At 69.5% G+C, this 107,512-nt stretch carries 128 protein-coding genes, 1 pseudogene and 1 riboswitch (2 of these 130 only partly in view); of the genes and pseudogenes, 64 read left to right on the top strand and 65 right to left on the bottom strand.

Going from position 1 to position 107,512, the window contains the following annotated elements; genetic code table 11:
* The 3 genes in view from AB0I12_RS30830 to AB0I12_RS30820 are tightly spaced (at most 14 nt apart) and all read left to right on the top strand, a layout consistent with a single transcriptional unit that may run on beyond the window.
* Positions 1-1,832, top strand: the 3' portion of a protein-coding gene (locus tag AB0I12_RS30830; protein ID WP_359936076.1) for a TraM recognition domain-containing protein. 4 nt of this gene lie to the left of the window's left edge; the window shows 1,832 of its 1,836 coding nt (coding positions 5-1,836); its start codon lies beyond the left edge, outside the window; its stop codon occupies positions 1,830-1,832.
* Complete coding sequence (locus tag AB0I12_RS30825) at positions 1,822-2,199, top strand: DUF4913 domain-containing protein (RefSeq protein ID WP_355475804.1); 378 nt, start codon at positions 1,822-1,824, stop codon at positions 2,197-2,199. Before AB0I12_RS30830 ends, AB0I12_RS30825 begins: the two co-directional genes overlap by 11 nt.
* A 14-nt stretch (positions 2,200-2,213) precedes the next feature.
* Positions 2,214-2,567: a YrdB family protein gene (locus tag AB0I12_RS30820; RefSeq protein WP_359936073.1), complete on the top strand. Its 354-nt coding sequence runs from the start codon at positions 2,214-2,216 to the stop codon at positions 2,565-2,567.
* Here the strand turns inward: AB0I12_RS30820 and AB0I12_RS30815 are convergent.
* Together AB0I12_RS30815 and AB0I12_RS30810 are read right to left on the bottom strand one after the other, a co-directional pair.
* Positions 2,564-3,307: a hypothetical protein gene (locus tag AB0I12_RS30815; protein ID WP_359936071.1), complete on the bottom strand. Its 744-nt coding sequence runs from the start codon at positions 3,305-3,307 to the stop codon at positions 2,564-2,566. The genes AB0I12_RS30820 and AB0I12_RS30815 overlap by 4 nt on opposite strands.
* Positions 3,308-3,348: 41 nt before the next feature.
* A complete protein-coding gene (locus AB0I12_RS30810) occupies positions 3,349-4,671 on the bottom strand; it encodes an MATE family efflux transporter (protein WP_359936069.1) in 1,323 nt (440 codons plus the stop codon).
* A gap of 417 nt (positions 4,672-5,088) precedes the next feature.
* Here AB0I12_RS30810 and dnaB point away from each other — a divergent pair, with 417 nt between their 5' ends.
* Positions 5,089-6,882 carry a replicative DNA helicase gene (dnaB, locus tag AB0I12_RS30805; RefSeq protein ID WP_359936188.1) on the top strand — a complete coding sequence of 598 codons (1,794 nt, stop codon included), beginning with the start codon at positions 5,089-5,091 and terminating at the stop codon, positions 6,880-6,882.
* Between the two features lie 5 nt (positions 6,883-6,887).
* Here the strand turns inward: dnaB and AB0I12_RS30800 are convergent, their stop codons facing one another.
* A complete protein-coding gene (locus AB0I12_RS30800) occupies positions 6,888-7,250 on the bottom strand; it encodes a DoxX family protein (protein WP_359936067.1) in 363 nt (120 codons plus the stop codon).
* Positions 7,247-7,828 carry an NAD(P)H-dependent oxidoreductase gene (locus AB0I12_RS30795; protein ID WP_359936065.1) on the bottom strand — a complete coding sequence of 194 codons (582 nt, stop codon included), beginning with the start codon at positions 7,826-7,828 and terminating at the stop codon, positions 7,247-7,249. Before AB0I12_RS30795 ends, AB0I12_RS30800 begins: the two co-directional genes overlap by 4 nt.
* A 100-nt stretch (positions 7,829-7,928) precedes the next feature.
* Between AB0I12_RS30795 and AB0I12_RS30790 the strand changes: the two genes are divergently transcribed.
* Complete coding sequence (locus AB0I12_RS30790) at positions 7,929-8,402, top strand: MarR family transcriptional regulator (RefSeq protein WP_359936063.1); 474 nt, start codon at positions 7,929-7,931, stop codon at positions 8,400-8,402.
* Here AB0I12_RS30790 and AB0I12_RS30785 read toward each other — a convergent pair.
* Complete coding sequence (locus AB0I12_RS30785; protein WP_359936061.1) at positions 8,399-9,031, bottom strand: MerR family transcriptional regulator; 633 nt, start codon at positions 9,029-9,031, stop codon at positions 8,399-8,401. The two genes, AB0I12_RS30790 and AB0I12_RS30785, sit on opposite strands and share 4 nt — an antisense overlap.
* A gap of 82 nt (positions 9,032-9,113) precedes the next feature.
* Here AB0I12_RS30785 and AB0I12_RS30780 point away from each other — a divergent pair, with 82 nt between their 5' ends.
* Entirely contained in the window at positions 9,114-9,611 is a 498-nt protein-coding gene (locus tag AB0I12_RS30780) for a hypothetical protein (RefSeq protein ID WP_359936059.1), read from the top strand.
* The gene (locus AB0I12_RS30775; RefSeq protein WP_355693894.1) at positions 9,608-10,009 is read left to right on the top strand and encodes a hypothetical protein; all 402 of its coding nucleotides are present in this window, start codon (positions 9,608-9,610) and stop codon (positions 10,007-10,009) included. The genes AB0I12_RS30780 and AB0I12_RS30775 overlap by 4 nt, the downstream gene beginning before the upstream one ends.
* On the opposite strand, the gene AB0I12_RS30770 is transcribed toward AB0I12_RS30775, so the two are convergent.
* Positions 9,959-10,975, bottom strand: a complete 1,017-nt coding sequence (locus AB0I12_RS30770) for a WYL domain-containing protein (protein WP_359936057.1) — start codon at positions 10,973-10,975, stop codon at positions 9,959-9,961. The two genes, AB0I12_RS30775 and AB0I12_RS30770, sit on opposite strands and share 51 nt — an antisense overlap.
* A 57-nt stretch (positions 10,976-11,032) precedes the next feature.
* On the opposite strand from AB0I12_RS30770, the gene AB0I12_RS30765 reads away from it, so the two are divergent.
* On the top strand, positions 11,033-12,298 hold the full coding sequence (locus AB0I12_RS30765; protein WP_359936055.1) for an FAD-binding oxidoreductase: 1,266 nt from the start codon (positions 11,033-11,035) through the stop codon (positions 12,296-12,298).
* On the opposite strand, the gene AB0I12_RS30760 is transcribed toward AB0I12_RS30765, so the two are convergent.
* The 5 genes from AB0I12_RS30760 to AB0I12_RS30740 form a co-directional block, all read right to left on the bottom strand.
* Positions 12,246-12,782, bottom strand: coding sequence for a GrpB family protein (locus AB0I12_RS30760; RefSeq protein ID WP_359936053.1), 537 nt, complete (start codon positions 12,780-12,782; stop codon positions 12,246-12,248). The genes AB0I12_RS30765 and AB0I12_RS30760 overlap by 53 nt on opposite strands.
* Positions 12,779-13,174, bottom strand: a complete 396-nt coding sequence (locus AB0I12_RS30755; protein WP_355693901.1) for a RidA family protein — start codon at positions 13,172-13,174, stop codon at positions 12,779-12,781. Before AB0I12_RS30755 ends, AB0I12_RS30760 begins: the two co-directional genes overlap by 4 nt.
* A gap of 21 nt (positions 13,175-13,195) precedes the next feature.
* The gene (locus AB0I12_RS30750) at positions 13,196-13,630 is read right to left on the bottom strand and encodes a protein-tyrosine phosphatase family protein (protein WP_359936050.1); all 435 of its coding nucleotides are present in this window, start codon (positions 13,628-13,630) and stop codon (positions 13,196-13,198) included.
* Between the two features lie 4 nt (positions 13,631-13,634).
* On the bottom strand, positions 13,635-14,708 hold the full coding sequence (ugpC, locus tag AB0I12_RS30745; RefSeq protein WP_359936048.1) for a sn-glycerol-3-phosphate ABC transporter ATP-binding protein UgpC: 1,074 nt from the start codon (positions 14,706-14,708) through the stop codon (positions 13,635-13,637).
* 151 nt (positions 14,709-14,859) lie between these two features.
* Positions 14,860-15,762 carry a LysR family transcriptional regulator gene (locus AB0I12_RS30740; RefSeq protein WP_359936046.1) on the bottom strand — a complete coding sequence of 301 codons (903 nt, stop codon included), beginning with the start codon at positions 15,760-15,762 and terminating at the stop codon, positions 14,860-14,862.
* Positions 15,763-15,854: 92 nt separating this feature from the next.
* Here AB0I12_RS30740 and AB0I12_RS30735 point away from each other — a divergent pair, with 92 nt between their 5' ends.
* Both AB0I12_RS30735 and AB0I12_RS30730 read left to right on the top strand, forming a co-directional pair.
* A complete protein-coding gene (locus tag AB0I12_RS30735; RefSeq protein ID WP_359936044.1) occupies positions 15,855-17,069 on the top strand; it encodes an MFS transporter in 1,215 nt (404 codons plus the stop codon).
* Positions 17,070-17,081: 12 nt separating this feature from the next.
* Positions 17,082-17,906: a phosphotransferase gene (locus AB0I12_RS30730; RefSeq protein ID WP_359936042.1), complete on the top strand. Its 825-nt coding sequence runs from the start codon at positions 17,082-17,084 to the stop codon at positions 17,904-17,906.
* Positions 17,907-18,041: 135 nt separating this feature from the next.
* Here AB0I12_RS30730 and AB0I12_RS30725 read toward each other — a convergent pair whose 3' ends face one another.
* On the bottom strand, positions 18,042-18,494 hold the full coding sequence (locus AB0I12_RS30725; protein ID WP_359936040.1) for a helix-turn-helix domain-containing protein: 453 nt from the start codon (positions 18,492-18,494) through the stop codon (positions 18,042-18,044).
* An 85-nt stretch (positions 18,495-18,579) separates the two neighbouring features.
* Between AB0I12_RS30725 and AB0I12_RS30720 the strand changes: the two genes are divergently transcribed.
* The 3 genes from AB0I12_RS30720 to AB0I12_RS30710 all read left to right on the top strand — a co-directional run bounded on the left by AB0I12_RS30720 (position 18,580) and on the right by AB0I12_RS30710 (position 20,436).
* Complete coding sequence (locus tag AB0I12_RS30720) at positions 18,580-19,170, top strand: dihydrofolate reductase family protein (protein ID WP_359936038.1); 591 nt, start codon at positions 18,580-18,582, stop codon at positions 19,168-19,170.
* Between the two features lie 12 nt (positions 19,171-19,182).
* Positions 19,183-19,566 (top strand): TIGR03618 family F420-dependent PPOX class oxidoreductase, encoded by a 384-nt coding sequence (locus AB0I12_RS30715; RefSeq protein WP_359936036.1) that lies wholly within the window; start codon positions 19,183-19,185, stop codon positions 19,564-19,566.
* A 180-nt stretch (positions 19,567-19,746) separates the two neighbouring features.
* Positions 19,747-20,436 (top strand): alpha/beta fold hydrolase, encoded by a 690-nt coding sequence (locus tag AB0I12_RS30710; RefSeq protein WP_359936034.1) that lies wholly within the window; start codon positions 19,747-19,749, stop codon positions 20,434-20,436.
* 2 nt (positions 20,437-20,438) lie between these two features.
* On the opposite strand, the gene AB0I12_RS30705 is transcribed toward AB0I12_RS30710, so the two are convergent.
* Together AB0I12_RS30705 and AB0I12_RS30700 are read right to left on the bottom strand one after the other, a co-directional pair.
* Positions 20,439-21,176, bottom strand: coding sequence for an SDR family oxidoreductase (locus AB0I12_RS30705; RefSeq protein ID WP_359936032.1), 738 nt, complete (start codon positions 21,174-21,176; stop codon positions 20,439-20,441).
* A gap of 102 nt (positions 21,177-21,278) precedes the next feature.
* Entirely contained in the window at positions 21,279-22,094 is an 816-nt protein-coding gene (locus AB0I12_RS30700) for a hypothetical protein (protein ID WP_359936030.1), read from the bottom strand.
* An 82-nt stretch (positions 22,095-22,176) separates the two neighbouring features.
* Between AB0I12_RS30700 and AB0I12_RS30695 the strand changes: the two genes are divergently transcribed.
* Positions 22,177-23,079, top strand: coding sequence for an AraC family transcriptional regulator (locus AB0I12_RS30695; RefSeq protein WP_359936028.1), 903 nt, complete (start codon positions 22,177-22,179; stop codon positions 23,077-23,079).
* Positions 23,080-23,097: 18 nt separating this feature from the next.
* On the opposite strand, the gene AB0I12_RS30690 is transcribed toward AB0I12_RS30695, so the two are convergent.
* Both AB0I12_RS30690 and AB0I12_RS30685 read right to left on the bottom strand, forming a co-directional pair.
* Positions 23,098-23,622: a putative immunity protein gene (locus AB0I12_RS30690; protein WP_359936026.1), complete on the bottom strand. Its 525-nt coding sequence runs from the start codon at positions 23,620-23,622 to the stop codon at positions 23,098-23,100.
* 39 nt (positions 23,623-23,661) lie between these two features.
* Positions 23,662-24,594: an AraC family transcriptional regulator gene (locus AB0I12_RS30685; RefSeq protein WP_359936025.1), complete on the bottom strand. Its 933-nt coding sequence runs from the start codon at positions 24,592-24,594 to the stop codon at positions 23,662-23,664.
* Between the two features lie 91 nt (positions 24,595-24,685).
* On the opposite strand from AB0I12_RS30685, the gene AB0I12_RS30680 reads away from it, so the two are divergent.
* Positions 24,686-25,519 carry an NAD(P)H-binding protein gene (locus AB0I12_RS30680; RefSeq protein ID WP_359936023.1) on the top strand — a complete coding sequence of 278 codons (834 nt, stop codon included), beginning with the start codon at positions 24,686-24,688 and terminating at the stop codon, positions 25,517-25,519.
* Between the two features lie 131 nt (positions 25,520-25,650).
* On the opposite strand, the gene AB0I12_RS30675 is transcribed toward AB0I12_RS30680, so the two are convergent.
* From AB0I12_RS30675 to AB0I12_RS30665, 3 genes are all read right to left on the bottom strand, one after another.
* Positions 25,651-26,808 carry a hypothetical protein gene (locus tag AB0I12_RS30675; protein ID WP_359936021.1) on the bottom strand — a complete coding sequence of 386 codons (1,158 nt, stop codon included), beginning with the start codon at positions 26,806-26,808 and terminating at the stop codon, positions 25,651-25,653.
* A gap of 94 nt (positions 26,809-26,902) precedes the next feature.
* Positions 26,903-27,712, bottom strand: coding sequence for an ABC transporter permease (locus AB0I12_RS30670; RefSeq protein WP_359936019.1), 810 nt, complete (start codon positions 27,710-27,712; stop codon positions 26,903-26,905).
* On the bottom strand, positions 27,712-28,680 hold the full coding sequence (locus AB0I12_RS30665; RefSeq protein WP_359936017.1) for an ATP-binding cassette domain-containing protein: 969 nt from the start codon (positions 28,678-28,680) through the stop codon (positions 27,712-27,714). The genes AB0I12_RS30670 and AB0I12_RS30665 overlap by 1 nt, the downstream gene beginning before the upstream one ends.
* A gap of 87 nt (positions 28,681-28,767) precedes the next feature.
* Here AB0I12_RS30665 and AB0I12_RS30660 point away from each other — a divergent pair, with 87 nt between their 5' ends.
* Both AB0I12_RS30660 and AB0I12_RS30655 read left to right on the top strand, forming a co-directional pair.
* Positions 28,768-29,733 (top strand): YafY family protein, encoded by a 966-nt coding sequence (locus AB0I12_RS30660; RefSeq protein ID WP_359936015.1) that lies wholly within the window; start codon positions 28,768-28,770, stop codon positions 29,731-29,733.
* Positions 29,730-30,314, top strand: a complete 585-nt coding sequence (locus AB0I12_RS30655; protein WP_359936013.1) for a YdeI/OmpD-associated family protein — start codon at positions 29,730-29,732, stop codon at positions 30,312-30,314. Before AB0I12_RS30660 ends, AB0I12_RS30655 begins: the two co-directional genes overlap by 4 nt.
* A gap of 105 nt (positions 30,315-30,419) precedes the next feature.
* Here AB0I12_RS30655 and AB0I12_RS30650 read toward each other — a convergent pair whose 3' ends face one another.
* The 5 genes from AB0I12_RS30650 to AB0I12_RS30630 form a co-directional block, all read right to left on the bottom strand.
* Positions 30,420-30,761, bottom strand: coding sequence for a hypothetical protein (locus AB0I12_RS30650; RefSeq protein WP_359936011.1), 342 nt, complete (start codon positions 30,759-30,761; stop codon positions 30,420-30,422).
* Positions 30,762-30,829: 68 nt separating this feature from the next.
* Positions 30,830-31,639, bottom strand: coding sequence for a phytanoyl-CoA dioxygenase family protein (locus tag AB0I12_RS30645; RefSeq protein WP_359936009.1), 810 nt, complete (start codon positions 31,637-31,639; stop codon positions 30,830-30,832).
* A 355-nt stretch (positions 31,640-31,994) separates the two neighbouring features.
* The gene (locus AB0I12_RS30640) at positions 31,995-32,897 is read right to left on the bottom strand and encodes a UbiA prenyltransferase family protein (protein ID WP_359936007.1); all 903 of its coding nucleotides are present in this window, start codon (positions 32,895-32,897) and stop codon (positions 31,995-31,997) included.
* 57 nt (positions 32,898-32,954) lie between these two features.
* Positions 32,955-33,791, bottom strand: coding sequence for a virginiamycin B lyase (locus AB0I12_RS30635; protein ID WP_359936005.1), 837 nt, complete (start codon positions 33,789-33,791; stop codon positions 32,955-32,957).
* A complete protein-coding gene (locus tag AB0I12_RS30630) occupies positions 33,778-35,355 on the bottom strand; it encodes an ABC-F family ATP-binding cassette domain-containing protein (protein WP_359936003.1) in 1,578 nt (525 codons plus the stop codon). The genes AB0I12_RS30635 and AB0I12_RS30630 overlap by 14 nt, the downstream gene beginning before the upstream one ends.
* 101 nt (positions 35,356-35,456) lie before the next feature.
* On the opposite strand from AB0I12_RS30630, the gene AB0I12_RS30625 reads away from it, so the two are divergent.
* From AB0I12_RS30625 to AB0I12_RS30615, 3 genes are all read left to right on the top strand, one after another.
* Positions 35,457-36,035 (top strand): TetR/AcrR family transcriptional regulator, encoded by a 579-nt coding sequence (locus AB0I12_RS30625; RefSeq protein WP_359936001.1) that lies wholly within the window; start codon positions 35,457-35,459, stop codon positions 36,033-36,035.
* 63 nt (positions 36,036-36,098) lie between these two features.
* Positions 36,099-36,812, top strand: coding sequence for a VOC family protein (locus AB0I12_RS30620; RefSeq protein ID WP_359935999.1), 714 nt, complete (start codon positions 36,099-36,101; stop codon positions 36,810-36,812).
* A gap of 25 nt (positions 36,813-36,837) precedes the next feature.
* Positions 36,838-37,077 (top strand): SDR family oxidoreductase, encoded by a 240-nt coding sequence (locus AB0I12_RS30615; RefSeq protein ID WP_359936186.1) that lies wholly within the window; start codon positions 36,838-36,840, stop codon positions 37,075-37,077.
* Here the strand turns inward: AB0I12_RS30615 and AB0I12_RS30610 are convergent, their stop codons facing one another.
* Positions 37,078-38,595 carry an LCP family protein gene (locus tag AB0I12_RS30610; protein WP_359935997.1) on the bottom strand — a complete coding sequence of 506 codons (1,518 nt, stop codon included), beginning with the start codon at positions 38,593-38,595 and terminating at the stop codon, positions 37,078-37,080.
* Positions 38,596-38,631: 36 nt separating this feature from the next.
* Between AB0I12_RS30610 and AB0I12_RS30605 the strand changes: the two genes are divergently transcribed.
* Complete coding sequence (locus AB0I12_RS30605) at positions 38,632-39,144, top strand: GNAT family N-acetyltransferase (protein ID WP_359935995.1); 513 nt, start codon at positions 38,632-38,634, stop codon at positions 39,142-39,144.
* Here the strand turns inward: AB0I12_RS30605 and AB0I12_RS30600 are convergent.
* The 3 genes and pseudogenes from AB0I12_RS30600 to AB0I12_RS30590 all read right to left on the bottom strand — a co-directional run bounded on the left by AB0I12_RS30600 (position 39,095) and on the right by AB0I12_RS30590 (position 40,179).
* The gene (locus AB0I12_RS30600; protein ID WP_359936184.1) at positions 39,095-39,295 is read right to left on the bottom strand and encodes a protein-arginine deiminase family protein; all 201 of its coding nucleotides are present in this window, start codon (positions 39,293-39,295) and stop codon (positions 39,095-39,097) included. The two genes, AB0I12_RS30605 and AB0I12_RS30600, sit on opposite strands and share 50 nt — an antisense overlap.
* Before the next feature lie 55 nt (positions 39,296-39,350).
* A pseudogene (locus AB0I12_RS30595) lies at positions 39,351-39,638 on the bottom strand (protein-arginine deiminase family protein); the annotation flags it as partial.
* Positions 39,639-39,723: 85 nt separating this feature from the next.
* Complete coding sequence (locus AB0I12_RS30590) at positions 39,724-40,179, bottom strand: hypothetical protein (RefSeq protein WP_359935993.1); 456 nt, start codon at positions 40,177-40,179, stop codon at positions 39,724-39,726.
* A 111-nt stretch (positions 40,180-40,290) separates the two neighbouring features.
* Between AB0I12_RS30590 and AB0I12_RS30585 the strand changes: the two genes are divergently transcribed.
* On the top strand, positions 40,291-41,097 hold the full coding sequence (locus tag AB0I12_RS30585) for a DUF3152 domain-containing protein (RefSeq protein WP_359935991.1): 807 nt from the start codon (positions 40,291-40,293) through the stop codon (positions 41,095-41,097).
* Here AB0I12_RS30585 and AB0I12_RS30580 read toward each other — a convergent pair.
* Together AB0I12_RS30580 and AB0I12_RS30575 are read right to left on the bottom strand one after the other, a co-directional pair.
* Positions 41,088-41,453: a VOC family protein gene (locus AB0I12_RS30580; protein ID WP_359935989.1), complete on the bottom strand. Its 366-nt coding sequence runs from the start codon at positions 41,451-41,453 to the stop codon at positions 41,088-41,090. The genes AB0I12_RS30585 and AB0I12_RS30580 overlap by 10 nt on opposite strands.
* 255 nt (positions 41,454-41,708) lie before the next feature.
* Entirely contained in the window at positions 41,709-42,326 is a 618-nt protein-coding gene (locus tag AB0I12_RS30575) for a MarR family transcriptional regulator (protein ID WP_359935987.1), read from the bottom strand.
* A gap of 59 nt (positions 42,327-42,385) precedes the next feature.
* Between AB0I12_RS30575 and AB0I12_RS30570 the strand changes: the two genes are divergently transcribed.
* Together AB0I12_RS30570 and AB0I12_RS30565 are read left to right on the top strand one after the other, a co-directional pair.
* A complete protein-coding gene (locus tag AB0I12_RS30570) occupies positions 42,386-43,186 on the top strand; it encodes an SDR family oxidoreductase (RefSeq protein ID WP_359935985.1) in 801 nt (266 codons plus the stop codon).
* Positions 43,187-43,390: 204 nt separating this feature from the next.
* Complete coding sequence (locus AB0I12_RS30565; protein WP_359935983.1) at positions 43,391-43,621, top strand: hypothetical protein; 231 nt, start codon at positions 43,391-43,393, stop codon at positions 43,619-43,621.
* Positions 43,622-43,845: 224 nt separating this feature from the next.
* Here AB0I12_RS30565 and AB0I12_RS30560 read toward each other — a convergent pair whose 3' ends face one another.
* Positions 43,846-44,202 carry a VOC family protein gene (locus AB0I12_RS30560; protein WP_359935982.1) on the bottom strand — a complete coding sequence of 119 codons (357 nt, stop codon included), beginning with the start codon at positions 44,200-44,202 and terminating at the stop codon, positions 43,846-43,848.
* 89 nt (positions 44,203-44,291) lie between these two features.
* On the opposite strand from AB0I12_RS30560, the gene AB0I12_RS30555 reads away from it, so the two are divergent.
* Complete coding sequence (locus AB0I12_RS30555; RefSeq protein WP_359935980.1) at positions 44,292-44,741, top strand: YdeI/OmpD-associated family protein; 450 nt, start codon at positions 44,292-44,294, stop codon at positions 44,739-44,741.
* 2 nt (positions 44,742-44,743) lie between these two features.
* Here AB0I12_RS30555 and AB0I12_RS30550 read toward each other — a convergent pair whose 3' ends face one another.
* The 4 genes from AB0I12_RS30550 to AB0I12_RS30535 form a co-directional block, all read right to left on the bottom strand.
* Entirely contained in the window at positions 44,744-45,523 is a 780-nt protein-coding gene (locus AB0I12_RS30550) for a M23 family metallopeptidase (protein ID WP_359935978.1), read from the bottom strand.
* The gene (locus AB0I12_RS30545) at positions 45,520-46,056 is read right to left on the bottom strand and encodes a hypothetical protein (protein ID WP_359935976.1); all 537 of its coding nucleotides are present in this window, start codon (positions 46,054-46,056) and stop codon (positions 45,520-45,522) included. Before AB0I12_RS30545 ends, AB0I12_RS30550 begins: the two co-directional genes overlap by 4 nt.
* A gap of 208 nt (positions 46,057-46,264) precedes the next feature.
* Positions 46,265-46,408, bottom strand: coding sequence for a hypothetical protein (locus AB0I12_RS30540; protein ID WP_359935974.1), 144 nt, complete (start codon positions 46,406-46,408; stop codon positions 46,265-46,267).
* A 41-nt stretch (positions 46,409-46,449) separates the two neighbouring features.
* A complete protein-coding gene (locus tag AB0I12_RS30535; RefSeq protein ID WP_359935972.1) occupies positions 46,450-48,696 on the bottom strand; it encodes an AAA family ATPase in 2,247 nt (748 codons plus the stop codon).
* 183 nt (positions 48,697-48,879) lie between these two features.
* On the opposite strand from AB0I12_RS30535, the gene AB0I12_RS30530 reads away from it, so the two are divergent.
* Positions 48,880-49,407, top strand: a complete 528-nt coding sequence (locus AB0I12_RS30530) for an NAD(P)H-dependent oxidoreductase (RefSeq protein ID WP_359935970.1) — start codon at positions 48,880-48,882, stop codon at positions 49,405-49,407.
* Positions 49,408-49,437: 30 nt separating this feature from the next.
* Positions 49,438-50,457 carry an LLM class flavin-dependent oxidoreductase gene (locus AB0I12_RS30525; protein WP_359935968.1) on the top strand — a complete coding sequence of 340 codons (1,020 nt, stop codon included), beginning with the start codon at positions 49,438-49,440 and terminating at the stop codon, positions 50,455-50,457.
* A 62-nt stretch (positions 50,458-50,519) separates the two neighbouring features.
* Here the strand turns inward: AB0I12_RS30525 and AB0I12_RS30520 are convergent, their stop codons facing one another.
* A complete protein-coding gene (locus tag AB0I12_RS30520) occupies positions 50,520-51,053 on the bottom strand; it encodes an Lrp/AsnC family transcriptional regulator (RefSeq protein WP_359935966.1) in 534 nt (177 codons plus the stop codon).
* 131 nt (positions 51,054-51,184) lie between these two features.
* Between AB0I12_RS30520 and AB0I12_RS30515 the strand changes: the two genes are divergently transcribed.
* The 4 genes from AB0I12_RS30515 to AB0I12_RS30500 all read left to right on the top strand — a co-directional run bounded on the left by AB0I12_RS30515 (position 51,185) and on the right by AB0I12_RS30500 (position 54,045).
* Positions 51,185-52,333, top strand: coding sequence for a PLP-dependent aspartate aminotransferase family protein (locus AB0I12_RS30515; protein ID WP_359935964.1), 1,149 nt, complete (start codon positions 51,185-51,187; stop codon positions 52,331-52,333).
* Positions 52,334-52,502: 169 nt separating this feature from the next.
* Positions 52,503-52,859, top strand: a complete 357-nt coding sequence (locus AB0I12_RS30510) for a helix-turn-helix transcriptional regulator (RefSeq protein ID WP_359935962.1) — start codon at positions 52,503-52,505, stop codon at positions 52,857-52,859.
* A gap of 44 nt (positions 52,860-52,903) precedes the next feature.
* A complete protein-coding gene (locus tag AB0I12_RS30505; RefSeq protein ID WP_359935960.1) occupies positions 52,904-53,656 on the top strand; it encodes a phosphotransferase in 753 nt (250 codons plus the stop codon).
* On the top strand, positions 53,653-54,045 hold the full coding sequence (locus AB0I12_RS30500) for a GNAT family N-acetyltransferase (protein ID WP_359935958.1): 393 nt from the start codon (positions 53,653-53,655) through the stop codon (positions 54,043-54,045). The genes AB0I12_RS30505 and AB0I12_RS30500 overlap by 4 nt, the downstream gene beginning before the upstream one ends.
* Here the strand turns inward: AB0I12_RS30500 and AB0I12_RS30495 are convergent.
* On the bottom strand, positions 54,032-54,907 hold the full coding sequence (locus AB0I12_RS30495; RefSeq protein WP_359935956.1) for a hypothetical protein: 876 nt from the start codon (positions 54,905-54,907) through the stop codon (positions 54,032-54,034). The two genes, AB0I12_RS30500 and AB0I12_RS30495, sit on opposite strands and share 14 nt — an antisense overlap.
* A 107-nt stretch (positions 54,908-55,014) precedes the next feature.
* Between AB0I12_RS30495 and AB0I12_RS30490 the strand changes: the two genes are divergently transcribed.
* Positions 55,015-56,217: an MFS transporter gene (locus tag AB0I12_RS30490; RefSeq protein WP_359935954.1), complete on the top strand. Its 1,203-nt coding sequence runs from the start codon at positions 55,015-55,017 to the stop codon at positions 56,215-56,217.
* Between the two features lie 35 nt (positions 56,218-56,252).
* Positions 56,253-57,167 carry a DMT family transporter gene (locus AB0I12_RS30485; protein WP_359935952.1) on the top strand — a complete coding sequence of 305 codons (915 nt, stop codon included), beginning with the start codon at positions 56,253-56,255 and terminating at the stop codon, positions 57,165-57,167.
* Here AB0I12_RS30485 and AB0I12_RS30480 read toward each other — a convergent pair.
* Entirely contained in the window at positions 57,104-57,781 is a 678-nt protein-coding gene (locus AB0I12_RS30480) for a TetR/AcrR family transcriptional regulator C-terminal domain-containing protein (protein ID WP_359935950.1), read from the bottom strand. The two genes, AB0I12_RS30485 and AB0I12_RS30480, sit on opposite strands and share 64 nt — an antisense overlap.
* Before the next feature lie 47 nt (positions 57,782-57,828).
* Between AB0I12_RS30480 and AB0I12_RS30475 the strand changes: the two genes are divergently transcribed.
* Positions 57,829-58,740: an SDR family oxidoreductase gene (locus tag AB0I12_RS30475; RefSeq protein WP_359935948.1), complete on the top strand. Its 912-nt coding sequence runs from the start codon at positions 57,829-57,831 to the stop codon at positions 58,738-58,740.
* A 107-nt stretch (positions 58,741-58,847) separates the two neighbouring features.
* Here AB0I12_RS30475 and AB0I12_RS30470 read toward each other — a convergent pair whose 3' ends face one another.
* Both AB0I12_RS30470 and AB0I12_RS30465 read right to left on the bottom strand, forming a co-directional pair.
* Positions 58,848-59,651 carry an MBL fold metallo-hydrolase gene (locus AB0I12_RS30470; RefSeq protein ID WP_359935946.1) on the bottom strand — a complete coding sequence of 268 codons (804 nt, stop codon included), beginning with the start codon at positions 59,649-59,651 and terminating at the stop codon, positions 58,848-58,850.
* A gap of 15 nt (positions 59,652-59,666) precedes the next feature.
* Positions 59,667-60,263, bottom strand: coding sequence for a LysE/ArgO family amino acid transporter (locus AB0I12_RS30465; protein ID WP_359935944.1), 597 nt, complete (start codon positions 60,261-60,263; stop codon positions 59,667-59,669).
* A 73-nt stretch (positions 60,264-60,336) separates the two neighbouring features.
* Between AB0I12_RS30465 and AB0I12_RS30460 the strand changes: the two genes are divergently transcribed.
* Complete coding sequence (locus tag AB0I12_RS30460; protein ID WP_359935942.1) at positions 60,337-61,224, top strand: LysR family transcriptional regulator ArgP; 888 nt, start codon at positions 60,337-60,339, stop codon at positions 61,222-61,224.
* A 3-nt stretch (positions 61,225-61,227) separates the two neighbouring features.
* Here the strand turns inward: AB0I12_RS30460 and AB0I12_RS30455 are convergent, their stop codons facing one another.
* Both AB0I12_RS30455 and AB0I12_RS30450 read right to left on the bottom strand, forming a co-directional pair.
* Positions 61,228-62,064, bottom strand: coding sequence for a hypothetical protein (locus tag AB0I12_RS30455; protein WP_359935940.1), 837 nt, complete (start codon positions 62,062-62,064; stop codon positions 61,228-61,230).
* Positions 62,064-62,570 carry a GNAT family N-acetyltransferase gene (locus tag AB0I12_RS30450; RefSeq protein WP_359935938.1) on the bottom strand — a complete coding sequence of 169 codons (507 nt, stop codon included), beginning with the start codon at positions 62,568-62,570 and terminating at the stop codon, positions 62,064-62,066. Before AB0I12_RS30450 ends, AB0I12_RS30455 begins: the two co-directional genes overlap by 1 nt.
* A gap of 64 nt (positions 62,571-62,634) precedes the next feature.
* On the opposite strand from AB0I12_RS30450, the gene AB0I12_RS30445 reads away from it, so the two are divergent.
* Positions 62,635-63,738 carry an ionic transporter y4hA gene (locus tag AB0I12_RS30445; protein ID WP_359935936.1) on the top strand — a complete coding sequence of 368 codons (1,104 nt, stop codon included), beginning with the start codon at positions 62,635-62,637 and terminating at the stop codon, positions 63,736-63,738.
* On the opposite strand, the gene AB0I12_RS30440 is transcribed toward AB0I12_RS30445, so the two are convergent.
* The 3 genes from AB0I12_RS30440 to AB0I12_RS30430 form a co-directional block, all read right to left on the bottom strand.
* Positions 63,704-65,140, bottom strand: coding sequence for an ankyrin repeat domain-containing protein (locus tag AB0I12_RS30440; protein WP_359935934.1), 1,437 nt, complete (start codon positions 65,138-65,140; stop codon positions 63,704-63,706). The genes AB0I12_RS30445 and AB0I12_RS30440 overlap by 35 nt on opposite strands.
* A gap of 142 nt (positions 65,141-65,282) precedes the next feature.
* Positions 65,283-65,642 carry a nuclear transport factor 2 family protein gene (locus AB0I12_RS30435; RefSeq protein WP_359935932.1) on the bottom strand — a complete coding sequence of 120 codons (360 nt, stop codon included), beginning with the start codon at positions 65,640-65,642 and terminating at the stop codon, positions 65,283-65,285.
* A complete protein-coding gene (locus AB0I12_RS30430) occupies positions 65,639-66,676 on the bottom strand; it encodes an amidohydrolase family protein (protein WP_359935930.1) in 1,038 nt (345 codons plus the stop codon). Before AB0I12_RS30430 ends, AB0I12_RS30435 begins: the two co-directional genes overlap by 4 nt.
* A gap of 122 nt (positions 66,677-66,798) precedes the next feature.
* Here AB0I12_RS30430 and AB0I12_RS30425 point away from each other — a divergent pair, with 122 nt between their 5' ends.
* From AB0I12_RS30425 to AB0I12_RS30415, 3 genes are read left to right on the top strand one after another with little or no spacing between them, the layout of a single operon-like run.
* The gene (locus tag AB0I12_RS30425) at positions 66,799-67,230 is read left to right on the top strand and encodes a hypothetical protein (protein ID WP_359935928.1); all 432 of its coding nucleotides are present in this window, start codon (positions 66,799-66,801) and stop codon (positions 67,228-67,230) included.
* 10 nt (positions 67,231-67,240) lie between these two features.
* Entirely contained in the window at positions 67,241-67,663 is a 423-nt protein-coding gene (locus tag AB0I12_RS30420) for a DCC1-like thiol-disulfide oxidoreductase family protein (RefSeq protein ID WP_359935926.1), read from the top strand.
* Positions 67,623-68,291 carry a TetR family transcriptional regulator gene (locus AB0I12_RS30415; RefSeq protein WP_359935924.1) on the top strand — a complete coding sequence of 223 codons (669 nt, stop codon included), beginning with the start codon at positions 67,623-67,625 and terminating at the stop codon, positions 68,289-68,291. Before AB0I12_RS30420 ends, AB0I12_RS30415 begins: the two co-directional genes overlap by 41 nt.
* Here AB0I12_RS30415 and AB0I12_RS30410 read toward each other — a convergent pair whose 3' ends face one another.
* A complete protein-coding gene (locus AB0I12_RS30410; RefSeq protein WP_359935922.1) occupies positions 68,292-68,801 on the bottom strand; it encodes a DinB family protein in 510 nt (169 codons plus the stop codon).
* A 379-nt stretch (positions 68,802-69,180) separates the two neighbouring features.
* Between AB0I12_RS30410 and AB0I12_RS30405 the strand changes: the two genes are divergently transcribed.
* From AB0I12_RS30405 to AB0I12_RS30390, 4 genes are read left to right on the top strand one after another with little or no spacing between them, the layout of a single operon-like run.
* Positions 69,181-70,572 (top strand): DEAD/DEAH box helicase, encoded by a 1,392-nt coding sequence (locus AB0I12_RS30405; protein WP_359935920.1) that lies wholly within the window; start codon positions 69,181-69,183, stop codon positions 70,570-70,572.
* Between the two features lie 60 nt (positions 70,573-70,632).
* Positions 70,633-71,544, top strand: coding sequence for a hypothetical protein (locus AB0I12_RS30400; RefSeq protein ID WP_359935918.1), 912 nt, complete (start codon positions 70,633-70,635; stop codon positions 71,542-71,544).
* A 16-nt stretch (positions 71,545-71,560) separates the two neighbouring features.
* The gene (locus tag AB0I12_RS30395) at positions 71,561-71,926 is read left to right on the top strand and encodes a DUF1304 domain-containing protein (protein ID WP_359935916.1); all 366 of its coding nucleotides are present in this window, start codon (positions 71,561-71,563) and stop codon (positions 71,924-71,926) included.
* Positions 71,927-71,964: 38 nt separating this feature from the next.
* Positions 71,965-73,338 carry an MFS transporter gene (locus AB0I12_RS30390; protein ID WP_359935914.1) on the top strand — a complete coding sequence of 458 codons (1,374 nt, stop codon included), beginning with the start codon at positions 71,965-71,967 and terminating at the stop codon, positions 73,336-73,338.
* Here the strand turns inward: AB0I12_RS30390 and AB0I12_RS30385 are convergent.
* Positions 73,319-73,960 (bottom strand): LysE family translocator, encoded by a 642-nt coding sequence (locus tag AB0I12_RS30385; RefSeq protein WP_359935912.1) that lies wholly within the window; start codon positions 73,958-73,960, stop codon positions 73,319-73,321. The two genes, AB0I12_RS30390 and AB0I12_RS30385, sit on opposite strands and share 20 nt — an antisense overlap.
* 414 nt (positions 73,961-74,374) lie before the next feature.
* Positions 74,375-74,441, top strand: a riboswitch (cobalamin riboswitch).
* Positions 74,442-74,497: 56 nt separating this feature from the next.
* Between AB0I12_RS30385 and AB0I12_RS30380 the strand changes: the two genes are divergently transcribed.
* The 8 genes from AB0I12_RS30380 to AB0I12_RS30345 all read left to right on the top strand — a co-directional run bounded on the left by AB0I12_RS30380 (position 74,498) and on the right by AB0I12_RS30345 (position 79,829).
* Positions 74,498-74,695, top strand: a complete 198-nt coding sequence (locus AB0I12_RS30380; RefSeq protein WP_359935910.1) for a CbtB-domain containing protein — start codon at positions 74,498-74,500, stop codon at positions 74,693-74,695.
* 5 nt (positions 74,696-74,700) lie between these two features.
* Entirely contained in the window at positions 74,701-75,453 is a 753-nt protein-coding gene (locus AB0I12_RS30375) for a CbtA family protein (RefSeq protein ID WP_359935908.1), read from the top strand.
* Positions 75,450-76,004, top strand: a complete 555-nt coding sequence (locus AB0I12_RS30370; protein WP_359935906.1) for a histidine phosphatase family protein — start codon at positions 75,450-75,452, stop codon at positions 76,002-76,004. Before AB0I12_RS30375 ends, AB0I12_RS30370 begins: the two co-directional genes overlap by 4 nt.
* A gap of 57 nt (positions 76,005-76,061) precedes the next feature.
* Positions 76,062-77,165 carry an alpha/beta hydrolase gene (locus AB0I12_RS30365; protein ID WP_359935904.1) on the top strand — a complete coding sequence of 368 codons (1,104 nt, stop codon included), beginning with the start codon at positions 76,062-76,064 and terminating at the stop codon, positions 77,163-77,165.
* Positions 77,162-77,533, top strand: coding sequence for a hypothetical protein (locus AB0I12_RS30360; RefSeq protein WP_359935902.1), 372 nt, complete (start codon positions 77,162-77,164; stop codon positions 77,531-77,533). Before AB0I12_RS30365 ends, AB0I12_RS30360 begins: the two co-directional genes overlap by 4 nt.
* Before the next feature lie 56 nt (positions 77,534-77,589).
* Entirely contained in the window at positions 77,590-77,979 is a 390-nt protein-coding gene (locus tag AB0I12_RS30355) for a hypothetical protein (protein WP_359935900.1), read from the top strand.
* 231 nt (positions 77,980-78,210) lie between these two features.
* The gene (locus AB0I12_RS30350) at positions 78,211-79,452 is read left to right on the top strand and encodes an alpha/beta hydrolase (protein WP_359935898.1); all 1,242 of its coding nucleotides are present in this window, start codon (positions 78,211-78,213) and stop codon (positions 79,450-79,452) included.
* A complete protein-coding gene (locus AB0I12_RS30345; protein WP_359935896.1) occupies positions 79,449-79,829 on the top strand; it encodes a hypothetical protein in 381 nt (126 codons plus the stop codon). Before AB0I12_RS30350 ends, AB0I12_RS30345 begins: the two co-directional genes overlap by 4 nt.
* A gap of 6 nt (positions 79,830-79,835) precedes the next feature.
* Here AB0I12_RS30345 and AB0I12_RS30340 read toward each other — a convergent pair whose 3' ends face one another.
* The 4 genes from AB0I12_RS30340 to AB0I12_RS30325 are packed head-to-tail and all read right to left on the bottom strand — an operon-like array spanning position 79,836 to position 82,426.
* Complete coding sequence (locus AB0I12_RS30340) at positions 79,836-80,213, bottom strand: VOC family protein (RefSeq protein ID WP_355694031.1); 378 nt, start codon at positions 80,211-80,213, stop codon at positions 79,836-79,838.
* Positions 80,210-80,821, bottom strand: coding sequence for a class I SAM-dependent methyltransferase (locus tag AB0I12_RS30335; RefSeq protein ID WP_359935894.1), 612 nt, complete (start codon positions 80,819-80,821; stop codon positions 80,210-80,212). Before AB0I12_RS30335 ends, AB0I12_RS30340 begins: the two co-directional genes overlap by 4 nt.
* A 33-nt stretch (positions 80,822-80,854) precedes the next feature.
* Positions 80,855-81,703 (bottom strand): fumarylacetoacetate hydrolase family protein, encoded by an 849-nt coding sequence (locus AB0I12_RS30330; protein ID WP_359935892.1) that lies wholly within the window; start codon positions 81,701-81,703, stop codon positions 80,855-80,857.
* 15 nt (positions 81,704-81,718) lie between these two features.
* Positions 81,719-82,426 carry a GntR family transcriptional regulator gene (locus AB0I12_RS30325; protein WP_355694036.1) on the bottom strand — a complete coding sequence of 236 codons (708 nt, stop codon included), beginning with the start codon at positions 82,424-82,426 and terminating at the stop codon, positions 81,719-81,721.
* Positions 82,427-82,595: 169 nt separating this feature from the next.
* Between AB0I12_RS30325 and AB0I12_RS30320 the strand changes: the two genes are divergently transcribed.
* The 5 genes from AB0I12_RS30320 (at position 82,596) to AB0I12_RS30300 (ending at position 87,409) form a co-directional block, all read left to right on the top strand.
* Positions 82,596-83,687 carry a mandelate racemase/muconate lactonizing enzyme family protein gene (locus tag AB0I12_RS30320; protein ID WP_359935890.1) on the top strand — a complete coding sequence of 364 codons (1,092 nt, stop codon included), beginning with the start codon at positions 82,596-82,598 and terminating at the stop codon, positions 83,685-83,687.
* 13 nt (positions 83,688-83,700) lie between these two features.
* Positions 83,701-84,540 (top strand): amidohydrolase family protein, encoded by an 840-nt coding sequence (locus AB0I12_RS30315; protein WP_359935888.1) that lies wholly within the window; start codon positions 83,701-83,703, stop codon positions 84,538-84,540.
* Between the two features lie 229 nt (positions 84,541-84,769).
* On the top strand, positions 84,770-85,885 hold the full coding sequence (locus AB0I12_RS30310; RefSeq protein ID WP_359935886.1) for an XRE family transcriptional regulator: 1,116 nt from the start codon (positions 84,770-84,772) through the stop codon (positions 85,883-85,885).
* A 10-nt stretch (positions 85,886-85,895) separates the two neighbouring features.
* Entirely contained in the window at positions 85,896-86,402 is a 507-nt protein-coding gene (locus AB0I12_RS30305) for a hypothetical protein (RefSeq protein ID WP_359935884.1), read from the top strand.
* A 119-nt stretch (positions 86,403-86,521) separates the two neighbouring features.
* Complete coding sequence (locus tag AB0I12_RS30300) at positions 86,522-87,409, top strand: aminoglycoside phosphotransferase family protein (RefSeq protein ID WP_359935882.1); 888 nt, start codon at positions 86,522-86,524, stop codon at positions 87,407-87,409.
* Between the two features lie 24 nt (positions 87,410-87,433).
* On the opposite strand, the gene AB0I12_RS30295 is transcribed toward AB0I12_RS30300, so the two are convergent.
* From AB0I12_RS30295 to AB0I12_RS30270, 6 genes are all read right to left on the bottom strand, one after another.
* The gene (locus AB0I12_RS30295) at positions 87,434-88,309 is read right to left on the bottom strand and encodes an Abi family protein (protein ID WP_359936182.1); all 876 of its coding nucleotides are present in this window, start codon (positions 88,307-88,309) and stop codon (positions 87,434-87,436) included.
* Positions 88,310-88,556: 247 nt separating this feature from the next.
* Positions 88,557-89,636: a DNA polymerase IV gene (locus AB0I12_RS30290; RefSeq protein ID WP_359935880.1), complete on the bottom strand. Its 1,080-nt coding sequence runs from the start codon at positions 89,634-89,636 to the stop codon at positions 88,557-88,559.
* Positions 89,637-89,654: 18 nt separating this feature from the next.
* On the bottom strand, positions 89,655-90,476 hold the full coding sequence (locus AB0I12_RS30285) for an ABC-2 family transporter protein (protein WP_359935878.1): 822 nt from the start codon (positions 90,474-90,476) through the stop codon (positions 89,655-89,657).
* On the bottom strand, positions 90,473-91,285 hold the full coding sequence (locus AB0I12_RS30280) for an ABC-2 family transporter protein (protein ID WP_359935876.1): 813 nt from the start codon (positions 91,283-91,285) through the stop codon (positions 90,473-90,475). Before AB0I12_RS30280 ends, AB0I12_RS30285 begins: the two co-directional genes overlap by 4 nt.
* Complete coding sequence (locus AB0I12_RS30275; RefSeq protein ID WP_359935874.1) at positions 91,282-92,286, bottom strand: ATP-binding cassette domain-containing protein; 1,005 nt, start codon at positions 92,284-92,286, stop codon at positions 91,282-91,284. The genes AB0I12_RS30280 and AB0I12_RS30275 overlap by 4 nt, the downstream gene beginning before the upstream one ends.
* Positions 92,287-92,563: 277 nt before the next feature.
* A complete protein-coding gene (locus AB0I12_RS30270) occupies positions 92,564-93,028 on the bottom strand; it encodes a GNAT family N-acetyltransferase (protein WP_359935872.1) in 465 nt (154 codons plus the stop codon).
* 31 nt (positions 93,029-93,059) lie between these two features.
* On the opposite strand from AB0I12_RS30270, the gene AB0I12_RS30265 reads away from it, so the two are divergent.
* Positions 93,060-93,470, top strand: coding sequence for a PaaI family thioesterase (locus tag AB0I12_RS30265; RefSeq protein WP_359935870.1), 411 nt, complete (start codon positions 93,060-93,062; stop codon positions 93,468-93,470).
* Positions 93,471-93,476: 6 nt separating this feature from the next.
* Here the strand turns inward: AB0I12_RS30265 and AB0I12_RS30260 are convergent, their stop codons facing one another.
* Entirely contained in the window at positions 93,477-93,833 is a 357-nt protein-coding gene (locus AB0I12_RS30260) for a zf-TFIIB domain-containing protein (RefSeq protein ID WP_359935868.1), read from the bottom strand.
* Positions 93,834-93,917: 84 nt separating this feature from the next.
* On the bottom strand, positions 93,918-95,819 hold the full coding sequence (locus tag AB0I12_RS30255) for a penicillin-binding transpeptidase domain-containing protein (protein WP_359935866.1): 1,902 nt from the start codon (positions 95,817-95,819) through the stop codon (positions 93,918-93,920).
* Between the two features lie 229 nt (positions 95,820-96,048).
* On the opposite strand from AB0I12_RS30255, the gene AB0I12_RS30250 reads away from it, so the two are divergent.
* The 3 genes from AB0I12_RS30250 to AB0I12_RS30240 all read left to right on the top strand — a co-directional run bounded on the left by AB0I12_RS30250 (position 96,049) and on the right by AB0I12_RS30240 (position 98,528).
* Entirely contained in the window at positions 96,049-96,378 is a 330-nt protein-coding gene (locus tag AB0I12_RS30250; RefSeq protein ID WP_355694057.1) for an L-rhamnose mutarotase, read from the top strand.
* A gap of 69 nt (positions 96,379-96,447) precedes the next feature.
* Entirely contained in the window at positions 96,448-97,002 is a 555-nt protein-coding gene (locus AB0I12_RS30245) for a hypothetical protein (RefSeq protein WP_359935864.1), read from the top strand.
* Positions 96,999-98,528, top strand: coding sequence for an FAD-dependent monooxygenase (locus AB0I12_RS30240; RefSeq protein WP_359935862.1), 1,530 nt, complete (start codon positions 96,999-97,001; stop codon positions 98,526-98,528). The genes AB0I12_RS30245 and AB0I12_RS30240 overlap by 4 nt, the downstream gene beginning before the upstream one ends.
* Here the strand turns inward: AB0I12_RS30240 and AB0I12_RS30235 are convergent.
* Positions 98,470-99,177, bottom strand: coding sequence for a pirin family protein (locus AB0I12_RS30235; protein WP_359935860.1), 708 nt, complete (start codon positions 99,175-99,177; stop codon positions 98,470-98,472). The two genes, AB0I12_RS30240 and AB0I12_RS30235, sit on opposite strands and share 59 nt — an antisense overlap.
* A 66-nt stretch (positions 99,178-99,243) precedes the next feature.
* Positions 99,244-100,647, bottom strand: coding sequence for a trypsin-like peptidase domain-containing protein (locus AB0I12_RS30230; protein WP_359935858.1), 1,404 nt, complete (start codon positions 100,645-100,647; stop codon positions 99,244-99,246).
* 618 nt (positions 100,648-101,265) lie between these two features.
* On the opposite strand from AB0I12_RS30230, the gene AB0I12_RS30225 reads away from it, so the two are divergent.
* Complete coding sequence (locus AB0I12_RS30225; protein ID WP_359935856.1) at positions 101,266-101,592, top strand: MerR family transcriptional regulator; 327 nt, start codon at positions 101,266-101,268, stop codon at positions 101,590-101,592.
* Positions 101,593-101,623: 31 nt separating this feature from the next.
* Here the strand turns inward: AB0I12_RS30225 and AB0I12_RS30220 are convergent, their stop codons facing one another.
* Both AB0I12_RS30220 and AB0I12_RS30215 read right to left on the bottom strand, forming a co-directional pair.
* Positions 101,624-103,111 (bottom strand): HAMP domain-containing sensor histidine kinase, encoded by a 1,488-nt coding sequence (locus AB0I12_RS30220; RefSeq protein WP_359935854.1) that lies wholly within the window; start codon positions 103,109-103,111, stop codon positions 101,624-101,626.
* Positions 103,112-103,200: 89 nt separating this feature from the next.
* A complete protein-coding gene (locus AB0I12_RS30215; protein WP_355485247.1) occupies positions 103,201-103,893 on the bottom strand; it encodes a response regulator transcription factor in 693 nt (230 codons plus the stop codon).
* A gap of 99 nt (positions 103,894-103,992) precedes the next feature.
* Here AB0I12_RS30215 and AB0I12_RS30210 point away from each other — a divergent pair, with 99 nt between their 5' ends.
* Positions 103,993-105,006: an acetamidase/formamidase family protein gene (locus AB0I12_RS30210; RefSeq protein ID WP_359935851.1), complete on the top strand. Its 1,014-nt coding sequence runs from the start codon at positions 103,993-103,995 to the stop codon at positions 105,004-105,006.
* Here AB0I12_RS30210 and AB0I12_RS30205 read toward each other — a convergent pair.
* A complete protein-coding gene (locus tag AB0I12_RS30205) occupies positions 104,965-105,939 on the bottom strand; it encodes a TIGR03560 family F420-dependent LLM class oxidoreductase (protein WP_359935849.1) in 975 nt (324 codons plus the stop codon). The two genes, AB0I12_RS30210 and AB0I12_RS30205, sit on opposite strands and share 42 nt — an antisense overlap.
* Positions 105,936-106,829, bottom strand: a complete 894-nt coding sequence (locus AB0I12_RS30200) for an EamA family transporter (protein WP_359935847.1) — start codon at positions 106,827-106,829, stop codon at positions 105,936-105,938. The genes AB0I12_RS30205 and AB0I12_RS30200 overlap by 4 nt, the downstream gene beginning before the upstream one ends.
* Positions 106,830-106,916: 87 nt before the next feature.
* Here AB0I12_RS30200 and AB0I12_RS30195 point away from each other — a divergent pair, with 87 nt between their 5' ends.
* On the top strand, positions 106,917-107,360 hold the full coding sequence (locus AB0I12_RS30195; protein WP_355694075.1) for an Lrp/AsnC family transcriptional regulator: 444 nt from the start codon (positions 106,917-106,919) through the stop codon (positions 107,358-107,360).
* A 78-nt stretch (positions 107,361-107,438) separates the two neighbouring features.
* Positions 107,439-107,512, top strand: the 5' portion of a protein-coding gene (locus AB0I12_RS30190; RefSeq protein ID WP_359935845.1) for a pyrophosphate--fructose-6-phosphate 1-phosphotransferase. The gene runs 1,126 nt beyond the window's last position; only the first 74 of its 1,200 coding nucleotides appear in the window; it begins with the start codon at positions 107,439-107,441; its stop codon lies off the right edge, out of view.

Here is a 107,512-nt window from a genome sequence, read left to right as displayed (position 1 = left end):
CGCAGGGCAGGAAGAGCACCGGCCCGGGTGGCATCTCACCCGAGGCCGTCTTCATCTTCGTGATCATCGGCGTGGTCGCGCTGGTGGTCTTCTCGATGTGGATCGCGCTCAAGGTCGCGTCCGCGATCAACGGCTCGCGGACGCCGGGGAACCCGTTCGACGCGATCGTCGACCTGTCGAAGGGCAACCTGGAGTGGTCGGGCGCGGCCACCGGCATCCTGGTCGTCGAGGTCGTGGTGCTGCTCGGCCTGGCCGCCGGCGGCTGGATGGTCTTCCGCAACCGGGAGCGTTCGATCGGCCGGGTCGACCGCCAGGCGCAGCTGATGTCGAAGCGCTCGGAGATCTACAAGCTCACCCGCGAAGGCGCCCAGGAGAAGGCGAACCAGCTCGGCGCCGGGCACGCGGGCCCCGGGATCCTGATCGGCCGGACGGTCCGGGACAACCTGGAGGTGTTCGGCAACTGGGAAGACATGCACGTCGACATCTGGGGTCCCCGAACCGGTAAGACCACGTCGCGCGCGGTGCCGGCGATCCTGGACGCGCCCGGCTGCGTCGTCGCCACCTCCAACAAGCGCGACATCGTCGACGCCACCCGCGGGCCGCGCTCGGAGAAGGGCCCGCTGTGGGTGTTCGACCCGCAGGAGGTCTGCGAGGAGCCGCCGAACTGGTGGTGGAACCCGCTGACCTACATCACCGACGAGACCAAGGCGCGTGAGCTCGCCGAGCACTTCGTCGCCTCGCAGCGCCAGCAGGGCGCGCAGACCGACGCGTTCTTCGACGCCGCCGGCACCGACCTGCTGGCCGGTCTGCTGCTCGCGGCCGCGGTCGCCAAGCGGCCGATCACCCAGGTGTACACCTGGCTGGCCGACCAGCGGAACGACGAGCCCGAGCGGATCCTGCGCAACACCCCGGGTCTGCAGCTGTCGGCGGACGCTCTGTCCGGTGTCATCAACGCGCCGGACAAGCAGCGCGCGGGTGTCTACGGCACGGCCCAGCAGAGCGCCCAGTTCCTGGTGAACCGCAAGGTCACCCGCTGGGTCATCCCGAACGGCCCGAACGACAACCGCCCGCAGTTCAACCCGCACGAGTTCGTCCGCAACGGCGGCACGCTGTACAGCCTGTCCAAGGAAGGCGCCGGTACGGCGGGCCCGCTGGTCACCGCGCTGACCGTCGCCGTCGTGGAGGCCGCCGAGCAGTATGCCCGCGGCTGCCCGATGGGCCGGATGCCCAGCCCGCTGGTCGGCGTCCTCGACGAGGCCGCGAACGTGTGCCGGTGGAAGAACCTCCCCGACCTGTACTCGCACTTCGGCTCCCGCGGCATCGTGCTGATGACGATCCTGCAGTCCTGGGCGCAGGGCCAGGAGTGCTGGGGCGATCACGGCATGCAGAAGCTGTGGGGCTCGGCCAACATCCGGGTGTACGGCGGTGGCGCCGCGGACGCGACCTTCCTCGAGAACCTGAGCAAGATGATCGGCGACTACGACATCAGCTCGAGCTCGGTGTCGTACAACGAGGGCAAGCGCGGCACCAGCCAGCAGGTCCAGCGGCACAACATCATGGAGGTCTCCGACCTCGCCTCGATGCCGCCCGGCCGCGCGGTCGTGTTCCCGTCCGGGATCCCGGCCACGCTGGTGAAGACCGTCCCGTGGTTCACCCGGCCGGACGCCGGTGCGGTGAAGGCGTCGCTGGCGAAGTACGATCCGGGAGCGGCAGCGAACGTCCCGGTGAGCAACAACCCCTGGGTGGCGTCTCAGCAGGCACCTCTGCCGCAGCGCGGTCCTGAGCGGCCGGTCTGGGAGCAGAACGAAGGGGACAACCGCGGTGGATGGTGAACAGGAGCTCTTCTACCCGCACGTCGCGGCGTTCGTCGAGGACCGGCTGATCTACCTCTACACCCGCCGGCTCGGGCAGCAGTTCATCTGGTGCCCCGAGTGGTACCGGCACGCGGAGGCGCTCAGCCGGCTCGACTCGATCTGGCGGGCTTGGGAACACCTGCGCCTGGACCCGGCGACCGGGATGTCGGTCTGGTGGCGTGACCACGCGGACCCGCACATGATGGCGCTGCTGGACCCGGACGGCCCGTTCGCCGCCTGCCGGAACAATCAGCACACCGACTACCCGATCCCTCCGCTCCCGGTGCAGGAGCCGCCGGCCGGTCTGTTCTTCGACCAGCGGCAGCCCAACATCCGCGGGATCTAGCCCATGTGCCTGTGGTGAAACTTTGGGCGTGGGGCAACCTGCTACTGGCGTTCCTCGCCGAGCTGGTTGCCCTCGGAATCTTCGCCTGGTGGGGCTGGGAGACCGGCGGTACGACGCTCGTCCGCTGGCTGCTCGCGCTCGGGTTGCCGCTCGTGACGGCGATCGTGTGGGGCCGCTTCGCGGCGCCGACCGCGACCCGGACGACGCCGGCAGCCCGCTGGACCGTGAAGGTGCTCGTGTTCGGCCTCGCGGGTGCCGCGCTCTGGAGCCTGGGGCACCCGCTGCTCGCCGTCGGGTTCGTCGTGGTGGTCGCGGTCAACCTGCTGATCATCCACGTCCAGAAGCTGGAACCCCCGAAACCGGCCTAGATCTCCAGGTCGGGCTCGCTCGCGCGGTTCGGCTTCACGACCTTGCCCTGCTGGTTGCGGACCTTGCCACGGCCGCGCACGTGGCGGCGGGCCTGGGGGAGCTGCGCCTCGGGCGCGTCCTCCGGCGGCTTGCGGACGGCCTCGCTCGCGCTGGGCTGCGCCTCGCGGCGACGCTCGCGCGCGGAGGCGTCGTACGCGTCGGCGATGCCGTCGTCGCGGACGGCCTTGCGTTCCTCGATGGTCGCCGCATTCTGGTACCGGCGTCCCTGCGCGCTGAGCTCCGCGGATCCGATCTCGCCGCGCTGGACGGCGGCCTCGTCCAGCAGGTGCCGGCCGTGTGCCCGATCGCTGAGCCCACGCTGTACGTCGTTCGCGGCGTACTGCCGGTACCGGTCGCGGGCGTCCTCGTCGGCGTATGCGAGCTGGAAGGCCCGGGCGGCCTCCTCGTCGAGCAGCTCGTCGCGGTCGCGCCGCTCCTCCAGCGTCCGCTCGTCGGCGGTCGCACGCTCCTCGAGCCGCTCGGCGCGCGCTTCCGCGTCCTCCTGGTCGCGACGTTCCCGGAGGTCCTCCTCGTCCTCGCGCGCGGCTTCCTCCTCGGCGAGGTCGTGGGTCGGACGGCTGCCGGCCTCGGCGCGGGCCTGGGCCGCACGCCGCTCACGCGCGGCCTCGGTGTCGTCGTCGCCCTGCGCCCGCTGATCGGGTTCGAGCTCGACGGACTGATCGTCGTCGGTGTCTGGCATGCCGGTCCTTTCCTCCGGCTCCACGATGCCGCACCGCAGGGTCAGCGGGTAGCTCCGGTAACCAGCCAGGCGTCGCTCCGCTCGCGCAGGGTCAGCGTGAGGAAACGCAGCAGCATGTACCCGCCGAACGCCCACCACAGCGCGACGATCCCGCCGTCCAGCCAGAGCACCGCGAGCGCGAGCGGGACGTACAGCGCGAGCGCGACGATCCCGGCCAGCGCGAGGTACCGCCCGTCGCCGGCGCCGATGAGGACGCCGTCCAGCACGAACACGACGCCGTTGATCGGCTGCCACACTGCGGAGACGATCAGGATCGCGGCGAGCGTACGGCGTACGTCGGGGTCGCTGGTGAACCACGGGACGTAGACGTCGCGCAGCCCCCACAGCACGAGGCCGCCGACCAGCCCGGAGAACAGGCCCCACCACATCATCCGGCGCGTGATCGCGCGGGTCCCCGCCACGTCACCGGCGCCGAGCGCGCGGCCGGTGAGTGCCTGCGCGGCGATCGCGATCGCGTCCAGGGCGAGCGCGAGGAACGACCACAGCGTGAACGCGACCTGGTGGGCCGCGACGGACGTCGTCCCGAGGGCCGTGGCGACGAACGTGAGCAGGATGATCGCCGCCCGGAGCGTCAGCGTGCGGACGATGAGCGGTACGCCCATCTGCGCGGAGGCCAGGATGCCGGGACGGTCCGGGCGGAGCTTGGCGCCGTCGCGGCGGGCGCCGCGGACCACGACCACGACCAGTGCGACGCCGGCACCTGTCTGTGCGAGCGCCGTACCGAGCGCGGAGCCGGCGATGTCCAGCTGCAGGCCGTAGACGAGCAGGACATTCAGCCCGATGTTGGCGAGGTTGGCGGTGATCGCGACGATCATCGGGGTCTTGGTGTCCTGCAGCCCGCGCAGGACGCCGGTGGCGGCGAGCAGGAGCAGCATCGAGGGGATGCCGAAGCAGGAGATCCGCAGGTACGTGACGGCGTGGTCGGCCACTTCCGGCGACGGGTCGAAAGCCCCGATCGCCTGCGGCGCCAGCGCCAGTCCGAGGAGGGCGAGGACGACGCCGAGCAGCAAGGCCAGCCAGAGCCCGTCGATGCCTTGGGCAAGTGCGCCCTTGTGGTCGCCGGCGCCGATCCGCCGGGCGACGGCGGACGTGGTGCCGTAGGCAAGGAACACGCAGATTCCGACGAGCGTCTGCAGGATCGTGCCCGCGACCCCCAGTGCGGCCAGCTGCGGCGTGCCGAGGTGGCCGACGATCGCGGAGTCCGCGAGCAGCATCAGCGGCTCCGAGACGAGCGCGAAGAACGCCGGGACGGCCAGCCGGAGGATCTCCCGGTCCTGTTCCCACACCCATCGTCGACGTCTCACCGGAGCGAGGGTACCCAGGCATGCCGGGGGTTGTGGAAATTCGTCTCAGACTTTTTCTCCTCCACAGTTGTGCACTGGTGAAACCGCAGGTCAGGCGCTGTTTGTGAGCTCTTGTCCGCAGATATCCACAGGGTTGTGCCCAACCTGTGCACAGCCCGTAGCCGGGTTATCCACGATTGGTCCACAGGGGGTGTGGACGACCGAGTGGCCATCGGCGACACGACCGGCGTACGGTCGCGAGGCCGCTGTCGTGAGCAGCTCCGGAAACTGTCGGTGGGCCGTGGCTAAGGTTCGAGCAGGTGTTCGAACCCGGCTCGGTGGTGGCTGGGGCAGCGGCGGACGAGGAGGTCGGACGAAGTGAGCGTGGCGGAGTTCCGCGGGGGCCAGGACGGCGGCCACGAAGAGCGCCGGCCGGAGATGGGCTTCGACCGCACCCCTCCCCAGGATCTCGCCGCCGAGCAGTGCGTGCTCGGCGCGATGATGCTGAGCAAGGATGCGATCGCCGACGTGATCGAGAACCTGCGCGGCACGGACTTCTACCGGCCGGCGCACGAGGTCGTCTTCGACGCGGTCACCGATCTGTATGCCCGGGGCGAGCCGGCCGACGCGATCACGGTCGCCGCCGAGCTCACCAAGCGCGGCGAGATGACCCGGATCGGCGGCGCGCCGTATGTGCACACCCTGGTCGCGTCCGTCCCGCTGGCGGCCAACGCCAGCTACTACGCGCACATCGTCCGGGAGAAGGCGATCCTGCGCCGCCTCGTCGAGGCCGGCACCAAGATCGTCCAGCTCGGGTATGCGGGTGAGGGCGAGGTCGACGACGTCGTCGACGAGGCGCAGGCGGAGATCTACTCGGTCACCGAGAAGCGGACCGCCGAGGACTACGCGCCGCTGAAGGACATCATGGAGGGCGCTCTCGACGAGATCGAGGCGATCGACTCGCGCGGTGACGCGATGGTCGGCGTGCCGACCGGGTTCACCGACCTGGACGAGCTGACCAACGGCCTGCACCCCGGCCAGATGATCATCGTCGCCGCGCGTCCCGCGATGGGGAAGGCGCTCGCGCTCGACACCCCGCTGCCGACCCCGACCGGCTGGACCACGATGGCCGAGGTCGCGGTCGGCGATCAGTTGCTCGACGCCAGCGGCCTGCCGACCACGGTGGTGGCGGCGACCGAGGTGATGGTGGACCGCCCCTGTTTCCGGCTGTCGTTCTCCGACGGCAGCACGATCGTCGCCGACGCCGAGCACCAGTGGCGCGTCGAGGACGGCGGCCGTCCGGTGGTCTGCACGACCGCCGACCTGCACACGGCGATGTCGGCGAGTCCCGGGCTGACACCGCCGATCCCCGGGTCGGCGCCGCGGCAGATCACCGGGCACGGCTTCCCGGCCGCGCCGCACGGCGAGGGGGAGCGGCGGCTCGAGTGGGTCGACCCGGTCGACAGCGTGCCGGTGCGGTGCGTCGAGGTCGACAACGCCGACCATCTGTACCTGGCCGGCAAGACGATGATTCCGACCCACAACTCCACCCTCGGCCTGGACTTCGCCCGGTCCTGCTCGATCAAGCACGGCCTGACCTCGTGCATCTTCTCGCTGGAGATGAGTCGCAACGAGATCACCATGCGACTGCTGTCGGCGGAGGCGAAGGTCCCGCTGCACCACATGCGCAACGGCAAGATGACCGACGAGGACTGGGCCCGGCTGGCCCGCAAGATGGGCGAGGTCTCCGAGGCCCCGCTGTTCATCGACGACTCGCCGAACCTGACGATGATGGAGATCCGCGCCAAGGCCCGCCGCCTCAAGCAGCGCCACGACCTCAAACTGATCGTCATCGACTACCTCCAGCTGATGACGTCGGGCAAGAAGGTCGAGTCCCGCCAGCTCGAGGTCTCCGAGTTCTCCCGCTCGATCAAACTCCTCGCCAAGGAGCTCGAGCTCCCGGTCGTCGCCATCTGCCAGCTCAACCGAGGCTCCGAGCAACGCTCCGACAAACGCCCCATGGCCTCCGACCTCCGCGAAAGCGGCAGCCTGGAACAGGATGCCGACGTTGTCATCCTGCTGCACCGTGAGGATGCGTACGAGCGCGAGTCGACCCGGCCCGGTGAGGCGGACTTCATCGTCGCCAAGCACCGGAACGGGCCGACCGCGGACGTGGTGGTGGCGTTCCAGGGGCACTACTCACGCTTCGTGGACATGGCCCACGACGGTTGAGTGGTTCAGAAGCGTTCGATCGCGACGAAGAGCGCGAGGGCGAGGAGTACGGCGTTCACGGCGACGCTGGACCATTCGGTACGGCGGGCGTGGGTGATGATGGCCCCGGCCATGACGACGACCAGGCCGATGGCCGCCGCGGGCACGAGCCAAGTGGCGGTGTCGAACGCGCGCGGGAGGATGAGACCGGCGGCGCCGGCGATCTCCGCGACGCCGATGACCTTGATCAGTTCGATCGGGAACGGGGCCGCCCAGCCCATCCGGGGATTGCCGGCCAGCGACTCCTTGGTGGCCGGCACCTTCATCACGCCGGACAGCAGGAACATCGCGGCCAGCAGCCCGGAGACGATCCAGACGGTGAGGTTCATGCGGCGACCGGCTCGGCGGCGCGGAGCTGCTTGAGGGCACCGGCCCACGACTCGACCTGGTCGAACAGGGCGGTGGCCTGGTCGGCGTACTGCGGGCCCGGGCGGAAGACCGAGAAGTTCTCGAAGTCGGTGAACAGCGAGAACGACAGCTGCTGCCGGACGTCGGCGAGCTGAAGCTCCGCGCTGATGGCGCGCAGGTGCTCGATCGCCCGCGCCCCGCCGAGCGAGCCGTACGACACGAAGCCGGCGGCCTTGTTGTTCCACTCGGCGTACAGGTAGTCGATCGCGTTCTTCAGCACGCCGGACGTGGAGTGGTTGTACTCCGGCGTGACGAACACGAACCCGTCGTACGCCGCGATCTTCTCGGCCCAGGCCTTCGTGTGGGCGCCGGCGTACTGCCCGGCCGACGGCGGCATCGCCTCGTCGAGGTGCGGCAGCGGGTAGTCGAGCAGATCAACCAGCTCGTACGACGCGCCGCGGCGGCGCTCGGCCTGGGTCATCACCCAGTCGGCCACCGCCTTGCCGTTGCGTCCGGGCCGGGTGCTGCCGAGGATGACCGCGATCTTCAGGTCGCTCATGATTCCTTCACAGGGTTGACTTGAATGTTCATGTCATCTCCTACGATAGGGCGATTGACATGAACGTTCAAGTCATTGCGCCGGTGGCTATGCTGCACCCATGGGGAGCGAAGCGACCGAGCCTCGCTGGCTGACGGCCGACGAGCTCGAGACCTGGAAGACGCTGCAGCTGATGATGGCGCTGCTCACGGGTGCGCTCGGTGAGCAGCTGCAGCGCGACTCGAACCTGAGCTTCCTGGAGTACTACGTCCTGGCCGGACTGTCCGACCAGCCCGACCACACGATGCGCCTGAGTCAGCTCGCGATCCTCGCCAACTCCGAGCTCTCCCGGCTGTCGCACCTCATGCGCCGGCTGGAGAACCGCGGCCTGGTGCGACGCGAGCCCGACCCGGAGGACGGCCGCTTTACCAACGCGATCCTCACGCCCGAGGGGTACGCGGAGCTCGTGAAGGCCGCGCCGGGACACGTCGAAGTGGTTCGCCAGCTGGTCTTCGACCCGCTGACCGAGACCGACCGCCGTGCGCTCCAGAAGGCGCTGACCAAGCTGCTCCCGGGGCTGCTCGGCGACTGTTAGCGGTTCTTCCAGAGGTCCGCCGAGATGGACTCCTGCGCGAGGAGGCGGAGGGATGCGATCAAGGTCTCGCCGAGGATGGTGCCGATCACTACCGACTCGGCGAGTTGGTCGCGGGTCGGGTTCTTGGTGACGCCCTCGATCTCGATCCGGGCGAAGCGTTCGACCGCGTCCGCGTAGTCGTCGAGGTGCGCGACCAGGCCCTCCTGGCCGAGTGTGCGGAGGGCTGCGACCGTGTCGACGAGGGTGGCCAGTGCGGGGGCGTCCGCCTCGACGGACCATCCGCGGGCGGCGATCAGATCGCTGACCTGGGTCGTCGCGGCGGCCCGGGCCTCGTCGGTGGCGGACAGGCGGCGGGTGGGGGTCAGGGCGCGATGCGCGCGCCCGATCTGCTCGTGCAACGGCTCGGTGTCCGCGTCGAGTGACTCGAGGATCTCCTTCACGGTGGCGACCGGGACCTGTGCGAGCTCGATCAGCGCGCGGATCAGCCGAAGCCGGCGCACGTGCGCGTCGCCGTACGACGCCTGGTTCGGGCTGCTGAGTTCGCCGGCGGGCAGCAGGCCTTCGCGCAGGTAGTACTTGATCGTCGGCACCGGGACGTCGGTGGCCTTGCTCAGTTCCCCGATTCGCATCGCTTGCCTTCCTGTTGTCTGTGATGGATAGTACCAGTATCCATAAGCGGATACTTTCACTATCCATAAGGAGGCGAGTCGGTTGATCCCGCTCGTACTGATCCTGGGCACTCTTGGGTTCCGGATCCTGGGCGCGCTCGGCGTCCGGCGGTTCCGCACCTGGCCGGTCGCCGCGGCGCACGCGATGGCGGTGATGCTGGTGCTGACCGCGAGCGCGCACTTCGTACCGGCGAGCGTGACGGTGATGCCCAACCACGCCGACATGGTGCGGATGGTCCCGCCGTTCCTGCCGTACGCCGGTGCGCTCGTCTACCTCACCGGCGTCCTCGAGCTGCTCGGCGCCGTAGGCCTGGTGATCGCATCCACCCGCAAGGCCGCCGGCTACGCGCTGGCCGCGCTGTTCGTCGGCCTGCTGCCCGCCAACATTCACGCCGCCGTCGCCGACGTGCCGTTCGCCGGCGGGGAGGCGACGCCACTGTGGCAGCGCATCCCCGAACAGATCCCGTATCTCGCCGTCGCCCTGTGGGTGGCGCGCAGCTCCCGCGCGACCGCGCCTGTCCGAGAAGAGGTCTACGCATGACCGACGCATCCCGCGTCATCGCCGGTGTCATCCTGCTCACGATCGTGACGATCCAGTTCGGCGGCTACTTCATGACCAAGATCGTCCGCGGCCAGGTGCCGATGACGGGATTCCAGAAGTCGTTCGCCCGGGCCGGTCACGCCCACGCCGGCGTGCTCGTCATCCTCAGCCTGGTCGGCCTGCTGTACGTCGACCAGACCGGGCTGAGCGGCTTCTGGCTGTGGGTCGCGCGGCTGGCGATCCCGATCGCGGCGATCCTGATGTCCGGCGGGTTCTTCGCCTCGTCGGCCGGCAAGGACCGCACCGAACCGAACCAGTTCCTCTGGGTCCTGTGGCTCGGCGCGGCATCACTCGCCGTCGGGGTCCTCACCCTCGGCATCGGCCTGATTGTTGCCTAGAGCAAAGGCTGTGGCGAGCCGTTCGCCGGCCGCGGTGATGAGCGCGGCCGTCTCCGGCGTCGCCCGGTCGACGGTGAACGGGCCGAGTACGGCGATCGCGGCGACCTGGGTCAGCAGGAGCGCCGGGGTGTCGGCGCTGAAGCGGACAGTGCAGGACGAGGGGCCGAGCGGCTCGACGATGCCGCGGACGACTCCTTCGAAGGTCGAGGTGACCGCGTCGGCCGGCGCCTCGACCGTCAGTTCGACCGTGTGCTCGTACTGCGCCGACACGAAGGACTCCAGCAGGTAGGACGGTCCGTCCAGCACCCGTGGTGTGAAGCGGTGCAACGCCGGAGTGACTGAACTGATCCGGTCGACGCGGAAGATCCGCCAGTCGTCACGGGCAGGGTCGAACGCGAGCAGGTACCAGCGCCACGACAGCGTCAGCAGCTGATGCGGCTCCACCCGACGCCGCGTCGTACCGCGTTGCCGGCCGTGGTAGTCGAAGGCGACGATCTCGTGGTTGCGGCAGCAGCGAGCCAGGACGGCGAGCACGCCCGGATCGACCTGCGGTACGCCGGGGCGCGGGATCGCCTCCGCGGCCGAGCTCACCGCCGCGAGCTGTGGCCGGAGGCGCGCGGGCAGGACCTGTTCGAGCTTGGCCAGCGCGCTCATCGAGCTCTCCGCCATCCCGCTGACACCGCCGCCGGCCGCGCCGACCAGCCCGAGCGCGACCGCGATCGCCTCGTCGTCGTCGAGCTGCAGCGGCGGCAGGTGTGTCCCGGAGCCGAGCCGGTACCCACCCGCGGTCCCGGTCGTGCCGGTCACCGGGTAGTCGAGGGCACGCAGCCGCTCGACGTCGCGCCGTACTGTTCGCTCGGTGACGCCGAGGCGGTCGGCGAGCTCGTGACCGGACCACTCGCGACGGCTCTGCAGCAACGACAGCAGCCGCAGCATCCGGCCGGGCATCTCCCTGCGAGCGCTCATCGACAAATCATGCCTTGCGGACAAGATGTGTCCGCAAGGCCTTCTAGCGTGATCTGCATGGTGGTGACGACGACAAGCAAGGGGTACGACGAGGCGCGGCTCGGGTTCCAGCGGCGGGACCCGCATCGACCGGCCGTGGTGTTCACGGTGACAAGCGCGGCCGAGGTCGAGGAAGCGGTGCGGTACGCGATCGACCACGACCTGCGGATCGCCGTGCAGGCCTCCGGGCATGGTCTGACCCGGGGGATCGACGGCGGCGTCCTGATCGCGACCCGTGGGTTCAACGGCATCACGGTCGACGCGCAGGCCAGGACCGCGTGGATCGAGGCGGGCGCGACCTGGCGGGATGTGCTCGACGCGACCGCGCCGTACGGTCTCGCGCCGCTCTCGGGCAGCGCGCCGGGCGTCGGCGCGATCTCGTACACGCTCGGCGGCGGGCTCGGGCTGATGGCCCGCCGCTTCGGGTACGCCGCGGATCATGTCCGGCGGATCGAGGTGGTGACCGCGGACGGCGTACGCCGCAACGCCGAGGAGGATCCCGACCTGTTCTGGGCGTTGCGCGGCGGTGGCGGGAACTTCGGGATCGTGACCGGGATCGAGATCGACCTCTTCGATGTGCCGACCCTGTACGGCGGCAGCCTGTACTTCGACCTCGCCGAGCACCCGACCGTGCCGCAGGTGTGGCGGGCGTGGACCCGCACCGTCCCGGAGGAGGTGACGTCGGCGATCGCGATCCTGCCAATGCCGGACATCCCGCAGGTGCCGGCACCGTTGCGCGGCAAGTACGTCGGGCAGGTGCAGCTCGCGATCCTCGGCGATCACGGCGAAAAACTGATCGAACCGTTGCGCGCCGTCGGCGAACCGCTGCTGGACACCGTGGGGGAGCTGCCGTACGTCGACTCCGGGCGGATCTTCGCCGAGCCGGAGCGCCCCGACAGCTACAGCTCCAGCAACGTGCTGCTCAAGGACCTCGATGCGCTCGACACTTTGCCCGGGCTCGCCGGGCCGGGCGCGTCACGGATGTACGTGATCGGCATCCGGCACCTCGGCGGCGCCCTGGCTCGCCAACCGGAAATCCCGAACGCGGTCGGTCATCGCGACGCGGCGTACTCGCTGACCGTGCTCACGCCAGGCACAGGTGACGCCGGCCGGGAGGTCCTCGAACCCTGGCGTGCCTCGACGATCGGCCGAGCCCTCAACTTCACGTTCGAGAACCTGACAGTCGAGGAGGTCGCCGAGGCGTACGACGACTACAGCCGGCTCGCCAAGATCAGGCGCCGCTACGACCCGAGCCGGCGCCTGCACCCGAACCACCCGCTCTAGCAATCAGCTCCTCGACCAGCGCGCCCTTGCCGGAGACGTACGCGGTGCGGTCGGTCGTGAGCAGGTGCGCCAGCTCGCGCTTGCGTGCGGCGTACCGCTCCCGATCCGCCGCGTTCGCCCGCAGGTGGTCGCGGAGCAGCACGTGGTCCTGGTATGCCTCGTTGCCTTCAACAACGACGTACAAGTGGTGGTAGTGCACAGCGTCCGGCGGCAGCGCGAAGGCCTCTCGGCCGGAGATGCCCAGATCGCCCTCGTGCCGGTAGCCGGCGGCCTCCAGCCGGGCGATCGCCGTCGGCACCAGCTCGGCGGACGGGACGACGACGTCGACGTCGATGATCGGCTTCGCGGCCAGCCCGGGTACGGCGGTGCTGCCGACGTGCTCGACCACGAAGCCGTCGACATACGGCGCGAGCTGCGCGCGGATCTCGTCGAACCAGAGCGGCCAGCGGGGATCGTAGTCGACGACCTCGGCGGGAACGATCACAGCGCCGCGGTCACGTCGATCTCGACGAGCTGTCCTGGGAAGCCGAGCTGGGCGACGCCCAGCAGGGTGCTTGCCGTCGTGAAGGCCGGCGCCAGCGGTGACGCGTTGAGTTGGGTCCAGACCGCGCTCAGCTGTTCGCGCTCCGGGCTGGCGACGTAGATCACCGTGCGGACGACGTCCTCGGGCGTGGCGCCCGCGGACTTCAGGGCGGTGAGGATGTTCGTGATCACCTGCGCGGTCTGCCCCTCGAGCCCGCCCGCGGCCAGTTCGCCGGACGGCTGCAAGGGACACTGCCCGGCCAGGTAGACCAGAGTGTCCGCCTGGACGCGCGTCACGTGGTGGTATCCCGGCGTGGCGTGGAGTCCGTCCGGGTTGCTCCGCTCGATCGTCACGCCTCGACCCAACGCGATGGGTCAGCTCCGGGTCAACAGATTTAGCACGTACCGGCGCTGCCACGGCGTTTCCACCGCGTGCTTGTCGAAACGCTCCCGTACGTAGCCGACGGCCTGGTCCGCGGGCACACCGTCGAGGACGGCGAGACACGCCAGCGCCGTTCCGGTCCGGCCGCGCCCGCCGCCGCACGCGAACTCGACCCGGCCGGTCCCGGACCGCTCCAGCGCCTCGCGGAAGATCGTCAGCGCCTCGGCGCGGTCAACGGGCAGCCGGAAGTCCGGCCACTTGATCCACCGCGTCTCCCACGGCACGTCCGGCGGTTCCTTGCCGAGCAGGTACACGCCGTACGTCGGAAATGGCTCTGCCGCCGGGCCGTGCCGCAGACCGCGTCCGCGGACGAGCCGACCCGACGGCAGCTCCATCACACCTGGTGTGTCCTTCTCCCAATGACCCACAGGGTCAAACTACAAGGCGGTCCTCCGTGGAGGTCGAGAACAGGTGCAGCTTCTCGGGGTCCGGCGCCAGGTGGACGACGGTGCCCTTGTCGTTGTGCAGGCGGGTGCCGATCCGGGCGATGATCTGGTCGCTGGTGTGCTCGGCGGTCCCGTACAGGTACGCGTCCGAGCCGAGCTCCTCGATCACCGAGACCTTCACCGGCAGGCCGTCGTCGGCGAGGTGGAACGCCTCCGGCCGGATGCCGAGGGTCAGCGTCTTGTCGTCGCCGGCCTTGGCCAGTACGTCACGGGCGATCGGTACGACGTAGTCGCCGATCTTGGCGCCGCCGTCGGTGATCTCGGCGGTGATCAGGTTCATCGCCGGCGAGCCGATGAAGCCTGCCACGAACTTGTTCCGCGGCCGGTCGTAGAGGTTCAGGGGCGTGTCCACCTGCTGCAGTACGCCGTCCTTCAGGACCGCGACACGGTCGCCCATGGTCATGGCCTCGATCTGGTCGTGCGTGACGTAGACGGTGGTGACACCGAGCCGGTGCTGCAGCTCGGCGATCTGCGTGCGGGTCTGGACACGCAGCTTGGCGTCCAGGTTCGACAGCGGCTCGTCCATCAGGAAGACCTGCGGGTCACGGACGATCGCGCGACCCATGGCGACACGCTGCCGCTGACCACCGGACAGGGCCTTCGGCTTGCGGTCGAGGTACTCCTCCAGACCGAGCAGCTTGGCGGCCTCCTGCACGCGCCGGGCCCGCTCGTCCTTGTGGATGCCCTGCATCTTCAGGGCGAAGCCCATGTTGTCGGCCACCGACATGTGCGGGTACAGCGCATAGTTCTGGAACACCATCGCGATGTCGCGTTCCTTCGGCGGGGCGTTGGTGACGTCCCGGTCGCCGATGAAGATCGCTCCCTCGTTCACCTCTTCGAGCCCGGCCAGCATCCGCAGCGCCGTCGACTTCCCGGACCCGGACGGCCCGACGAGCACCATGAATTCGCCGTCGGAGATGTCCAGGTCGAGCTTGTCGACCGCTGCGATGTCGGTGCCCGGGTAGACCCGGGTAGCTCCCTTGAACGAGACAGTTGCCATGTCGCGCTTCCTCTCCTTCGCCGGCAGGAACGTGCCGGACGATCCGTAGCAAAGGCCCCCAGGTCTTGGGTGTCTGCTTGGTGATACATCACCAAGTACTGGTCACAACGGACGACGACGTTCTTACATTCCCGAGTGATGTAAATCGCGCCTAGAAGTACGGGCCCTCAGGCCGGGTCGAGTCGCCGATCAGCTCGAGCAGGGCAGTCACCGCTCGGCTCGGCCGCCGTCCGGCCGGCGTGACCACGGACAGCGTCCAGGTCAGCGCGGTGCCCTCGATCGGGAGTTTGGCGACGCCGTGCGCGGCGGGCAGCTCCAGGTCGGGCACGACGCCGACGCCGAGCCCGACCCGGACGTAGTCGGGGATCGTGGTCAGCTCCGGCACCTCGACCTGGATCCGGCGCGGCATCCCGATCGCGTCGAAGGCCCGGTCCACCATCTTCCGGTTCCCGAACCCGGCCGGCATGTCGACGAACCGCTCCTGGGCCAGCTCCGGCAGCCGTACGCCGGTGCGTCCGGCGAGCGGATGCGCCGACGGCACCAGCGCCACGAACGGCACCGTCGCGATGTCCCGGACGTCGAGGCCGCTGAGCTCGGGCTTCGGGAGGCCGAGCAGGGCGACGTCCAGCCGGCCGTGCCGTACGTCGTCCGCGAGGCCGGTCGACCCGCTCGGCGACGTCGCCACCTGCACCTCGACGAGCGGGTACTTGCGGTGGAACGCGCCGAGCAGTTCGGCCATGTTCACCAGGCTCAAGCGGGCCAGCGTCCCGATCCGGATACTGCCGCGGAGCCCCGACGACGCCTCCTCGACAGCGGCCCGCGCCCGGTCCAGCGCCTCCAGCGCGGCCTTCGCCTCGGGCAGCAACGCCTGACCCGCGGTCGACAGCACCACCCGCCGGGTCGAGCGGTCGAACAAGGTCGTCTTCAGGTCCGTCTCGAGCGCCCGGACCGCGGCCGAGACCGTGGACTGCACGGTGAACAACCGCTGCGCGGCGCGGGTGAAGCTCAGCTCCTCGGCGACGGCGACGAAGTACTCCAGTTGGCGACTGTCCACAGCATCGAATTATCGGATCTGACGATAAGAGCATGCAAGAACATTCGTTGGACTCGATAGATGCCGCGGAGCAGGCTGGAACCATGTCCACCATGACGTCTTCGCGGACCGGCGTACGGATCCGGTTCGCCCACGCACCAGGGTTCTGGGTGATCGCGGCGGCCTTCCTCACCACGATGGCCTTCTCGACGATCCCGACGCCGCTCTACGCGATCTACCAGCAGCGCGACGGCTTCCCGACGTACGTGATCACGGTGATCTTCGCCAGCTACGCGGTCGGCGTGATGGCGTCGCTGTATCTGGCCGGGCATGTGAGCGACTGGCTCGGGCGGCGGCGGGTGGCCCTGCTCGCCGTTCTCGCGGAGGCGTTGGCGGCGGCGATCTTCCTGATCTGGCCGGAGGTCCCCGGTCTGCTGGTGGCGCGGTTCGTCTGCGGCGTCGGGGTCGGCGTACTGACGGCGACCGCGACCGCGCACCTGTCCGAGCTGCGGCAGGTCGCGCGTCCCGGTGAGGACCCGAGCCGGTCCGCGCTGATCTCGAGCATGGTGAACCTCGGCGGGCTGGCGTTCGGACCGCTCATCGGTGGTCTGCTGGCGCAGTACGTGTCGTCGCCGTTGCAGCGTCCGTACGAGATCTTCCTGGTGCTGCTGCTGATCAGCGCCGTGGGGATCGCGCTGGTGCCGGAGACGGTCGAGCGCCTGGAGGAGCGTCCGGCGTACCGGCCGCAACGGGTGGCGCTGCCCTCGTCGGCGCGTCCGCTCTTCTTCGCGTCCGCGATCGGAGCCTTCGCGGCGTTCGCGATCTTCGGCCTCTTCACGTCGCTCGCGCCGACCTTCCTGGCCGGCGTCCTGCACCACACGTCGCGGCTGCTGGCCGGCGTGGTGACCTTCGCCGTGTTCATCGCGGGAGCCGCGAGCCAGGTCGTCTTCGTCCGCCTCGCTCGCCCGGCCCAGCTCCGCCTCGGGCTGGTCGCGATGTCGGCCGGTCTGGTCGGCGTGGCGGTCGGCGGGCTCATCCCGAACCTCTACCTGTTCGTCATCGGCGGTGTCGTCGCCGGTGCCGGTGTCGGGCTGGTCTTCCGCGGCGCGGTCGCGACCGCAGCCTCACTCGCCGACCCGTCGTCCCGCGGCGAGGTGCTGGCCGCGCTCTTCCTGATCGCGTACGCCGGACTGGCGATCCCCGTCCTCGCGATCGGCCTGGGCATCGCCCTGCTCCCGGCCGAGGTCGCCCTGCTGCTCTTCTCGGCGCTGATCCTGATCCTGGTGAACGCCGCCGTATTACGGATGCTGGCCGCCCAGCAAAGGTGATCTGATGCGTGGGTGGATCTCGAACGCGACTACGGGCTGACCGTCACCGAGCTGGTGCCTCATGCCGGCGGATTCGCCACCGACGGGTGGGTGGCGGACCGCCGGTGGTTCGTGAAGGCGTGGAAGCCGGGTGAGCCCGCCGTCGGGTTGGAGAGGCTCGAGCAGTTGCGGGCTCTCGGGCTTCCTGTGGTCGAGCCGTTGCGGACGTCGCAGGGGGAGTTGTTCGCGATGAGTGGTGACCGGGCGTACGCGGTCTTTCCGTATGTCGAAGGGCGTACGGCGGACTGGGGCGACTGGCGCGTGGCAGCGCGTGCGTTGCGGCAGGTGCACGAAGCGCCGGCGCGGGTGACGCTGCCGGCCGCGGACGTCACCGAGCCGCACATCCGCGACCTGATGGGGTACCTGCAGCACCCGTGGATCGCGGATCGCGCGGACGAGGTCGCGGCGGCGATCGCGCGGCTGGACGACGTACGGGCGCGGCTGGAGCCGGTGCGCAACGTCGTCTGCCACACGGACTTCCACGGGTTGAACGTCCTGATCGACGACCAGGGCGAGGTCGCCGCGATCCTCGACTGGGAGAACGCCGTCATCGGGCCGCGGGAGTACGACGTGTGGGTCGCGGCCGACGGGGATCACCTCGTCGAGTTCCTCGACGAGTACGGCGCGGACGATCTCGACCCCGACCACCTGGAGTTCGCGTTGCTCGCCCGCGGCCTCCGGGACCTGTCCGCCAGGGTGGTGCACGAGGTCGACCGCCCCGGCGTCGACACCTGGGGCTTCGACCGGATCGCACGCGTCGACAGCATGCTCGAGGTCTTCCGCGGATACTGCGCCTAGGCGCCGGCTCACCAGACAAGACCCAGCCGCGAGAGCAACCTCGACAGGACGTATATCTCCACTGCTTGCCGCCCTACGCTCAGCGCGGCAGCAGGTCGGGCTGGGAAAGCGGACATGTCCTGTCGAGATTGCACATCAGACCGCGGCGCCTGGCCCCGGGAGTACGTCGATGTCGTCGGCGTGCATCGGCTTGCCGCAGTGCGCGCAGACGAGGTCCACGTGGCTGATCTCGCCGCACGCGTGGTGGCGGTAGAGGACCGGCGGCCCGGCCGTGCCGGCGAGCCATTTGTCGCCCCAGGCAACCATCACCATCAGGACGTCGACCAGCTCCCGGCCCTTGCCGGTCAGCACGTACTCGTACCGCGGGCGCTGGTCGTACGGTCGGCGTTCGATCACTCCGCGGTCGACCAGGTGGTTCAGCCGCTCGGTCAGCACCTTGCGCGAGATCCCGAGATCCGCCTGGAGCTGCTCGAACCGGGAGAACCCGACCCAGATGTCGCGCAGGATCAACGGCGACCACGGTTCGCCGATCACGTCCAGCGTGCGCGCGATCGAGCACGCCATCTCACTGAAGTCTGTCCGCTGCATGACAGCAGTCTAGCGTTTGGGGTTCCCTCAAGGAACTCCAGCATGTTAGCGTTCCTTCAAGGAACCCAGAGGGAAGGTGACAACGATGAGCAAGGTGATCTGCGCTCTCGCGGTCTCGGTCGACGGCTACATCACCGGACGTGGCTCCGCCCCGGACCACGGGCTCGGCGACGCACCCATGCTGTTCGATTGGTACTTCGACGGCGACACCCCGAGCCGAGTGTTCGACGGCTTCAAACTGAGCGCGCCGAGCGCCCGAGTCTTCGACGCGCTCGCCGGCCGGGTCGGCGCGGTGGTGGCCGGCCACAAGACGTACGACGACTCGGGTCACTTCGGCGGCGGCAGCCCGCATCCGAAGGCCTCGCTGGTCGTGCTGAGCCACGGTCCGGTGGCGGAGATCAGCGAACGGCAGACCCTCGCCAACAGCATCGACGACGCGATCGCCGCGGCCCGTGAGCTGGCCGGCGGGAAGGATGTCGGCCTGATGGGCGGCGGAGCCGCGACCGCGGCGCTGCGGGCCGGGCTCGTCGACGAAATCGTCCTGCACCAGGTGCCGGTCCTGCTCGGTGGCGGCCGGCCGTTCTTCCAGGAGCTGCCCGAGCATGTGCGGCTGAAGCTGATCGAGGCAGTCCCGGCGCCCGGCGTCACCCACCTCCACTACGAGATCGCCCGCTGAAGGAGCAGAACCATGTTGAAGCCCGCCGTACGCAACGCCGTCGAGAGCACGTCCATCGCCCACCTGGCCACGGTCCTGCCGGACGGGTCGCCGCATTCCATCCCGCTGTGGGTGAGCACGCTCGGCGAGAAGATCATCTTCCTGACCGGTCCGGACTCGCAGAAGGCGCGCAACGTCCGCAACGATCCGCGCGTTGCGCTGTCGCTCGCGCCGGTCGACAACCCGTACGAGCCGGTCATCGTCCGCGGCCGCGTCGTCGAGTGGATCGACGGCGACGCCGGCTGGCAGCTCGTCGACCAGATCGCCCAGAAGTACATCGGCCAGCCGTACGGCCGCGACGTCGAGCGCGTGGTCGGCGTCATCGAGGTGGACCACCAGACGGTCGGCGTCAGCTGACCCGAGAGGGCGTCTGGGAGTCCTGCGCCTACTGCGCGGCACTCGGCGGGCACCTCGCCGCGCCGGAGCGAAGGGCACGATGCAACCACATCGAACCCTCCGCTCCGGCGCGCCGAGGCACTCCGCCGAGCACCTGCTCGCGACGGCGCAGAACTCCCAGACGCCCTCTAAGATGCGCGCATGGGTGTGACTGTGACGGTTGGTGAGCAGGACGCTTATCTCGCGCGGGTCGGCCGGGTCGGCATGGTGTTGCTGCCGATGATCACCGGGATCGGTGAGCAGGTCCGGGCGTGGGCCGACGAGCTGGCCGGGGAAGGGATCACGGCGCTGGTGTGGGATCCCTTCAAGGGGCGCAGCACCGACAACGCCACCCGGGAAGAGCTCTCCGGGATGCTGCGGGAGATGGACGACGACACCGCCCTCGGTGAGCAGAGCGCATTGCTGGACTACCTGTTCGACGAGCTCGGGTGCAGCAAGGTCGGCGTGATCGGGTGGTGCCTGGGCGGCCGTTTCGCCTTCCTGCTCGCGGCGCGCGACCAGCGGGTGGCGAATGTCGTCGCCTTCCACCCGACGGTGCCGTCCGACCGGCCGCCGCACCACACGTACGACGCGATCGCCGAGTCGGCCGGGATCACGGCGCCGGTGCTCGTGAGCTACCCGAGCGCGGACGCCGCCGTACCCAACGCGGACTTCGAGACGCTGCAGACCGTGCTGCAGGCACGGACCGCCGGCGCGACGTTCACGCAGTACTTCCCCGGCGCCGACCACGGGTTCTCAGACAAGTCCCGGCACGACAAGGACGTGAACGCCGACGCGTTCCGGCTGGCGTGGCCGCAGGCGCTCGCCTTCATGAAGTCGACAATCGCCTGAGCTCAGCCTTGGGCAGTCGGACGCACGATCAGCTCGTTGACGTCCACCGCGGCCGGCTGCTGCACGGCGAAGGCGATGGCATCCGCGATCGCGGATGCCGGGATGGCCAGTTGTGCGGCCGCCTCCCGAGCCGCACCTTGAGCCTCGGCCGAACCACCTCGGTGGGTCAACTCGCTCTGCGTGAAGCCAGGGCTGACAACGGTCACGCGGATGTCCTGGCTCTCCTGCCTCAGACCCTCGGACAAAGCTGCGACGGCGAACTTGGTCGCGCTGTACACGGCCGCCGTGGGATCCACGCGATGGCCGGACACCGACGACACGTTGACGATGTGCCCACCGCCCTGCTGCCGCATCTGCGGCAGGACCGCGGCGATTCCGTACAGGACGCCGCGGAGGTTGACGTCGATCATCTGCTCCCATTCGGCGACACGCAGGTCCGCGATGGGAGACAACGGCATCACGCCCGCGTTGTTGACCAGTACGTCGATCCGGCCGAACTCGCGCACCGCTGCAGCGGCGAACGCCTGGACGGACTGCAGGCTGGTGACGTCCAGCTCTCGATGGGCCACGGACATCCCGTCGGCGCGCAGCTCCTCGGCGAGGGCTGTCAGCCGGTCGGTGCGTCGGGCGCCGACGAGGACCGAATGCCCCAGGCTCGCCAACCGCCTGGCGGTGGCTTCGCCGATCCCGCTGCTGGCGCCGGTGACCAGAACGGTCTTCGAACTTGTCGATGTGCTCACTGCTAAGTGCTCCTTCGGAGTATGTCCCGGCGACGGCGGCCGCAGGTCGAGTTCACCGCCCTCGGGCGGTGGGGAGAAGGCCCAGGTGTTGGACACCGAGGCTCAGGTGGACAACGCGGGAGCTGCTTCTCGTTGGGCCCAGGTGGTGAAGGTGGTTGCGGGGCGGCGCAGTACGTCGGTCACGCCGGTCGAGACGTAGGAGTCGGCGCCTGAGCGGATTCCGTTGAGCATTGCCATCCGCCACTGGATGTACATCTCCGGTGTGCCCGCGGCGCGCAGGCGATCGGCATGGTCAGCGTCGCTCTCGTCCTCGAAACGGACGCTCATGCCAGTCGTCTCCGTGAGCTGCGCTGCCGCCGCCTCGAAGGTCAGTGGTTCCGGGCCGGAGAGTGCCAGGATGCGTCCGTCGTACTCGCGCTTGGTCATCACGGCGGCTGCCACGGCGGCGACGTCCGCCACGTCGACGAACGGCTCGGCTCCGGTGCCGGCCGGAGCGACGATCCGGCCGTCGGCCGGGACGAACATCGCTTCGGTGAAGTTCTGCGCGAAATGCGACGGGCGCAGGACGGTCCACGGGATCGGTCCTCGCTGGAGCGCCTGCTCCGCACGCCCGACCGCGCCGTCCGGCAGGAACTCCACGGCCCGCGCCGACAGCAGGACGACGTGCTCGGTGCCCAAGTGATGTGCAAGGTCGAGCAGTCGGGTCAGCTGGGGGCTCCAGTCGCTGGACGAACCGGGGCCAACGACGAACATGCTGGTGACACCGTCGAGAGCAGGGGGCCAGGTGGATTCGTCGTGCCAGTCGAAGACGGTGGCCGTCGAGCGGCTCACGGGGCGCGTGGGGTGGCCGGCGAGGTCGAGAAGCTGGGTCAGCCGGCGGCCGACCTTGCCGCTGCCACCAAGGATCAGATGAGTCATACCGGCACCGTAGGTCCGGTTCCGTGGACGAAAAATGTGTGATCTGCTCACATCCATTCGTTATCGTCCAAGGATGGACATCTTGAGCGACCAGCTCGCTCGAGCTCGCGCCCAGGGTGCGGTCTTCTCCATCTTGCGTCGAGTCGAGCCATGGGGTGTGCGGTTCGCGGGGCGCCGGCCACTCACTGCGCATCTGCTGCTCGAGGGGGAAGGGTGGCTCGAGCGGGAGGGGCAGCCGCCGGTGCACCTTGCTGCCCGGGATGTCGCGCTCGTCACGGCCGGTCGTTCGTACGTCGTTGGCAGCGCACCGGGGACCGCGGCGATTCCGATCGATGAAGCACGCCGGCAAGGCTCCGATCGCGGGCCCGGTGCCGCGTCGGTGCTGTTGTGTGGGGCCTACGTCCTCGACGGCAGTGTCGCGGCCTCCTTGCTGAACGGTCTCCCGGACTTGGTGCTGGTCCGGGCCACCGATCAGGATCCGTCGCACGCGGCCGCCATCGACCTGCTGGCCGCGGAGGTGCAGCGCGATGCACCGGGTCATCAGGCGCTCCTGGACCGGCTGCTGGATCTCAACCTGATCTACACGCTGAGCGCGTGGTGGGAGCAGTCCAGTGCGCAAGCACCCGGCTGGTTCCGGGCCTTGTCGCATCCGGAGGTGCGCCAGGTGCTCGAGAGCCTGCACGCGAATCCCGCGACGGATTGGACCCTCGAGACGATGGCGCAGCTCGCCGGCAGGTCCCGTGCGTCGTTCGCCGCCACCTTCCGCGAACTGGTGGGCGTCTCTCCCGGTCGCTACCTGACCGAGTTGCGGATGAGTCGCGCCGAAGACGCCCTGGCCAGAACCGGTGCGCCGCTGGCGACGATCGCGCGAAATGTTGGCTATAGCAACGAATTCGCCTTCGCCACAGCATTCCGGCGTCACAGCGGCAGCTCACCAGGGCAGTGGCGCCGTCGATTCGAGAGCCCTCAAGCGGACTCGTCGTAACGGCAACGCAGTGCTTAGCTATCGGCGAAGGCCGTCCTCCAGACGGCGGTGCAAGTCGCCGAGCCTGCCGCGGCCGGGAGTGCCGAGCGGGTAGCGCGCGAGAACGTCGCGGACCGCGGGTGGAACTCGTTCGATGGCCCATCGGAGGACGGCATCGGCCGCCGACGGATCTCCGGTCGCCAGTTCCCGCGCGTAGGCGGCGTACTGCGCGGACGCGACGATGTGCTTCACCTGCGTGGCCGCCGCGAACGGATGCAGGTACGCCGAACCGGCCGCGCCGACCGCGGCCCGGGCGGCTGCCTCCGCGGCCGGATCGTCCGTCTCGCCGGCCGCCTTCAGTGCTGCGAACGCGGCGGTCCGGATCGCCTTCGTGCGCTTCCCTCCAGCGCCGAACAGGCGAACGACCTCGATCGCGTCATGTGGTCGCCGATCGTCGGGCGCGGCGGCCTCGTAGAGCGGCAATGACTGCTCGGCGCACTCGGCGGTCCACAGGCTCAGCTGCCGCAGTTCGTCCAGGCTCAGCGGGATGTCTTCATGGCCCATGAGCCTCAATCGTATCTTTGAACCGGTCAGTTGAAGCTTTCACGCGGCCCGGCGGTGTGCGGTCGGCGTGATTCCCCGGACCCGCTTGAACGCAACGCTCAACGCGAACGCATTGGCGTACCCGACCCGGCGGGCGATCGTCTCGACGGTGTCCCGGGTCGACCGGAGCTGATCCGCGGCGAGCGTGATCCGCCAGCCGGTCAGGTAGCTCATCGGCGCCTCGCCGACGACCGCGGTGAAGCGCCGGGCCAGCGACGCCCGCGAGATCCCGACCCGGTCTGCGAGTTCGGTGACGTTCCACGGGTACGCCGGGTCCTCGTGCAGCAACCGCAACGCCGTACCCGCGACCGGATCGGTCTGCGCCTGGTACCACCCGGGCGCGTGCGAGTCCGGCCGTGCGAACCAGGCGCGCAACGTGGTGATCAGCGCGAGGTCGAGCCACCGGTCCAGGACGGTCTGCTGCCCCGGCGCGTCCCGCTGGATCTCGCTGGCGATCATCTCCATCACCGACCCCGCGACGTCGGCCGCCGGCACGACGAGGGCCGGCGGGAGTGCGGTGACGAGCCGGCGGCTGACGTCGCCCGCGACCTGATAGGTGCCGCTGGCAACCATGACCTCGCCGGACTTGCGGCCGCCGTACGTCCGCACGCCGAGCCGGGCCGAGTAGTCGATCGGTGCCCCGGGCAACGGTTCGCAGTTGCCGCCGGGGTGGATCCGCAGCTGCGGCGCGGTGGTCAGGCTGTCGCTGACGACGTACGGCTCCGGGCCGGTGACGATCGCGACGTCGCCCTGCTCCATCCGCAGCGGTTCGAGGCCGTCGCGCGCCAGCCAGCCGGAACCGCGGACCAGGGTCGCGAGCGCCAGCGGGGCCTCGTCCCGGATCTCCAGGGACCAGGGCAGATCGAGGATCGTCAGGTTGAACACCCCGTCCTGCGCGCGGGTCCCGGCCAGCAGTTCGTCGAGCACGTCCATACGAGGAGCCTACGACAGGCTGAGCGTTCCGAACATCGAATTGCGGCATGCGGCCATGGTTTGTCTCACCGGGCTCCGGTGAACTGGAGCCATGAACCCGATTCTGATCCTCAGTGGCAAAGGCAAGACCGGCCGTCGCGTCGCGGCGCAGCTCGACGCGCGGGGCATCCCGTACCGGCTGGCGTCCCGCTCGAGCGCGCAGCCGTTCGACTGGTACGACGAGAGCACCTGGGCGGGCACACTCGCCGGCGCGGACACGGCGTACCTGGCACCGCCGGTCGGGCCGACCGGACTGGCGCAGGCCGGCAAGTTCGTCCAGCAGGCCCGCGGGCTTCGGCGACTCGTCCTGCTGTCGGGCCGTGGCGTCGGCAGCCCGGGCCGCGACTTCGCCGTGTACGACGGTTCGCTCGAGCTGGAGAGTGTGGTGCGGGCGAGTGGTCTCGATTGGACCATCGTGCAACCGGCCTGGTTCGCGCAGGGCTTCAGCGAGGACTTCCTGCGCTACCACGTCCTGGCGGGCGAGATCCGGCTGTCGGCCGGTGCCGGCGGCGAGGCGTGGATCGACACCGACGACGTCGGCGACGTGATGACCACGGCGCTGCTCGACACGTCGTACGCCGGCCGCACCCTCGCGATCTCCGGCCCGCGCGTCCTCACGATGACCGAGATCGCCGCCGAACTCACGGCGGCAACCGGCCGCCCGATCTCGTACGTCGACCTCGACCCGGCAGCGCACGTCGCCGAACTGATCGAGCAAGGCCTCACCTCGGAGGATGCCGACGCGGTCCGCGACCTGTTCGCGGTCATCCGCCACCACCGCTCCGAGTACGTCTCCGATGGAGTCGAGCAGGTTCTCGGTCGCAAGCCCCGCGACTTCACCGACTGGGCCCGCGAGACCGCGAGGACCGGGGTCTGGGGCGGATGATGTGCGGACGCCCAGCACTCAACAACTGAGGCTTCGGCCGTGGTCGCACGCTCAGCCGAGCGGGCTGAGGGCAGTTGATGAGTGCTGCAGGTCCGCCTCCCCGCCCACCTGAAGGCGGGGAGGCGGACCGGTCACCGGTGCTGCATCTCGGTCCACTCGTCGTGGGTGAGCTCCTGCAGCTCCGACGCGGGGGTCTTCGCGAGCGGCGCGGATCCGCCGCCGACCGCGCCGCCGCCGAAGACGATGTTCGCCCAGTTGTTCTGCGCGATCAGGATCGACGTGGTCTTGTCGCCGTTGATGTCGGCGGCCGTCGTGGTGTCGGTGGTGTCGCCGTCGCAGTTCCAGTCGATCGGCCGGTTCGCCGCGCCGGCCGTGGTCCGGGTCGAGCCGTTCGGGCACTTCCAGCTGGTCCGGTAGGCGGCGCCCAGGCTGCCGAGGCCGACGGTCTCGTCCGGCCGGGCCTCGTTGATCGACGTCGGCTGGACGCTGGAGTAGCCCCAGTACTTGGTGCCGTCGGCCTTGAGCACACCGCCGAGCTGGAACGAGTAGTTCATCACGCTCAGGTAGTTCGGCTTGTAGTTCAGGTTGTCGGTGCCGCCGTGCTTGAGGCCGATGTTGTGGCCGAGCTCGTGGATGAACGTGCCGACGTTGATGTCGTCGGTCGCGTTCCAGTTGCACTTCGGGCCGACCGTGACGATGAACGTGTCGTTCGGGATGTTGAAGGCCTGGCCGCTGCTGCAGCCGCCGTCGTAGCTGTCACCCCAGAGCATGTAGTGGAAGACCGCCTTGCGCGCGGACGCGAAGTTGGCCGCCTTGATCGCGTTGGTCTGGGTGGCCGAGGGGTTCAGGTCGGCGTCGTACGTGACCTCGTTGCCACCGCCGAGGTTGTACGTCGCGCCGCGGGCCGAGCCGGCGTCGAGGTGGATCTTGACGCCGGTGCTGCCGTCCGGGTTGCTGACCGGGGCGGAGGCGAACACCTGGACGATCCGGTCGAGCGCGGCGGTGGTCGCGAGCCGGCCGGACATGTAGTCCATCTCGACGAACAGGTCCTTCTTCTTCGGGTTCGCGCCCATCGCGGGCAGGTTCACGTCGACGGTGCCGTCACCGTTCGCGTCGTACCCGTTCGTCTCCCAGGTGTCCGGGAGCGAGTCGCCGTCGGTGTCGGTCGCGGCCACCACCGAGCTGGCGGTGTCGGCGGCAGGGACCGGCGCAGCCGCCGCGCTCGACGTGGCGAGCGCGGCGGCGGCCAGAGATGTCAGTACGGCGAACAAGGCGGGGCGGGGCCTCATCAGATCTCCTTAGGGGGCGGTGGGTGATCTGAGCGCTACCGTAGGTGATTTCCCCCGGTGAGGACGGCTCAGCCGGGTCACTGACCCATTTGGGTCAATCCGCCGAGCGGAGCATCGTGCGGATGCCGACGGTCAGTCCGAGGCCCGCGGTGACGATCGCCGCGACCCAGCCCCAGAGCACCGCGCCGGACACTACGTCGCCCGAGAACAGCGTCCGCTCGGCGTCGACGAGGTACGACAGCGGGTTGAACTTCGACGCGACCCGCATCCAGCCGGGACCGGTCTCGAGCGGCAGCAGCATCCCGGACAGGATCATCAGCGGGAACAGGAACGTCTGCTGCACCACCCAGAACATCCAGTCCTGCTTGCGGACCGCGATCGCCAGCGCGTAGCTGAACGAACCGAGCCCGACGCCGAACACCGCGAGCAGCGCCAGCCCGACCAGCGCACCGCCGACGTGCAGGTCGAACGCGAACGGCGTCATCACCGCGATCACGATCACCGCCTGCCCGAACAACGGCACCATCTCCTTCAGCGCCCGGCCGATCAGCAACGAGGAGCGGGACAGCGGCGTGACCAGCATCCGTTCGTGGGCACCGGTCTGGAACTCGAACAGCAGGTTCGCGCCGGTGGTCGAGGTGCCGAACAGCGTGGTCATCACCAGGATCGACGGGACGAACCACTGCCAGACGCCGTCTCCGAACGTGCCGCCCATCGACCCCGACAGCAGCGGGCCGAACAACGCCAGGAACACCAGCGGCTGGATCATCCCGAACAACAGACTGAACGGATCCCGCAGCACCGGCTTGAGCTCGCGGGTCATCACGATGCGGATGTCGCGCAGCAGGTTCCGCGAGGGGTGGACCGCCGGGGCGGTGGTCACCGGGAGGGTGAGGGTGGTCATCAGGCTGCCTTTCCGTTCGAGTCCTCACGCAGGCTGCGGCCGGTGAGGTTGAGGAACACGTCGTCGAGGGTCGGGCGGTGCACCTGCGCCGCCGCGATCGGTACGCCGGCACGCTGCGCGGCCGCCACCAGCTCGGGCAGCGCCGCCGGACCGTCCGCCACCCGGACGCTCAGCTCGTCGCCGGCGGCGACCACTTCCCGGGCCCCGGGCAACTTCTCCGCGACCGGCAAGAGCTTGTTGACGTTGCTAGGGGCAACGGTCAGCGCGATCCGGTCGCCGGCCAGCTTTCCCTTCAGACCGTCGGCGGTGTCGTCGGCGATCACCTCGCCGTGGTCCACGACGACCACGCGCTCGGCCATCGAGTCGGCCTCGTCCAGGTAGTGCGTGGTGAGCACGATCGTCATCGCGTACTGCTCGCGCATCCGCAGGATGTGGTCCCACAGGTTCGCCCGGTTCTGCGGGTCGAGACCCGTCGACGGCTCGTCCAGGAACAGCAGCGACGGCGCGTGCACCAGGCCCATCGCGACATCGAGCCGCCGGCGCTGGCCGCCGGACAGTTCCGACACCTTGCGCTGGGCCAGGTCGGTCAGCTCGAGCGCTTCGAGCAGTTCGCCGGCCCGCCGCCTGGCGGTACGGCGGTCGAGCCCGTAGATCACGCCCTGCCCGACCAGTTCGTCGCCGGCGCGCTGCGCGTGGCCCGCGCCGTTGCCCTGGCCGACGTACCCGATCCGGCGCCGGACCTGGCCGGGATCCGCGGTCACGTCGTACCCGGCGACCGTCGCGGTGCCCGAGGTCGGCGTGATCAAGGTGGTGAGCATCCGCAGGGTGGTGGTCTTGCCGGCGCCGTTCGGGCCGAGGACGGCGACCAGTTCGCCGGGTTCGACGTCCAGGCTGATCCCGCGGACGGCGTGCACGGTCTCGGTCCGGCTCACCGCGAAGTCCCGGGTGAGCGCTCGGGTGCTGATCACGATCTCTCCTTCGGTCTGGGTCTCTGGCACACACATTTCCAGTGGAAGAGGACAGGTTCTGGCCGCTACTCGTGGCAATCTGAGGTCATGTCCGAGACCTCAGCCCGCTTGCTCGCGCTGCTCTCCTTGTTGCAGGCGCGCCGTGATTGGCCCGGCCAACTGCTGGCCGAGCGCCTTGAAGTCAGCCCGCGGACCGTCCGCCGGGACGTGGACCGGCTGCGCGACCTCGGGTATCCGGTCCGCGCGACCAAGGGGCCCGACGGCGGCTACCGCCTCGACGCGGGCGCGGATCTGCCGCCGTTGCTGTTCGACGACGACCAGGCGATCGCGGTCGCGGTGGCGCTGCAGACCGCGACGACCACGGTCACGGGGATCGAGGAGGGTGCGCTGCGCGCGCTGGCCACGGTCCGTCAGGTGATGCCGGCGCGACTGCGGCAGCGCGTCGACGCCCTGCAGGTCACCACGGTCGATCGCTACGCCAACCGCCGTACGACGGTCGACTCCGACCAGTTGATCGCGATCGGTACGGCGGTCCGCGCGCACGAGGTACTGCGGTTCGACTACGCGGCGCCCGGCGCCGCCACCGACGAGTGGGTGCCGCCGCGGAAGGTCGAACCGCATCACCTGGTGACGTGGGGCGGGCGGTGGTACCTCGTCGGCTGGGATCTGGATCGCAACGACTGGCGGACGTTCCGGGTGGACCGGATGACGCCGCGGACGCCGACCGGCCCGCGGTTCACGCCGCGGGAACTGCCGGCGCCGGACGTGGCGACGTACATCTCGGCCAAGTTCCACGGGCAGGACCAGAACCCGTGCCGCGGCGAGGCGATCCTGCAGGCGCCCGCGTCGCTGATCGCGCAGTATGCCGGGCGCGGGTCGATCGTCGAGGAGGTCACACCGACGAGTTGCCGGCTCGTCCTGACCGCCTGGTCGTGGACCGGGCTGGCCGCGACGTTCGGGATGTTCGAGTGCGATCTGGAGTTCGTCGGACCGCAAGAGTTGAAGGACGCGGCGACGCAGTTGGCCGCGCGCTACCAGGAGGCTGCCTCATGACCCCGGAACTGATCGTCGCGGATGCCACCGCCTGGCTGAATTGGCTTCGTGAACATCACGAAGCGTCGGACGGGATCTGGCTGGTGCTCGCGAAGAAGAACGTCACGACGCCGACGAGCCTCAGCTACGACGAGGCGCTCGAGGAAGCCTTGTGCCACGGGTGGATCGACGGGCAGCGCCGCGGTCGCGACGAGCACACGTTCATCCAGCGGTACACGCCGCGGCGCCCGCGGAGCCTGTGGTCGAAGCGGAACGTCGACCTGGTCGCGCGGATGGAGACCGAGGGCCGGATGCGCCCGGCCGGCCGCGCCCAGGTCGAGCTCGCGAAGTCCGACGGCCGCTGGGACAAGGCGTACGACGGGTCGCGGGCCCAGGAGGTGCCGCCCGACCTCGCGGCGGCGCTGGCCGCGGAGCCGAAGGCGCAGGCGATGTTCGAGATCCTGACCAGCGCGAACCGGTTCGCCGTCGTGTTCAGGTTGAACGACGCGAAACGCCCCGAAACCCGGGCCAAACGCATCGCCCTCTACGTCGAGCAACTGGCCCGAGGCGAGACGATCTACCCCCAGAAGCGAAGGCTGTGAGCAAGCTCGACAGGACGTGTCCGTGGACTCGCCGCCGTTGCAGGCGGCGAACAGCCGTCGGCCGATCGGTAGTGGGGCAGACGTCCTGTCGAGCGTGCACGTCCGCTACTGCTCGATCAGGTCCAGCGTCGCGTCCTGGCCGGCGGTGAGCGGGAAGTAGGCGAGGAACGTGACGCCTTCGTCCTCGGTGTCGAAGCGGGCGATGGTCTCGACGGCCGGCTCGTAGAACACGTCGCCGGGGCCGAGGACCTGCGGCTCGCTGTCCGCGGTCTGCTGGTAGACGGCCGAGCCGGACACGATGTTGCCGAACACGGGGCCGTTGTGGACGTGCGCGCCGAGGGCGGTGTGCGGGTCGATGGTGATCCGGCGGACCTCGACGCGCTGCACCGGGAGCTCCTCGGGCAGGTGCTGGTCGAGCACGACGACACGGCTGATCGATGAGTTCATGGCAGCATCGTACATACCAATAGGTACAGCCAGTGCGTGAGTTTCGCGCGGCGCCGGCTCGGGGCCGGTCAGTAGAGGATCGGGTTGAGCGGGGAGGTGACGGGATCGCCGGGCTGCGCTCCGGGCATCCAGTGCGCGAGATCGATCTCCTGGTTCTTGTTCGCCGGTGCGGCGATCCGCATGTCGGCGTCCATGTAGATGATCGTCATCACCCGGCGCGGGACGTCGGTGGTGTTCGGCGGTGCGTGGTGGAAGGTCCAGCCGAGGTGGTAGCTGACCTCGCCGAGCTCGTACGGCTCGGACACCTCAGGGAAGTGCTGCTCGGCCAATGCCTCCTGCAGCACCCGCTCGGACTCGTCGCTGATCGGCAGGTCCCGGCCGTGCTCGAACGTGTGGCTGCCGGCCGCGAACGACAGCGGCCCCATCTCCATCGGCGTTTCCTGCAACGGGATCCAGATCGTCACGCACCGATCGGACGCGAACGGCCAGTAGTACTGGTCCGCGTGCCACGGGGTGACGCCGCCGCCGGACTCCTTGTACAGCGCCTGGTCGTGGTACAGCCGGACGGACTGTACGCCGAGCAGTTGCGCCGCGATCCGCGCCAGCCGCGGCGAGGAAACGAACTCCAGCACCCGCTCGCTGTCCTGCCACAGGTTCGTCACCTGCAGGAACGCCTTGCCGTAGGTGTCGCGCTCCTCCAGCGGCACGTCCTGGGTGTTCAGCTCGATCACCTTGCCGGTGATCTCCGGCTCGTACTCCGCGATCGTGTCGGCGCTCAGCACGTTCTTCAGCTTCACGAAGCCGTGCTCGCGGAAGTGCGCGATATCGGACCGGCCGAGGGTGTAGTCGGTCTCGAGCTCCGGGCGGGTCAGAGTCATGCGACCTAAGGGTTCACGGACGCTCCATCGCTGTAAAGATCAGTGATCAAATCTTTGCCCTGCGTGCACGTGCACGTGCACGCAGCGCTTCGGAGGAAGCGGTCAGGGCCGTAAACCGAAGCGGTCTAGCGCCTCCAGGATCAGATCCTGGGTCCGCGAACCTCCGGCGCCGTGGCCCTCCTGCTCAACCAGGTGCAGCTCCGCGTCCGGTCAGGCCTGCGCCATCTGCCAGGCGGCGCGCCCACTCCGCCGGGAAGATCCGGCCCATGTCCCGGGTGATCCACTCGACCTCGCACCGCGAGGTGTTGGTGACGTCGAGCAGGCCGTGGTCGTAGGGCTCGATCTCCGGATATGTCTAGAGGACTCCGGTGTAGGTGAGGGCGAACGTTCCGCAGGGAAAGAGGAACAGCGAGGCGAGGACGATGATGCCCCTGAAGGACTGGCGCGGGCCAATGAGTTTGCCGTACGCCGCGACCAGCACCGGGACCATCACCACCTCGAGCAGGAGCATGCTGCGCGGGATGATCGTGCCGGTCGCGGCGAGGATGACGGACAGCGCGGCCGCGGCGATCCAGGCGCCGTACCCGAGCAGGTACGTCGTGCGCGCGCCGAAGCGGACCGCGATGGTCTGGTACCCGGCGGCGCGGTCCGCGTCGAGGTCGGCGAGCGTCGTCGGCAGGTACAGGCCGATCGCGGCGAGCGTTCCCTGGAGACCCATCAGCCAAGGGAAGTCGCTCAGATCCGGGTTGATCGCGGCCCAACCGGCCAACGGCCCGAAGGCGCCCAGCGCCAGAGCGTTCACGGCGACGTCGAAGCCGGCGCGGGTCTTGAGGCGGACCGGCGGGACGGAGTACGCGTAGCCGAGGAGGACGGCGAGCAGAACACCCAGCGCGAACACGACCCCCACGTGCAGGCTCAGTCCGACCGCGGCGACCGCCGCCGCGAAGGCCAGCCGCTTCACCGCCCGGAGCGTGATCCGCCCGTCGAGCAACGGCGACTTGGCCTTGCGCGGGTTGAGCCGATCGCTCGGCAGGTCGTACGCGTCGTTGACCGCGAGCACCGCCAGCCAGACCAGCGGACCCATCACGACCGCCCCGACGATCAGCCGCGGCCACTCGTCCACCGGCGGGATCAGCCGGTGCGTGGCGAGCAGGATCCCCGTGTAGTAAGGCACGATCGACACCACCCAGAACGCCGGGCGGCCCACCGCGATCACGTCACGAACCCGCGGTCCCCGTACCTGCACGTCCGTGCTCACGTCACCACTGTGCTCCCCGGGTGGTGCTCGCGTCCTCCCTCCACCGAGTGAACCTGCTCACCCGTTCGGTGGGATGTGAGCCACGGAACCCTTCTCCAGTGCGACCCACACCGAGCCGTCGGCGTACAGGCCGTGCGGCTCCGCGCCAGCGCCGAACGCCACCCGCTCGGTGAGGTTGCCCCCGGCATCTATGTGGACGAGCTCGGCGGCGGCCCACAGCGTGAGCCAGCACCCACCGTCCGGTGTCGCGGCGGCGGCATGCGGCTTGGAATCGGCCGGCAGCGGGAACTCCTCGATCTTTCCGTCGGCGCCGATCCGTCCCGCCTGGCTCGCGAGCAGTTCGGTGAACCAGACGCCGTCGGGTCCTGCGCTGATCCCGACCGGTCCGGCAGCGGCGGTCGGCAGGGGATAGGTGGTCACCTCGCCGGTCGTGGTCATCCGGCCGATCGCGTTCGCCTGGTTGAGCGTGAACCACAGGTCGCCCGCGGACGTCGTGATCATGCCGGGGAACGCGCCTGTCGTACCGATCGGGTACGTCGAGACGGCGCCGTCGACCGTGATCCGTCCGATCGTGTCGGTGCTCATCAACGTGCACCACAACGCGCCGTCGGGACCGACGCACAGTCCGTACGGCGCGCCCGCGAGCTCGAACGCCGAGACCGCGCCGTCGTACCCGATCCGCCCGATCCGGTCGTCGCCGTTGCGGGTGAACCAGACGGCGTCGTCGGGACCGTCCACGATCACGCTCGGGCGGGACCCGGGCGCGTCGAGGTCGAAGACCCGGCCCGAGACGGTCGCGACCCGGCCGGTGTGGACGAGGGTTGTCCACACTTCACCACCGGCCGCGACCACGCCGTACGGGGCGCCGTCGACCGTGATTTCACTGACTGACATAGGCGTTCTCCTTCAGGTCGATGACGGTTCCGCGCCAGCGGGAGACGAAGCGGCGGTCGTGGCTGACGACGACGAGCGCACCGGCGTACCGGTCGAGCGCCGCCTCCAATTCCTCCACGAGCACGAGTGACAGGTGGTTGGTCGGCTCGTCGAGCAGCAGGACGTCGTACGGCGTGGTCAGCACCCGGGCCAGCGCGAGCCGCCGGCGTTGGCCGGTCGACAGCGCGCCGACTCGGGTCTGCAGCGTGTCCTGACGGAACAGCCCGAGAGTGGCCGCGCCAGGATGCCGCGCGAGTGCGGCACGCAGGGTCTCGCCCGGTCGCGGTTCGGCTGACTCCTGTTGCAGGTAGCCGATCCGTCCGTGGCGGTCGACGTACCCGGAGTCCGGTTGGAGCACGCCCGCGAGGACGTCGAGGAACGTCGACTTGCCGGATCCGTTCGGTCCGGTGATCAGCACGCGACCACCGGCGGGTACTTCGAGCGATATCGGCCGCAGCCGGCCATCGACCGCGACGCCGACCGCATCCAGTCCGGCCGCGGCGCCGGTCGTACGGATCGAGGCCGTGAACCGCAGCGGCTTCGCCGGCACCGGCGGCGGGTCGTCCTCGAGCCGGCGCAGGCGCTCCTTCGCGCTGCGGATCTTGCTCCGCTCGGCCTCGTTGACCCGGCCGGTCGCCCGGTCGTACGCGACCTTGTTGTTGTCCTTCATCGGCCGGCCGTACGCGACCCGGTCCGCGGTGGTCCGGACGAGCACGCGCAGCTCCGCGACGTCGTCCTCCCACTGCCGGCGGGCCTGCTCCCGGCGCGCCCGCTCCGCCGCCTTCTCCTGCAGGTAGCCCTGGAAGCCGTTGCCGTAGCGCGTGATCCGGTGCGTGTCGCCGTCGACCTCGACCAGCGTCGACGCGACCCGCTCCAGGAACGCGCGGTCATGCGACACGACGACCGTCGTACCGCGCCGGGACCGCAGGTGGTCCTCCAGCCAGGTCGCGGCCGACACGTCCAGGTGGTTCGTCGGCTCGTCGAGCAGCAGGATCTCCGGCGACGACGCGAGCACGGCGGCCAAATGCAGCCGCGCGAGCTCGCCGCCGGACAGCTCGGACAGCCGGCGATCACCCGGCACCGTCGACAGCCCGAGACCGTGCGTCGCCCGGGCGAACCGCCCGTCGGCGTCGTACCCCTCGCGGATCTCGAAGACCGTCTGGAGCTCGCCGTACTCGTCCAGGACGTCGTCGCGCCCATCGGCCAGGAGGCCTTCGAGTTCGCGCATCCGCGTCTCGATCCGGCGCAGGTCGGCGAGGGCGTGATCAGCCAGCGCCCGCACGTCGAGATCGAGTGGCAACGGGTTGTCCTGGGCCAGGAAGCCGATGCTCCCCGCTGCCTGTGCCGTGCCCTCGGTTGCGGGCTCGAGACCGGCCAGGATCCGCAGCAGCGTGGACTTGCCGGAGCCGTTCTCGCCGATCAGTCCGCTGACCTGTCCCGGCGGGAAGGCGCAGGTGATCCGGTCGAGCACCAGGCGGTGGTCGTAGGACTTGGTGACGTCGTGCAGGGACAGCTGGGTAGACATGAGGATCCTCCTGACCTCTCGCGGGTTCGTGATGGCGAACGGCGGGTCAGAAGATCACTGACTGCTCCCTAATGCGACGGATGTTGCGTTAAGATCATGCCATGATCGATGACGATCGCGCAAGCAGGCCAGGAGGGCGGACCGCCCGGGTGCGGTCGGACGTGCTCGCGGCGGTGGAGTCCGAGCTGGCCGAGCACGGGTACGACGGGCTCACGATCGACGCGGTCGCGGCGCGTTCCGGCGTCCACCGCACGACCTTGTACCGGCGGTGGAAGACCGTGCCCGGCCTGCTGGTCGACCTGCTCGAAGCGGGCGCCGACGACGCGTGGGAGCCGGCCGACACAGGCTCGCTGGAAGGTGACCTGATCGAGGTCAACCGCGAAGTGCACGCCGCGCTGACCGCCCGACCGTCTGTCACCCAGGCGGTGATCGCGGCCTCGTTCCGTACGGCGGAAGCGGCCGAGGCACTCGCTCGCTTCTGGGAAGACCGCTACGCGCGCACCGCTCTGGTCGTCCGGCGCGCGGTCGAGCGCGGCGAGCTCGCCGCGGAGGTGGACGCGCATCGGCTCCTGCTCACCGCGACCGCGCCGCTGTACCACCAGCTGGTTCTGCTCCGGCAGCCGATGAGCCGCGCCGAGGCCGATCGGCACGCCCGGATCGCCGCGGCCTCGGTCCGCTAAATTGCTTTGCGGCGCCGCTCGGCTCCGACCTACCGTGGCAGCCCGCGGCCGATGGGAGATCCGATGAGCACCAACCTGTACGCACTGTCGTTCGATGCAAAGGATCCCGCCGCGCTGGCGCGGTTCTGGGGCGGCCTGCTCGGGTGGGAGGCCGACGGCAACGACCTGTTGCCGGACGCGAAGACCAGCTTCCGGTTGCGGTTCCAGCAGAGCGACCTCGAGAAGGATCGCCCGAACCAGATCCACTTCCACCTGACGAGCCAGACCCCTGAGCAACAGCAGGAGACGGTGGCGCGTGCGGTCGAGCTCGGCGGCCGGCACCTCGACGTCGGGCAGCGGCCCGAGGAGGGACATATCGTCCTCGCCGATCCCGAAGGCAACGAGTTCTGTGTGATCGAGGCGGGGAACAACTTCCTCGCGAACACCGCGTTCCTCGGCGAGCTGGCCTCGGACGGCACGCAGGCCGTCGGGTACTTCTGGAGCAAGGCGCTCGACTGGCCGCTGGTCTGGGACCAGGACGAGGAGACCGCGATCCAGGCGCCGGCCGGCGGACCCAAGATCGCCTGGGGCGGACCGCCGGTCAGCCCGAAGGCGCCGAAGAACCGGATGCACTTCGACCTCGTCGTGCCCGCCGACGGTGACGTCGACGCCGAGGTCGAGCGGCTGGTCGCCCTCGGCGCGACCCGGCTCGAGAGCGGCCAGGACGGTCCGGACGCGATCCCGATGGCCGACCCGGACGGCAACGAGTTCTGCATTCTGACCACTCCGCGAAGGTGAGGTCCACCTCCGACTCGACGTCGCGCTGTACGACGTCCGGGTGAACGCGGTCAGCCCGGGCTGCATCTCCACCGACCTGCTCGAGGAGTTCTTCGACACCGTCCCCGGCGAACGCGAGAAGGCGCTCGGCGTGCACCCGCTCGGCCGGATCGGTACGCCGGAGAACGTCGCCGAGGTGGTCTGCTTCCTCGCCTCCGGATCGGCCGCCTTCGTCACCGGCGCCAACTGGGCCGTCGACGGCGGCCTCGGCGTCCGCTACGCCTGATCACCCGGGCGGTCCCGGGGTGTACGCGCACGCCGCGGCCAGGTCGCCGGTGTCGGGCTTCGGCGTGGTCCGCGGCTGCGTCGCGGTCGACGGACTGGTGGTGGTGGGTTTGCGTGGTGTCGTCGGCGTCGACGGGGTCGTCGCGCGGCGGACCGGGTTCAGCGCGTTGGCCACGATCTCGCGCATCGCGGCGTAGTTCGGGTTCCGGCCGTTCGGGAAGTTCTTCTTCTTGTCGAGGTCGATGTTGGCGATCTTCGCGGTCTTGACCCGCTGGCCGAGGGCGACGAGCGGCTCCAGCAGGTCCTGCGGGATGTCGGTGCGGATCAACTGCTCGCCGGCCGCCGCGATCGCCTGGTAGTTGGTGAGCACGTTCTGCGGGGTGGCACGCTCGACGATCGCCTTGACCGTGCAGCGCTGCCGCGCCTGGCGGGCGAGGTCGGCCGTCGCCACGCCGTACCGCCCGCGCGCGAACCACAGCGCGTCGGGACCGTCCAGCTTCCGGTTCGGGCCGGGCTGCAGGTACCGGCTGGGCGGGATCTTCTTGTCGTCGTTGCCGCCGACCGGGACCGGGTAGTTGATGTTCACCGTGATCCCGCCGAGCGCCTCGACCAGCTGCGCGAATCCGGCCAGGTTGACCTGCACGTAGTAGTGGATCTGGAGCCCGAGTGCCTCGCCGACCGACAGCTTGAGCACGTCCGCGCCTTTGTTGTCCGACGGGCCGAGGCAGTCCGGGCACAGCTTCGGGACGTTGCGGTACATCGCGTCCAGGTAGTACTCGGACTGCTCCTTCTCGCCGTTCGGGTCCCAGAACCCGGTCGGGAACTTCTCGTGCAGCTTCGAGCCGGCCGGGAACGGCATCCGCATGAAGTTCCGGGTCAGCGAGATCAGCGAGGTGTTGCCGGTCTTGGTGTCGATGCTCGCGACCATCACCGTGTCGGTCCGGGTGTCGTCCCGGCCGGGGCCGTCGTCGGCCCCGAGCAGCAGGATGTTCAGCCGCGGCAGCTGCTGCCAGATGTCCTTCTTCGCGACGATGGTCGGCCGCGTCTGGCTCTTCGTCCCGCCGAACAACTTCTTCACCAGGCCCCGCTGCGCCATCAGGGTCTGGGCGCCGGTGGCCGAGCTGACCGTCAGCGCGAAGCAGACCGCACCGACGACGAGCGCCCCGAGCAACCGGGACCCCGGTCCGGCGGTGAGCGGGCGGAGCATCTTGTACGACGTGATCAGGACGATGATCCAAGTGAGTGCGACCGCGACCAGACCGACGATCATCCAGAGCAACAGCGCCGGGTCGAGCGCCCACCCGATCACCGCGTCGCGCTTCCGCAGCCCGACGTACGCCGCGCCGCCGTACAACGCGAGGCTCAGCACGATCAGCGTCGAACCGAGCTTGGTCCGGCGAGCGGCGAGGTACGCCGTCCCGGGGAGCAGCAGCCCGAGCACGGCGATTGTCAGCGCCGCGAACGCCGAGCGCCGACGCGAGGTCGTCCGGCGTGCGCGCGACGCTCTGCTCGGGGCCATGCCCTCTACGATTCACTGACGCGGCAAAAAGTTGGCATGATCGATCGAGTGACCGACATTCAAGTACGACGGGCGCTGGTTCGACGAGCGGGGGCGGACGATGCGGAGTCGCTGGTCCACTTACGCGGATTGATGCTGGCCGCGATGGGCAACGACGTCGGCGGACCGGACGCACCCTGGCGGCGTACGGCGCGGGACTGGTTCGCCGAACAGCTCGCCTCGCCGGACACGTTCGCGGCGTACGTCGTCGACGACCCGGGCGCCGGCGTGGTCGCGGGCGCCGCGGGGAACGTGGACGCGCACCCGCCGGGACCGCGTGACCTCACCACCCTCCGCGGCCACCTCTACAACGTCAGCACCCACCCGGACTTCCGCCGCCGCGGTCTCGCCCGGGCCTGCGTCGCCGCGCTGATGGAGTGGTTCCAGGACGAGACCGGCGTCGGCCAGGTCGAGCTGCACGCGACCGACGACGGTGTCGACCTCTACCGCGCACTCGGCTTCAGCGAGTCGCGTTTCCCGACGCTCCGCTTCCGGACCACCAGGGCGTAGTCCCGCGCGTGTCGCGGAGCGCGTTGGTCGCACAGTGCACCTCGCCGCCACCGAGGTGCGCCCAGAAGAAGTCCTCGACCCAGTGCACCCGTACGCCGTTGCGGCCGAGCGCACGCTCCGCCGCCTGCCGGAAGACGTCCCGGCCATGCAGCTGCGGCCCGTGCGGATCGGGCGCGGCGAAACTGGCGATCGGTGATCGAGAGCCCGTTCACCAGACCCGGGGTCAGTGCCTTGAACAGGCCGTGGCCGGCCACCTTGTCGAAGATCACCGGCAGCCGGACCAGCTCGTCCGAGCGCAGACCGGTCGCCTTCAGCAGGATCTTCAGTTGGTCGTCGATGTGCCGGGCCGCGGCCTCGTTGTCGGGTAACCCGGTGCTCAGCAGTTCGTCGACCGTCGGCTTGTGGCGCGCGGTGGTGTCCGCGAACAGTCGCTGACCGCCGCCGTCGTGGCGTTGCACGTCACGCAGCAGCCGGACGGCGAGCCGCGGGTCCGCGACCGCGAGCGTCCCGACCCGTACACGATCCGCCCGTGCGGATACCCGGCGTACGGCGGGAGCGACTCGATGTTGCCGCCCATGTTCAGCAGGTCGTCGAGACTGGGGGAGGCCTTGGCGGCGAGCTCCTGGACGATGCCGATGTCCGGTCCGCGCAGGTCGCGGGCTCGAACGTGTCCTGCAACCACATGTCCTTCCAGCCGTCCGGCGTCCCTTCGACGAACCGCACAGTGGTTGCCTTCCGCAACGTGGAGGCGAACTTCTCCCACTCGCCCGGTACGCCTTCCTGGTACGGCGCGGTGCCGCCCCACCAGCCGTTGCCGTCGCCGGGCCGACCGGCGAGGACGGTCTGTGCGCGCTGGAGATCGTTCTGCAGCATCAGCGGTGCGACTCGCAGCTCGACCTGGTCGGTGCTGGTGCGGCCGCGATCCGTCACGGACAACGTGACCGTGATCCGGCCGCTCCACCGCTTCGGATCACGGACGACGTCGCGACCTTCCAGCTGCAGTCGCACGCCGTTCCGCAGGTCTTTCGCGCTCACGGCAGGTGGAAATCCGGCGTCCACCTGTGGACGGAGAAGGGTTTCGGGGCACAGTGGCAAGAAGAGAGTGAGGACACGCCCGCCCGGGGCGTGGTGGGAGGAGCTCACCGGATGCGCCGTCGCAGTGTTGTCAGGACGATCGGGTTCACGGTCGCGGTGGCGGCCGGGCTCGGGGTGCTGTGCCAGCTGCCCGCGAGCCCGTTCGCCCGGCACGGGTACCCGGAGCGCGGCGTCATACCGGCGTCCGCCCAGTCGCCGCAACCTGAGCGCGAGCCGGCCCGATCCGTGGTCTCGCAACGCCCGCCGGTACGGCCCGCGGAGGTGATCACGTACCCGGCCGCGGGGACGGGGTCGTACGCCGTCCTGCCCGGAGATCCCGCGGTGATCGGCCGCGGCGGCCCGCTGATGCGGTTCCAGATCGCAGTCGAGGGCGGTATCACCGGGATCGATCGCGGCGCCTTCGCGCGGTTCGTGCGGGCGACGTACGGCGGAGCTCAGGGGTGGGCGTCGCACGGGCTGTGGCGGTTCCAGCAGGTCGGGCCCGGGACGAATCCCGACTTCACGGTGATGCTGGTGACCCCCGGGACGCGGGACGTAATCTGCGGCGCGGCGCCGGACCGGTACACCAGCTGCCGGATCGGGAACCGGGTCGTGCTCAACGTCGCGCGGTGGGCGCACGGCGTCCCGAAGTACAGGGCCTCGCTGACGACGTACCGGCAGTACATGATCAACCACGAGACCGGTCACCGGCTCGGCCGCGGCCACGAGCTCTGCCCGGGCCCCGGCCAGCCGGCACCGGTCATGCAGCAACAGACTCTCGGCCTGCACGGCTGCACTGCCTACGCCTGGCCTTACGTGAACGGCCAGCGCTACAAGGGGCGCTCAGGTCAGTACGACGACCCGGTGCCTCACGCCTGAATGACCGAGAGCACGTTGCCGGCCGGGTCCTTGAACCAGGCGATCAACGGCCCCTGACCTCGGTAGATCCCGAGCTCGTCCTGGTCGTCGCTGTACTTCTCGAACGTCACGCCGCGCGCGACCAGTTCACGCACCGTCGCCTCGACGTCGTCGACCGGGAAGTTGAGCGTCGTGTACTCCGCCGGTACGTGATTCGGCTTCGGGTACACGAGCACCGGGTTGCCGCCCGCGACCCGCAGGCGCAACATCCCGTTCTCCTCGTCGACGCCGAGCCCCAGCGTCCGGCTGTAGAACTCTTTGGCCCGCGGCACGTCATCCACCGAGAAGCCACTGAACGCCTTGCTGTCCTGCAACATCTGATGCCTCCTGACTCATTCGACACCAGGGACGTCGACACCAACCGCCCGTTCTCGACACAACCACACGAACAGATGCGTCGGTAGGGGCGAGGCCCTGTCTGGTGATCCATCGCCTACTGCGGGGCACTCGGCACGGCACCTCGCCGCACGGGTGCAAAGGCCACGATGCTCCGCATCGAGACCTTCGCCCCCGCACGCCGATGCACCGCACCGAGCACCTCCTCGCTACGGCGCTGGACCACCAGACAGGACCTAGTTGTGCAGGACCCGCTGGGGATTGACGGCGGCAGCTACCGACGCGGACTCGAGGCCGTCGGCCACGGTGTGCAGGAGACGGGCCAGGTGGGCCGCGTCGGTCGGGCCGAGGATGCCGGTGACCACGTCGAGCACGCGGACCGTGAGACCGTCGAGCTGCGAGAGCCGCGCCTGGCCCAGCGAGGTGACGCCGAGGGCGGGTGTGGTCCGGGCCATGCCGAGTGCTTCGAGGTCGGCGATCGCCAGCTCGGCCTCGCCGGCGGTGATGCCGACCTGCTGTGCGACCTCGGCGATGGTCGTGCAGCCGTTCGCGATGGCGCTCAGCACGAGGGCGGCGGGCATCTTGATGCCGGTTGCTTCCTGCAGGCCCATGATCAACGGGTGGGCGTGACCCCGGACGCGCTCCAACGCGTCGAGCAGCCGGAGCGCGGTGCTGACGTCGCTGATCAGCTGCTCGGTCTGGACGGCCGCGATCCCAGCCGGCCCCGGATGGACAGGTGACGGGACGACGCCGCCGATCACCCGCTCGGGCACCACGAGGGCATTCGCCAGCAGTTGCTCTTCCTCCTCGGATCCCGTCGACAGCGGTCGGATTCCAGCGTCTTCGATGGTCACGTCTCCCAGCCTACGGAGGCGTTCCGACAGCTTCGGCGTGTCTTTCCTGAGGAAACCCTGTGAATCTCACGACGTTCCTGATCTACGCTCCGGCCATGCAGCTGAACGGGAAACGTGTCCTGGTGATCGGTGGCGGCGGTGGCGGGATCGGCCGGGCGACGACCGACGCCCTCGGCAACGAAGGCGCCGCGGTGCTGGTCGCCGACCTCGATCCGGCCCGCGCCGAGGAGGCCGCGCAGGCGGTCCGGACGCGCGGCGGCACGGCGTACCCGATCTCCGGTGACGTCCGCTCGGCGACTGACATCGAGGCGATGGTCGCGGGCGCGGTCGACAAGCTCGGCGGGCTCGACGTCCTCGTCACGGTCGTCGGCGGACAGGTCGCGTTCGTGCCCGCGGTCAAATTGCACGAGATGGCCGACGAGGACTGGGACACGATCTACGAGGTCAACCTCCGGTACGTCGCCCGCGCGGTCCGGGCCGCGCTCCGCGTGTTCCTCGACCAGGGCACCGGCGGCGCGATCGTCAGCGTCGGCTCCGTCACCGGCTTCATGGCCGCGCCCGCGCAGGCGGCGTACGGCGTGATGAAGGCCGGCATCCTGAGCCTGGCCCGCACGGTCGCCGCGGAGTACGCGCGGGACGGGATCCGGATGAACGTCGCCGCGGCCGGCGCGATCGCCACCGCCGTCGCCAACGCGAACGTCGCGGCCGAGGTCGTCGAGGAGATCCCGGCCGGCCGGTTCGGGCGGTCCGAGGAGGTGGCCCGGGCGGTGGTGTACCTGGCGTCCGACGCGGCGTCGTACGTCACCGGGCAGCAGCTCGTGCTGGACGGCGGCGTGTCCGTGCGCGGCCCGTTCGGGTAATCGAACAGACGGGCGAAAGAATTGGGTTCCGGCGGGTCCGAAAAAGTTTTGCCGGGCGGCCAGAAAATCCGGATTCGGGCGTGACCTCGGCTCGGCGTCCTCCGTTGGATCTGACGTGACGGTGAACACAACACGGCGCACCGGCACCGCGCTCGCCCGCGTTTTCCAGGCCGTCCACCCTCGAAGTAACAGCCAGGAGGACCAGTGACAACCGCCACCGCCACCCAGACCGTTCAGCGCCGACGCGTGCGTGTCTGGTTCGGTGAGCACGTGATCGCCGACTACAACGCCGAGCCGGCGTTGGCCGAGCGGTATGCAGACGCCATGAGCCGTCGATTCGCCGGTCTCCGGGTCACGAACGACCCGATGCCGACCGTCGACAAGCTCCCCGACCCCCTGCCCGGCGAGCGCATGTGGGACGTAGCACCCCGCTGAGAAGCCTCCGGTACCTTCCGCGTTCCGCACTCACCAGACAACCCACACGGAACGTCGCCAGGTCGAGTCGCCTCACCTCGACCACCCGAAGGCACCGGTGATTCGGCGGCAAGCGAGCGTGGGCGCTCTGCCCCTCGCTTGCCGCCTTTTTCTCCCCTGCAAATGCGCCTGACAAAGACACCACCGTTCGCACCGGATCCCCCAAGATCCGGTGCGAACGTTTTTCATTTCTGTGCGTAGTACTCGGGTTTCATCTGGATGAGCTGCACGTAGTTCCCGTCCGGGTCCACCAGCGTCGCGAACCAGCCGATGCCGCGGTCCTCCGGCGGCACCAGCCACTCGACGCCGAGGGTCCGCAGGTGCGCGGCGGCCGCCTCGATGTCGTCCACCGCGAAGTTCACGATGTGCCGCCCCGGCTCGGGGTTCTTCGGCGCGACGTCGTCGCGCTGCTCGATCACCAGACCGAACCCGCCGAGGTCGAGATTGCCGTAGCCGTCCACCTCCGCCCGGAACCCGTCGCGGTACCACGCCTTCAACCGCTCGGCGTCCGTACTGCCGAGCAACATGCTGTTCAGAATCACGATCGTCCCTTCCGCCTGACGCTGACGCCGGTACGTCGGAGCCGCGCGCCGGGTCTCGACATGACCCGGCCGGTTCGGATGATGGGTGGATGAAGTTCACCGCCGAACTGCTCGCCACCGGGAAGAACACCGCCGGATTCGAGGTGCCCGACAGCGTCGTCGAGTCGCTCGATGGCGGCGGCCGCCCCAAGGTCAGCGTCACGGTCAACGGCTACACGTTCCGTACGTCGATCGCGCGGATGGGCGGCCGCTACCTCCTCGGGTTCAGCGCGGACCGCCGTACCGAGGCCGGCGTCACCCCCGGCGAGGTGCTGGAGGTCGAGGTCGAACTCGACACTGCGCCGCGCGAACTGGAAATCCCCGAGCCTCTGGCGACCGCGCTGGCGGCAGACCCCGAAGCCAAAGCCTTCTGGGAGACCCTCAGCTACAGCAACCGGCAGTGGCACACGCTCCAGGTCACGTCGGCGAAGACCGACGCGACCCGCGACCGACGGATCGAGAAGTCGCTCACCGCACTCCGCGAAGGCCGCGCCCGCTGAGGTCAGCAGTACGAGCGGCAGCCGTGATCCACGCCGTACTTCCGGTGAGCCGCCGCCACCGCCGCCACGGGTGACAACTGGCCGCCCTGATGCCAGCTGTTCAGGAACTGCTGCGGTGGGACTGCTCCACGTCGGATCCACCAGACGCCGGGCCCGGTCGGCCAACTGATTCCGAAATGCAGGTGTGGTGGCGTGGGCCGGGCGCTTCCGGTCTTACCGGTTCGCCCCAGAGTCTGCCCGGCCCGCACCGCCACGCCCGGTGCGATCCCGCGTTGAATCGCGGAGAGGTGTGAGCCGTAGTACCGGACACCGTCCACACCTAGCACGGAAACCGACAGGCCTCCCCTGTCGGCGCCCCGGTTGGTCTTCGGATTCCACGAGTCGGCCCGCGTCACCTCGTCGACCCGTCCGTCGACCGGAGCGACGAAGAGGCACCCGACATCCGCGAAGATGTCCGACGCCGGGTAGTCGTGGTGGGTCTGCGAGGCATCCGCGCGGCAGCCGGCCACGGGGAACACGTACCGGTGCACCGGATCCGGCCGCACCGGCCTGCTCGGCCGGGCCGATCGGGTCGTCAGCTGTGCGCGCGGTGTGGCGGTCGTGGTTCGCGGCGCTGTCGAGGCCTTGGTCGATGCTGGGGTCGACGGTGGTGCCGGGCGAGGTGTGTCCTGTGCTCCGGACTGCGCGTTGTCGAAGACGCCCGCCGCCGACAGCCCGAACAGGCCACCGCCGCCCACGATCACCACCGCCACCAGGAAGGCAGCCCAGGCCTGCCGCCTCACGGGTACCAGAACGCGTTGACCGTCGCCGCGGGATACACCGTTTCGCACGGAATGCCGTTCTTGTCGGCATCCATCCGGTCCGGCATCCCGTAGTACCACCAGTACCGAACAGCCTCGCCGTACGAAGCGCCGCGCGCGACGAGATCCCGGCAGTACAGCCCGGCGGACCAGAACGTGACTCCGCTGATCTCGCGCCCGTTCCAGTACGCGGCGACGGCGCTCCGGGAGTACACGGTCTCGCACGGGATCCCGTTGAGATCGGCGTCCATGCGATCCGGCTGCCCGTGCAGTCGCCAGTAGTCCACCGCGGCGACGTAGCTGTAACCCTTCGCGTTCAGGTCGCGGCAGAACAGCCCGGCCGGCAGTGACCGGACATCGCTGACGGCCGGCGCGGAGTTCGACGTCTTCTTGGCCGCCGGTGGCGGTGTGACAGTCTTCGTCACCGTCGGGGCCGGGACGGATGCCGCCGGCGCCACCGCGGCCGGAGTGGTCGGCTGTGTGGCGGCCGTGCGCGACGGGTCATCCTTCGTCATCAGTACGATGAGCCACGCCAACAGGACGAGGATGATGCCGACAGCCACTCCGCCGAGCGCTGCCAAGGTCGCGTTCCCGCGATCGTTGTGCCGGTGACAGGACGTGTGTGAATACGGTTCTCCATTCATGATTCCCCCCGCCAGCCATTGAAGCCTCGTCACTTTCTGCTGTCCATGCTTCAGCGGGGACTGTGCTCGTCGTGGGCCTTCACTGACCTGCGCCGAAGTCGTTCAGCGTGAGCTTGTCGCGGGTCGTGCCACACCCCAGACAGCGCTGGTAGCGCTGCCCTTCTTCGTTGTGCTCGGTCTTCCACGTGTGCAGGTGGAGCCGACATCGAAGCGGCTTGTTCATCTTTCGACGGTAGGCCGCTAGACCGGTATCGAACAGACCCGTCAGCCGCGGTTTTCCCAGGCCGGCAGGCCTTCGAGTACGTCGGGTAGCGCGCCGACGACACCCAGGCGTTGAGTGCAGCGCGTGAGGGCGACGTACAGGTCGCGGAGGCCGCGTGGCGACTCGATCACGATGCCGTCGGGGTCGACGACCAGGACCGAGTCGAACTCCAGGCCCTTGGCTTCGCGGGCGGTGAGAACAGTGACGCCGGACAGGCCGTCGACGGCCTCCTGGATCAGCTCGAGCCGGCTGCGCGACGTGATCACGCCGACCTCGCCGTACGCCGTCTCCTCGGCCGCCATCTTGTAGACGTACAGCGCCTGCTCGGCCGCCGGTACGTCGATGTGCCACGGCCGCACGCCCGTGGAGCGGACCGACTGGGGGGCCCGTGCCGACGGATCGACCGCCAGCAGGACGGCCTGCGCGAGCTCCATCACCTCGGCCGGGGTGCGGTAGTTCAGCGTCAGCTCGGCCAGCCGCCACCGGTCGCCGAACGTTTCACCGAGCGCGGACGACCACGTCGTACCGCCGCCGATCGAGCTCGTCTGCGCCACGTCGCCAACCACCGTCATCGACCGCAACGGGCACCGCCGCGCGATTGCCCGCCACGCCATCGGCGACAACTCCTGCGCCTCGTCGACGATCACGTGACCGTATGTCCACCGCCGGTCCGCCGAGGCTCGGTCGGCGAGCGTCCGGTCGTCGTCCGCCTCGTAGCGCTCGGCCAGCGCCTCGGCGTCGAGAATGTCTTTCGCGGTCAGGATCTCGGCCTCGTCGTCCTCGTCCCAGTCCGTCGAACCCGAGCCGGACAGCACGTCCAGCGCCCCTTGTGCATAAGCAACGGCCCGCGCCCGCGCCGCACGCTCCCGCGCGGCCTCGGACCCGTCGTCACCGAGCAGCTCCGCCGCCTCGTCCAGCAGCGGTACGTCGGACGGGCTCCAGTCGTCGCCGTACCGCAGCAGGTGCTCGCGGTCGAGCTCCGACAGCTGCGGCGCCGCCGACGCGAGGCGGGCCTCGTCGCCGTACAGGTCCTCGAGCAGCCGCTGCGGGCTGAGCAACGGCCACAGCTGCTCCAGCAACGCGACCACCGCGGGCTCGGAGAGCACTTCCTTGCGCAGCTCGGACAGCTCGTAGTCGTCGAGGAGCTGCTCGCCGTCGAGCGGGTCGGTGCCGATCAGCTCGGCGTACTGGTTGGTGAGGTGGTCGGTGATCTCGTTCAGCACGAAGGGCCGCGCCTGGTTGTGGGTGAGGTTGCGGTTGCGCACGCGCTCGTGGGCGGCACCGACGAACGCCGGGTCGAGCGTGAGCTCGGTCCGCTCCACCGAGACCCGCACCGGGTGCTCCGGCAACCACTGCTGGTCGGCGACCGCCTGCGCGATCACTTCGGCCATCACCGTCCGCCCCTTGACCTCCGCGCTCTCCGGCGTCTCCGGCCGGGTCGCGGTCAGCCCGGGGAACAGCTCGGCGATGGTGACCAGCCGAACACCGTCCTCACCGAGCGACGGCAGCACCTGGCCGATGAATCGCAGGAATGCCGCATTCGGCCCGACGACGAGAATTCCGCGCTTTTCCAGTTGTTCGCGGTGGGTGTACAGCAGAAAGGCCGCGCGATGCAGCGCGATGGCGGTCTTCCCGGTGCCCGGCCCGCCCTGGACGACGAGGATTCCGGGGAGTTCGGAGCGGATGATCCGGTCCTGGTCGGCCTGGATGGTCTGGACGATCGACTCCATCCGGCCGGTCCGGCGGGCCTCCAGCGCCTTCATCAGCACGGCCTCGCCGATCACACCGGTGCCGGGTTTCGACGCGTCGGCGGCCTCCCGGCCGAGGTCGAGCTGCTCGTCCTGGACGTCGACCACGCGGCGCAGCCGGGTCTGGATGTGCCGGCGGCGGACGACGCCGTGGTTGGCGACCGCGGTCGCGATGTAGAACGGCCGCGCCGCCGGGGCGCGCCAGTCCACCAGCAGCGGCTCGTAGTCGTCGTCGTGCAGGCCGATCCGGCCGAGGTGCAGGACCTCGCCGTCGGCGGTGTCCAGCCGGCCGAAGTACAGCCCCTCCTCGGCGGCGTTCAGGCGCGCCTGCCGGAGTTTGAGGTCACGGATCCGGCCGTCGCGCTGGTGCAGTGCCTGCGCGTTGCGGGTGCGGACGAGTTGCTCGTCGTCGGTGCGGGCGTCGGTCCGCGCACGCTCGGCGTCCAGCGCGGCGTAGAAAGTGGTCAGGTGTGCCTGTTCGGCATCGACTGGATTCGGCAATTCCTGTCCCTTGTGCTAAAATACGTCCCGTTGGTTTTCAGGCCGCATTTCTGGAATTCTCCCGGCGGCAGCCACAAATCCTTGAGTTTATCCCGTCACCGGCTTTTCCTGAAGTGGTGTTCGGGGACTGCAGGTTGAGACGGCTTGACCTCAAGTCTTGTTGAGGTATTAGCGTCGTTCGACGTGACTGTTCATCCGCTGCGGCTCGTCGTGCTGACGCGCAATCTCGAGGTGGGCCGGTTCGGGACGGCGGTCACGCGGTGGTTCGCGCGGGAGGTCGAGCGGGCCGACGAGTTCAAGCTCGACCTGATCGACCTGAGCCTGCTGCCGCTGACCGAGCTGGCCGCGCGGATCGACGACGCGGACGCGGTGCTGATCGTCACCGCCGAGTACAACCACGCCTATCCGGGCGACGTGAAGACCGCGATCGACGCCGTACGCCGGCCCTGGTACGCCAAGCCGGTCGGCTTCGTGGTGTACGGCGGACGCTCGGGCGGGCTGCGGGCGGCCGAGCAGCTCCGTCTCGTCTTCGGCGAGCTGCACGCGGTCACGATCCGCGACAGCCTCGGCTTCCGCGAAGAGGACTTCACCGCGGACGGCGAACCCGTCGATCCGACCACTTCCGCCGCCGCGGCCGCGCTGCTGCGTCAGCTCGCCTGGTGGGCCCGCTGCCTGCGCGACGCCCGCGCGGACACGCCGTACCCGGAATAGGCGGCCGCGGGCCGCGGTTGGCAGTTGAACGTGAGTGCTGAAGCGATGCCCCTGTCCGTGCTCGACCTCTCACCGGTGCCGACAGGTACACGGCCGTCGGAGGCGTTGCACGAGACGCTGGAACTGGCCCGCACCGCAGAGGCGGCCGGCTACCACCGGTACTGGCTGGCGGAGCACCACAACATCCCGAGCGTCGCGAGCTCGACCCCCGAGGTGATGATCGCGGCGGTCGCGGCGGCGACGTCGACGATCCGGGTCGGATCCGGCGGCATCATGCTGCCGAACCACTCGCCGCTCAAGGTCGCCGAGACCTTCCGCGTCCTCGGCGGGCTGTACCCGGACCGCATCGACCTCGGCATCGGCCGCGCGCCGGGCACCGACCAGCGCACGGCGCTCGCGTTGCGCCGCAGCCGCGAGGCGCTCGGCGCCGACGACTTCACGGAGCAGTACGCCGAACTCCGCGCATACGCCGAAGGGTTCCCAGCGGGGCATCCGTTCGAGCCGATCAGCGCCCAGCCCGACGACGTACCGCTGCCGCCGGTGTGGATCCTCGGCTCCAGCACGTACGGCGGTCAGGCGGCCGCCGCGCTCGGGACCGGATTCGCGTACGCGGGGCATTTCGGGACGCTCGATCCGGCCGGCGTGATCTCGGCGTACAAGACCAACTACCAGCGCTTCGAGCACGACGGCGGCCCGCACGCGATCCTGGCGCTGGCCGCGATCGTGGCCGAGACCGAGGAGCGCGCGCAGCAGCTCGCCCGCGCCAACGCACTGTCCATGCTCCGCCTGCGCTCCGGCCGGCCGGGTCCGCTCCCGTCCCCGGAAGAGGCCGAGGCCTACCCGTGGTCCGAGGCGGAAGCGGCCGCTGTCGAGGAGTGGGCCGGCCTGGTGTCCGTCGGCACGCCTGACCAGGTGGCCGGCGACCTCCGCCGCCGGGCCGACGCCGCCGGTGCCGACGAGCTGATCATCACCACCAATATCCACAACCCGGCCGAACGCCGCCGCTCGTTCCAGCTGCTCGCTGAGGCGTGGGGCTTGAAGGCCCGCTGAACCGCGGACCTTTGCCACTCACCAACACCCCGCCAACCGGGCACGACCGGGTCAGCTCCGCCTCAGCGCGGCGATTTGGGCGCGGTTGGTGAGTGCTGCGCGTCCGGCGTGCCGCGGACGTGTTCGAAGATCAGGCTCGTCTCCGCGTGGCTGACCGCCGGGTCGGCGGTCAGGTGGTCCAGCACGAACTCCCGGAGCGCGTCCGGAGTCGCCGCGCTGACGTGCAGCAGGTAGTCGTTGGCGCCGCTGACATGGAACAGCGACAGCACACCCGGCAGGCCGGGCACCTTCGTGCGGAACCGGTCGATCTCGTCGCGGGAGTGCGCCCCGATGCGGATCGCGATCAGCGCCTGCAGCGGCCGGCCCAGCGCGGCCAGGTCCACGTCGGCGTGGAACCCGCGGATCACGCCGCGCTCGCGTAACGACCGGACGCGGGTCAGGCACGTCGACGGCGCGATGCCGGCCGCCTCGGCGAGCGCGTTGTTCGGCATCCGGCCGTCCGCGGCCAGCAGGCCGACGAGCGTCCGGTCGATCTCGTCGAGCCCTTCCGGCACCGGCCGCGGCGCCGGTCCCGGGCTCCGACGATCCTTCGGCATGCCACCACTGTAGGGCTCGTCCACAGAATCCACAGCGTGTGGATGACCCTGTGGACGAATTTTCTTCGGATCTATTGCGGCCTGTGCGCAGAAGATTCCATTCTCCTCCACATACCGGTGAGGAGGCAGCGATGACCCAGCTGGACACCAGGTCGGTGCACGCCGGCCGCGACGACCTGGCCGCTCTCGGCGTCCACGTCCCCCCGATCGACCTGTCCACCACCTACCCGCTCCCCGATGTCGATGCCGGCGGAGCGTCGTACGACGAACTCGCCGAGGGCCGCGGGCCCGACGGCGGGAGCCTCGTCTACCAGCGCCTGTGGAACCCGACCGTCGCGCGCTTCGAGGACGCGCTCGCCGAGCTCGAGTACACCGACGGCGCGGTCGCGTTCGGGTCGGGCATGGCCGCGCTCACCGCGTGCCTGCTCGCCACCGTCGCCGCGGGCCGCCCGCACGTGGTCGCCGTACGCCCGCTGTACGGCGGCAGCGACCACTTGTTATCCACAGGCCTCCTGGGGACAACCGTCACGTATGTGGATCCGGCCGGCGTCGCCGCCGCGATCCGGCCGGACACGGGTCTGGTGATCGTGGAGACGCCGGCGAACCCGACCGTCGACCTCGTCGACATCGCGTCCGTCGCCGCGGCCGCGCGTGACGTAGCTGTCCTGGTGGACAACACCTTCGCGACACCCGTGCTGCAGCAGCCGGCCCGGCACGGGGCGAGCCTGGTGTTGCACTCGGCAACCAAGTACCTCGGCGGTCACGGCGACGTCATGGGAGGCGTCGTCGCGGCCGGCGTGGAGTGGATCGGCCGGCTTCGGCAGGTCCGCGCAGTAACAGGTGGCCTGCTGCACCCGTTGGCGGCGTACGAACTGCACAGGGGACTGCAGACGCTGCCGGTGCGAGTACGGGCGCAGCAGGCGACCGCGATCAAGGTCGCGGACTGGCTCTCCGCGCAGCCCGCCGTCGAGCGCGTCCACTATCCCGGACTGACCGACCCGTCCGGCTTGATCGGCCGCCAGCAGGCGGGCCCGGGCGCGGTCCTCGCCTTCACGCTCAGCGGCGGATACGCAGCGGCGTCCCAGGTGGCGAGCCGCGTGAAGCTGATCACCCACGCCGTCTCGCTAGGCGGAGTCGACACGCTGATCCAGCACCCCGCCGCCCTGACCCACCGCCTCGTAGCCGCCGACGCCAAGCCGTCACCCGGCCTCCTCCGCCTGAGCCTCGGCCTAGAGGACCCCGAAGACCTAACCAGCGACCTCGCCGAGGCCCTCGCCTGACCACACGTTGGGCACCCACCAACCACTTCCCGCCCACGAAACTGGTTGGTGCGTGCACAAAGTGGATTCTGCGGAGGGCAGAAAGTCTGCTCAGGGCAGATTCGGAGCGGAGGGCCCGGGTGGGGTGGCACACTCGGTACAGGAGATCCGGACGCGAGGAGGGCCAGACGTGTTGCTACGCCAGGTGATCGGGAACGTGTTCCGCCGGCTGCGGCACGAGCGGGGAATCACCCTGCGTGAGCTCGCGGAGCTGGCCCAGGTGTCGGTGCCGTACCTGTCCGAGATCGAGCGCGGCCGCAAGGAGCCGTCCTCGGAGATCCTCGCCGCGATCTGCCGGGCGCTCGGGCTGGAGCTGTCCGACCTGCTGTCCGAGGTGCAGTTCGACCTGACCACCGCGGTCCGGAAGACGCTGCCGGTCCGGCTGCAGACCGCCGCGATCCGGGTCGAGGACCGCGGTGCGCAGCGCATCCCGTCCGGTCCGCGCGCCTACTCCGCCCCGGCCACGGCGTACACGCTGGTCGCCTAGAAGATCAGTCACGCCGGGCGGGCCGATGTCTCTAGCCTGACCTGGTGCCGAACTTTGTGAAGCGCCGGGAGCCCGCCGCGCCGGGCTCGATCCCGGCCGTCCTGAACATGTTCCAGAACGAGGTCCGGTTCTACCAGGAGATCGCGCCGGTCGTCGGCGTACGCGTACCCGAGTGCTACCAGGCCGAGTCCGGTCCGGCCGGAACGCGCCTGGAGCTGGAAGACATGTCCGGCTGGACGCCCGGCGCGGAGCCGGAGGCCGGCGCGCGCACTCTCCGCGAGCTGCACGACCGCTGGAGGGGGCGGGCCCACAACAAGTGGGCCTGGCTGCGACAGCCCGGTGCCGGGGATGTCCTGGTGGCCGGGCTGTACGACCGCACGTGGCCGGCGTTGGCGAAGCGGTCGGACCTGTCCGCCCCTGTTCGTGCGTTCGGCGAGCGGATGGTGGGGAGAGTGCTCGACGCGGAGGCCGAGGTGGGCTGGGCGGGTGAGCCGACGTTGGTGCACGGTGACGCGTCGGCGCCGAACATGCGGACCGGACCGGACGGCGTGGTCGCGCTGCTCGACTGGGAGGACGTGTCGGCGGCGCCCGGCGTGCTCGATCTGGCCTGGTTCCTGGTCTCGTCGGTGGAGCCGGCGAGGTGGGACGAGGCGCTGGCGGCGTACGGCGATCTGAGCGGTCTGAGCGCCGTCCTGCCGTCGGTCGCAATCCAGGGGTATCTGAGCCTGTCGGACCTGCCGGACGGTTCGGCCGTCGCGTGGAACGCTCGCCTGGAAGTGGCGGTGGGGATGCTGTGAAGTACGTCGTACGGTTTCCGGTCGACGATCGCGAGTTGTCCGCGCTGCATGCGGCCGCGTTCGACAGTGCGGTGAACGTGCAGCCCTGGGGTGCGCAGCTGGAGCGGTGGGCGCTGACCTGGGTAGGGGCCTTCAGCAACGATCAGCTGGTCGGGTTCGTCCAGGTGTGCTGGGACGGCGGGTCGCACGCGTTCGTGCTGGACACCGCCGTCCACCCCGACCACGGCCGGCAGGGCATCGGCAAGCAGCTCGTGCTGACCGCGGCCGAAGAGGCGCGTCAGGCCGGGTGTGAATGGCTGCACGTCGACTACGAGCCGCACCTCAAGCCCTTCTACGAAGAGGCCTGCGGCTTCCGCCCGACCGACGCCGGCCTGCTCAAGCTCCGGTGACGGTCAGGCCTTCAGTGGAGATGCACGACGTCAGGCAGCGTTCCTTCGCGTCGCCGAGCAGGTCCGCGGTCCAGGTGGTGACGCCGCCGTCGCCCAGTCCTGCGCCAGCGCGGTCGATGCCGAGCGCGGTGCCGGCGTAGTAGCCGGCGCTCTTGGTCCGCTCGGTGTCCTCGGCGAACGCGACGCCGAGCGCCGGGCGGACGGTGTCCTCGATCCGGTCGCGCAGCGCGGACTCCGTGAACGCCGTGAAGGTGAGCTCGGCCTTCTCGCCGAGTACGGCGTGCCAGAAGCTGAGGTGGTCGATCAGCAGCTCCGCCTCGGTCCGGCACGACCCGGTGTCCCGAGCGCTCGACACCAGCACGAACAGCTCGAAGTGCGCCGACATCCCCGGCTCGTCGAACGGCTGCGCGCGGACGACCCGCTGACACGCCGCCAGGTGGACGCGGTCCTGCCCGGCACGACGTCGTACGGCGGCCTCGACGGCCAGCTCGTTGGTCGGATCGCTGGCGACCTCGGTGCCGCGGATGGTGCTGACCACCTGGTGCTGGTTGATGGTCGCGACCGCCGAACTCGTCCCCAGCGGCGTGATCGGGGACAGCTGCACGCCGTCGAACTTCTCCGGCAGCAGGTCCCAGAGCCGCTGCTGGGTCTTCACCAGCTCCCGCGGATCGATGGTGGACGGCCGCACGAACCGGTCCTGCTGCCAGCGCTGCAGGAGCCGCGCCGGCGTCACCTTGGCGGCACGCTCCCGCGTCACGTCCAGCAGGACCGACTGCAGTTCGGACTGGCTCAACCCGTCGACGAGGGCGTCCCGGCTGCCCGCCGGCAGCTTCGCCCAGAATCGTTCGCTGACGTCTCCCATCGCTCTACACTGACGGACAATCCGGGTGATCCGCGCGCCATTATTGCCGTATCGTCGGATCTATGAGCCCCCCACGTTGACGCACTGACCGCCGTACCGACCGAGGATTGTCGGTCCGGATCATCGCCTTCGAGGCGTTGCAGGACTTCATCCCGCTCTACCCGCTGTATCAGCTGCTGTTCGCCGACCACGGGTTGTCGGCTGCCCAGATCTCGACGCTGTTCGTCATCTGGTCGGCGACCGGGTTCGTGCTCGAGGTGCCGTCGGGCGCGTGGGCCGACACGTATTCGCGGCGCAAACTGCTGATCCTCGGCGCCCTGCTCAGCGCCGTCGGGTACGCCGTATGGATCTTGCTGCCGTCGTACGCCGGGTTCGCGCTCGGCTTCGTGCTCTGGGGTACGTCGTCCGCGCTGATCTCGGGCACCTACGAGGCGTTCGTGTACGACGAGCTGGCGGCGCGGGACCGGACCGAGCACTTCCCGACGCTCCTCGGCCGCGCGCGCTCCGCGTCGTTCGTGATGAACCTGGCGGCGACCGCGCTGGCGACACCGCTGTTCGACCTCGGCGGATACGCCCTGGCCGGGGTGGTGAGCGTGCTGAGCTGCCTGACCCAGGCCGCCGTCGCATGGTCGTTGCCCGAGGCGCGCGCGGTCGAGGCCGCACGTGAGTCGGACGAGCCTGGTGCGCGGGCAGCGTTCGCCGCTTACCTGGCCATGTTGAAGTCCGGTCTGGCTGAGGTGCTCACGAGTCGATTGGTGCGGCGGGCGGTTCTTCTGGTCGCGCTGCTCGGCGGGTTCCTGGCGTTCGACGAGTACTTCCCGCTGCTCGCCCGCGAGACCGGGGCGGCGACCGGCGTGATCCCGTTGCTGATCGCCGGAACCGTTGCCGCGCAGGCGATCGGCGGCGCGCTCGCCGGACCGGCCTACAAGTTGCCAGCAGCAACCTTCGCGGCGGGTCTGGCGGCGACGGCGGTGCTGATCGCGACCGGTGCGCTGAGCGGATCCGCGTGGGGCTTCCTGCCGATCGCGATCGGGTACGGCGTTATGCAGCTGGTCATCGTGGTGTCCGAGTCGCGGTTGCAGGACGCGATCACCGGCCCGGCGCGGGCGACCGTGACGTCGGTGTCCGGCCTGTTCGCGGAGGTCTCCGCGATCGCGGTGTACGGCGGATTCGCGCTCGGATCGCTGTGGTTCACGATGTCGGTCCTCGTGGCGGCGTTGACGATCCCGGTGCTGCTGACGGCGTTCGTCGTACCGTTCACGCTGCCGGCGCCGCGCAGTTCGGTCAGCGCCGAAGCGAGTGACGCCTAGCCTCACATCATGGGCTTCGAGGACGTTCCACACGTATGAGGAAACAGGGTGCGCTCGCCGCCGGTGCGGCCGCGGTGACGGTGGTGTTGTGGGCGTCGGCGTTCGTCGCGATCCGGCACGTCGGCGAGGAGATCTCGGCGGGCGCCCTCTCGCTGGGCCGGCTGCTGATCGGCAGCGTGCTGCTCGGGATCTTCGTCTTCAGCAGGCCGCGCCGATGGCCTGCCCGGGCGGACTGGAAGTACCTGCTGGTCTGCGGGCTGCTCTGGTTCGGGGTCTACAACGTCGCGCTGAACGCGGCCGAGCGGCACCTCGACGCCGGGACCACGTCGATGCTGGTGAACACCGGACCGCTGCTGATCGCCCTGCTGGCCGGGATGGTGCTGGGCGAGGGATTCCCGCGGCAGTTGGTGATCGGCAGTCTGGTCGCGTTCGGCGGAGTGGTGGTGATCGGTCTGTCCTCCTCGCACGGTGGCGCCGATGCCTGGGGCGTGATGCTCTGTGTGGTGGCCGCGGCGGCGTACGCGATCGGTGTCGTGGCGCAGAAGCCGTTGCTGGGCCGTCTTCCCGCACTCGAGGTGACCTGGTTGTCCTGCGTGATCGGCGCCGTCGCCTGCCTGCCGTTCGGGCCGACGCTGCTGCGCGAGGTGTCCGACGCGCGTCCGTCCACCGTGTGGTGGGTGGTGTTCCTCGGTGCGTTTCCGACCGCGATCGCGTTCACCACCTGGGCTTACGCGCTCGCCCGGACGACGGCCGGCCGGATGGGCGCGACGACGTACCTCGTGCCGCCGATCACGATCTTCCTCGGCTGGCTGCTTCTCGGTGAGAGCCCGGTGCTGCCGGCGTACGCCGGAGGCCTGCTGTGCCTCGGTGGGGTCGCGATCTCGCGCTACCGGCGGATGCCCGTGACCAAGGTGGACAGCCCCGATTCGAAGCCGCTGTCGAAGTCGTAGGCGAGCCCGTCCTCGCCGAGCTCGTTGACGATCCGGGCCAGGGTCGGGGCCTTGTCCGCGGGCAGCGCGCGGACGCGGGTCAGCAGGTCGGGGGCGAGCTCGAAGGTCTCCGCCCGGACGGACGCCTCGCCGAGGCTGAAGCCGTGGATGAAATCGATCAGCGTGTTCGCGGCCTCGAAGATCTCGCGCGGCGCGAGACCGGCCCGGTCGAGGGCCCGGTAGAACGGCTCCATCGTGACCACGACGACGTCCGACACCGCGGACGTGTCGGACAGCACCTGCAGCGCGAGATTCGGGTGCTGCCGCAGACCGTCGCGGTAGGCGCGGGCAGCCACCTTCAGTTGCTCGTCCCACGGCACGGTGTCGCCCGGATCCGGGAGCTCCAGGCCGGCGAACACCAGCTCCGCGAGGCCGGCCAGGACGGCGGCCTTGTTCGGCAGGTGGTGGTACAGCGACATCGGGTTGACCTGCAGCGTGGCCGCGAGCCGCCGCATGGTCAGCGCGTCGATGCCGTCGTCGTCGACGATCCGCAGCGCGGCGGTCAGGATCGCCTCCCGGCTCAGCCGCTCCTCTCCGGCGCGCGGCCGCCCGGAGCGCTTGCCGTCGTTAACCATACGCCGTATGGTACATAATCGTACAACGTATGGATAAGGAGGGCGGCATGCAGCCGTTGGCGGGGAAGGTGGCGCTGGTCGCCGGGGCGACCCGGGCAGCCGGACGGGGGATCGCGGTCGAGCTCGGTGCGGCCGGCGCGACCGTGTACGTGACCGGGCGGAGCACGCGGGAGCGGCGGTCCGAGATGGCCCGGCCCGAGACGATCGAGGAGACCGCGGAGCTGGTCGACAAGGCCGGCGGCCACGGCATCGCCGTACCGGTGGATCGTCTGGACCCGGCGCAGGTCCGGGCCCTGGTCGAGCGGATCGAGCGGGAGCAAGGCGCGCTGCACATCCTGGTGAACGACATCTGGGGTCAGCACGGTGAGCCCGAGTGGGACAAGACGGTCTGGGAGTGCGACCTCGACGGCGGTCTCCGGTTGTTGCAGCTTGGCGTGCACACGCATGTGATCACCAGCCACTACGCGCTGCCGTTGCTGATCAAGTCACCCGGTGGCCTGGTGATCGAGATGACCGACGGGACCGACGAGTTCAACGCGGACAACTACCGGGTCTCGTTCTTCTACGACGTCGCGAAGGGCGCGGTCAGCCGGGTCGCGTTCGCCTTGGCGCACGAGCTGGACAAGTACGAGGCGACCGCCGTCCTGCTGACGCCCGGCTGGCTGCGGTCGGAGGCAATGCTCGAAGGATTCGGCGTCCGCGAGGAGAACTGGCGGGACGCGACCGAGCGGATCCCGCACTTCGCGATCTCCGAGAGCCCGTCGTACGTCGGCCGCGCGGTGGCGGCGCTGGCGGCCGACCCCGACGTACGGCGCTGGAACGGCAAGTCCACGTCGAGCGGCGAGCTCGCCCGGATCTACGGCTTCACCGACCTCGACGGCAGCCGGCCCGACGCGTGGCGCTACATCGTCGAGGTCGAGAACGCCGGCAAGCCCGCCGACACGACCGGCTACCGCTAGGCCGGGACCGAAGAACAGGTAGTGCACCCTCGAGACGCTGTACGCGGAGGCGAATCTACGCTCAGGTGCACTACCCCCAGCCGGACACGTCCTGTCGAAATGGCCCGTCAGAGCTTGTGCGGCGGGCAGACGTCGTAGCCTGCGGTCGGGACGGGCATGGCGCGCACCGGATCGACCGACAGTGGTGCGTGGGGGTGTGCGGCCGCGATCGGGACGCCGGTTGCGGCGGCCAGCGCGAGGATCTCGCGCCGTGAGGTGATGGCGACGGCCGGGGCGCGCTCGTACACGTACGTCAGCTCCGGCCACTGCGCCTGCGCCGGGTGTACCAGCACGTCACCGCCGAGGATCGCCCGCTCCGTCACGACCGACTGATGCCCGGGCGTATGCCCCGGCGTCGGCACCAGCCGCATCCCCCGCAGCGCGACCTCGCCATCCACCACGCGTAGCTGCCCCGCCTCCTCGATCGGCCTGATCCGGTTCGAGTACGTCGACCCGCCGCGCACGTGCTCGAGCTCGGCCCGCTGGACGACGTACTCCGCCCGGGGAAACCCTGCCCGCACCCCGTCGGACGCCCACCCCACGTGATCCAGATGCACATGCGTCAACACGACCGCATCCACATCCGCCGCCTCCACACCGACCTGCGCCAGCAACCCGGGCAGTCGGCCGGCGACCCCCAGCCATTCAGCCGCTTCCCCACCCGCCGGCCCGACCCCCGCGTCAACCAGCACCACCCCGGCGTCCCCGACCACGAGATAGCTGTGGAAATGCAGGAACCACCCACCGTCACGAACGTTCCCCGGCATCACCAGCCCCGTCCAAGCAGCCGCCTCGTCGTCCCACTCCGGCAACGCCGTCGAAACCTCTTCGGGGAAAACCGCCACCGCGTCACACAGCACAGTCACGTCCACCGCCCCATTGTGTGATCAGGACAGGAGCATCCAGGTGGCGAGCGTGGTCATCAGGAGGGCGATCGTGGAGTCGAGGAGTTGCCAGGCCCGGGGGCGGGCAAAGAGGGCGGACAGCTTGCGGGAGAAGAAGCCCAGGGAGAAGAACCAGGTGAAGCTGGCGGTGACGGCGCCGAGGCCGTAGAGCCAGCGGCCGTCGGTGCCCCGCTGGTTGGCCAGCGAGCCGAGCAGGACGACCGTGTCCAGATAGACGTGTGGATTCAGGTAGGTGAAGGCCAGACACGTCAGTACGACGCTGCGCAGGGCGGCGGGGGCGTGGTCGGCGGGAGTGATCGAACCGGGCCTGAGGGCGCGTTTGGCGGCCAGGAACGCATACGTGTACAGGAAAGCGGCACCGCCGAACTTGGCGATGTCGAGGGCCAGCTGGTTACGGGTGAGAAGTGCGCCGAGGCCGAGGATGCCGCTGGAGATCAGCAGCGCGTCCGAGAGCGCACAGGTCAGGACGACCGGAAGCACGTGTTCGCGGCGGAGTCCTTGACGCAGGACGAACGCGTTCTGGGCGCCGATCGCGACGATCAACGACAATGCCGTGGCGAAACCGGCGAGGAGGGGCATGTCTTCGACGGTAAGCAGTCGACCTGCTGCAAACCAGCTAAAGATTCTGATGCACCTTTAGGATTGCTTCATCATGCAATTCGACTCCGCACAGCTCGAGACGTTCGTTGCCGTCGTCGACGAGGGCAGCTTCGACGCCGCCGCACGGCGGTTGCGCATCACGCCGTCCGCGGTCAGTCAACGGATCAAGGCGTTGGAGAGCCGGCTCGGTCAGGTCGTGGTGATGCGCGGCCGGCCGGCCCGGGCGACCGCGGCGGGCGCCGCGCTGCTGCGACTCGCCCGTCAGGTCTCGCTGCTCGAGCTGGAGGCGATCGCCGCCGTCCGCGGCACGATCGACGCGCAGCGGATCCCGATCGCGGTGAACGCGGACTCGCTCAACAACTGGTTCCTGCCCGCGATGCTCGACCTGTCCCGGACCCATGACGCCCGGTTCCTGGTCCACCAGGAGGACGAGGAACACTCGGCGCAGTACCTCCGCAACGGGACGGTCCTGGCCGCGGTGACCGCTGATCCGCGCCCGGTGCAGGGCTGCCGCGTCGTCCGGCTCGGGAAGATGCGCTATCTCCCGCTCGCCACCCCGGAGTACGCCGAACGCTGGCTGCACGGCAAACCGCTGCCGGAGGCGCTGGCCGAGGCGCCGATGGTGGTGTTCAACGAGAAGGACGTCCTGCAGCACCGGCTGGTCCGCAAGGTGACCCGGCGGAAACTGGATCCGCCGTCGCACGCGGTCCCGGCGTCCGCGCCGTTCCACGAGGCGGTCCGGATCGGGCTCGGCTGGGGGATGATCGAGGATCAGGTAGCCGGCCCCGAGCTGGCGGCCGGCCGGCTGGTGGAGGTCGCCCCGGGCAAGTACATCGACGTGCCGCTGTACTGGCAGCACTGGAAACTCGAGTCCGGCATCCTCGACGCGCTCACCGCCGCGGTTCTCCGGGCGGCCGACGCGGGCCTTCGGACCTCGTAGAGGTCAATCCCAGCGCAGGGCCATCGGGTTGTCGGCGGGGATCAGGCCGTCCGACATCAGGATCGCGCTCAGCGGACGGACGAGGTCGTGCAGCTCGGTGGCCAGCTCGTCGCCGAGTGCCTGCCACCCCTGGTCGGCCAACGAGTCCGTGGTGTCCTCGACCTGCTGCCGCAGCGCTCGGCCGCGTTCGGTGAGAGCTCCGTCGGTGTCGAGCAGTCCTCGGCTTCGCAGGTCGTCCGATGCGGCCGCCCACTCGTCGTCGCTCCAGCGGCGGTTGAGCTGGAAGACCTCCTTCGAGGGTCCGCCCGCCGCCGAGATCGTCACCAGTGCCTGACACGGAGTGAGACCGGCGGCGACGAGGGTCGCGACGTGCCCGTCGCCCCGTGATTCGCGCAGGATCGTGGTCGCCTGCCACAGCGCCAGATGCGGCTCGTCCGGCCAGTCCAGCGCCGCGTTGGCGGCCGCGATCGGCCGGCCGGCGATCGGGGCGAGCTCGGCCGCGCGTCGCCCGAGCTCGGCCGGGCGGTCGAACGACCCGCTCGGGAACAGCCGCCGTACGGCGGCGTCCACCGCCGTCAGCCGGGCGTCGAGGAGCTGGGCCGGGGTGGCGTAGCTCCAGGCGTCCGGGAGTGAGCGCGCGACCATCGCAGGGTGGAAGTTGTAGAACACCGCGGCCACGAACTCCGGCCCGACTGCGCCGAGGGGCGCTGAGCGGCAGCCGAAGTAGCTCATCCACCCGCCCTTCAGCCCGAGCGCGTCGGTCGCCTTCCGCGTCTCGGGCGCGAAGTAGGTGATCGCGTGGTACGGCTCCAGCGCCTTCCACATCCGGCGCGCCCTCATCATGGGAGTGGGCGGTACATGACGTGCAGGCCGACGTACCCGAGTTTGGGGTGGTCGAAGGCTTCCGGGACGGTGCCGGCGATCCGGAAGCCGAGGGACTGCCACAGATGGACGGCGGGCTCGTTCGTCTCGACGACCGCGTTGAACTGGATCGAGCGGAACCCGGACCGGCCGGCCCAGGCGATCATGTCCTCGCAGAGCAACCGGCCGACGCCCTTGCCGCGGGCCTTGCCGTCGACCATGAAGCTGGCGCTGGCGACGTGGGCGCCGGGACCCGGGCGGTTCGGGTACATGTTGGCGCTGCCGAGAACGGTGCCGTCGGCATCGACCGCGACCGTTGTCCGGGCCAACGGCGAGCTGGACGGCGACATCCAGAGAGCGCGGGCCTGCTCCTCGGTGAGGTCCGGATCGTACGTATAGGTCTCCCGCGCGGTGACGATCTCCCGGAAGAACGGCCAGATGGCCGGCCAGTCGTCGGCGGTCGCTTCCCTGATGTCAACAGTCATATTGGGAGAAGCATCACCCGCGACGCGCCGGATGCCAAGGGGATTCCCGATAGGCTGTCTGAGGATGAGAAACTCCGTGACCCAAGGTTTGCCGCGCTGGACGCTGGCCGTGCCGCTGCTCGCCTTCGTCGACCTGATCGGGACCTGGCACCGCAACCTCGGCGCGGTCTTGCTGATCCTGGTCTGTCTCGGTCTCGGCGCCGCGGTGATCGCCGCCGTGCACCACGCCGAGGTCGTCGCGCACCGGGTCGGGGAGCCGTTCGGCACGCTGATCCTCGCGCTCGCGGTGACGATCATCGAGGTCGCACTGATCGTCACGCTGATGGCGTCCGGCGGCGACAAGGCCGCGTCACTGGCCCGTGACACAGTGTTCGCCGCGGTCATGATCACCTGCAACGGGATCCTCGGGCTGGCGCTGGTCGTCGGCTCATTGCGGCACCGCGTGCAGGAGTTCCGGGTGCAGGCGTCGTACTCCGCGCTGTCGGTGACGACCGCGCTGGTGACGCTGAGTCTGGTGCTGCCGACGTTCACCACGAGCGCGGAAGGGCCGCAGTTCAGTTCGGCGCAGCTGGCGTTCGCGGGCGTGACGTCGCTGGTGCTGTACGGCGTGTTCGTGTTCATCCAGACCATCCGGCACCGTGACTACTTCCTGCCGGTGGGGGCGGACGGCGCGGTCGACGAGGACGAGGACCATCACGCGGCCGCGCCGAGCGGGAAGACCGCGCTGCTGAGCCTCGGGTTGCTGTTCGTCTGCTTGATCTCGGTGGTCGGGCTGGCCAAGACCGTGTCGCCGAGGCTCGAGTCCGCGGTGGAGTCGGCCGGCGCGCCGCTGGCCGTCGTCGGTGTGGTGATCGCGCTGCTCGTGCTGCTGCCGGAGACGGTTGCCGCTGTGCGTGCCGCACTGCGCAACCGTCTCCAGACCAGCGTCAATCTGGCGCTCGGGTCAGCGCTCGCCAGCATCGGCCTGACCATCCCCGCGATCGCCGTCGCGTCGATCTGGCTGAGCGGCCCGCTCGTCCTCGGGCTCGGCGGCAAGGAGATGGTGCTGTTCGCGTTGACCGTCGTGACCGGGCTGTTCACCCTCTCGACCGGCCGGGCGACGCTGTTGCAGGGCGCCGTTCACCTCGCCGTGTTCAGCGCGTTCCTGTTCCTCGCTGTAAGCCCCTGAGGTAGTCGATCACCGATTGCTGGTGACTGTGCTCGGCCCAGCTCAGAGCGTCGCCGTTGTAGTTCGGATCGCGCAGAGTCGGGTCGGCGCCGAGTTCGACGAGTTTCCGGACCGTCTCCAGGTGGCCGTTGAGCGCCGCCCGGTGGATCGGTGCGGCACCGCCGGAGATCCGGCTGAGGTCGAATCCCAGTCGCTGCAACGGTTCCATCGCCACGGCACGACCTACCTCGGCGGCGCGAACGGGCAGGTGCGGTGTCCGGGCCACCGCGCGGGCGGCGAGTTCGGGATCGACGTCGGGCAGCTCACCGCGCATCGCGGCGGCGTACACCTCGTGGATCTCGTCCAGCGGCGCCGCGCCCCTCGCCCGGAGCAGGTCGGCGATCTCGGTATGGCCCTGGACGGCGGCCAGTTCGTATGGTCGATGTCCGCCGAAGACCGGATGCCGGGTACCGACGCCCTCCGGATCGGTGCCCTGGGCAAGCACCACCTCGGCCCGGTGGGTCAGGCCGGCCCATGACGCGAAGACCAGTTCGTCCTCGAGCAGTTGTCGCGGGGTCGGGTGTGCAGCAGTCAGCCGGGCGTGCCACGGGCCGCCGTCGCCGCGCCCCAGCCCGTACTCCAGCAGGAGCTCCAGGTGTACGTCGTCGTACGGCGGGGGACACCCGGGGCCGCAGTTGTACATCGTCTGGCTGTCGTTCGGGTCGGCGCCGGCATCGAGCAGGAGCCGAGCCAACTCGACGCGATGCCGGTGCGGCGGCTGGTCGCCTTCACCGCGGCCGAAGACGCCGGTGAGCGCGGTGAACGGTGACGGCAGGCCCTGCCACAGGTAGCCGGCGTTCGGGTCGGCGCCGTGCTCGAGCAGGAGCCGGGCGATCTCGATCTGGTTCGGCGCGTCGAGACGGCTGTAAGTGAGGTAGAGAAGCGGCTCCCAACGGTACGGCCCGCCTTCCGAGCTCGCCTGGCTGAAGTCGATCCCGTCCAGGTCGCCGGCCACCACCTGTGCATAGATGTTGCTCTGGGCAATCTCCGGGTAGCGCTCGAGAAGGTCGCGGGCGGACCGTTGCCGGGCCGGATCGTCCTCCCCGTAGTGCAGTGTCGCGAGCCGGAGGAACTCGTCGGCACGCTCCGCGGGCGTGTCCAGCGGGCCGCCGACCGGTTGCCGGTGCGGTGAGCGGCTGTAGCGGTCGACCAGCTCCAGATGCCGCACGATCCGCGGCCAGCTGGGGAACCCGTAGCTGCGCGCGATCACCAGTTGGGCGTCCGCCAACGTCTGCACGGAATCGAACTCGGCGGCCAGTGCGACAGCGGCGCTGTCACCGGCGCGGACCTGTTTGAGCAGGGTCTTGGCCTGACCGCGCAGATGGTCGAGGTGCGGGTCGTTCGGAAGATTCCGGGTCGGCATCGCCGACCTCCTCTCTACGAGCCTGCTGTCCGCATCGTCAGGCGAGAAAGGAGGTCAAGCGGTACTACGCCCTGATTCTCAGGTGGGCTGAGCCCTTCCCGCGGACCGGTGGCGCCCTGAAGCGCCTAACCGGCAGCGTAGCTCAGCGCGGCTTCTCCATCCACCACTCGGTGAACTCGAACGCGCGGTCCTTCTCCAGCCGGATCACCCAGAGGTTGCTGAACTCGCCCGGCGGATTCGTCAGGTACGTCGTCCAGCCGCGGACGAAGCCGACGCCGTCCCCGAAGCCGAGCACCTCGTACTCGAAGGTCGTCTCGCCCGGCGCGTCGGAGACCTCCAGCCACGCCGCGACGATCGCCTCCCGGCCGGTCACCGGCGCGTCGTCCGGCCGCCGGTACCAGGCGGCGTCCTCGGTCCAGAGCGCGGCGATGTCCTTGGGATCGTTGCTCTCCCACGCCTTCCGGTACTTCTCGACCCAGCGGTCGAGATCCTTCTCCTTCACCCGATCCGCCTGCCGTTCAGGACGACGGCCGTGGGTCGTGCCAGTACGCCGGGGTGCTCGCGCGGGTCGGCGTCGTACGTGACGAGGTTGCCGGCGCCGGTCAGGCCGAGGAAGTCCTGCGCGCCGGTCGATGCCGCGGTGAGCGCCTGCTCCACGGTCAGCCCGTGCTTGACGAGCAGGTCGATCTCGCCGGCGACCGTGCCGACCACGTCCGATCCGGTCAGCACGCGCACGCCGTACCGTTCGGCCAGCGGCAGGATCGACGCGAGGTACGCCGATCGCTCCTCGCGGCGGGCCGTGCGCTCCGGGGTCTCGTCCGGGCTCGGCCCGACCGAGGCGCAGAGCGTCGGCGTCCACGCGCCGCCGCGGGCGCCGAGCGCCTGCAGATCCTGCTCGGTGAGCGCCGTACCGTGCTCGACCGAGTCGATGCCGACCCGGATCAGCTCGCTCACGTGGTCGGTGTTCACGTGTGCGGCGACCCGGACGTTCCGCGCGTGGGCCAGCCCGACCATCGCGGCGACCAGCTCGACGTCGTACGACGGACTCACCTTGCTGCCGCGGATCGGGCCGTCCGGGCCGACCTCGGGGAAGTCGCCGACCAGCTTCAGCCAGGTCGCGCCGTCGGCGATCTCGGCCTCGACCGCGGCGAGCAGATCCTCCGGCGCGACCGGCTCGTACGCCTGCGGGAAGTAGCGGCCGTCCGGGGCGAGGAACCGGCCGGCCGCGAGGACGAGTGGGCGGCCGTCGTCCGCGGTCCGGGCGAGCCGGAGCGTGACGTCCCGATTGCCGCCGACATCGCGGACCGCGCTCACCCCGGCGCCGGCGAGTTCGCCGAGCCGCTCGTCGGCGTAGTCCGCGCCGCGCAGGACCGGCCCGTTCGCGCCGGGGGCCATCGTCAGGTGGCAGTGCGAGTCGACCAGGCCCGGTACGGCGTACCGGCCGGGCAGCTCCTCGCCGGACGGGTCCGGCCCGAACGTCAGGCGGGCGGTGTCGCCGGAGGGCAGCACGGTTCCTTCGAAGACCCAGGTCGTCATGCGGGCCATTCTCGCCCCGGACGAGATCCAGATCACGTGACGCTCGACTTGAACATGTTCAAAACGGCGGCGTACGGTCAGGGCATCGACAATTTGAACATGTTCAAGAAGTGGGGAGAACGATGGACATGACGGTCACGACGTACCTGGTCTACCTGCTGATCGCGGTGCCGTTGACGATCTGGGTGGCGCGCACGCTGAGCCGGAACGGGCGGATCTTCCTGGTCGACGTGTTCCACGGCAACGCGGAGTTCGCCGACGCGGTGAACCGGCTGCTGGTGGTCGGGTTCTATCTGATCAACCTCGGGTTCGTGACGCTGTTCCTGCGCAGCGGGCGGCCGGTGCTGGACGCGAGCGGCGTGTTCGAGCAGTTGAGCGTGAAGCTGGGGATCGTGATGCTGGTGCTCGGCGTCGTGCACCTGACGAATGTGTGGATCTTCAACAAGATCCGCACCCGCAGCCGGCTCGACTCGATGACCCGCCCGCCGGTGCCGCCGAACGACACCGTCCAGCCGCTCACGATGACCGAGCAGGCCGCTCGGTACGGCTATTGAAGGCCGCCCGGTGCGTGAGCTGACCGTGCTGTACGACGCCCGCTGCGGACTGTGCCGGCGGTTCAAGGACTGGCTGGCAGCCCAGCGGCCGGCGCCGGACGGGTACGGCGGGGTGGTGCGTCTGCGGTTCGTCGCGGCGGGGTCGGCGGACGCGCGGGCGCTCTACCCGACCCTCGACCACGCGGCGACGCTGCGGGACGTGACGGTGGTGGCCGACGACGGGGCGGTGTACGTCGGGGATCGCGCCTGGATCGTGTGTCTGTGGGCCACGGGGGACCACAGGCACACCGCCGTCCGGCTGGCGAGTCCGGCGATGCGGCCGGTCGCGCGGGCGATCGTGCAGGCGGCGGCTGGACTGCGGCGGGTGAGTGGAGGTGATTACGCTGACGGGTGTGACGGACAGTGCGACCGCGAAGGGCGAGCAGACGCGTGAGCTGATCCTGTCGACGGCATTGCGGTTGTTCCGGGAGCAGGGGTACGGGAAGACCACGATGCGTGCGATCGCCAACGAGGCGGGCGTGTCGGTGGGAAACGCGTATTACTACTACGGCTCCAAGGACCACCTGATGCAGGCGTACTACGACCTGCTGCAGGACCAGCACCGCGAGGTGGTCGAGCCGATCCTCGCCGCGGAGAAGGCGTTCGTGCCGCGGCTGGCCGGCGTACTGCGGGCCTGGCTGGACGTGGCCGCGCCGTACCACGAGTTCGCCGGCACGTTCTTCAAGACCGCCGCCGATCCGCGCAGCCCGCTGTCGCCGTTCAGCGACGAGTCACGACCGGCGCGGGACGCGAGTATCGACGTGTTCCGCCGGGTGATCGACGGGTCCGATCTCAAGCTCCCGACCGACCTGAAGTCCGAGCTGCCCGAGCTTCTCTGGCTCCTGCAGATGGGCGTGGTCCTGTTCTGGGTGCACGACCAGACCGACGACGTCCGCCGTACGCGCGTCCTCGTCGACCGGGCGGTCCCGCTGGTGGACCGCCTGCTGCGGCTGACCCGCATCCCCGGCGTCCGCGGCGTCACGAACGACGTCGTCGCCCTGATCCGGTCGATCAAGCCCTAGCTATTCGCCGGTGGCGCCGTCGATGGCCTGCCGAAGCAGGTCCGCGTGGCCGTTGTGGCGCGAGTACTCCTCGATCATGTGTAGATAGAGGTAGCGCACCGAGTGCAGCGGCTCCTGGCCCGGACGCAGGAACGTGTCGTCCAGCGAGTAGTTCGCGGCCAGCGCGTCCGAGGTCTTGATGATCTGGCGGAAGTCCTCGAGGTCCTCCGCGACGATCGCCGGATCGACGTGGTCGAAGTCGCCGTCGGGGAACTCGCGGCTCCAGTACTTCGGCGGCGAGTCGTGGTCTGCCAGCGCGCGGTGGAACCAGTACTTCTCGACCTCGCTCAGGTGCCGCACGAGTCCGATCAACGACAGGCTGGCCGGCTCCACGGCGCGCTGGACGAGTTGTTCGTCCGTCAGCCCGGAGAGCTTCCACAGCAGGGTGCCGCGGTGGAAGTCGAGGAATCCCTGCAGGAGCGCACGCTCGTCGGCGACCGTGGGTGGGGCCGCCCGGAACTGTTCCGTCACGTGCCGAACCTAGCCTGTGTGAGGAGCATCCCGCGAGTAACGGCCTGTCGGTGCCGTAGACTGGTTCCGACGGCCCGCCCAGTTCTGCCTCGGGCCGGTGAGCGCAACTACAGTGCGCCAGCAGTCGACCACCACGCGCCGCGGCCCTCGGCCGCGCCGGGCAGGACGACCCCCCGATCTTTGGAGTACTTCTATGGCGGCCCGCCGCCCCACGTCTACAACCACGCCCAATCCATCCCAGCAGTCCTCCGGCGACCGGTCCGCGAAGACCTCGCGCGACGGGCAGTCGCGACCGCGGCGCCGCCGCCGTTCGAGTGCCGGACGCAGCCAGTCCACCGGAGCCGATCGTCACGTCGAAGTTGCTGTCAGCAACGATGAGGTGACGGTTGCCCCTGACAACCGAACGTTCGCGGAGCTCGGCGTCCCCGACCGGCTGGTCGCCGCCCTGGCCACGGCCGGTGTGACCAAGCCGTTCCCGATCCAGGCGGCCACGTTGCCGGATTCACTGGCCGGCAAGGACGTTCTCGGTCGCGGCCGGACCGGCTCCGGCAAGACGTACGCGTTCGTCCTGCCGGTCCTGGCGAGGCTCGCGGCCAGTGACACGAAGCGTCGCGCGAATCATCCGCGGGCGCTGATCCTGGCCCCGACCCGCGAGCTCGCGACCCAGATCCAGGCCTCGATCAGCCCGCTCGCCGAAACCCTCGGCCTGCGCTCGATGACGATCTTCGGCGGTGTCGGCCACGGCCCGCAGATCAACGGCCTGCGCAAGGGCGCCGACATCGTCGTCGCCTGCCCGGGACGGCTCGAGGACCACGTCCAGGCCGGTCACGCGAAGCTCGGCGCGGTCGAGATCACCGTGCTCGACGAGGCCGACCACATGGCCGATCTCGGGTTCCTGCCCGCGGTCCGCCGGATCCTCGAGGCCACCCCGGCCACAGCTCAGCGGCTGCTGTTCTCCGCCACGCTGGACGCCGGCGTCGACGTACTCGTCCGGCGCTTCATGACCGACCCGGTCACGCACAGCGTGGACTCGGCCCGGTCGCCGGTCGCGCGGATGACGCACCACGTCCTGCACGTGAAGCCCGACACGCGCCTGCCGGTGCTCGTCGACCTGACCGCGGCGCCGGGCCGCACGCTGGTGTTCACCAGGACGAAGTACGGCGCCAAGGCGCTGACGAAGAAGCTGATCGCCCAGGGCGTCCCGGCTGTCGAGCTGCACGGCAACCTGTCCCAGGGCGCCCGCACCCGCAACCTCGAGGCGTTCGCGGACGGTTCGGCGCGGACCCTGGTCGCGACCGACATCGCGGCACGCGGGATCCACGTCGACGGCGTCACGCTGGTGATCCACGCCGACCCGCCGATCGAGCACAAGGCGTACCTGCACCGCTCGGGCCGGACCGCCCGCGCCGGCGCCGAGGGTACGGTCGTCACGCTGATGACCGACGAGCAGGTCCGCGACGTCCGCGACCTGACTCGCAAGGCCGGCATCGCCGCCACGGTCACCAAGCTCGCCGCCGGCGACGCGCTGCTGTCCGAGCTGGCGCCCGGCGAACGCACGTACGTCGAACCACCGGCCAAGCAGGAGCCGGCTCCGCGGCAATCCACCAGGCGGCCGTCGCGCAAGCCGGAGGCGGCCCAGCGCGCGTCCGCTAAGGCTGCGCAGGCCAAGGACTCTGCGGGCACCCGGGCTGGGAATGGCCGGGCGGCCGGTCCCGGCCGTCGGTCCTCTCGCCGTGGGCGTCGTCGCCCCGCCGGTCAGCAGGCAGCCTGAGGTCGAGCCGACTGTCGGGTTACGGTTCCACTGCTGGTGCCGTGACCTGACAGAGAGGCCATGATGCGGATCCGAACGGTCCTGAACGACCTTGTGCCGGAAGCGCTCGGCGTGACCGATTCGCACGACCACCTGTTCTTCCGGTCGGCCCTGATCCCGGGGCAGGAGCTGGACGACGAGGCGGCGGCGATCGCCGAGGTGCGCGCGTTCGCGGACACCGGCGGCCAGGCGATCGTGCAATGGACCCCGCACGGGCTGAACCGCCGGGCCGGCCTCCTGCCCGGGATCTCCACCGCCACCGGGGTTTCGATCGTCGCCGCGACCGGCCTGCACCGCTGCGAGCACTACCCGGACGGGTACGTCGACAAGGTCCGCGACCAGCTGGCCGAGATCTTCGTCCGCGAGCTGACCGACGGGATCGGCGACACCGCGATCCGGGCCGGGCTGATCAAGGTGGCCGGCGGCTTCCACGTGCTCGACGCGCACGCCGAGCTCGTGATGCGGGCCGCGGCGGAGGCCCATCACGCGACGAACGCGCCGATCGCCGTCCACCACGAGCTCGGTTCGGCCGCGGACGCCGTACTCGATCTGCTCGTCGACACGCTCGGCGTGCATCCGGGTGCGGTGATCCTCGGGCACCTCAACCGGTTCCCCGATCATCGTGGGCATCTCGAGCTGGCGGAGCGCGGCGCCTGGCTGGCGTTCGACGGGCCGTCGCGGGCCAACAACGCGACCGATCCGCGGCTGACCGACTGCCTCGCCGCGCTGATCGACGCCGGGTACGCGGACCGCCTGCTGCTCGGCGGTGACACCACCACGGCGCGCGCCCGGTCGACCGCCGAGGGGCCGGGGATGCCGTACCTGCTGACCCACCTCAGGCCGCGGATCACGCGGTACTTCGGCGCTGACGTCGCGGACGCCGTGTTCCGGAACAACCCAGCGCGCGCCTTCGCCACGGATTGGCGGGCGTAGCGGTACGTTTCCCGCCATGAGCGTGATCGCGCAGGTCTTCGTCGTACTGGCCGGTGTGTTCCATGTGGTCGTGTTCGCCCTGGAAAGCGTGCTGTTCCGCAGGCCCAGCACCTACCGCCGGTTCCTGGTGAAGGACACCGAGGTGGAGGCGGCCCGGCCGTGGGCGTTCAACCAGGGCTTCTACAACCTGTTCCTGGCGATCGGTGCGCTCGGCGGCCTGATCTGGGGCGGCGACAAGGGCCACGCCATCGCGCTCTTCGCGTGCGCGTGCATGGCCGGCGCCGGCATCGTCCTGCTCGCCTCCGACCGGCGGATGGTGCGCGCCGCCGCGACCCAGGCTGTGCCACCGATCCTCGCACTCGTGCTCGCCGCGATTCTCTAGTTGACTTAAAGTGCACTTGAACGGCGATGGTCGTCGTCATGACCATCACTGCCGAGCCGGCCGTTGAGACCGGCGGCGTCCTTTCACCGCGGTACCGCGCCCTGACCGTCGGGATGGTCGCGCTGATCACCCTGGTCGCGTTCGAGTCCCTGGCGGTCGCGACCGCGATGCCGACCGTCGCCCAGGCGCTGGACGGCCTCAGCCTGTACGCGCTCGCGTTCGGCGGCCCGCTCGCTTCCGGCGTGGTCGCGATGGTCGTCTCCGGCACCTGGAGCGACCTGAAAGGCCCGACCCGACCGCTCTGGCACGGTACGGCGTGGTTCCTGGCCGGCCTGCTGATCGCCGGCCTGGCACCCTCGATGGAGATCCTGGTCGCGGGCCGGATCATCCAGGGCTTCGGCTCCGGCCTGCTCACGGTCGCGCTGTACGTCGTCGTCGGGCAGCTGTACCCGGCGCGCCTCCGCCCGCGGATCTTCGCCGCGTTCGCGACCGGCTGGGTCGTGCCGTCGCTCGTCGGGCCCGCGATCGCCGGGCTGATCGTCGAACACACCAGTTGGCGGCTCGTCTTCCTGGCCGTCCCGGTGATCGCGGTCCCGGCCGCACTCGTGATGCGTCCCGGCCTCGCCCGCGGCAGCGCGTACGACGTACGGCAGGGGAAGCTGTGGGACAAGCGGGCGCTGTGGGCGATCGCGGCCGCTGTAGGTGTCGGCCTGCTGCACTACGGCGGGCAGCAGCGTGGCGCCGTCCAGCTGGCTTTGCTGGCGATCGGTCTGGCCGGGGTGATCGCGTTCGGTCCGCGGCTGCTGCCGCCCGGGACCTTCGCCTTCGGGCGCGGGCTGCCGTCGGTGATCGCGCTACGCGGGCTCGTCGCGGCGGCCGGGTTCGGCGCCGAGGTGTTCCTGCCGCTGATGCTCACCCGCGAACGCGGCCTGTCGCCGGCGCTCGCCGGACTCGTCCTGACGGTCAGCGCGCTGAGCTGGAGCGCTGCGTCGTGGTACCGCGGCCGGCCGAACCAGCCGTTCTCACACGCGGTCTTCCTGCAGGCGGGCATGCTCGCGATCCTGCTCGGCATCGTGACCGCGGCGCTGACGCTCGACCCGCACGTACCGGTGCTGGTCGGCATCCTCGGCTGGAGTCTGACCGGCCTCGGGATGGGGACCGTGTTCCCGACTCTGTCCGTGCTGGTGCTGGAGTACTCCGAGCGCGACGAGCAGGGCGCCAACAGCTCGGCCCTGCAGCTCAGCGACTCGTTGTCTACAGCAACAATCTTGGCGATCGGTGGGTCGCTGTTCGCGGCGCTGGAGCCGCATTCCGCGATGACGGCGTATCTGGTCGCGTTCGGACTCCCGGCGTTGCTGGCACTGCTCGGCGTCCCGGCGGGACGGCGTACGGCTATTCCTTCGAGCCGGTGACCGCGATGCTGGCGCCGAGGCCGATGATCATCAGGCCGCCGGTGCCGCCGACCAGCTCAAGCCGGCGCGGCGAGCGCGCGAACCACTCCCGCGCCGTGCCGGCCACGACCGCCCAGACGCTGTCCGAGCAGAGCGCGATCAGGATGAAGATCGTCCCGAGCACCAAGATCTGAGCCCACGCCGGCGCAGCCGCGCCCTTGTCCACGAACTGCGGCAGCACCGCCGCGAAGAACACCGCCGTCTTCGCGTTCGTCACCCCGACCAGGAACCCCTGCCGGATCGTCCGACGCGTCGTGCTCGGCTTCGCCGTACCCCGCATCGCCTCGACCAGCGACTTCCGCGAGCGGAACGCCTGCACGCCGAGATAGATCAGGTACGCCGCACCCGCCAGCTTCACCACCGTGAGCGCGACCGCACTCGCCGCAATCAACGTCCCCAGCCCGAGCGACACCGCCCCGAGCAGAATCGCGGCGCCGAGCGTGTTCCCCACCATCGTCAACACGGCCTCCCGCCGCCCGACCGCCAACGCGCGACCGACGATGAACAGCACACTGGGGCCGGGGACGACGATGATGATCAGCGCGGTGATCGCAAACGCGACCAAATGATGAGCGGACGGCATGTCGCTCAGGATAGGCCGCCCCACGCGCACTCCGCAGGTGCTTACTTTGCCGCGGGGCCCCTCAGCGCACTTGCTTCGCGCGCTCCGCCCCGCCCCCGCTTGGCGCGGGTGTCGAGTCGGCTTCTGGCTGGTCGCGGCCTTCGACCCCGAGTCGTGGCGTTTGGCTCCCAGGCCCTGCGCCGAGTCGTGGATATCGGTCCGTTCTCACCGCCAATCTCCACGACTCGACGACCCCGGCCGGAACGCGTGGCCGGCAGTACCCGCGCCGCGTGGGTCGGCCGTACCCGCACGCGTGGGTCGGCTGTACCCGCACGCGTGCTGCGCAGGTGGGATTGGTCACCGGCGCGCCGGGGTGCGTTGACCGGGGGTTGGTGGGGACCTTACGGTTCGAGGGTCAACCTGCGGTGCCATGAGGGAAGCCGGTGCGAATCCGGCGCGGCCGCGCCACTGTGATCGAGTTTCGGCTCGTAAGTCAGGACGCTCGGGCATCGCAGCCTTTCGAAGGGGACGCGCACTTCCCCAGGAGGTTCAGTTCAGATGGCAGCTCCTGCCCGCTCGGTCGCCGTACCGGCTCTTTCTCCCAGGCTCCTCGCCGTCGCGCTGCTCAGCGTCGGCCTGATGTTGCTGCTCGCGTATCTGGTCGGGTTCGACCAGGGTGCGGTGTCTCGTTCGGGAATGTTCCTGCACGAGCTGATGCACGACGGTCGGCATCTGCTCGGCGTGCCCTGCCACTAGATCAGATGCGCACCTTCGGACAGCTCCTGGTGCGCGGACTGATCGTCGGACTCTTCGCCGGCCTGCTGGCCGGAACGTTCGCCTACGTGCTGGGCGAGTCGCGTGTCGACGCGGCGATCGCGATCGAAGAGGCCGGTGCCGCGCACTCCCATGACCATGACCAGGCCCATGAGCACGGCGACGACCACGAGGAAGAACCGCTGGTCAGCCGCGAAGGCCAGAAGGCCGGTCTGTTCCTCGCGACCAGCTTGTACGGCGTGGCGCTCGGCGGCCTGTTCGCCGTGGCGTACACGCTGCTGCGTCGCAAGCTCGGCACCGGCAACGACGCGTACGCTGCGCTCGGACTCGCCGCGGCGGGTTTCGTCGGCGTCGTACTGGTCCCGTTCCTCAAGTACCCGCCGAATCCGCCCGCGATCGGTGATCCGGAGACGATCACCAAGCGGACCGTCACGTATCTGCTGACGCTGGTGATCGGCTTGCTCGCGGTCTGGGCCGGTGTCGCGCTGTCCCGGTGGGCGGCGCGGTACGGCGAGGTGGCCCGGCTCGCGGGTGGTGTTGCCGGGCTGGTCGTCACCGTGGTGGCGGCGTACCTGATTCTGCCGCGGATCAACGAGGTTCCGGAGTCGTTCCCCGCTACGCTGCTGTGGCAGTTCCGGTTCGCCTCGCTCGGTACGCAGGCGACGCTGTGGCTCCTGCTCGGATTCGGGTATGCGGTCGCGGTGGACCGCCGGCCGGCCCGAGAAAAGGTAGCGATGTGACGGGGTTGACCTTGGTCGCGCACGCCTTGACGCCTGCGCTGCGTGGACTCGTGCTCGGTGGTGACGCCGAGCCGGATCGGGCGAGTGTCGAGACGGCACGCGAGCTGAAGCTGTCTGCGGATGCGGCGTACGCCGGTCCGGAGCGGGCCGCCGTACGCACGGCCGCGGCGCTCGGGCTCGACCCGGTGGTGGAGCCGGCGTTGCGCGATCGCGAGTACGGCGACTGGGCCGGACGCGGGCTGGAGGAACTGCTCGCGTCCGATCCGTCGGGCGTTGCGGCGTGGCTGGATCGGCCGCACACCGCGACACCGAACGGCGAAACCGAGAACGACGTGATCGCCAGGGTCGCCGACTGGCTGGGCGACGTCGCGGCGCGGGACCACGGCTCGGCGGTCGTGGTCGTCCACCCGGCGATCGTCCGCGCGATCGTCCTGTACGTCGTGGACGCGCCGGCGGAGTCGCTGCGCCACGTCGACGTACGCCCGCTCGCGGCGGTCAACCTCTCGCACCACTCGGGCAACTGGTCACTTTCCCTGGCCCCCTGGAGCTGACAAACTGCGGGTGGCCCGGTTACACGCCCAGGTGACCGGCTGTCACGGGGAGTCACTATGGCTGAGTCCGACCAGCTTGCCGAGCGGTTCCGTGCGAATCATGCCCTGCTCGTCGCCGCCCGCGATCGTTTGCAGAGTGCGGTCGACGCCGAGACCGCGACCGATGCGGACAAGAGGCGGCTGGCGACGATCGAGGAGCTGCTCACCCCGGTCACGGTGTCCGAGCTGGATGCCGACGGCAACGTTATCGAAGTGCAGCGGCCGCGACAGTTCTACTCGGTGGACCCCGACGGCCAGGGGCGTGCCGTGGAGGTGCTCGGCGACCTCCAGCAGGCGCAGAACGTCGCGGTGCTGGTGCCCGGCATGGGGAACAGCCTCGACACGTTCCGCGGACAGTCGGACCGCGGCGACCTGATCAAGCAGGAAGCCGGCCCGGGTACGGCGGTCGTGGTGTGGCTCGACTACGACTCGCCGCAGGGCCTGGTGGAGGCGGCGAGCAAGGACGCGGCGATCGAGGGCGGTCCGCGGCTCGCGGGGTTCGTCACCGAGCTCGACGAGCTGAAGTCCGAGGACGCCGAGGTCACGCTGGTCGCGCACTCGTACGGCACGGATGTGGCCGCGCAGGCGGTGATGGCGGGCGCCCGGCCGAAACGGCTGGTGATGACGGGATCGCCGGGGATCGCGAAGTACGTCGACGAGGCCGCGGACTTCGTGCAGCCGCCGACCCGGTTGTACACCGAGCGCGCGCCGGGCGACTACGTCTCGTACTCGGAGTGGCACGGGCCCGATCCCGCGACCTTCCCGGACGCGATCCGGATGGCGACCGCCGACCCGCGGGGCGACGACCCGGTGTCGGTGCACTGGCACAACGAGTACTACCGGCCGAACAGCGAGGCGCTGCGCAACATCGGCCGCGTGGTCCGGGGCGATCTGGGGCACATCACCACCACGAACACCAGCCGGGCGACCGAGACCAAACTCTTCCTCGGTACGTCGTGGGGCGGTGCGCTGAACGGTGTCGCGGGCGCGGCGTCGAGGGTGTACGACGGAATCGTGGCGCTCACCAAGCCGTCGAAGCAGTCGGCCGGATCGGCCGCCGGGCAGACCGCGGCGCACCGGACGAACAGCGCGGCACGAGGCTCGGAAGGGCGGCAGCGATGACGAGCGACCGGGAGTTCCTGCGCAGCGAGTTGCTCGCGGTGGCGGAAGCCGTCGTACCGGATCAGCGTCCGGTCGTCACGCACGATCCGGGGCCCGTGAATCCCGGCGTCCTGTTCGACGGTCGCGGCACGGCCACGGTCTGCCGGGTCACCGTCGAGACCGGCAACCCGAAGGCGCCCGACCCGTCCGCGACGGTCGACGCCGCGGCCGCGACACTCCGCGCGCGGGGCTGGACCGCGGACGTCGTACCGGAGGAGGACGGTCACTATCGCGTCGCGGCCAGCCGCGACGGCTTCGACGTCGCCGTCCACGCCTGGGCGACGGACTGGCGGATAACGTTCACCGGGGAGACACCGGTCGTTTCTTGACGGCCGAAACGCGGCGTGTCCTCGCGAGCCTTGGCCGCACGGTGTATCACGGAAGCGTGACCCTGACCGAAGCCCGCAACTTCCTCCGCTCGGAACTCCTCGCGGTGGCAGCCACTGTCGTCCCTGACCAGAAGCCGACGGTGACGCAGGACGTCGGCCCTGTCGACCAAGGTGCGCTGTCCGACGAGAGCGGACCCGAGTCGGTCTGCACGATCACCGTCGAAACCGGCGATCCGACCACCGCGGCCCCCGATCCCGGGGCCCAGATCGGCTTCGCCGCCGAGACCCTGGAGTCCCGCGGCTGGAAGGTGACCGTGTCCGAGCCCGTCGAAGGCCGCCACGAACTCACCGCCCGCCGCCAGGGCTACGACCTCACCGCCACCGCCCGGACCACGGACTGGCGCCTGACGTTCACCGGCCAGACACCGTACGTCGACGAACTGTAGGACGACCTCCGACCGGACCTAGGCCCTGTCTGGTTCTCCATCGCCTACTGCGGGGCACTCGGCACGGCACCTCGCCGCACGGGTGCAAAGGCCACGATGCTCCGCATCGAGACCTTCGCCCCCGCACGCCGATGCACCGCACCGAGCACCTCCTCGCTACGGCGCTGGAGAACCAGACAGGACCTAGGATGCACCGGCAAGCGTTTGTCGCCGTGTCTGGTGAGGTGAGGGATGTCCGAGGACCTCGATGCGCTGCTCCTGCGGTTGCGGGACCTGCCGGACGACCGGGCGGTCGCGGAAGCGGACGCGTTCTTCCGGTCACTGCCCGTCGAGCAGGCGATCGCCCTGACGGAGAGCCGGCCGGAGCAGGTCGGGCCGTTGGAGGGCGCGCCGCCCGAGCTGCGGTACCGCGCCAACCACCTGATCCTGGTCGCCGCGCAGCAGCGGCTGCACACGCTGGTCGAGAACCGGCAGGCGACCCTCGCGCAGCGCCGGCGGCTGGTGACGCTCAACGAGATGCTCGAGCCGGCCGGGAAGCGCCTGGACGTCGACGCCGACGGCAATCGTGTCGAGGTGGACGTTCCCCGGCAGTTCCTGCTCGTCGACCCGGAGGGTCAGGGCCGGATGATCGAGGTCCAGGGCGATCTGCGGACCGCCAAGAACATCGCCGTCCTGGTGCCGGGGATGAACAACGACCTGGAGCGCGTGCGGGCGCAGTCGGTGCGGGCGAAGGAGATCGGTGAGGAGGCCGGACGGGGGACGGCGACGATCGTCTGGCTCGGGTACCACGCGCCGCTCGGGCTGACGCAGGGCAGATCCACCGAGAGTGCCCGGGCGGCGGCGCCGTTGTTGTGCCGCTTCCAGGAGGGGCTCGCGACGGTGCGATCGCCGGGCGCGAAGGTCACGCTGATCGGGAACAGCTACGGTGCACAGGTCGTCACCCGGGCGATGATGCAGGGCGCTCGCGCTCATCGGTACCTGTTGACCGGCAGCCCCGGCGTCGACCCGAGCGTCACGTCGGCGGCGCAGCTGACACCACCTGGTACCGAGTTCTTCGCGGTGGCGCGATCGCGCGGCGACTACGTGTCGTACGCCGAGCAGCACGGCCCCGATCCCGCGTCGTTCACCGACGCCGTACGGATCCAGACCGACAACGAGCAGGTGCAGATCACCGGGCACATGGCCTACTTCGCCAAGAACAGCGAGTCGATGAAGAACGTCGGCCGGATCGTCCGCGGCGAGCTGGGCGCCGTGACGCTCGCGGCTCGGACGACGCCCGCCGAGGAGACCCGGATGCTCGGGATGTCCTGGGCCGGGCCGTTGCGTACGCTCGGGCAGTCGCCGGTGGTGGTGCCGATCTCGAAGGCGTTCGACGGACTCGCGATGCTGCGAACGGTCGCGTCGACCCCCTCGAGGAAGACTGTCCTCGACGGAACCCCGCGTTCGCGGCAGCAGGAAGGACCTGAACGATGACGTTGACCGAGGCCCGCGACTTCCTCCGCGCCGAACTGCTCACGGTCGCCGCGGCCGCCGTGCCGGGCTTCGAGGGCATCGTCGCCCATGACGTCGGGCCGGTGGATCCGGGCGTGATGTCGGACGGCAGCGGGCCGGACACGGTCTGCTCGATCACGGTCGAGAACGGCAACCCGTCCGTGGTCGACCCCGCCGGCCAGGTCGCCGCGGCTGTCGCCGCCCTGGCCGCGCGCGGCTGGCAGACCACCGCCGCGCCGGTGGAGAACGGTCACCACCGGGCCACCGCGCAGTACAACGGCTTCCAGGTCACCGTCCACGGGTGGGACGACGACTGGCGCCTCACCCTCTCCGGCGAGACGCCGTCGATCCCGGAGTAGAGCCGGTCAGCTGGTTGCCGCGCGCTCGGCGGCGCTGCGGAGCACGCAGAACTCGTTGCCTTCGGGGTCCTGCATGACGACCCAGCCGGTGCCGTCGGCCTCGCGGCGGTCGTGGGCGATGGTGGCGCCGAGAGTGAGCAGCCAGGCGACTTCCTCGTCGCGGGTGGTGTCCGGCTCAAGGTCCAGGTGGGCCCGGTTCTTGACCGACTTCTCGTCGTTGTTCTGCTCGAACAGGACCGTGAGGCCGTCGGTGGGCACGGAGGCGTACGGGTCGCCGGGCTGGTCGTCGTCGGGACGCTCGGCGCGCAGGACCTGCAGCCAGAAGCCGGCGAGCTCGTACGGATCGTGGGCATCGAACGTCACCGTTCGCACGCGAGAAGTCATGCCGCAGAGGCTACTTTCCCGAAGAGCAACCGGTCCTCGGGAAGCTCCGACGGGTACGGCGTGAAGCCCGCGGCGACCGCCAGTTCGGTCAGGGCCGGGGCCGTCCAGCGGTGGACGTGGATGTTCATCGGATGCCCGCCGTACCCGGAGGTCTTGTGGGTGGACTCGGTGCCGACGTGGAACCCGAGCAGCAGCACGCCGCCGGGCGCCAGAACCCGCTGGAACTCGGCGAACGCCTGCGGCACGACGTCGCGCGGCAGGTGGATGATCGACCACCAGGCCACGATGCCCGCGACCGAGCCGTCCGGGAGGTCGAGCGCGGTCATCGAACCGACCCGGAAGTCCAGGTCCGGGTGGTCGCGGCGCGCGACCTCGATCATGCCCGGGGACAGGTCGATCCCGACAACCCGCAGACCGCGCGCGGCCAGCGAACCGGTCGTCCGCCCCGGCCCGCAGCCGACATCCAGCACCAGGCCCTCAGGCACGACGAGCCCGGCGATTAGGTCGAACGCCGTCTCCTCGCCGTCGGCGCCATCCACCACCAGTTCGGCGTACGAAACCGCGACGTTGTCGTACGAGGTGCTGATATCAGCCAGATAGTCGGTCACCCGGCCGACCCTAGAGCCGGCCGGGGACAGTTTTCAGGCTTTGCCGAGGGACTGTTTCTGCCGGCCGAGACCCTCGATCTCCATCTCCATCTCGTCACCCGGCGACAGGTACGGGAACCGGCCGGACAGCGCCACGCCCTCCGGCGTACCGGTGTTCACGATGTCGCCGGGGCTGAGCACCATGTACTGCGAGAGGTCGCGGATCAGCGCGGCCACCGAGAAGATCATGTCCGAGGTGTTCGAGTCCTGGCGCGGCTCGCCGTTCACCCAAGAGCTCAGGTTCAGGTTGGTCGGGTCGACCTCGTCGGCCGGCACCAGCGCCGGGCCGAGCGGGTTGAACGTCTCGCAGCACTTGCCCTTCGACCACTGGCCGCCGGAGACCTCGATCTGGAAGGCGCGCTCGGACACGTCGTTCGACACCGTGTAGCCGGCGATGCAGGCGAGCGCGTCCTCGTCGGTCTCGACGTAGCGCGCCTGCTTGCCGATCACCACCGCGAGCTCGACCTCCCAGTCGGTCTTCGCGGAGCCGCGCGGCACCAGCACCTCGTCGTACGGACCGACGACCGTGTTCGGGTGCTTGAAGAAGACGATCGGCTGCTTCGGCGGCTCGGCGCCGGACTCGGCGGCGTGCGCCGCGTAGTTCTGGCCGATGCAGACCACGGCGCCCGGCCGCGCGACCGGGGCACCCACCCGCAGGCCCTCCGTCTCGGCGACCGGCAGCTCGCCGGCCTCGAGCGCGGCGCGGGTCCGGGCGACGCCGTCGGCGGCCAGGAACGCGCCGTCGATGTCAGCGGTCAGGGGGGTGAGGTCGTGAACGGTGCCGTCGGCGGCGCGCACGTACGGGCGCTCCTCGCCGACCGCGCCGAGGCGGAGCAGTTCCACAGGTGTCTCCCTGGATCAGTCAGTCTTGGTCGAGGCGTCGAACATGGGCCGCAGACGGGCGCGGGAGGCCTCGATGTGCGACCGCATCGCCGCGGACGCCTCCTCCGGATCGCCCTTGCGGACCGCGGTCACCACTGCCTTGTGCTCTCGCAACGCCTTCGTCGCGATGCCGCCACCGTAGTACAGCCGGAACAGGTGCAGGTGGCAGTGTGTCCGCTGGAAGGACAGCCGGGCCGTCTCGTTCCCGGACAGCTCCAGCACCAGGTCGTGGAACCGCTGGTCGTGCGCGGCCATCGCCCGGTAGCTCTCGTACGACGGACGGTCCGGGACGTCGGTGTAGCTGAGCATCTCCGCCTTGAGCCGGGCCAGGTCGTCGGTGCCGGACCGCTCGGCGGCGCGCCCGGCTGCCCACGGCTCGATGTGCAACCGGTACTCGAAGAGGTCCTCGAACTCCGCGCGGGTCAGCCGGGACGACACCCGGTACCCGCGCAGCGGCTCCTTGATCACCAGGCCGTCGGACTCCAGCCGGGCCAGCGACTCCCGGATCGGGGTCTGCGAAATGCCCAGCTCACGGGTCAGTGCATCGATGTTCAACCGGGTCCCGGGCTCGACCACGCTGTCCATGATCAGGCCCTTGACCGTCTCGTAGACGTCGTCGCTGAGCACCTGACGCTGGGGCAGGCGGGTGAGCTGCCCGGCCAGACCTACATGCGCATCCGTCACCTTCGCTCCTCCCTGAAATGCATTCTGCCCGACCTAGAGGCCCCGCAAAGAGATGGCGCCTGCTGCGCGCCGCATCTCTTTGCGCGACCTCTGCAGTCCGTCTTGACGCGTCCAGTGTGAAGCGGCAGCATCAGGATGCGCAATATCCTATAGGATCTTGGGAGGCAATGTGAGTACGGCGATCGTCCGGGCCGAGGCCTATCTCGTCGACCTCGAGGTCGAGACCGTCCGGACCGACGCCGTTCAGTCGTTCCTCAAACAGGAGACGATCTTCGTCTCGCTGACCACGGCGGACGGGCTGACCGGGCTCGGCTACTCGTACACGATCGGCACCGGCGGCACCGCCGTACTCGCGCTGCTCCGGGACCACCTGCTGCCCCGCCTGGCCGGCGCGGACGCGCGCAACGTCGAGGCGCTCTGGTCGGATCTGTTCTGGTCCACCCACGCGACGACCGTCGGGGCGATCACCTCCTTGGCACTGGCCGCCGTCGACACAGCACTCTGGGACCTGCGGTGCCTGCGGGCCGGAGAGCCGCTGTGGCGGCTGGCGGGCGGATACCGGCAGCGCGTGCCGCTGTACGACACCGAAGGCGGTTGGTTGCACCTGACAACCGATGAACTGGTCGCCGGCGCGCTGGCCTCGCAGAAGGCCGGCTGGCCCGGCGTGAAGCTCAAGGTCGGGAAACCGCGGGTCCACGAGGATCTGGAGCGGCTGCGGGCCGTCCGGGACGCCGTCGGACCCGCGATGGACATCATGGTCGACGCGAACCAGTCCATGACGTACCCCGAGGCGCGTCGCCGGGCCGCTGCCTTCGAGTCCGTGGACCTGACCTGGTTCGAGGAGCCGCTGCCGGCCGACGACGTGACCGGGCATGTGCGGCTCTCCTCGGGGACCTCGATCCCGATCGCGGTCGGTGAGTCGCTGTACTCCGTGTCGCAGTTCCGGGAGTACGTCGCCGTCGGTGGCGCTGGGATCGTCCAGGTGGACGTGGCGCGGATCGGCGGCATCACGCCATGGCTGAAGGTCGCGCATCTGGCGGAGACGTTCAACCTGTCGGTGTGCCCGCATTTCCTGATGGAGCTGCACGTCAGCCTGACGGCCGCCGTACCCAACGGCCGGTACGTCGAGCACATCCCGCAACTGCGGGCGATCACGTCGACCGAGATGGATATCGTCGACGGGCACGCGGTCGCTCCGGACACCCCCGGTCTCGGAATCGACTGGAACCAGGACGCCATCGACGACCGCCGGGTCGGATGAGGAGAGGCTGCCGATGAGCAAGGTGGACGCACATCACCACGTCTGGGACCTGACCGTCCGTGAACAGTCGTGGATGGTCGGGCCGGAGCTGGACCCGATCCGGCGGAACTTCTCCCTGGAAGACCTGGCGCCGTTGGCCGTGGCGGCGGATGTTTCGGCGACGGTGCTCGTGCAGACCGTCGGCCTGGTCGAGGAGACCGTCGAGTTCCTGGAGCTTGCTGCTGGCAACGATCTGGTGGCAGGTGTGGTGGGGTGGGTCGACCTCACCGCGGACGACATCGGGGACGTGCTGGACGGTCTGCTGGCGCGGCCGGACGGCTCGTATTTGAAGGCGATCCGGCACCAGGTCCATGACGAGCCGGACGTCGATTGGTTGCTGCGTCCCGACGTACAGCGGGGGTTGGCGGCTGTTGCTTCGGCTGGTCTTGCTTATGACTTGCTCACCAAGACGCCGCACCTTCCCGCCGCGATCCAAACCGCGCGCAATCTGCCGGAGCTGACCTTCGTCGTCGACCACATCTCCAAGCCCGTCATCGGCGAGCCGCTGTCGCCCTGGGCGTCGCACCTTCGCGAGCTGGCGTCCCTCCCCAACGTCACCTGCAAACTCTCAGGCATGGTCACCGAGGCCCCGTGGACCACCTGGAAACCGTCAGACCTCCAGCCGTACGCCGATGTCGTCCTGGACTCCTTCGGCCCCGACCGCGTCATGTTCGGCTCCGACTGGCCGGTCTGCCTACTGGCCGCGACGTACGCCGAGGTAGCCGAAACCGCCCAAACCCTCACCGCTGCCCTCACACCCACCGACCAAGAGGCCGTCTTCGCGGGCACCGCTACCCGCACCTACAACCTGTAGATCCCGCCGCGCGGTCGACAACAGCAGCCCCGACGCCCGGCCACAGATGGGAGACTTGGCGAGATGGAACGACGGGCGAGCGCGCCACACGGCTGGTATCGGCGCGTCGCGTTGGTTGGAGTCGGCAACGGCGCGATCCAGCCACGCACGCTACCCTCGTCGGCCGATCGTCCACAGAGCGACACTCGGGCACTTGGGATTTTCCCAACTCGGCGTCTATGCTCGAAACATGGGGAGCATCGGCGGTCGTGTGCAGCAGTGCATCAGGTCCACATTCCCGACAATTCGCCAGCAGGACCTTGCGAAACGCGTCGGGATGACGCCTGATGCGTTCTCTCGTGCGCTCAACGACAAGCGTGCCTTCTCCTCGATCGAGCTGGCGCTGCTGGCTGATGTGCTGGAAGCCGATGTGCACTGGCTGATCACCGGGACCGTCGACCCGCATCGAGTGCGGATCGCGGCGCGGCACGAGTTCGATCATGCGACTGGCGGACGGAGCGTCCCAGGTCGAGAGCAGGATGATCAAGAACTGGCCAACGTCGCGCTCGCCTACCGACAGGCATACCCGGCAGCCGATCAGCCGTCGACAGCGCCACCGCGAACGGTCGAAGACCTGCGCGCCGCACTCGGCGACAACTTCGTGCGTGACTTCGCCGATCGCGTCGAGGAGCGTCTGGGTATCGACGTGGTGCGAATCGCGGGTTTGACGACCGACTACTCGTTCACCGTCGGCGGCCGCAGCGTGATCCTGCTGGCCGCCCGGGCGAACTGGTTCCGCAGCAATTGGTCGATGGCGCACGAGTTGGCGCACCTGGCATTGGGTCATCACGATGTCGAGGACACCGGCAACAGCCAGGAAGCGGCCGCCAACGCGTTTGCCGCGGACCTGCTTCTGCCTCGCGAGGTGCTGTCGGCCGTGGATTGGCAGAGCATCAGTGGCCATGACCTGGCACGTTTCGTGTGGGATGCGGGCGTATCGTGCGAGGCGCTCATTCGACGACTGAACGCCCTGCAGCTCCCGGTGTCCGTCGAGGTGCGCAAGGCATTGGATGCCCCGACGCAGCGGTTGTTGCGCGAGCACCTGAGCGCCGTCCCCGGCGTGACAGGACGAAGCGGCGAGCTGCCCGCACCGATCGACCTGATCACCGAGCGCATGAACGCGTCGGCGATGCGACGATTTCCGCTGTCCGTGCAGGCTGCCCATCTCCGGCGGATCGCGCTCGGCGAGCTGTCGCCGGGCACCTTGGCGTGGATGTTGGACACCCCTGAGGAGGATCTCGCCGTCGATAGGCCGACGCCGGTTCACGAGTCCGTAGATTCCCTCGCGTCAGCGCTCGGCCTCTGAGCGTTGACCCATGTATTTGTTCTTCCCGGACAACACCGTCCTCGTCAACTTCGCCACGATCGGGCGGGTGGATCTTCTCGAAAAACTTGCCAATAGCAACGGTAGGTGGTGTCTGTCGGTCTCGCGGGAGTGTGCGATGTCGGCGCGGATCGCCGGACTGGAGGCACTCAGCAGTGTGCGCCAATTCCTCGGCGAACCTCTCGAACCTACGCCGGCAGAGTTGCTGGACACCAGGGTGCTCCGTGATCGGATGGCGGCGCCAGGAGATCGACAGACCAAGCATCTGGGCGAAGCCGAGACCATCACGATCGTCACGAGCCGTGATCTGCGGTCCAAGGCGATCTTTGTCAGCGACGACACCGATGCGCTTGTTCATGCGGTGGCTCAAGGCATCAAAGTCGCCGACACCTGGGATCTGTTGGAGCTGGCAGAGCGTGTTGGCGCGATCAACACCGAGGAGCACGCACAGTACGTGACGGCTCTGAGGAGCGCCGGGCGAAGCCGACCACGGCGCTGATCACGGGCGGTAGATACATGGAACTTCGGAATGTGGGGCGAGACGGCCGTGCGTTTCAGCGGGCGCTGACAGCGGGGCAGATCGAGGGTCTTTGCCGGCGGGCGTTCGGGGAAGGTGTCGTGCCGGCGCGGGCTGTGGAGCTGGGGTTTGGGGCGTACAACAGCGTCTACCGGATCGAGCTGGTTGGGTGGGACGACGGGCCGGTGGTGCTGCGGGTGGCGCCTGAGGACGCGTGTCAGTTCGGGTCTGAGCGGTGGTTGATGCGGAACGAGTACGCGAGTGTGCCCTGGCTGGCGGGGATTGCGGCCCTCATGCCGAGGGTGCTGGCTGTGGACTGGTCGCATGACGTGGTCGATCGGGACTGGATGATCCAGAGCTGTTTGCCGGGCGTTCCGGCGCCGGAGCATCTCGGGCGGTATCCGCGGGCCGGGCGGACGACCTTCTTCCGACAGCTCGGGGCGATCGCCCGGACCGTGCACGATGTCCGTGGGCCGTACTTCGGTCGTGTGGACGGGCCGGCGCACGCATCCTGGAGTGAAGTCGTCATCGGGTCGTTCACGCGGATAGCGGACGACCTACAACGAGCAGGACTGGACGCGGCCGACGTACGGCAGGCTGCCGCGCTCGCGGAGCGGGGGCGGGCGACTCTGGACGAGGTACAGGAGCCGCGGCTGTTGACGGGTGATCTGTGGACGGTGAACTGTCTGCTGGACGCCGACGCACCCGAGCCGCTGATTTCGGGTGTGCTCGACTTCGACCGCACCGAGTTCGGTGATCCCGCGGCGGACTGGACGATCCAGATGGCGCAGGCGAAGGACGACGAGCGGGTGGCGTTCTGGCAGTCGTACGGCGAGCTGGACCGGTCACCTGCCGCCACCTGGCGAGCGGCGATCTACGAGGCGCGCCACCTCGCAGCGATCCGGCTCGAACGGCACCGCCTCGCCAAGCCCACAGCAGTACGCGAGAGCTATACCGCGATGGCGAAGGTCCTGGCTGACCTCACCTGAAACAGCGGCTGGTCCGCCGGGATACTACGCGGCCTTCATCGTCCACAGCGGCAGATCCGACCATCCGCGTGGAAAGCCCATGTCCCTTTCCGGAGAGACGTGAGGGACGCTGGGGAACTTCTTGACAAGCGTGCGGAGCGTCAGGGGCCAGTTCTCGCGCGGATCGAGACCTCGCACCAGGTATCCGAGTACGGCCAGGTGGACGTAGATCTTGTGGCGTGGTTCCATTTGAGCGGCGTGGACCAGAGGGCTGCCCACCTGCGCAGGATTGAACTTTCCCGGTTTGTAGGTCGGTTGCCGATTCCAGAACCTCGAGTGATGGGCGCAAAGGTTCCGAATGTAGTTCACGTCTCGCAGCCAAGCAGCCAGGAGTGGTCCGCCGCGGACGCCGACATCCTTTGCGATCGCGTTCTGATCGTGCTTCTTCAGCAGAGCGAACAGCCGGCTCAAGGCTCCGAAGTCGAAGAACTCGACGGCGATCCAGATCGGCATGTGACCGTCGTACTTCCGCTTGTGATGGACGACGTAGTCCTCGTTGCGCGCCTCGTACTCGAGGGCCTCGTACTTCGTGAGCCAGTGCTCGAACGCATCCTGGTCCCTGTGCCGGCCGCCTGGCCCAACCGGGCGGGAGCACGCGTCTGCGTCGAGGCTCTCACGGTGGACGTGACCGAGGTGGTCCCGAAGTCCGAGGACGTAGGCCAGTCGACTGCGGAGCCCGGTCTCCACAGTCTCGATCGCGTCGAGGCAGACCAGCCGAAGCTTCCGATCGAATCTCCAGAGCGCCTCGATATGTTCGAAGCTGATGCCGTCCCGGATTCTGTCGGAACGGCGCGGTCCAGATCTGTGCGTGTCCGATCCGGATGGGAGCAACTCACGAAACGGGTAGATGTATGCGCTCAGCCGCTAGTACCCGACCGTCTTCAACAGTTCGATCGCGGCCGCTTCGTCAGGACAGGAAAGGCCGCGATCGACCAGCTGAGCCAGCTGCTGCTGACGCGTCAAGTGCGGTTTGGCGTACTCCGCCATGCGAAAGCTACCCCCGGAACAAGAAAACCGACCCTTGTTGGCATGAAGCCAACAGCGGGGCCGGTGTTGATGTCCTAGATCTTACAAGGCGTGACTTGCTGACGCAAAGTGAGCGAGCGGTTCACGATGTGGAGCCAGGGACGAATTCGACGCGGACGCCCAGCAGGCGGATGGGGCGGCGGAGTTCGAACTTTTCCAAGAGGAGAAGGGATGTGGTGGCGATGACCTCGGGGTCCTGGGTGGGTTCGGGGAGTTTGCGGCTCTTGATGGGGGTGTAGAAGGTGATGAAGCGGACCTTGACCGACACACGTTGGATGGTGCGGCCTTCGGCGATGACTTCCTGGGTGACTTCGGTGGCGATGCGGCGGAGTTCGCGTTCCACGTCGGCGCGTTCGACGAGGTCGGTCGTGAAGGTTTCCTCGTGGCTGCGGGAGACGGGTTCGCGGGGTACGTCGGTGACCTGGGTGTCGCCGAGGCCGCGGCCCAGGGCGGCGTACCAGGTGCCCATCTTGGGGCCGAAGCGTTTCTTCAGGACGTCGAGGTCGGCGGCGGCGAGTTCGGCGACGGTGGTGATGGCGAGTTCGGCGAGGTTGCGTTCCATCCGCGGGCCGATGCCCCACAGGTCGCGGACCGGGCGGTGGTCCATCACCGACCGCCAGTTGTCCGCGGTGAGGCGGTAGACGCCGGCACCGCCCGCGGCGCCTTCGAAGGGTTCGGCGTGGGAGCGTTCGTGCTTGGCGAAGCCGGTGGCGAGTTTGGCGCGGGTCTTGTTGTCGCCGATACCGACCGAGCAGGTCAGCCCGGTGCGCGCGGCGACGGCGGTGCGCAGTTCGAGCGCCAGCGCTTCCGGATCGTCGGTCTCGGCGCCGACGAAGCACTCGTCCCAGCCCCAGACCTCGACGACGACCGGGAAGGACCGCAGCGTGTCCATCACCTCGGTCGACGCGGCCTCGTACGCGGCCGGGTCGGACGGGAGGAACACCGCCTCGGGGCACTTCTTGTACGCCGCCCGCACCGGCATCCCGGAATGTACGCCGAAGGCCCGCGCCTCGTACGACGCGGTGGCGACCACCTGCCGTGGCTGGGTCGGGTCGCCGGACCCGCCCACCACGACCGGCAGCCCACGGAGCTCAGGTCGCCGCCGGATCTCGACAGCAGCGATGAACTGATCCATGTCCACGTGCAGGAGCCACCAGCTCATAGCTGACAGGTAACCACATCAGCTCGACGCGCTGGAGTACGTCAGCAGGCCGCGCCGCCACACCAGCCGTACCAGCCCCTGAGCCACGACCGCGAGAGCGACACCCAAAGCAACCGGCCCCCATCCGAGATCGCCCGCGAGCGCCCGTACCGGGAACGTCGTCGCGAAGGCCACCGGGAAGGCGAACGTGAGGAACGTCCGGACCGCGACCGGGAAGAAGACCAGCGGATACCGCCCGGCCTCCATCAGGTTCAGGAACACGAACCCGATGGGGTTGACCGACTGCAGCCAGAACGCCAGGAACGACATCGCCGACCAGACCGCGGTCAGCAGCACCAGACCGCAGGCGACCAGCACGACGGCCTGCACGACCTGACCGGCGCCGAACGTGATGTCCGCTTGCACCAGCCCGATCACCAGCACAACGATGCCGCTGGCAACGTTCGTCAGCTCCGCGACGTTGATCCACCGCAAGGTCAGGTAGAACTGGCTCGACACCGGCCGGAGCAGTACGCCGTCCAGCTCGCCCTCGGTCAGGTATGTCGTCATCCGGTTCAGGTTCGGCGCGAGGAAGGTCGCCAGCAGCCCGGTGACGATCTGGAACACCCCGACCAGCGCGATCACCTCGGCCCGCGACCAGCCGTGCACCTCGCTCGTGAACCCGAACAGCAGCAAGGTCGGCACGATGCCGAGCCCGAGCTGCACGAGGCCGACGAGCAGCGTGGTCAGGAAATGCGCACGGAAATGTGTTTCCCGCACCACCGCCTGCGCGAAGAACCGCCGCCACAGCCGCAGATGCCGCCACTGCTTGTGCCACCAGGTCCGGTCCAGCGTGCTCATGCGCCCACCGCCGAGTACGCGCGGATGCCCGCGGACCACACCAGCCGGGCGATCGCCGCGAACACCACGACGTACCCGAGCTGGATCCCCAGCCCCACCAGCAGCTCATGCCCGGTCAGCTGACCCGCGACGATCTCGACCGGGAACGACACCGTGTACCGGAACGGCTGGTGGTCGACGAAGCCCTTCGACCACGACGGCATCAGCGCCAGCGGGACGACGGCGCCGGACAGCACGCTCGCGACGATCACCCGGGCCTGCACGAGCGCGCTCACGTCGTCCATCCAGAACGCCGGCGACGCGATCAGGATGTCGATCGTGAACACCAGCATCGCCCCGAGCAGGAGGCTGATCGCGAACAGCGCCCAGCGTCCCGGGCCGGCCGGGATGTTCATCGAGTCGCGGAAGATCCACCACACGATGCCGATCATCGGCGCCAGCGCGAACAGCTTCAGGAACTTCTCCGACAGGTTGTTCGCGACGAACCCGGTCAGCAACGACGCCGGCCGGACCATCCAGCTGGACAGCTTCCCGAGCCGGATGTCCTGGGCGAGGAATCCCGCCATCCACGACGAGGTCGCCATCGTGACGAAGCCGAGCAGCACGAAGTACGTCGTGATGTAGCGCTCGTCGACCGGCAGTTGGGCTCCGCTCGCGAGCGCCGTCCGCCAGATCAGCAGCGAGATGATCGGCATCGTGATGTTCGCCAGCATGAAGATGATCCACGCGCCGCGGTACACGGACTGCTGCGCGATGTCCGCGGCGGTCATCCGGCGTACGACGCGGAGGTTGCGCGCCAGCGTGCTCATGACAGGTCTCCCAGCGTGCTGCGGCGCAGGAAGAGGTCGCGCATGATGTCCTCGATGTCCGCGTCGGACACGTCGAGGTCGACCAGCGGGCCGAGCCGGGTCAGGTGCTCCATCACCGCACCGGCCTGCTCGCGATCCGCCTCGAGCGCGACCTGCTGCCCGGACACCTCGACCGCGGTCACGCCGTCCAGCCCGCTCAGCCGCACGGCGTCGACGGTCGTCGCGTACGTCGCCCGGACGAGCTTGCGCGGACGCGCCGTACGAACCAGCTCGTCGAGTCCGCCGTCGAACTGCAGCCGGCCGTGGTCGATGATCATCACCCGCGAACAGAGCGCCTCGATGTCGTCCATGTCGTGGCTGGTGATCAGGATCGTCGTACCGCGGACGCGGTTCACGTCGGCGAGGAACGAGCGGACCCGGGCCTTCGCGACCACGTCCAGGCCGATCGTCGGCTCGTCCAGGAACAGGATCTCCGGCCCGTGGACGAGCGCGGCCATCAGCTCCAGCTTCATGCGTTCGCCCAGCGAGGTCTTGCGGACCTGCACGTTCAGCAGGTGCTCGACCTCGAGCAACTCGGCGAGCTCCGCGACGTTGCGGTCGAACTCGGCGGTGGACAGGCCGTACATGTCCTTGTGCAGCAGCAAGCTCTCCATCGCCGGGACGTCCCACCACAGCATGGTCTTCTGGCCCATCACAAGAGCGATCCGGCGCAGGTAGTCGTGCTTGCGGTCCGACGGCGTGTGGCCGAGCACCTGCAGGTCGCCGGAGGTCGTGTACAGCAGGCCGGACAGCATCTTCAGCGTGGTCGTCTTGCCGGCGCCGTTCGGGCCGAGCAGGCCGACGACCTCGCCCTGTCCGATGGAGAAGGTCACCCGGTCGACGGCGAGCCGGGTCTCGTACTTGCGCTTCACCAGGCTCTTCAGCGCACCGCCGAGCCCGGCGCGCTGCTGATGAAAGGTGTAGGTCTTGGTCAGATCGTGTGCCGCGATAACAGGCGTCACGGAGTGCACCGCTTTCCACAGGAGTCGGTTGATGACGGACCGGGCAGCGTCAACGCGCAAACGCGCAGAGCGCAGGACGATCACTTCGCCAGGTGAGATCTGCCGGGTGGACTCCGTGGTCCGTCCCGGCTCCGCGATCCGGTGCGATCGCGTGGGCTGACGTCAAATCAACCGTTATCTCGACGAGGTGTCGACATCGCTCCCTGTGGGTCCTTCCGACGTGCGGCTGCCACCGACCACGGTAAGCCGTCCCGGAAAGCGCCGTCCAGCGGCTTTTTCAGAGGTCCTTGCGCATCTGCTGCGAGATGACCGCGTAGCCGAGCGAGTCGTACAGAGCGATCGCGGTGGTGTTGTCACCGAAGACGTTCAGGTCCAGTCGCGTGTACCCGAGCCGGCGGCACTCCTCCTCGGCGGCGAGCATGATGGCCCGGCCGTACCCCTTGCCGCGGTGCGCGTGGTCCACCTCGATGCCGTAGATGAACGGCACCTTCGCCTTGGTGCTGATCCACAGACTGCCGACCGGCTCGTCGCCGGCGACGGCGATCCAGATCAGTTGCTGATCGGTGGCCGGACCTTCGGGCAGCAGCTGCTCGGTCTGCTCGTACGCGACGGCGAGCGCCTCGTCCGGCGTCAGCCCGCGGGCCGGTCCGACGCCGGCCGCGAACGACGCCGCGGCGCGCTCCAACCAGGTCGGGTACTCGTCGTCGGTGATTGGGCGCAGGAGCACCGGAGATGTCGTCACGTGCTGACCCTAACCGGGTTAGCTTGAACGCATGGAGCTGACTTTCGAGCTTGCCGAGAAGGTACTTGCCGCGCAGCCGTTCAGCGTGCTGCTGGGGACGCGGCTCACCGCGTTCGGCGGCGGTGCGGCGACCCTCGAGCTCACGATCCGTGACGATCTCCGCCAGCAGAACGGGTTCCTGCACGGAGGTGTGCTCAGCTATGCGGCCGACAACGCGATCACCTTCGCCGGCGGATCCGCGCTCGGCCCGGACGTGCTGACCGGTGGCTTCACGATCAGCTACCTCCGCCCGGCGCAGGGCGTCGTACTGCGGGCCGAGGCCCGGGTCGTACACGCGGGCAGCCGGCAAGCCGCGTGTACCTGCGAGCTCGTCACCCTCGACGAGAACGGCGACGGCACCCTGTGCGCGATCGCCCAGGGCACCGTCGTCGGCCGTCGGTAATCCCTCTCAGTCGAAGAGCTCTTCGAGGAACGACTTCTTCTTTTTCTTGTGCTGGTGCTGGTTCCCGTACCGCGGGTCGTAGCGCCGGTCGTCGTTGTCGTAGCGCCGCTCGTCGTACCGCCGCTCGTCCGGGCGGCGGTCGTCGTACCGGCGCTTCTCGTCGTACCGCTGCTCCTCGTGGCGCTTCTCCTCGCGCCGCGGCTCCTGCGGTGCGTTGAACCGGAGCTCGGCGTCCACCAGGTGCTCGAGCTCACCCCGGTCGAGGAAGATGCCGCGGCACTCACCGCACTGGTCGACGGTGATGCCGCTGCGCTCGTACGTCCGCATCGCGCCCCGGCACTTGGGACAGATCAGGCTTTCCATCCGGCAACGGTAAGTGACGAAATCCCCGTCAGGCCGCGCTCTCAGCCAACTCTCAGCAACTTCCTACCCAGCACCGGCCAGGCCCTACTTGAAGCTCGACAGGAACGTCTTCAGGATCGGGCCCGCGGTGTGCGAGCCGGACTCGCCGCCCTCGACGATCACCGCGAACGCGACGTCGCCGCGGTAGCCCGCCATCCAGGCGTTGGTGGTGACCTTGCCCTTCACCACGACCTCGGCCGTGCCGGTCTTGGCGGCGACTGCGCCGTTCCCGGCGAGCACGCTGGCGGTACCGCCGGTGACCGTGGTCCGCATGAACGTCCGCAGCGCCGCAACAGTTGCTGCTGGCAACGGAGAGGCGGCCGCGCCGGCGGCGTCCTTGCCCGGCACGAGCACCGGCTTCATCGCCGTACCGTGATCGACCGTCGCTGCTACCAGCGCGATCGCCAGCGGGCTGGCGGTGACCGTGCCCTGGCCGATCATCGACGCGGCCTCCTCGACGTCGTCCTTCGGCGCCGGGACCTGGCCGCCGTACGCCGAGAGCGACAGGTTCAGGTCCCGCCCGATACCGAACATCGCCGCGGCCTTCGTCATCCCGTCCTTCGGCAGCCGGGCGTGCTGCGAGATGAACGCGGTGTTGCAGGACTTGTTGAACGCCGTCTGCATCGTGCCGTTGCCGTACGCCGCGAGCGCGTCGTAGTTCTTGAACGTCTTGCCGAACACGCTGATCGTGTCCGTGCACGGCAACGGCGTCGCCGCGGTCTCACCGCTGCCGAGCAAGGCCGCCGAGGTGACGATCTTGAACGTCGAGCCCGGCGCGTACCGGCCCTGGAAGGCGCGGTTGTAGCTCGCCACCTGCGGGCCGTTCGCCGCGGCCAGGATCTGGCCGGTCGAGGCCTGGACCGCGACCAGCGACGCGGGCAGCTTGCTGGTCGCCAGCGCGGCCTCGGCGGCCTTCTGCATGTTCGTGTCCAGCGTGGTCTTCACCGGCTTGCCGGCGGTGCCCTTCTGGGTGAAGACGGTCTTGATCGTCAGCTTGGTCTTGCCGTCCCGCAGCGCGACCGTGCCGCCGGGCGTCCCGGCGAGCTGCTGTTGGAACGCGTACTGCAGGCCGGTGGTGCCGACCTGGTCCTGCGCCGACGCGGTCGGCCCGGCGTTCTTCAGCGTGTCCTCGTTCGCCGTCTTCATGGTGCCGATGATCGAGCGGGCGAACGTCGCGGTCGGCGGCAGCGACTGCGTACCGCCCATGGTGAGCACGCCGGGCAGCTTGCTCATCGTCGGCCGCAGCACCTCCCACTCCTCGGCGCGGATCGTGATCGCGTCGACGAACTGCCCGGCCGGCGCCGCCTTCGCCCGCGCGGCGAGCTTCGCGCCGTCCACGTCCAGGTACTTCGTGAACGCGGCGTACGTCGCTGCCGTCGCCTTGGTGCCCGACGCGACACCGACGATCACGACCGGCCGGTTCGCGGTCAGGGCGACGCCGTTGCGGTCCTGGATCGAGGCCCGGGCCGGCAGCGCGCGGACCCGCTTCAGGTAGTTGCTGTCGCCCAGCCCGGGGTAGATCGTGTCGCCCGACGCCTTGATCTTCCACGCGTCGCCGGTCTTCACCGCGGTCGCCGTACTGGTCCACTTCATCGCGCCGATCCCGCGTAGCTGCGCCTCGACGGCGAGCTCCTGGGTGCAGCTCGTGCCGTCGGTGCACTTCGGATCGCCCTGCGGGGTCACCGTGACGGTGCTCGCGACCAGCGCGGTGTCGACGTCGTCGAGCCGCTTGCCGAACACCGTCGGGTTGTCGGTGAGCGCGCCGGCCGCGTCCGGCTTGCCGTCCGGGGCCCAGGCCTTCACCCAGGCGTCGGCGAACTGCTTGATGACCGCGCCGGACGCCTGCTGCTCGTCGCTCCCGGACTTCCCGCCGCCGGACTTGCTGTCCGAACAACCAGCGGTGATCAGCAGACTACTCAGGCAGACGATGGCAGTGGTTCGCTTCACGTTCCCAACTCTCGCACGACGACGGATGGACACCGGGCACAGTCTTCGGCGTGTGGCTCCTGGCCACGAGGGCGAAACTACTCAACTCACCCAACTACGACGCGCGCACCCGCTCGGGAGTTGGCGCCAGACGGCGGGCGAATCGCGACCAAGACGCTGTGCGTATCGGCCCGGCCGGATTCTGGAACCGCGTTCCACGGTCGCCGTACCGAGCGTATTCTGCTCCTTTGTGACCCGCCTTGCTCTGCACAGCCGCCTGCTTCCCGGTACCGAAGAGGCCTACGAGATCGAGCACGCCCGCGTCTGGCCGGAACTGATCACGGTGATGCGCGCCGCCGGGATCAGCGACTGGTCGATCTGGCGCAGTGGCCGCGACCTGTTCCACCTGGTCGTCTCCGACGATTTCGAGGCAGCCGTCGCGCAGCTCAAGGACGACCCGGTCGACCAGCGCTGGCAGCAGCACATGAGCCAGTTCGTCGAAGGCTTCGCCCAGAATCCCGAAGGCGTCGCCGGCCAGTCCCTGCGCCATGTCTGGACCATGAGCGAACAAACCGACTAGTACGAAGGTCCCGGCCGGTCGGGACCTTGTGTCGTAACCGGGCGACCGCCGCCGCGCGACGGTGGTGACGTGGAGCATTTGCGATTGGGCGTGGCCCTGCCGCGGTTGGCGGCCTGCGCGGGGCGGACCGCCGTACAGCTTGCCCGCAGACGCATCCGCTTCCCGCGGGGTCAGGTCGGTCGGCGGGTGCGGTTCGCCGACGGGTCGACGGCGTACGTCTACCGCGAGACGGTGATGGAGCTGCCAGCGGAGCCGCTGAACCCGTGTGTGTTGATCGTCCAGTTCCGGCTGCGGCGCGTCAGAGGAGTCGGACACCGGCTGTTCCGCGCCGAGAGCTGGCTGAACACCCCGTTGTTCGCCGGTTTCCCGGGGTTCGTGTCGAAGCTCTGGTTCGCGGCGGACGAGTCCGGTGTGTACCGCGGCATGTACGACTGGGACGGCCCCGACCAGGCCGACGCGTACGTCCGCGCCCTCTGGTGGCCGCTCGCCCTCGTCTCCGAACTCGACTCGATCCACCACCGCGTGCTGCCAGGCCTCCGGCGCGACGACGTGCTCGCCGACCCGACCTGCGTCGACGGCCCCGCAGCCCCCGACCAGTGGTGGCGGCCGCAGGAGTCCTGGTGACACGTGTCCTGGTGGTGGGCGCGGGGCCGACCGGCCTTGCTCTTGCGCTGCAGGCCCACGCGTTGGGTGCCGCGGTCCGCGTGATCGACCGGCGTACCGAAGCGGCCAGGCCCTCGCGGGCGATGATGCTGCACGCGCGATCGCTCGAGGTACTGCGTCCGCTCGGCGTTGTCGACTCCCTGCTGAGGTACGCCGACAGCGCGCCGACCGTACGGCTCCACCTGCGAGGGCGTGTGCTCCCGGTGCGGATCGCGGAGCTCGCGGTGCCGGACACGGCGTACCCGCATCTGACGCTGCTCCCTCAGGCCCGGGTGGAGTCGGTTCTCGCGACCGCGCTGGAGAGCCGGGGCGTCCCGATCGAGCGGGGGGTCGAGCTCGCGTCTCTCAGGTCGGCGCGGAGGAACGGCGTACAGGTGCAGTTGCGTGGGCGTGGCGAGGCGACTTGTGACTATCTGGTCGGGTGTGACGGTGCCGACAGCACTGTTCGCCAGGCGGTTGGCATCGGGACGAGCGGCGGAGTCTACGACCGGGAGATCGTGCAGGCCGATCTGGAGCTGGACGGCGGCCTCGGTACGGACACCGCGCATGTGTCGACCACTCGCGCCGGTCTGATCTTTCTGTTCCCGCACGGCGATCAGGCGGCGTGGCGGCTGCTGGCGACCAGGCCGGTCGGTGGTGGCCCGATGTCGCCGCGGGACGTGCAAGAGATGCTCGACGCGGCTCGGCTGCAGACGCGGGTCAGCCGGGTTGCCTGGTCGGAGATCGTGCCGATGCGCCACCGGCTGGCCGATCGCTACCGGGACGATCGGGTGTTCCTCGCCGGCGATGCCGCGCATGTCCACTCACCGGCCGGCGGACAGGGGATGAACACGGGGATCCAGGACGCGATCAACCTCGGCTGGAAGCTGGCCCAGGCCGCGTACGCCACAGATCCGGAAACGCTGCTGGACTCGTACGAGTTGGAGCGCCGGCCGGTGGCCCGTGCCACGACCGCCTGGACGAACCTCGTCTTCTGGGCAGAGTCCGGCCTGGATCCGATCGCCTCACTGATCCGCACGGTCCTGATGCCGCTCGGCGCACCGTTGGTCGTGCCCACCGTGTTGCGCCGGAGGCATCTGACGGCCGCCGGTTTCCGGATCCTCGCGCAGCTCCGCGTTGCGTACCCGAGCAGCCGGCTGTCGATCGACGACGGCCGACCCGACTCGCTCCCTCTGCGGGTCGGCGATCGGCTGCCCGATTTGCCCGTAGCAGTCGCGGACGGCAGCACTCGGCTGCAGACGCTCACAGCTCAGCCCGGTACGCATCTCCTGCTGCTCCGCGACGCGCCGACGGTCGAGGTGGACGATACGTCGATCCATGTCCATCGGCTGCTGGATCGTGGCGGTCGCGGCCTCGTCGCCGTACGTCCTGACGGTTACGTCGGTCTGCGGACGACTGAGGCCTCCTCGCCGCAGGTTGCGCACTGGCTCAGCTCGACTGGTGCATCTCCCACACCAGCAGTTCTGCGCCGGCGGGGCCTGCGGTGACGCGTTCGCCGTCGGCGTGCGTGATTCGTACGGCGTCTGCCGTGGCGAGGTCGCCGGCGCCTTCGAGGTTCGCCGTTCCTGCTGCGACGAAGAGGTGCAGGTACTGCGCTGCGGGGAGGGTGATCGCGGCACCGGGGGCCAGGCGGGCGACGGACATCCCCGCCGACTCCTGATTCAGGCGGATGGCCGTGGTGCCCGCGTGCCTGGCGAGCCCGGACGCCACCGGGATCAGCTCACCGGTCGTCAGATCGAGCTCCGCCTGCTCGTACGACGGCGGCAGATCGAACCGGTCCGGCCGAACCCACATCTGCACGTAGTGCACCGGCTCGGCGCCGTCGTTCCACTCGGAGTGCTGAATCCCCGACCCGGCAGTTATCCGCTGCGCGAGCCCCGGATACACGCTCCCGCTGTTCCCCTCCGAGTCCCGGTGCGCCAGCGCCCCCCGCAGCACCCAGGTCACAATCTCCAGATCCTGATGCGGATGCGTCCCGAACCCCGTGCCCGGGGCAACCGTCTCGTCATTGTGCGCGACCAGGAACCCGAACCCGACATTCGCCGGATCGTAATGCCCCCCGAACGAGAACGAGTGCCACGACTCCAGCCACCCGTCCTCGGTCCGGAACCGCTCCTGAGCCCGATGAATCTCCACGGGACCAAGTAAAACGGACTGCGCCGCTCGGTGGGCGGCGCAGTCCGGTCTTGGTTGGACGGTTGGTCAGCCGGTGGGGTTCCCGTTGTCGGAGCCGAGGGTGGCGTTGACGGTCTGGGGTTTGCCGTTGCGGGTGACGGAGAGTTTCACTTCATCGCCCGGGCGGTGCGAACGGACTGCGGCGACCAACGCGTCCCCTGACGCGATCGCCTTGCCGTCTACAGCGGTCACCACATCACCCGACTGCAGACCGGCCTTGTCCGCCGCACCGCCGGACGTAACCTCGCCGAGGCGTGCTCCGTTCGTGAGCCCGTCGGAGGACTGCGCGTCGCCGACCGTCACACCGAGCCGCGCATGCGTGGCCTTGCCCTTGGCCACCAGCTCGTCGATGATCGGCTTGGCCTGGTCGATCGGGATGGCGAAGCCCAGGCCGATGTTCCCGCCCTCGGATTGTCCCGATCCGCCGGCGGTCTTGATCGCGCTGTTGATACCGACCACCTGGCCGGCGAGGTCGATCAGGGCGCCGCCGGAGTTGCCCGGGTTGATCGCGGCGTCCGTCTGGATTGCTGGGAAGACTGTCGTGCTGTCCTGCTGCTCGTCGCCGGACGTCACCGGCCGGTTCAGCGCCGAGACGATCCCGCTGGTCACGGTCGCCTCCAGGCCGAACGGCGAGCCGATCGCCACCACGCCCTGCCCGACCGCGAGCTTGCCGCTCTGGCCGAGGGTGGCCGGTGTCAGGTCGGTCGCGTCGGCGTGGATCACCGCGAGGTCGGTGAGCGGGTCGGTGCCCTTGACCGTGGCGTTCACCGTCCGGCCGTCGTTCAGCATCACGCTGATGTTCGCGCCCTGCCCGGCGCCGGCGACGACGTGGTTGTTGGTGACGATCAGGCCGTCCTTGCTGATCACGATGCCGGACCCGGTGGCCGCGCCCTGCGACGTCGCGACCGCGATCTTCACCACGCTCGGCAGGACCTTCGCGGCGGCGCTCTGCACGGAGCCGTCTGGCGCCGACGCGGGTGCCGCCTGGTTGCCGTTCAGCGGGGCGGTCACGGACGGGGTGTTCGCGGTGTGGTCGGTGGTGGCCGAGTAGACGGCCGCGCCGCCGACACCGCTCGCGGTGCCGACCAGCAGCGCGGTCAGCGCCACCACGGCCAGACCGGCCCGGCGCTTCGGCTTCGGCGCGGTGGCCGTGGCCTGCTGCGGGCCGAGGGGCCAGTTCGGGCCCGGAGACGCCCCCTGATGCGTCCCCGGTGCGCCGAACTGCGGATACGCACTCCCACCTGTGGAGTACTGTCCCGGCCGCTGCCCCTGCGGCCCCGAGTCCAGCCGCGGCTGCCCGCCCTGCGGCGCGAACTGCTGCTGCTGATGCTGCCCGTACATCGGCAGCTGCTGCGTCCGCTCCGGCCCCTGCGGTCCCTGTACGTCGTGGCCGGGCTGGTTCTGCGGCTGCTGCGGCTGGTTCTCGGTCATGGCAAGTACTTTGACGGCCGGACCTGAGAGGGCCCTGAAGATCCGCTCGGAGTGACCGAAGAACTCTATGAAGATCCTCTGAAGACGGAGCCGCGGCAAGATCCTTAACTCGCGTCTTACGAAAACCTGTGCTGGCGAAAGTAGACATCCGTCGCTCCACTGGCTAGAGTCTCTCGTGTTGCCAAGAGAGAACAAGCGAAGCTGACGCGGGCGGCCAACGACCGCCCAAGCAGAACCAGCAGAACCCGGCCGACGAGTAGTTCGCAGTACGAGAAGTTCGCAGTACAGCAAGAGTGAAGTGGCAAGTCGCAGCACTCGGCCGGTGCAGTAAGAAGTCGGAACACTGAAGAAGAGGAGTGGATTACATCATCAGGATCGCCCGCTGTGGCTGTAGTTCGCCGGGCGGGTACCGCAGTCCCATCGTGATTGGAAGGTGGTTCTCGGTTACGCATTCTGCGATCCCAGTGGAGTCCGGCCTTCACGGCGGACCACGGAAGTAGACGCTGACCCAAGGGTCAGTGGATGGTGACAATCCAAACCCCAAGGGCCCCGGTGCTTCGGCACCGGGGCCCTCGACACGGAGGTGCGATGACCCCAGACCGGCCGACGGAGCAGACCATGTCAGAAGACCCCGAAACACCCGCGACGAACTTGGACGACGAGGACTTTCCCGCCTACACGATGGGCCGGGCCGCCGAACTGCTCGGCGCCACGCCTGGATTCCTGCGCAGTCTGGACGAGGCGAAGCTGATTACCCCGCAGCGCTCCGACGGTGGGCATCGCCGCTATTCCCGCTACCAGCTCCGCCTGGCAGCCCGCGCTCGCGAGCTGGTCGACAACGGGACGTCCCTGGACGCCGCCTGCCGGATCATCATCCTGGAAGATCAGCTGGCCGAGGCGCTGCGGATCAACGCCGAGCACAGCGCATCGAACGACGAGGGCTGATCGAGGTACTCGGCGTCCGGGCCACGGCCTGTTACCGGGTCTGGGTCGCCGCGTGCGGCAGCCACAGCGTGAACTGGGCGCCGGCCCCCGGCACGTTCCGCGCGTAGATCATCCCGCCGTGCTGCTCGGCCGCGTGCTTCACGATCGCCAGGCCCAGCCCGGACCCGGGGCGACCGCGCGCCTCGCTGGACCGGTAGAACCGGTCGAACACGTGTGGCAGGTCCGCCTCGGCGATCCCCGGCCCGGAGTCGGTGACTGTCAGTACGCCGTCCACGAGCCGGACCGTGACGTGCCCGACGGGCTGCCCGTCGCTGTGCTGCGCCGCGCCTTCGGGAACGCTGTACTTCGCGGCGTTGTCGAGCAGGTTCGTGACCGCGCGCCCGAGCAGCCGCTCGTCACCCCACACCGGGAACGGTGTGAGCTGGACGTCCCAGTCCAGTCCGGGCGCACGCCGCCGGACCTTGATGACCGCGTCCTCGACCACGTTGGACAGCTCGATCAGCTCCGCGTTCCGCACCTGCGGGGTGTCGCGGGCCAGCTCGGTCAGGTCGCCGATCAGCGTGGTCAGTTCGTCCATCTGGGCGCGGACGTCGTCCAGCAGCTGCTGGCGGTCTTCGGGCCGGAGGCCGCCGCGCTTGTCGGCCTGCGCGAGCAGGTCCAGGTTCGTCCGGACGCTGGTCAGCGGCGTACGCAGCTCGTGGCCCGCGTCGCCGACCAGCCGGCGCTGCCGGTCGCGGGACTGTGCGAGCGCGCCGAGCATCGCGTTGAACGCCATCGCCAGCCGGGAGATCTCGTCCGTCCCGGCGACCGGGATCGGTTTCAGGTCTTCGGTGCGGGCGACGTGCTCCGCCGCGCCCGTCAGCCGCGCCAGCGGTCGCAGACCGGACCGCGCCACCGCGTTGCCCGCGAGCGCGGCGCCGATGACGCCGATCAGCCCGAACGCCCACAGCACGATGCCCAGGTTGTGCAGTGTCTGGTCGATCGCGCCCAGCGACTGCGCGACGACCAGCGCGCCCGGCTGATACAGGCCGGGCTCCTCGTCGCAGGGTGCGTTGGCGGGACAGTAGCGGGCAGGCACGGCAACCACCCGGAAGTGGGAGCCGCCGTTGCGTAGACCGACTGTGCGCAGACTGGCCTCGTTGCCCTGGTTCTGGGCGATCTGCAGCTCGTCCGGCCCCATCGGCGGGAGCGGACTGTTCCGTGGCGCCCACTTCTGGCCGTCGGCGCTCAGGACGCCGACCCGGATGTCGCTCAGGCCCAATGCGTCGGCCGAGGCATTCTGCAGGTTGTAGAGGTTGGTCAGGACGCCCTTCTGGGAGGCCTGGCTGGCGCGCTGGATCAGGCTGTCGTCCAGGTTCTGGTACATCTGCTGACGCACCGTGACGTACGCAGCGACGCTGACGATCGCCACCGCCAAGCCGACCGCGACGGCCGCGAGCAGCGTCACGCGGGCGTGCAGGGTCAGCTTGTGGAGCGTCTCGTTCCACCAGCTCTGGGTGCGGGCGGCTGTCGCCGCCACACGGTTTCCATTGCTCTTGGCAACAGGTGGTGCGGGTTGCGGTTGCGGCCGGTCGGTGTACGACGGAAAGCCCTCGGGGTGTTGCTGGCTCACGGCGGGGTGTCCCTCAGCACATACCCGATACCGCGGACGGTGTGGATCAGGCGGGGCAGGCCCTCGACCTCGGTCTTGCGCCGCAGGTAGCCGATGTAGACCTCGAGGGAGTTCGCCGTGGTGGGGAAGTCGTAGCCCCAGACCGCGTCCAGGATGACCGCGCGCTCCAGCACCCGGCGCGGGTTGCGGATCAGCAGCTCGAGCAGCGAGAACTCGGTGCGGGTGAGCTGGATCGGCACGTCGCCGCGGTGCACCTCGTGCGCGTCGACGTCGACCACGAGATCGGCGTACTGCAACACCTCGCCGCGCTGGCCGCCCTCGCCCGGCGTGGTGCTGCGGCGCAGCAGCGCGCGCAGCCGGGCCAGCAACTCCTCCAGCGCGAACGGCTTGGTCAGGTAGTCGTCGCCGCCGGCGTCCAGGCCGTCCACCCGGTCCGCGACCGCGTCCCGCGCGGTGAGCACCAGGATCGGCACGTTGTTGCCCGCGGCCCGCAAGGCCTTGGTGGTCTCCAGCCCGTCCAGCCGGGGCATCATCACGTCCATCACGACGACGTCCGGCTCGACGTTGCCGATCACCGCGAGCGCCTCGGCGCCGTCGGACGCGGTCACCACCTCGAAGTCGTTGAACTCCAGCGAACGGCGCAGCGAGTCCCGGACCGCCCGGTCGTCGTCCACCACCAGTACCCGCATCGTCTGCCCCGCTCCACTCGAAGTTCCGTGACCGAGAGTAGGTCGCTTCTGTGAGAATCGCCTGAGAACCCGCTGATCCTCACCAATAGGTTGCCAGACGTGGACATTGTCGAATTCACACCTGAGCCCGCCGACTACGCCTGGACCTTCGGCGGGGTGCCTCCGGTACGCCGGGTGCGGCCCGGTACCGCCCTGCGGCTGTGGACCGAGGACGCGTTCGCGGGCAGCCTCCGCAGTACGACGGACCTCGCCAGCGCCTCGCTGACGATGCCGTTCGTGAACCCGCAGACCGGGCCGTTCTACGTCGAGGGCGCCGAGCCGGGCGACACACTCGTGCTGCACTTCGTCGAGCTGACCCCGGCGCGGAGCTGGGGCGCGTCCGCGACGATCCCGTTCTTCGGCGGCCTGACCAGCACGGACCGGACCGCGACGCTGCAGGACCCGCTGCCGGAGCGGACCTGGATCTACGAGGTGGACAGCGCTCGCCGGACGGTCGGCTTCCAGGCGCAGGGCAGCGATCTGGAGGTCGCGCTGCCGCTCGAGCCGATGCTCGGCACCGTCGGGGTGGCCCCGGCGGGCGGTGAGGTCCGCTCGGCGCTGGTGCCGGACACCTTCGGCGGGAACATGGACACGCCGGAGATGCGCTCCGGAACCACCTGCTACCTGAACGTGAACGTCGAGGGTGCGCTGTTCTCGGTCGGTGACGGTCACTACCGGCAGGGTGAGGGCGAGTCCTGCGGCACCGCGGTCGAGGGCGCGATGAACGTCGTCCTGATCGTGGACCTGCTCAAGACGCCCGGGCCGGTCTGGCCGCGGCTGGAGAGTGACGAGTACCTGTCTGTCGTCGGCTCCAGCCGGCCGCTCGAGGACGCGTGGCGGGCCGGTCAGGTCGACATGGTGCGCTGGCTCGGCGAGCTGTACGGACTGGACAAGCTGGACGCGTACCAGCTGCTCAGCCAGGTCAGTGAGGTCCCACTGGCCAACGTGGTCGACGCCAACTACAGCGTGGTCACCAAGGTCCCGAAGCGCCTCCTCCCGCAGGCCACGGCGTACGACGGGATCCACCGGCGGCTAGCCGAACTGCGGAATGACCTCCTCGGCGAACCGCTGTAGCGGCTCGTGGTCGTAGGCGACGCCGGGGATGTACGAGATCACGTAGTCGATACCGGCCTCCGCCAGCCGCTCGACGTGCTCGCTCAGCTGCTTCGTCGTGACGACCTCCGCCAGCACATGTGACGTCCCGCCGGAGCCGATCTCCAGGAACTCCTCCAGGCTGTACCGCCCGCGGGCCCTGGCTGTCGCGGCCACCGGGTCGGCGCCCGCCTCGACCGGGAACACGTTCAGGCTGGTCGACTTGATGATCTCGTCATAGTCGCGGCCGACCTCGTCGCAGTGCTTGCGGAGGATCGCCAGCTTCTGCGCGATGACGTCGACGCGTCCGGTCCCGAAGTTGCAGGCATCGCCGTACTTCGCCACCAGCCGCAGCGTGACCCGCTCGCCGCCGCCGCCGATCCAGAGCTTGGGGCGGCGCCGCGGGACGACGTACGGCTTGTCGACGGAGTGGTACTGCCCCTGGAACACCACGTCGTCCTCGGTCCACAGCCGGTGCAGCAGCTCGACCGACTCGGTGAACGAGCCCATCCGCTCCTTCTGGCTCGTCCAGGGGTAGCCGTACGCCCGCCACTCGTGCTCCGACCAGCCGGCGCCGATCCCGGCGTACATCCGGCCGTGACTGGCCACGTCCACCGTGGCCGCCATCTTGGCGAGCAGTGCGGGGTTGCGGTACCCGTTGCAGCCGACCAATTGACCCAGGTTCACCCGTGTCGTGTCACGCGCCAGGGCGGCTGTCGTCGTCCACATCTCGAAGACGGTCTCGCGGGTGGGCTCGGGGACGGTGTGGAAGTGGTCGAAGAGCCAGATCGAGTCCCAGGGACCGGCGTCGGCCGCCTTGGCCACAGCGGTCATGGCCTCCCACTGCTCGACCGGGTCCGCCAGCTCGACCAGATCCATCCGCCAGCCCTGCGGAACGAACACACCGAACTTCATGCTGTCCTCCTGGAGATGGCCACGCCGGCCAGGCACAGTGCGCCGCCGGTGAGGGCCAGTGCGGTGGGAGCCTCGCCCAGCGACAGCCAGGCCAGGAAGATCGCGACAACCGGTACGGCGTAGACAGTGACGCCCATGCGTCCAGCACTCGTACGGCGGAGCGCGAAGGCCCACGTGGTGAAGCCGAGCGCGGTCGGGAACGCGGCCAGGTACACGACCCACCAGATGGTCGCTGCATCCGCGGCCCGGAGCTCAGTGACCAGTGTCGGCGCGAACGGCAGGCAGACGACCGCGCCGATCGTGCAGGCGAGCCAGGTGACCTCAGCGGCGGGCAGACGGCTGAGCAGCGGCTTCTGCGTCACCACGCCGACGGCGTACGAGATGGCGGCGACCACGCACAGCACCACGCCCCACGTCTCGGCGCGGCCGCTGGACGTCGACGTACCGATCACGACGATGCCGGCGAACGCGACCAGGCCGCCGATCACCAACTGCCGCGGGAAACCCTCGCCCAGACCCAGTCCGGCGAATACTGCGATCAGCAGCGGCGCGATGTGGACGAGCATGGCCGCCGTACCGGCGTCGAGTCGGCGCTCGGCTTCGTTGAGAGCGAGGTTGTAGACGCCGAACCACAGCACACCGCACGCGATCAGCGGCAACCAGTCGCGCCGGACCGGCCAGCGCCGTACGGCGGGCTGCTGCCGCTTGACCAGCAAGGCCCCGAGGAAGACGCTGCCCAGGCCGAGCCGGGCCAGCGAGAGCGGGCCGGCGGAGATCTGGGTGCCGACGTGCCGGATGGCGACGAACGATGACGCCCAGAGCACGACCGTCGCAGCAGCGGCACCGGCTGCGAGGCCGATCCGCGGCCGGGCTTCGGTAAGTGTTGTCACGCTCATTACAGTAGAAACGAAGTCTGCGGCGATCTATGGCGATTCGGAGTCCAGGAGGCGGTCTTGCTTACCGAAACGAGAAGTCAGATGCTGGATGAGCTCAATACCCGAATCCTGGACGAGCTGACCGCCGATCCCCGGCTGCGGACCACCGAGCTCGCCCGGCGGCTCGGGGTGTCCACGCCGACGGTGCGCGAGCGGGTGGCGCGGCTGGAGGAGTCGGGCGTGATCCGCGGGTACCGCCTCGACATCGACCCGGCCGCGCTCGGCCGGCCGGTCGCCGCCTGGGTGCGGCTGCGCCCCGGCCCGAACCAGATCCCGAAGATCATCGAGCTCGCCGGCCGCGTCCCGGAGGTCGTCGAGTGCCACCGGATCTCCGGCGAGGACTGCTTCCTGATGCGCGTCCAGGTCGCCGAGATCGCCGCGCTGGAAGAGGTGCTGGACAAGTTCCTGCCGCACGGGCAGACCACCAGTTCGTTCATCGTCTCCACCCCGGTGCCGCCGCGGAGCGTGCCGCTGTCCGCTGGGTGAACCCCAACCACCGTCGAGAGTGGTCTGCATCACTAGTCTGGTGCCGACTTCAGACGCTTGTGGGAAGGACCCTGGACCATGGCTGTCCGCAGAGTTGCCCTGCTCACCGCCGGCGGGCTCGCGCCCTGCCTGTCGTCCGCCGTCGGCGGGCT

This window comes from Kribbella sp. NPDC050459 (assembly GCF_040655315.1).
Classification (GTDB): Bacteria; Actinomycetota; Actinomycetes; order Propionibacteriales; family Kribbellaceae; genus Kribbella.
The sequence above is the reverse complement of the archived record's forward strand: the minus strand, read 5'-3'. Positions and strand labels throughout refer to the sequence as shown.

Bases quoted from the DNA above. Each gene is read 5' to 3' on its own strand.
- AB0I12_RS30815 (WP_359936071.1), bottom strand. From the start codon at position 3,307: ATGCCAGACACCGACGACGATCAGTCCGTCGAGCTCGAACCCGATCAG.
- dnaB (WP_359936188.1), top strand. From the start codon at position 5,089: ATGGGCTTCGACCGCACCCCTCCCCAGGATCTCGCCGCCGAGCAGTGC.
- AB0I12_RS30800 (WP_359936067.1), bottom strand. From the start codon at position 7,250: ATGAACCTCACCGTCTGGATCGTCTCCGGGCTGCTGGCCGCGATGTTC.
- AB0I12_RS30795 (WP_359936065.1), bottom strand. From the start codon at position 7,828: ATGAGCGACCTGAAGATCGCGGTCATCCTCGGCAGCACCCGGCCCGGA.
- AB0I12_RS30790 (WP_359936063.1), top strand. From the start codon at position 7,929: ATGGGGAGCGAAGCGACCGAGCCTCGCTGGCTGACGGCCGACGAGCTC.
- AB0I12_RS30785 (WP_359936061.1), bottom strand. From the start codon at position 9,031: ATGCGAATCGGGGAACTGAGCAAGGCCACCGACGTCCCGGTGCCGACG.
- AB0I12_RS30775 (WP_355693894.1), top strand. From the start codon at position 9,608: ATGACCGACGCATCCCGCGTCATCGCCGGTGTCATCCTGCTCACGATC.
- AB0I12_RS30770 (WP_359936057.1), bottom strand. From the start codon at position 10,975: ATGAGCGCTCGCAGGGAGATGCCCGGCCGGATGCTGCGGCTGCTGTCG.
- AB0I12_RS30765 (WP_359936055.1), top strand. From the start codon at position 11,033: ATGGTGGTGACGACGACAAGCAAGGGGTACGACGAGGCGCGGCTCGGG.
- ugpC (WP_359936048.1), bottom strand. From the start codon at position 14,708: ATGGCAACTGTCTCGTTCAAGGGAGCTACCCGGGTCTACCCGGGCACC.
- AB0I12_RS30735 (WP_359936044.1), top strand. From the start codon at position 15,855: ATGACGTCTTCGCGGACCGGCGTACGGATCCGGTTCGCCCACGCACCA.
- AB0I12_RS30725 (WP_359936040.1), bottom strand. From the start codon at position 18,494: ATGCAGCGGACAGACTTCAGTGAGATGGCGTGCTCGATCGCGCGCACG.
- AB0I12_RS30720 (WP_359936038.1), top strand. From the start codon at position 18,580: ATGAGCAAGGTGATCTGCGCTCTCGCGGTCTCGGTCGACGGCTACATC.
- AB0I12_RS30715 (WP_359936036.1), top strand. From the start codon at position 19,183: ATGTTGAAGCCCGCCGTACGCAACGCCGTCGAGAGCACGTCCATCGCC.
- AB0I12_RS30710 (WP_359936034.1), top strand. From the start codon at position 19,747: ATGGGTGTGACTGTGACGGTTGGTGAGCAGGACGCTTATCTCGCGCGG.
- AB0I12_RS30700 (WP_359936030.1), bottom strand. From the start codon at position 22,094: ATGACTCATCTGATCCTTGGTGGCAGCGGCAAGGTCGGCCGCCGGCTG.
- AB0I12_RS30690 (WP_359936026.1), bottom strand. From the start codon at position 23,622: ATGGGCCATGAAGACATCCCGCTGAGCCTGGACGAACTGCGGCAGCTG.
- AB0I12_RS30685 (WP_359936025.1), bottom strand. From the start codon at position 24,594: ATGGACGTGCTCGACGAACTGCTGGCCGGGACCCGCGCGCAGGACGGG.
- AB0I12_RS30680 (WP_359936023.1), top strand. From the start codon at position 24,686: ATGAACCCGATTCTGATCCTCAGTGGCAAAGGCAAGACCGGCCGTCGC.
- AB0I12_RS30675 (WP_359936021.1), bottom strand. From the start codon at position 26,808: ATGAGGCCCCGCCCCGCCTTGTTCGCCGTACTGACATCTCTGGCCGCC.
- AB0I12_RS30670 (WP_359936019.1), bottom strand. From the start codon at position 27,712: ATGACCACCCTCACCCTCCCGGTGACCACCGCCCCGGCGGTCCACCCC.
- AB0I12_RS30660 (WP_359936015.1), top strand. From the start codon at position 28,768: ATGTCCGAGACCTCAGCCCGCTTGCTCGCGCTGCTCTCCTTGTTGCAG.
- AB0I12_RS30655 (WP_359936013.1), top strand. From the start codon at position 29,730: ATGACCCCGGAACTGATCGTCGCGGATGCCACCGCCTGGCTGAATTGG.
- AB0I12_RS30650 (WP_359936011.1), bottom strand. From the start codon at position 30,761: ATGAACTCATCGATCAGCCGTGTCGTCGTGCTCGACCAGCACCTGCCC.
- AB0I12_RS30645 (WP_359936009.1), bottom strand. From the start codon at position 31,639: ATGACTCTGACCCGCCCGGAGCTCGAGACCGACTACACCCTCGGCCGG.
- AB0I12_RS30635 (WP_359936005.1), bottom strand. From the start codon at position 33,791: ATGTCAGTCAGTGAAATCACGGTCGACGGCGCCCCGTACGGCGTGGTC.
- AB0I12_RS30630 (WP_359936003.1), bottom strand. From the start codon at position 35,355: ATGTCTACCCAGCTGTCCCTGCACGACGTCACCAAGTCCTACGACCAC.
- AB0I12_RS30625 (WP_359936001.1), top strand. From the start codon at position 35,457: ATGATCGATGACGATCGCGCAAGCAGGCCAGGAGGGCGGACCGCCCGG.
- AB0I12_RS30620 (WP_359935999.1), top strand. From the start codon at position 36,099: ATGAGCACCAACCTGTACGCACTGTCGTTCGATGCAAAGGATCCCGCC.
- AB0I12_RS30610 (WP_359935997.1), bottom strand. From the start codon at position 38,595: ATGGCCCCGAGCAGAGCGTCGCGCGCACGCCGGACGACCTCGCGTCGG.
- AB0I12_RS30605 (WP_359935995.1), top strand. From the start codon at position 38,632: ATGATCGATCGAGTGACCGACATTCAAGTACGACGGGCGCTGGTTCGA.
- AB0I12_RS30585 (WP_359935991.1), top strand. From the start codon at position 40,291: ATGCGCCGTCGCAGTGTTGTCAGGACGATCGGGTTCACGGTCGCGGTG.
- AB0I12_RS30580 (WP_359935989.1), bottom strand. From the start codon at position 41,453: ATGTTGCAGGACAGCAAGGCGTTCAGTGGCTTCTCGGTGGATGACGTG.
- AB0I12_RS30555 (WP_359935980.1), top strand. From the start codon at position 44,292: ATGAAGTTCACCGCCGAACTGCTCGCCACCGGGAAGAACACCGCCGGA.
- AB0I12_RS30545 (WP_359935976.1), bottom strand. From the start codon at position 46,056: ATGACGAAGGATGACCCGTCGCGCACGGCCGCCACACAGCCGACCACT.
- AB0I12_RS30540 (WP_359935974.1), bottom strand. From the start codon at position 46,408: ATGAACAAGCCGCTTCGATGTCGGCTCCACCTGCACACGTGGAAGACC.
- AB0I12_RS30520 (WP_359935966.1), bottom strand. From the start codon at position 51,053: ATGCCGAAGGATCGTCGGAGCCCGGGACCGGCGCCGCGGCCGGTGCCG.
- AB0I12_RS30515 (WP_359935964.1), top strand. From the start codon at position 51,185: ATGACCCAGCTGGACACCAGGTCGGTGCACGCCGGCCGCGACGACCTG.
- AB0I12_RS30495 (WP_359935956.1), bottom strand. From the start codon at position 54,907: ATGGGAGACGTCAGCGAACGATTCTGGGCGAAGCTGCCGGCGGGCAGC.
- AB0I12_RS30485 (WP_359935952.1), top strand. From the start codon at position 56,253: ATGAGGAAACAGGGTGCGCTCGCCGCCGGTGCGGCCGCGGTGACGGTG.
- AB0I12_RS30480 (WP_359935950.1), bottom strand. From the start codon at position 57,781: ATGGTTAACGACGGCAAGCGCTCCGGGCGGCCGCGCGCCGGAGAGGAG.
- AB0I12_RS30475 (WP_359935948.1), top strand. From the start codon at position 57,829: ATGCAGCCGTTGGCGGGGAAGGTGGCGCTGGTCGCCGGGGCGACCCGG.
- AB0I12_RS30465 (WP_359935944.1), bottom strand. From the start codon at position 60,263: ATGCCCCTCCTCGCCGGTTTCGCCACGGCATTGTCGTTGATCGTCGCG.
- AB0I12_RS30460 (WP_359935942.1), top strand. From the start codon at position 60,337: ATGCAATTCGACTCCGCACAGCTCGAGACGTTCGTTGCCGTCGTCGAC.
- AB0I12_RS30455 (WP_359935940.1), bottom strand. From the start codon at position 62,064: ATGAGGGCGCGCCGGATGTGGAAGGCGCTGGAGCCGTACCACGCGATC.
- AB0I12_RS30450 (WP_359935938.1), bottom strand. From the start codon at position 62,570: ATGACTGTTGACATCAGGGAAGCGACCGCCGACGACTGGCCGGCCATC.
- AB0I12_RS30445 (WP_359935936.1), top strand. From the start codon at position 62,635: ATGAGAAACTCCGTGACCCAAGGTTTGCCGCGCTGGACGCTGGCCGTG.
- AB0I12_RS30440 (WP_359935934.1), bottom strand. From the start codon at position 65,140: ATGCCGACCCGGAATCTTCCGAACGACCCGCACCTCGACCATCTGCGC.
- AB0I12_RS30430 (WP_359935930.1), bottom strand. From the start codon at position 66,676: ATGACGACCTGGGTCTTCGAAGGAACCGTGCTGCCCTCCGGCGACACC.
- AB0I12_RS30425 (WP_359935928.1), top strand. From the start codon at position 66,799: ATGGACATGACGGTCACGACGTACCTGGTCTACCTGCTGATCGCGGTG.
- AB0I12_RS30400 (WP_359935918.1), top strand. From the start codon at position 70,633: ATGATGCGGATCCGAACGGTCCTGAACGACCTTGTGCCGGAAGCGCTC.
- AB0I12_RS30395 (WP_359935916.1), top strand. From the start codon at position 71,561: ATGAGCGTGATCGCGCAGGTCTTCGTCGTACTGGCCGGTGTGTTCCAT.
- AB0I12_RS30390 (WP_359935914.1), top strand. From the start codon at position 71,965: ATGACCATCACTGCCGAGCCGGCCGTTGAGACCGGCGGCGTCCTTTCA.
- AB0I12_RS30385 (WP_359935912.1), bottom strand. From the start codon at position 73,960: ATGCCGTCCGCTCATCATTTGGTCGCGTTTGCGATCACCGCGCTGATC.
- AB0I12_RS30380 (WP_359935910.1), top strand. From the start codon at position 74,498: ATGGCAGCTCCTGCCCGCTCGGTCGCCGTACCGGCTCTTTCTCCCAGG.
- AB0I12_RS30375 (WP_359935908.1), top strand. From the start codon at position 74,701: ATGCGCACCTTCGGACAGCTCCTGGTGCGCGGACTGATCGTCGGACTC.
- AB0I12_RS30365 (WP_359935904.1), top strand. From the start codon at position 76,062: ATGGCTGAGTCCGACCAGCTTGCCGAGCGGTTCCGTGCGAATCATGCC.
- AB0I12_RS30360 (WP_359935902.1), top strand. From the start codon at position 77,162: ATGACGAGCGACCGGGAGTTCCTGCGCAGCGAGTTGCTCGCGGTGGCG.
- AB0I12_RS30350 (WP_359935898.1), top strand. From the start codon at position 78,211: ATGTCCGAGGACCTCGATGCGCTGCTCCTGCGGTTGCGGGACCTGCCG.
- AB0I12_RS30345 (WP_359935896.1), top strand. From the start codon at position 79,449: ATGACGTTGACCGAGGCCCGCGACTTCCTCCGCGCCGAACTGCTCACG.
- AB0I12_RS30340 (WP_355694031.1), bottom strand. From the start codon at position 80,213: ATGACTTCTCGCGTGCGAACGGTGACGTTCGATGCCCACGATCCGTAC.
- AB0I12_RS30315 (WP_359935888.1), top strand. From the start codon at position 83,701: ATGAGCAAGGTGGACGCACATCACCACGTCTGGGACCTGACCGTCCGT.
- AB0I12_RS30310 (WP_359935886.1), top strand. From the start codon at position 84,770: ATGGGGAGCATCGGCGGTCGTGTGCAGCAGTGCATCAGGTCCACATTC.
- AB0I12_RS30305 (WP_359935884.1), top strand. From the start codon at position 85,896: ATGTATTTGTTCTTCCCGGACAACACCGTCCTCGTCAACTTCGCCACG.
- AB0I12_RS30290 (WP_359935880.1), bottom strand. From the start codon at position 89,636: ATGAGCTGGTGGCTCCTGCACGTGGACATGGATCAGTTCATCGCTGCT.
- AB0I12_RS30285 (WP_359935878.1), bottom strand. From the start codon at position 90,476: ATGAGCACGCTGGACCGGACCTGGTGGCACAAGCAGTGGCGGCATCTG.
- AB0I12_RS30280 (WP_359935876.1), bottom strand. From the start codon at position 91,285: ATGAGCACGCTGGCGCGCAACCTCCGCGTCGTACGCCGGATGACCGCC.
- AB0I12_RS30265 (WP_359935870.1), top strand. From the start codon at position 93,060: ATGGAGCTGACTTTCGAGCTTGCCGAGAAGGTACTTGCCGCGCAGCCG.
- AB0I12_RS30260 (WP_359935868.1), bottom strand. From the start codon at position 93,833: ATGGAAAGCCTGATCTGTCCCAAGTGCCGGGGCGCGATGCGGACGTAC.
- AB0I12_RS30230 (WP_359935858.1), bottom strand. From the start codon at position 100,647: ATGACCGAGAACCAGCCGCAGCAGCCGCAGAACCAGCCCGGCCACGAC.
- AB0I12_RS30225 (WP_359935856.1), top strand. From the start codon at position 101,266: ATGTCAGAAGACCCCGAAACACCCGCGACGAACTTGGACGACGAGGAC.
- AB0I12_RS30215 (WP_355485247.1), bottom strand. From the start codon at position 103,893: ATGCGGGTACTGGTGGTGGACGACGACCGGGCGGTCCGGGACTCGCTG.
- AB0I12_RS30205 (WP_359935849.1), bottom strand. From the start codon at position 105,939: ATGAAGTTCGGTGTGTTCGTTCCGCAGGGCTGGCGGATGGATCTGGTC.
- AB0I12_RS30195 (WP_355694075.1), top strand. From the start codon at position 106,917: ATGCTGGATGAGCTCAATACCCGAATCCTGGACGAGCTGACCGCCGAT.